This is a genomic window from Paraburkholderia sp. BCC1885, assembly GCF_900996235.1.
Taxonomy (GTDB): Bacteria; Pseudomonadota; Gammaproteobacteria; order Burkholderiales; family Burkholderiaceae; genus Paraburkholderia.
On sequence record NZ_CAAJGM010000122.1, the window covers coordinates 1 to 113,270 of the forward strand.

Below are 113,270 nucleotides of genomic sequence, written 5' to 3' on the forward strand. Positions count from 1 at the left end.
GATCGGGGCGTCGTGGGTGATTGCGAACAACGTGCCGGCGGGCAACCCGGGGGCGGACTATCCGCACAGCCTACAGGCCACGGTAGACGAGGTGCGCGCGAGCCACGCGGGCGATCCCGCATTCAGGGTGAGTCACGCGGACGGTTCGGAAGGCTTCTACCGGGTGGAGATCGAGGCACAGCGCACGGGCGTGCCGTATCGCAGCCCGTTCGAGCATCAGAAGCCGGAGACCCATCTGGAGTCGGCGATCGTGGTGGGTCCGCAGGGCGAGGAGGTCTACACGGACGAGCTGAACCGCATCAAGGTGCAGTTCGTGTGGGACCGCCTCAGCGGCGGTGACGAGAAGGCCTCGTGCTGGGTGCGGGTGGCGCAGTCGGATACGGGCAGCGGATACGGCGGCGTGCACATGCCGCGGGTGGGGGAGGAGGTGCTGATTGATCACATCGGCGGTGACTGCGACCGGCCGGTGGTGATGTCGCGGCTGTATAACGGATCGGCGAAGCCGCAGTGGCATTCGAACGGGCTGCTGTCGGGATACCGGTCGAAGGAATACGGCGGCAGCGGGTACAACCAGATGGTGATGGACGACTCGAGCGGGCAGAACCGGGTGCAGCTCCTGAGCAGCACGGCGAACTCGCAGTTGCATCTGGGGTATCTGGTGCAGCACACGGATAACACGCGGGGGGCGTATCTGGGGACGGGGTTTGATCTGAAGTCGGAGTCGTATGGGGCGATCCGGGCGGGGCAGGGACTCTTCGTGTCGAGCCATCCGGCGACGGCGACCCAGCCGCTGAGCGCGGGTCCAGCAAGCGAGCAGCTGATCAATTCGGAAGCGGTGATCGAGAACCTGTCGCAGGCGAGTGTCGCGGCCAATGCGGAGACGCTGCAGCCCGGTCAGGACGCGCTGAAGGCGTTCACGGATGCGACCCAGCACAGCGTACCTGGCGCCAGCGCATCGGGCGGCAACACGGCCGGGGGCGGCACGGGCAACGCGAATGGTTTCGCGAAACCGATCCTGCTGGCGGCGAGCCCGTCCGGCATCGCCCTGTCCACCCAGCAGTCGACGCAGATTGCCGCCGACCAGCACATCAATATCGTCAGCGGCCAGAGCGTGCATGTGGCGACGGGCAAGTCCCTGATCGCGAGCGTGTCGGAAAAAATCAGTCTGTTCGTGCAGAACGCGGGGATGAAGCTGTTTGCGGCCAAGGGCAAGGTGGAAGTTCAGGCGCAGAGCGACGAGGTGACGCTCGCGGCGCTCAAGGACCTGACCATCACCAGTGCGAACGGCAGGCTGGTGCTGTCGGCGGCGAAGGAAGTGTGGATTGGCGCGGGCGGCTCGTACATCAAGATCAATGCAAACCAAATCGAAAACGGTACGCTTGGACAAATTCTTGAAAAATGCGCTTCGTGGGACAAGCCCGGTGCTGTCTCCATGCACATGCCTATGCCTTCGCTTCCGCTTAGCAATATTGCGCAGAATCCCACGCATGAATATACGCAGATTTTTGACATCACCCCGCTCCTCGATTACGAGCGGTTCTCTTCCGCGTTGAATGGCCAACCGTATCGCATCTTCTCCGCAAATGGGATGCTGCAGCAGCAGGGCATGTTGAGCAATGGTGCGACGGCGACAGTCAAAACCCCGAGTTCCGAGAAAGTGAAATGCGAGATCGGCGCAGGTGATTGGGACATCCACGAAGATGCTTACGACCAGGAGGACTTGGAAGTCCAAGAGGCAGAGTTCGACCAACAGGACCACATGCCGAATACGCAACCTACCGGAGCAGGCGTTTGATGAACTCCAACAACCACAGGCGGCGCAAGGGTCCGCACATTCCTCCCAGCCCATTAGTCGAGGCAAGTTTTGTGTTTCAAGACAGCTTGAAGCATCCGATTCAAGGATTGGTAGTTCGCCTAAAAACGGGCGCAGGTGCACCGCCTGCTCCGCGCTGGCAGAGCGGCGGCCAGGATTCCTCTGCGCCGGCGGCCGCTTCCGCGCCATCTACGCCAACCAGTACTCCCGGGTCCGGCGGCAGTGGTCAGACCGTGATCGCCTCAAATAGCCTGGATGTCACGACCGACAAGGACGGTTATGCGGTGACCATCTCGAATGTCGCTCGTAATCAGCCGATTGAGATATTCGTCAAGAAGAAGAGCGGCGAGTTTGGGCTTAAGGGCTCCGTGATGCCGTCAAAGGACATGAACGCCTACGCTATTACTAGCCCCGAATATCACTTCGATGCGGTTACTCAGTTGTCTCCGAAAGACGAGATGGAACTGGATATCCACATGCCTGTGGTTAAGGAAGGCGAAACCATGACGATAGATCGCCTGCTAAACGAATTCGGCCCATACATTGGCGACGCGGAGAAGATCACTGAACAGGGCAAGATTAAAAAGGACTTCCCGGTCAAAAAGACGAGCATGCATACGGACGCTTCCACAGGAAAGTCCGTAACAGATATCGTCATTGAACATCACTACAAAGCTATCAACACCGGTAAGCCGCGGACCGTTACAGTGAGTCTTCTGCCTTCACGGCTAAACTATCCTGCGGCCTTGATGCTTACTGACGATCACTTTTCTTACCTCGCCAAATCATTCGGATGTGAAGCGGCCGCGGTCAAGGCGGTGACGATGACGGAGACTGGCGGACGGGGATACGACAAGAATGGTTTGCCGCGAATCCTGCTAGAACGGCACTATTTCTACCGTCTGTCTTTGCCGAAAGCGAAGCAGGCGAATTGGAAGCACGAGAAAAATCCATACTCCAAATTTTCTGACGTGTGCAATCCTATATATGGTGGCTATGGACCTGCGGAGCTCCATCAATATGAGCGGCTCGTAAAGGCTGCTCGCCTTGACCAGGACGCTGCCCTTATGTCGTGTTCGTGGGGAGCCTTTCAGGTCATGGGTGAATCCTTCAAAGATTGTGGCTGTACCTCTGTAGTCGAGATGGTTAACAGTTATCTTAAAAGCATAGATGGCCACGTGCAGATGTTCGAACAGTTCATGAAGAACGCGAAACCGGTAGCGATAAAGGCATTGAAGGAAAAAAACTGGGTAGATTTTGCTACTGCATACAATGGCGGGAACTGGAGAACTCAGAATCCGGACTACGCAAACAATATGAAATCACATTATGACGAATACAAGTAAATATTTAGGGTGGGCGCTCGCGATTTTTGTTTCTTTTTTTTCGATCATTAGCTTCGCGGGGGATTTGCTTGTTTTCAATGACCCGAATTTAATTGCTATACACGCGAGTGGAAAAATATTTGGCTACTACGGAGTAGAGGATGATCGCACTTCGTGCGCCTTTTTCTTCTCTCAAAAGGGCGGAATTGATGCTTTCCCTCAAAAAAGTACCGATGCCGTGATCGATATCTCCACATTTGTTCTGCCGGGAAAAAATTACGATTACGATCACCGTGACAAAAATTTCGACATTTCCGGGAAGATTTTTGTTAAGAACGGAAAATGGGTTATACAGACTGCCGAGAATCAGGCCGGATGCGACAACGCTACGGGTGTATTCAAGTTTGGACCAGACGAGCAAGATGCTGTGCGCTACACGGTGGCGCAAAGCTCACCCGCATTAGGGATCCGCGTAGTAGAAAAAAAAACATTCTTTAATAACCGGGACCAAAGGTCGTTCGTACCCCGAAGCGGCTTTCTTGTCGGTGGCAATGTTGTTGCGGTAACCGAAACAGATCGCGACTTCTCCTACGTATGGTTCACCAATCCTTCTACCGGGAAGACGACGAAAGGTTGGGTGAAAACGGGCGATCTTGGGAATCCGTTTCCCGTGTCTCCGCAGTAAATGGCGAGTCAAGACTGTGGTCGAGTAGACCGTGCAGCAAGCCGCCAGTCGATAATTGCAGGAGAGAAAATGATCGACCTCGTTCGATTGAGTGACAATATTAATTGCGATGTCCGCCAACGAAGGCAAGATTGATAGTGTGTTCCGGTTAATTACTCGTATCCAGTGAGCAGCTATTTTAATTCGGATCTAGGTCGGGCTACCGCTCTGGATCAGAGCGTTAATCGTCCTGCAAATGTGGGCCGGGATATAGGTGCGGCGCTTGATCGATTCTTTGCCAGGCACCCGGCTGTGTCTCGAAACCCAGGCGATTGGGGCGATAACCAAGGTACTTACGAACGCGAAATACTGGAAATATACGGGCCATCTCGTGACATGGCAGTAATACAGGGAGTCTCTGCTGCGCCAGCTCGATATTCCGCCTTAAAAGCGAAATTGACTTAACGAGGTATGTTTTGAAGACAGGCAACTCGATGGTATATCTGTGTGCCCTACTGTCCCTGGCAGTCGCGGCTGGGAATGTTGTGGCAGTCCAAAATCGCGTAGATTTTTCGGAACAATCGGCACTCGTTTTTTCGGCTCCGCTCTCGAAGAAAGAGCAGGCCAATGCTGGAAGTGGGTGGAAAAGGGCCGTCTACCTGAGCCCGACCGGTGAGCAATTTGATCTCCTTCCGATGGAAACGTTTACATCTAAAGGAGGTGTTGTGTTTCAAGACTCCTATCCACCTCAGGTTTCTCCAACTGGAAAATACGCTGTCCTCGATATCCTGCGCTCCGGATCAGTCGATCCTGGTCAAAACGGTGAGCCACATGCAGAATCAAAGCAGTACTGCCCGGTATTGGAAACACATACGGGATGCATCGTCAGTGCTCAATCTGGCGAATTGTGTGGCGGAAGTTGGGATAAAAAAAGTGATGCATGGATTGTGCCGGGTTATGACGGCGACTCGACAAAAGACATGTTGAGCTATCAGTTTCAGAGCGTGAATGCGCTGTGGCGAGAATACCTTGCTGCGAGCACCAAGCCATTCCGTTATTCGATCAAGAGTGCTTTGACTTCAAATCTAGGCCCGACGAATTTGATGGCGTGCGAACCTCCGGCTGCTGAAAATTGGGAGGCTTACGAGGCTATCTCTCGCCAGCTTAAAAAGGAAGGCGATTTAACCGATGCAACATATATTGACGGCAAACTTGGACTCGCCGGTAAGGGCGATACGGAATCACCAAGCTCGACAATCTCTGTGGACAAGGCACGTCTCTATGATCGGCCAGATATGACAGCTCAGACGCGCATGTATCTGGTGAAGGGGGATCGGGTAAAAATACTAGATAAATCAGTATTGAATTGGGTTCGCATTAAATACGTTGAACAGAATGGCTCGATTATCGACAAGTGGATGCAAGCGACTTCGCTAAAGTGATCTTCGCGTATAGAGCTTAGTTCGATGATTAATTTGATTCGCCTCGACGATGACACTGACCACGGCGGCAAGGTGATCAGTACGCCGGCCACCATGAGCTCCAATGGTATATTCGTCACTGGCAAAGGGCGATGAAATTTCATGTCCGAAGCACGAAGATGTTAGGCTCAATGTAATTGTCGACAGCGACGAATCGATGGCAGATGGCGGTATCCCGATCGCGCGACATGGCTACAAAGCTACCGAAAAAGCATCGGCAAAGAGCTAAAGATAGCGAAATACAGCACAGGGAGATGGTTAAAAATACCGTGGTCGCTGATACGTGCACATGCATATCACTGTCAAAAGATAATTCCCGTGAATCTTCACGCTCAAAATATGCGGAATATGCTTCGTAAAGCAGGCTCATTTTTGGCCGTTGCCATCGTAGTTCTGGCTTTTTCGTGGCGATGCATGGCCGCGGACAAGGTAGAAATCCATAACAGTCAGAAGCTCTATTATGACCAGGCTTTGAATCCGCAATGCGATCTGTTCCTCAAGCATCAGATCGGAGATAAGCTTGCTGGCTACAACATCGGAGACTCATTGATTTCCTCCGGAAAAGCAGTGGTGATGGGTGACTACAAGTTCCCACCTCCTGAGCTTTGCCAGAAATACAGGGTGTCGAAAGATGACGATGTTATCTATGTCGATCCAGAGTCGAAAGCTGAGATCCGCAAGAAAGATCTTATCTCGCTTGACGAGATGCCTCTGTGGACTAGGACGGCCCCTTTTCGGGCGAGATTCAGCATCAGCAATGACCATGGCGATGCCGACGATGATGCTGCACCATCCTGGCTACCGTTTAAGCCGGGAAACGAGGTAATGAACTACATCGCCGTCGATTCGGATAACTACGAGGTTGATGTCGCGACGGGGAGTAGAACGGGGTATCGGTTTTATTCCTTTTTGGATAGATGCTATCTCGCCACCGAGAAGACGCCGCGTCTGTATAAGTACGTGACGTTGTGTGCTCAGCCCGGAAAGCCAAAGTACAGCTACTTTTCAGAAAGTATCGACACCACTAGCCAGCCGTGGATTGATATTACAACCGGCAACACTATCGACCGCGGTGAGCGCATGCCGAGTGAGTCTGTTGAAGTATACGGGGCGCTGCCAGTTAAACCGCTGATTTACTCTGATTATCCGATCGATGGGGAAGGACGCGTAACCCAGGGGCGTGCAATGTGTATGGCGGACTGTGCACCGGGCATGCTTTTGAAGATTTTGCGAAAAGGTCAAAGCATCTGGGGAGCCTCCGGAAAGCCGCCGGCGCCGGGAGAGCAGACATCAGCGTTCTAAGCGGATCTTGGCCGTCGACAGTGTGAGAACTGGACTCTACGTGCGGCGGCCACCGCGGCAATGTCGAGCTCAAGACGCTGATCGCCCAGCCCGTGACGCTGTGGATCCAGCAGACCGACAAATCCTACCTGCCGCACAACGGCTACGTGCACACCGCCCGGCGCCTGGGTTCCAACAACTCTCGTGAACGAGGCGCAGAGCCTACTTTGTAAAAGTTCGATCCTGAAGACGTGACTTGACGCGAAGGATGCGTCACCGCTTGGGAATAGGTACAAATGGGAGGTCCGCATGGCGTTGCAAATTATCGTGATGGGTGAGCCGACCTCGCACAACGGGAAAGTCATTAGCGGCTCGGAAATTCACACGATTGGTGGCAAGCAGATCACCCGCTTGCACGATTTGGTTGATTGCCCGCAGAGGTATCCAGATGGGCGTCTACACGGCGTAAACGAAATCATTTAGACGCGTCCGACTTTCACAATCGACGGATAGCGCGTCGCGTTACACGGACACCATACTGAATGCGGTTGCACGCTGATTGGTAGCACTGTCGCAAGCGTTGGAGATTAGCCGTATTCCGCAGGGCCCTCTAAACGGTCGTCCCAACAACACCAACTTATCCACCCCCACCTCTGCACAACTCCGGGATAAGCCCCCTAACTTCCTGTGTGCCGAACCTTGATAAACTGCGACGCTAATCAGCCACATCAAAAGTTGTCCCGGGCTCAAACCCGCTCTCCAAAAACAGCACCAAGGGTTGTGAAATCCATAGCCCTTTGATCCATCAAAGAATATCCGACTTATCCACAGCAGCAAGCCGCCCTTGTTAACTATTACTACGTATACATATGTCTACAGTAAAAGACAAAAAAGCGAACCCAGCGCGGCCTCACACTCATCCGCACAAAAACACAGCAACCATGCGCCAAAGCGCCCCTCAGACCAGCGGCAAATAAATCTCCGTCACCAGTTCAGACGGCGCCGTATCTTGCGGCGTGTTCAGATATTCCTCGAAAGCGGGAGCATCGGCCGCTTCACGCCCTGATTGCGCAAGCCATTCGCCATACAGCCACTGATAAGCCGCGGCGATATCCTCATACGGACCTTTATGCCGCGGCACCGCGTAAGTCCCACCACGCACAGCCGTGATCGCAACCGGCGCGGCCACCTCGACCTCCGCCTCCACCAATCGCGGCAGGATGACCCCCGCCTTCGACCTCAACTCCGCCTCTGCGACAACGCCCGGGTCGTCGTAAAAAATGCCCACCATCCGTATGTCTGGCGACAACAGGTCTCTTGCGGCAAGCCACTTCATCAGCGCATCGAATGCTTTGCCGATCTGCATGTACGAACCCTTGTGATCGATCGTCAAAACCTGCGTTGCGGGCACTTCCCGAATTTCCACTTCACGCGTCGTCATTTCACTGTCTCCTGATAGCGCATTAAGGCATCCGGACAAAAAGCCTTCCATCCACATTGCGGCGCAACAAAACTCGCACCATCGCTGCAAAGTCCAGAATAGATTGCCGCGCCGCCCTTCCGCAAAGATTCGATAACCGCTCCGATTATTGGATCATTACCATCCACAGACATGGAGATCGCTCGCAACAAGCGGAATCGAGACCGCGAAGCGTGCATATGCGAGCACCCGCATCGGCCACCGTCACCGCCATAAAGCCACCACCGCACGACATCGAATCACGAGCAGGTCCGGCGCTTTGGGGCTATCGTGACAGCTATCCCAGCACGCTGACGCCGTCCACCCGCCACGGAGCCGTAGAGATGAGCTACACCGAGATCATCGGCAGCCGCACTTACCGCTTTGCCGACCTGAAAACGCTGCTGGCGAAAGCGAGCCCGCTGCGCTCAGGCGACCAGCTCGCGGGCATCGCGGCCGCCAGCGAGGAAGAGCGCGTCGCCGCCAAAATGGCGCTCGCGCAGGTGCCGCTGCGCGCCTTCCTCAGCGAGGCACTGATCCCATACGAAAGCGACGAGGTCACGCGCCTCACAATCGACGATCACTCGTCCGAGGCCTTTGCCGACATCGCTCATCTGACAGTTGGCGACTTCCGCAACTGGCTGCTCAGCAGCGCGACGGACAGCGCGGCGCTCACCCGCATCGCCGCGGGGCTGACGCCGGAGATGGTGGCCGCCGTGTCGAAACTGATGCGCAACCAGGACCTGATCGCGGCGGCGCGCAAGCGTCCGGTAATCACACGTTTTCGCAATACGGTGGGCTTGCCCGGACACATGTCGGTGCGCCTGCAACCCAATCATCCTACCGACGACGTCAAAGGCATCGCCGCTTCGATGCTCGACGGCCTGATGTACGGCTGCGGCGACGCGATGATCGGCATCAATCCTGCCACCGACAGCCTCGCCGCGATCACCACGCTGCTGCGGATGACCGACGACTTCCGCCAGCGCTACCAGGTGCCGACGCAATCGTGCGTGCTCACCCACGTGACCAACACGATTGCCGCCATCGAGAAGGACGCGCCGGTGGATCTCGTGTTCCAGTCGATTGCCGGCACGCAACAGGCGAACGCCGGCTTCGGCATTTCGTTGGCGCTGCTGCAGGAAGCCTACGAAGCGGCGCTGTCGCTTGATCGCGGCACGGTCGGCAACAATGTCATGTATTTCGAAACCGGCCAGGGCAGCGCGCTCTCGGCAAACGCGCATCACGGCGTCGACCAGCAGACCTGCGAGGTGCGCGCCTACGCGGTGGCGCGCAAGTTCAATCCGTTCCTCGTCAACACGGTGGTCGGCTTCATCGGCCCCGAATATCTGTACGACGGCAAGCAGATCACGCGTGCTGGTCTCGAAGATCACTTCTGCGGCAAACTGCTCGGCGTGCCGATGGGCTGCGACATCTGCTACACGAATCACGCCGAGGCGGATCAGGACGACATGGACAACCTGCTGACGCTGCTCGGCGTCGCGGGCATCAACTTCATCATGGGCGTGCCTGGGGCGGACGACGTGATGCTGAACTATCAAAGCACCTCCTTCCACGACGCGCTGTATGTGCGCGACGTGTTGGGCTTGCGTCGAGCGCCCGAATTCGAGGCGTGGCTGGAGTCGATGCAGATCACCGATACACGTGGCATCCTGCTCAGCGGTGCGACACGGCAGCCCTTGCTGGAAGGCGCGCGCGAATGGATGGGCATGGCATGAGCCAGGATTTCCTCGAAAAGAATCCGTGGAGCGCGTTGCGGCAATTCACTAACGCGCGCATTGCGCTTGGCCGTGCCGGCAACAGCTTGCCGACCGAGCCGCTGCTCGCGTTCAACCTCTCGCATGCCCAGGCGCGGGACGCAGTGCATCATCCACTTGAGGTCGAGCCGCTGCACGAGCAGTTGCGCGCCAACGGCTTCACCACGCTCGATGTGCATAGCGCCGCGCCGGATCGCCAGCATTATTTGCGGCGTCCCGATCTGGGAAGGCGTCTCGCGGACGAAAGCCGCGCGGCACTCGTTGAGACGCTGCGGGCTCAGGCCGCTACGGAAGCGCCGGAAGTGGTATTCGTCATCGCCGACGGCTTATCGGCTTTCGCGGCCTCGAAGCAATCCATCCCGCTCCTGCAGGCCGTGTGCGCAAAACTCACCGATTGGAATATCGGACCCGTGGTGGTCGCACGGCAAGCGCGAGTGGCGCTCGGCGATGAAATCGGCGAGCTGTTGCGCACGCAACTCGTCGTGATGTTGATTGGCGAACGTCCGGGCTTGAGTTCGCCGGATAGCCTCGGCATCTATCTGACCTATGCGCCCAAAGTGGGCTGCAGCGACGCGCAGCGCAATTGCATTTCGAATGTGCGGCCCGAGGGTTTGAGCTACGCCGGCGCGGCGCACAAACTGCACTATCTGCTGACGCGCGCACGCCGTCTGGGGCTTACTGGCGTGGGACTGAAAGACGATAGCGACGCCTTGCTGGAAGCCGCAACGCAGACACCCGCGATCATCGCTACATCGGCGACAAAGTAAAACGTAAGTACATCGAAACATACTCGCGCCTGCGCGTCCACCTTCACGACGTCACAGGCGCGATCCCTTCACGCATCTGCCCGTTCAACCGGATGCGCGCCCAGCCATGCGTTCTCCTCAGCTTCGAAGAGCCGCGAGCGCGTCAAAAACCTGAGCCCAGTTGGCCGTTCCAGTGAAAACATTCCGCCATTGCCCGGCACGACGTCGATGATCAGTTGCGTGTTCTGCCAATACTCGAATTGCGATTCGCTCATATAAAACGGCACCTCGGCAATCGTGCCCAGCTTCACATCGGACGAACCGACCATAAACTCGCCCGCCGGAAAACACATCGGCGCGCTGCCATCGCAGCATCCTCCCGATTGATGAAACAGCAGCGGCCCATGTTCGGCGCGCAACTTGCCGATCAGGTCCGCTGCGGCGGGCGTCACGATCACGCGTTCCACTTCCTTGTCAGCCATAACGATTCCTCGCTCAGAAAAGGCAGCGAGCCGCACGACGCGGCTCGCTCAAAGGAACGTCTGGATCAGAAGAAGCCGAGCGGCTTCTGGCTGTAGCTGACGAGGAGGTTCTTGGTTTGCTGGTAGTGATCGAGCATCATCTTGTGGTTCTCACGGCCAATGCCCGATTGCTTGTAGCCGCCGAACGCCGCATGCGCCGGATACGCGTGATAGCAGTTGGTCCACACGCGGCCGGCCTGAATGCCACGTCCCATGCGGTATGCCAGCGTACCGTCGCGCGTCCACACGCCGGCGCCGAGACCGTAGAGGGTATCGTTGGCGATTTCCAGAGCATCCTCTTCATTCTTGAAGGTCGTGACCGACACCACCGGTCCGAAGATTTCTTCCTGGAAGATGCGCATCTTGTTGTGGCCGCGAAATACGGTCGGCTTGATGTAGTAGCCCTTGCTCAGCTCACCGTCGAGCGTGTTGCGCTCGCCGCCGATCAGACATTCGGCGCCTTCCTGCTTGCCGAGGTCGATATACGAGAGGATTTTCTCGAGTTGTTCCTGGGAAGCCTGGGCGCCGATCATCGTCTTGCTGTCGAGCGGATGGCCTTGCGTGATAGCGGAGACGCGTTTGATCGCGCGTTCCATGAAACGGTCGTAGATCTTCTCTTCGACCAGCACGCGCGACGGGCAGGTACACACTTCGCCCTGATTCAGCGCGAACATCGCGAAGCCTTCGAGCGCCTTGTCGAAGTAGCTGTCGTCGTGATCCATCACATCGGCGAAGAAAATGTTCGGGCTCTTGCCGCCGAGTTCGAGCGTCACCGGAATGATGTTCTGGCTCGCGTACTGCATGATCAGACGGCCGGTGGTCGTTTCACCGGTGAAGGCGATCTTGGCGATGCGCTTGTTCGACGCGAGCGGCTTGCCCGCTTCCAGACCAAAGCCGTTCACGACGTTGACCACGCCGGCCGGCAGCAGATCATGGATCAGTTCCAGCAGCACGAGGATCGACGCCGGGGTTTGCTCCGCCGGTTTCAGGACGACGCAGTTGCCGGCGGCGAGGGCCGGCGCCAGCTTCCAGATCGCCATCAGGATCGGGAAGTTCCACGGGATGATCTGTCCCACCACCCCTAGCGGCTCGTGAAAGTGATAGGCGACGGTGTCGGCGTCGATCTCGGAGATCGAGCCTTCCTGGGCGCGGATGCAGCCCGCGAAGTAGCGGATGTGATCGATGGCGAGCGGGATGTCGGCCGCCATGGTTTCGCGCAGCGGCTTGCCGTTGTCGATGGTCTCGGCAACCGCCAGCTTCTGCAGATTCGCTTCCATCCGGTCCGCGATGCGGTTGAGGATGTTGGCGCGATCGGTGGTGGAGGTTTTGCCCCACGCCGTTTTGGCGCGATGCGCGGCGTCGAGCGCGAGTTCGATATCGGCTTCGCGCGAACGCGGAATCGACGTGAACGGTTCACCGGTGATGGGCGAGATGTTGTCGAAATACTCGCCGCCAACCGGCTTGACCCACTCGCCGCCGATAAAATTGCCGTATTGCTTTTTGTACGGGAATTCAGTGGTCAGAAACTGCATTTCAGCGTGATTCATCTGTCTGCTCCTCACATGTTCGTATGGTGAATACCCGGCGCGGATTTCCCGCTTGCCGCCCGTCGCAGATGCCAGAAGCGTGCCAGTGCGAAGGGGAGGGAGGCGGGTAAGTGGGGCGGCCTTAATGGGGAGGCAGGGCGGCGCGGACTGTTCAATGTGATCAGGCGGACGCGCGCTTTTTCTGAACACCACGCGCAGAGTGTTCAGAATTTGAGCAACGACGAATTGGAGATCTGACGAGCGGTTCTCAGCTCACCTGCGCAACAACCTCAACCCATTCCCCACCACCAGCAGGCTCGCCCCGGCATCGGCGAACACCGCCATCCACATCGTGCCGTAGCCCATCAAGGTGAGCGTCAGGAACACCGCTTTCACGCCGAGCGCCAGCGCGATGTTTTGCACCAGCACGGAATGCGTCGCTCGCGAGAGCCGGATGAACAGGGGGATTTTGCGCAGGTCGTCGTCCATGAGCGCGACGTCGGCGGTTTCGATGGCGGTGTCGGTGCCCATGGCGCCCATCGCAAAGCCGATGTCGGCGCGAGCGAGCGCGGGTGCGTCGTTGATGCCGTCGCCTACCATTCCCACCGTCGCGCCCTGGGCCGCGAGTGCTTCCACCGCCTTGAGCTTGTCCTCCGGCAACTGATCGCCATGCGCGCGGTCGATGCCGACCTGGCGCGCAATCGCCGCGGCGGTATGCGGGTTGTCGCCGCTCAGCATGGCCGTCTGGACGCCCAGCGTCCGCAGATCGGCGATGGCTGCGTGGCTGCTGTCCTTCACCGTGTCGGCGACGGCGAAGAGGCTCAGCACACGTTCGTCGTCCATCAGCATGACGACGGTTTTGCCCTCGCGTTCGAGCGTCTCGAGCCGCGCTTCGAGGGCAGGCGAACAGTGCCCGAGTTCGTGCACCAGACGGTGATTGCCGAGCCGATACGGCACGCCGTCGATGGCGCCGCTCACGCCGCGTCCCAAGATGGCTTCGAACGCTTCGACCGGTGATACGGGGATGCCGTCCGCCGTAGCGGCACTCGCAATCGCCCGCGACACAGGATGATCCGAGCGGCTCGCGAGGCTTGCGGCAAGCCTGCGGCAATGGCTGGCTTCGAGATCCGCGCGCAGTTCGAAGTCCGTCTGAACCGGCTTGCCGTGCGTGAGGGTGCCGGTCTTGTCGAGCGCGAGCCACGTCAGCTTGCGTCCCTGTTCGAGGTAGGCGCCGCCCTTGATCAGGATGCCGTGACGGGCCGCCGCCGCCAGCCCGCTGACGATCGTCACCGGCGTGGAAATCACCAGCGCGCACGGGCAGGCGATCACCAGCATCACCAGCGCCTTGTAGATCCAGTCGTGCCAAATGCCGCCGAATAGCAGCGGCGGAATCACCGCGACGGCCAGCGCGATGGCGAATACGATCGGCGTGTAGACGCGCGCGAACCGGTCGACGAAGCGCTGCGTCGGTGCTTTGGAGCCCTGAGCTTCTTCGACGGCGTGGATGATGCGCGCCAGCGTCGTGTTGCCGGCGGCAGCCGTGACGCGATAGTCGAACGAGCCGGCCAGGTTGATCGTGCCGGCGAAGACCGCGTCGCCCGCAGTCTTGTCGACCGGCAGGCTCTCGCCGGTGATCGGCGCCTGATTCACGCTCGAGCGGCCCGCGACGATCTCACCGTCCAGGCCGATCCGTTCGCCTGGCTTCACGCGCACGGTCTGGCCGGCGCTCACCGACTGGATGTCGGCCTCGCGCCAATCGCCATCCGGCTGCTGCACCGTGGCGGTCTCGGGCGTCAGTTGCATCAGGCCTTTGATGGCGTTGCGGGCGCGGTCGAGCGATCTGGCCTCGATCAGTTCGGCGATCGTGAACAGCACCATCACCATGGCCGCTTCTGACCATTGGCGCAGGATTAGCGCGCCGGTGACCGCAATGCTCATCAGCGCGTTGATGTTGAGGTTGCCGTTGCGGATCGCGAGCCAGCCTTTCCGGTACGTGCTGAGGCCGCAAGAGACGACCGCGACGATCGCGAGTGCCGCAGCAAGCCACGCCGGCGCGCCGAGCCAACTGGCGGCCTCGGAGCCGACGGCCGCCACGCCAGCCATGGCGAGCGGCCACCAGGGCCTGGACGGCGTGGCGGGCGTGCTGGCAAGCGGCGTGGCGGCATCGGCGTCGGCCAGCTCGGGTTCGAAGTCGAGCGAGCGCAGGCTCGCCAGGATCGAACCCAGCGCCTCCGGCGTATGCACGACGGTGAGCACACGCTGCATCAGGTTGAAGTCGAGCCCCACCACGTAAGGCATCCGGCCGAGCTTCTTGCGGATCAGCGCCTCTTCGGTCGGGCAGTCCATCTGCATGATGCGGATCGAGGTGCGCACGTGAGCGCCCAGGGTTTCCGGTCCGGCGAGCGTGGCCAGGTCGACGGGAGCAGTGCTGCAGCAGGCGTCGGCGTGGTCGTGGCTGTGGCCGTGATGGTGGTCGTGACCGCACTCATGGTCGTGGGAATCTTGATGCCTGTCTTCCAGAAGCCCCGCCGGCTGGGCATGAGCGCACGATTCTCCATGTTCGTGAGGATGCGTTTCGGCGGTGCTGGCGTGAGGCATGGTGGCTTCCTGGCTGGATTTGTGGTCTAGTAAACACCTTGAAGCCACTACAAGGTCAAGGACGCAATCCGGAGGCTCCATGAAAATCGGCGAACTCGCGAAGATTGCCCACTGCACCACCGAGACCATCCGCTTCTACGAAAAAGAGGGCCTGTTGCCCGAAGCGGACCGCACCGAAGCCAATTACCGCAGCTACACGGCGCGGCACGTCGAACGCCTGCGTTTCATCCGCAATTGCCGGGCGCTCGACATGACTCACGACGAAATCCGTGCCCTGTTGCGTCTGACCGACGCCCCGGCCGACGGCTGCGGCGCGATCAACACATTGATCGACGAGCACATTGCGCACGTCGACACGCGCATCGAGGAGCTCAAGCAACTCAAGGCGCAATTGACGACGCTGCGCGAGCAGTGTCAGACCGAGCAGGCGGTCGAAGATTGCGGCATCGTCCATGGCCTCACCGACATGGAAGTGAGCGCGCCGCGTTCGCGTCACACCCACCTGGGTTGAACGGGCGCTGCCCGTCGAAAATATCGCCTCGCGCGCGTGCTAAGCGTGCTGCGGGGTGAATCAACAAAATGAATCGAAGTTGGAGAAGCAACGTGTTCAAGTGTAGAAATCAGTCCTGCGAAGCGCGGTGGGAGCAATCGGACGTCGTGATCAAGAACGAGGGCCAGGGGCTCCTGTTCCGCTGCCCGATGTGCGGCGCGCGCAATTACGTCGAACGTTTCGACGCGGACGACGGCTCGGTGGTGTACGAGCAGATCGAAGGCCGTCCGTCTCCCGGCCCGATGGCCGAATAGTCCGTAGCCTTCAGCCGATAGCGAGCCATCCTAATGAATAGTCCCACCCAAGCCGGCGCGCCGTTCAGCCAGTTGCCGTTGCCGCCAGCCGTGCTCGCCAACCTGACGCAGCTCGGCTATGTCGACATGACGCCGATTCAGGCTGCGAGCTTGCCGCTCGCGCTGGCCGGCCACGATCTGATTGCCCAGGCGAAAACCGGTAGCGGCAAGACCGCGGCGTTTTCGCTGGCGCTGCTGTCACGCCTCGACGCCCGCAATTTCGACGTGCAGGCCATGGTGCTGTGCCCGACGCGCGAACTCGCCGACCAGGTCACCCAGGAAATCCGCCGCCTCGCGCGCGCCGAGCAGAACATCAAGGTGCTGACGCTGTGCGGCGGCACGCCGATGCGTCCGCAGACGACGAGTCTGGAACAAGGCGCGCATATTGTCGTCGGCACGCCGGGCCGCATCATGGATCACCTCGAGCGCGGCACCCTGGCGCTTGGCGCGTTGAATACGCTGGTGCTCGATGAAGCCGACCGCATGCTCGACATGGGCTTCTTCGAAGATATCGCCACCGTCGTGCGTCAATGTCCTAAAGAGCGGCAGACGCTGCTGTTCTCGGCGACCTATCCGGACGGCATCGGCAAGCTGAGCCAGCAGTTCCTGCGTAGTCCGAAGGAAATCAAGCTCGAAGAGCGGCACGACAACAGCAAGATCCGGCAGCGTTTTTACGAAGTGACGGAAGACGGCCGGCTGCATGCCGTCGGGCTGCTGCTGAACCACTATCGTCCGGTAAGCACGCTGGCGTTCTGCAATACCAAGCAGCAATGCCGCGATCTGCTCGACGTGTTGCGTGCGCAAGGTTTTCACGCGCTCGCGCTACACGGCGAGCTCGATCAGCGTGAGCGCGATCAGGTGCTGATCCAGTTTGCCAACCGAAGCTGTTCGGTGCTGGTGGCCACGGACGTCGCCGCGCGTGGTCTGGATATCGCGCAACTGGAAGCGGTGATCAACGTCGATGTGACGCCGGACCCGGAAGTGCACGTGCACCGCATCGGCCGCACGGGCCGCGCCGACCAGGAAGGCTGGGCGCTGAGTCTGGCGAGCATGAACGAGATGGGCCGCGTCGGCAGTCTCGAACAGGCACAAGGGCGCGAGGTGGAATGGCACCCGTTGTCGGAACTGACCTCCACCAGCAACGAACGCCTGCTGCCGCCGATGGAAACGCTGCAGATTCTCGGTGGCCGCAAAGAAAAGATTCGCCCAGGCGACGTGCTCGGCGCGCTGACCGGCGAAGCGGGTTTCGCCGGCGCGCAGATCGGCAAGATCAACGTGACGGAGTTTTCGACTTACGTCGCGGTCGAACGCAGCATCGCACGCGATGCGTTGCGCAAGCTCAGCGCCGGCAAGGTGAAGGGCAAGAAGGTCAAAGTCCGGATGATGGACGAGTAAGCCCGGTGTAAGCAGTAGCAGCGGCTGCGTTCGCATGGGCGCAGCCGTCCCGATTTATCCCATCCCGCCGCATTTCCCGCATGGTCCGGTTCGCGCCTGGCCACCAGGCCACCAGGCTACCTGGCTACCTGGCCATCGCGCTTCATTGCCCCTCGTCTTCCCTGCCTTCCCGAGTCCCGTCGGGCCAGCCGCTTGCCATGACGTAAACGCATGCCGCGCATGACAAAGTATCGATTGTGGACGCATCAGGGCTCGGGCCTAATCGTCAGACTGGCCGGAGCGCGTGGAATGGCGCGCGTGTAAGCCTCGCCGTCAGATGGAGAAGCCGTTATGCAGAGCGCCTTGCACGCCCGCTCGAAATTGCCCGATGTGGGGACCACAATCTTTACCGTCATCGGCCAGCTGGCCGCGCAGCACGATGCGTTGAATCTGTCGCAAGGCGCTCCGAATTTCGCGCCGGACCCGAAGCTGGTGGACGACGTCGCCGCGGCCATGCGCGCCGGACATAACCAGTACGCGCCGATGGCCGGTATCGGCGCGCTGCGCGAAGCGCTCGCCGACAAGGTCGAGACGCTGTATGGCGTGCGATACGACCCGGCCGCCGAGATCACCGTGATCGCCAGCGCGAGCGAGGGGCTGTATGCGACGATCAGCGCGCTCGTGCATCCGGGTGACGAGGTGATCTACTTCGAACCGTCCTTCGACAGCTACGCGCCCATCGTGCGCCTGCAAGGAGCAACGCCGGTTCCGATCAAACTGTCGCTGGCCGATTTTAGGGTGAACTGGGACGAGGTCGCCGCCGCGATCACGCCGAAGACGCGCATGATCATCGTCAACACGCCGCATAACCCGACGGCAACCGTGTTCGGCGAGGCCGACATCGAGCGCCTCAAAGCCGTCACCCGCCACACCGATATCGTGGTGCTGGCCGACGAGGTCTACGAACACGTCGTGTTCGACGGCGCGCAGCATCAGAGCATGGCGTGCCATGCCGAGCTGGCGGCGCGCAGCGTGATCGTGTCGTCGTTCGGCAAGACGCATCACGTGACGGGTTGGCGGGTCGGTTATTGCCTTGCACCCGCCGAGCTGATGGACGAGATTCGCAAGGTCCATCAATTCATGGTGTTTTCCGCCGACACGCCCATGCAATACGCGTTCGTCGAAGCGCTCGCCAGGCCGGACAGCTATCTCGGGCTGGCGGCGTTCTATCAGCGCAAGCGCGATCTGTTGGCACGTGAATTACGCGAGTCGCGTTTCGAACTGTTGCACAGCGAGGGGTCTTTTTTCATGCTCGCGCGCTTTCGTGGCTTCTCGGACGAAAGCGACAGCGACTTCGTATTGCGCCTGATTCGCGATGCACGCGTGGCGACGATTCCGCTCTCGGCGTTTTACACGGACGGCACGGATTCCGGTCTGATCCGCCTGAGTTTTTCGAAGGACGACGCGACGCTGATCGAAGGGGCGCGGCGACTCTGTTCAGTCGCGCCGAAGTAAGCCTGCCGCTGTTTCTGTCGCTATCGTTATGGAGGGAGCCTTGAGGGGCTCTCCCTATTGCTCCGCGCTCGACTCGCCGTGATAGAAGACCATCCAGTCGCCGAAGAAACGGCCGTCGAAGGGAATGGTGCTGTTCACGATATCGATCACGACTTCGTCCTGCAGACCGATCAGGGCGTCTTCGGCTTCCATGGCGGACGGCGCCGGGAAGAACAGGCGCGAAGTGGCGGGATCCGCGAAGCGCAGATAAAGATGCGCCGCATACGCGGTCCGCACGTGACATAACGGACCAATCGCGGGGCCGGGATAGCCGAGGCCGTCGAGCGGCGTGTCGAGCTGGTTGCGGCCGTGCAGCAGCCCCAGATAAAGTCCGTTGGGCGCATCCTTCATTTTGCCGTACAGCGGCAACGCGCGGTCGTCGCGGCAAAGAAAGTGCCCGTGCTCGAGCGGGGGATTGATACCTCGCAATGCGGAAATACGAGGCGCTCTGGCATCAAGGTCACCTTGCAACGCAGCGTGTGCGCCGCGCGGCGAGCTTGCGTCGGATAGCCGTAGAAAAAAAGAAGCCATGGGATTCTCGCGTAAAAAGCGGTCCGCCGCTTGATGCCTCGCTGGCGGCGAGGGGTGTCAGGCGCGATGGTCCAAACGTGTCGCGGTTGAAAACTTGCCCACTGCCGGGATGTCGTCCCTGGCGCCGACGTAGCCGTCCCGACCCAGTTGCGGCTGGTCCAGACCGGAGATTCGCATTGCGACGACGGTCGCCACCGTGCTGCCGTACACATTCAGAGCGGTGCGGCCCATGTCGAAAAATGCGTCGAGGCCGAGAATCAGCACCACGGCTTCGACGGGCAGGCCGATTGCCGACAGGATGACCGTAATGGCCACGATCGCGCCCGACGGAACGCTTGCCGCGCCATCGATGGTGATGATCGCCAGCACGACGATGGTGAACATCACCGGCAAGCTCCAGGCCAGGTGATAGGCGTCCGCCATGTAGCCCACGGCCAGCGCGGTATAAAGCACGGCGCCGTCGCGGTTGAAGATGTAAGCCAGCGGCAGGATGGTCGAGGCGACGGAGCTCGGCACGCCGATGTCGGTCAATTTCTTGAGGTGAACCGGAAACGTGATCTCCGACGAGCGCGTGCTGAAGGCGAGAATCAGCGGCTCGCTCACGTGCCGGATGAGTGCGACAGGCGACTGGCCGCACAAGCGGACAATCACGCTCAGCAGCACGGTGAGAACGGCCATGCCGAGATAGGCGATGCCGAGCAGCTTGATCAGCGGCAGAACGCCGGCGATTCCCTTCGACGCCAGCAAGGTCGCCATGCCGGCGAGAATCGCGAGCGGCGAAAAGGCGATGATCCATTGCGTCATTTTGAACAACGCGGCGAGCAGCGATTCGAATACCGCGATGAGCGGCCTGGCCTGCTCCTCGATCACGGAAAGCGCGGATCCGAGGATGACGCCAAACACCAGCACCGGCAGCGAATTTCCCGCGACCAACGCACCGACGATATTGGCCGGTATGAGGTCGATGATGAATTGCATCCAGTCGAGACCGCTGGCCAGATTCGCCGGCATGGCGGCGGTATGGGCGAGACTCGCGCCAAGGCCCGGGCGGAACAGCATGTTCAGGCCAAGACCGAGGACACTGGAGACCACCGTCATCGCCACGAAGAACGCGATGCTCAGGGCCGCGGTCTTGCCGAGGCGCCCGCGTTCGACACCCATCTTGAACACGCCGACGGTCACGGACAACAGGATCAGCGGCATGATCACCATCTTGATCGCGTGTCCGAAAATGGTGACGAGAAACGTCAGCTTGCTGCCTACGCCGGGAGCAAGCAGTCCGGTCAGCACGCCGAGCACGAGTGCAACCAACATTTGCACCGGCACCGGGATTTTATTGATTCGACGATTCATGTTGGCCTCGGATGATCTGGATGCGCGCGTCGGTTCCGTCAACGATGTGATTCCACATATGACGTCGAGCTTCTTCCGGCTCTTTCGCGGCGATGGCCTCGTAAATGTTCAGGTGTTCGATGGTTCCGCGCCGCACGGTGGCCGCATCGCTGCGCGGCAACTCGTTGAGCGCGAGGCCGGTTTGCGCGCGCAGACCGGCGTAGGTTGTGAACAGTCGGTCGTTGCGCGAAGCCGCGAACATCTCGTGATGAAATACCCAACCGGTGCGCTGCTCGTGCATCAGGTCGATCGATTCGGTTTCGACGATTTGCCGCAGTTCGTCGATTGCCTGGACCATGCCCTCGGTCGCGCCGTTGATCGCAGCGAGATAGGCCGCCGTGCTTTCGAGAGCCAGACGCACCTCGAAGATTTCGCGCAGATCGTTCGTGTCCGGCGCGGCGACGTAGGTGCCTTTTCTCGGCACCACCTTTACTAATCCTTCGACCACCAGGCGTTGTATGGCAGAACGCACAGGCGTATGCCCGAGCATGAGTTCATCCGCCATGCTTCGCGGCGACACGGGTTGATCGGGCGCGAGCCTTCCATCCAGAATGCGTGAACGAATCTGGGCGTAGGCAACTTGCGTATCGGACGGGGCAGTATCCAGCATCTGAGATCTCACTTGGCTCGCTTTAACGTCAAAATTTGAGACGAGCCAAGCGTAACGTATGGCGTGTTCGAGCGAACCTGTCAGCCCTGACAGGATGGGATTGCGCGCTGATGTTTGATGGATGGTATTGCGCTGTTTGACCGGACCCGGTAAGTTCGCTCCGGTTAATTCGTTCGATGCCGGCAGGTGAACTTTCACTCAGATCCCGAAGGCTATCGGTCACACAATCGCTTCATTTTGCAGCGTGGCTATTCTCGAATATGTCTCAGCATCGCACGCTTTTTTCGGTTTGCTCCGTTCAGGCTGAATCGGTTTATCCCTTGCGTACCGCCGTTTTGTTAGAAGGGCGTTCCGACACCTGCCGTTTTCGTGGCGACGACGACGCCTCGACCTTGCACGTTGCTGTGTATCAGGATGAACGAATCGTCGCGGTGGCGACTGTTTGCCGCGAATCGCTAAGCGGCTCGGTGAGTGATGCCGAATGGCGGCTGCGCGGCATCGCCGTTGAAGAAGGCTTGCGCGGCTATGGCCTTGGCCGGTTGATGGTGAAACTGTGTCTCGATCATGTCGAAAAGGAAGGCGGACGACTGGCCTGGTGTACGGCTAGGGAGTCCGCTTTAAAGTTCTATGAACTGCTGGGCTTCGTGTCCTTCACGCCGCCGTTCACGCTGCCTTCCCGAGGCGACGTTCGCTTTTACGAAATGCACTATGTGCTGCCCGGCGGACACGGGCTGGATGTCGATTGATTTGGCATCCTGATTTTTTGTGCAGTCTGCATCTGGCGCGCGAGTGATGCGTCAGTCTGACGATACTCCGGTGGCGCTCGGATCCGACTGCACCAGATCACGCACGATCAGATAAACCGCCGGTAGATTGTCGTCATCGCGTCGCCAGTCGACGGGTTCGTCGAGATCGGCGCCGGAAAGACGGCTATCGCCAAAGCGGGCGAACATCTCGCGCACCGTTTCCTTGTGCCGCGCCCGGAAGCCTTGATTCTCAAATACCTGCTCGTCGATGGTCTGCAGCGTGCGCCAGGTGGGCGCTTGCGCACCGCCCGCATAAGCGCGCCGGCCGCTGCCGATATGACGCTTCGCAACCGTGACGATGACCTGCTGAAGGTCGAGCGAGGCGCTGCGCAATTCGCGTTCGAGCGCGACCTGATTGACATTACCGGCTTCTGATTCAAAAGCTGTGGCATTGATCATGATGTTGTTGTTTATCTAAAGGCTGGGCGACAAAGCGTGTCAGAGATGGCGCTTTAAAGGCGGCTCGCCCCGCTGCGCGAGCAACTGACGGATCTGGGCGAGATGGTTGTCTCCGACTGTGCAGTCTTCAACGGGACGGCTGTGCTGATGCGGCGCCGGCGGCCGCACGCCGAGATAGCGGCAGACCGCGGATAGATAGGGCTTGCCATGGCCCCCCAGATGCCGCGCGGCATTGGCCACGCGAACGTCCCCAACGTGCTTGCACAACCAGGCAAGCGTTTCGCTGTCGTCGTCGTTCAAGATGCGTATGAGATGGTTCATGGCTGACTCTGTATATGCATACAACTGTGAATTTATACAGTATTTGGTCGGGATGCAAGGGGGTGGTTGTTAGAATTCTTGCGCTGTTGCTGATCGAGAGGGTTTGGGCGTCACGACGGAGCCTGATGGGACGTGCGGCAGTTTCCAGTACGCGCGGTCGACCCCAGCACTTGTGTGCTGGGGTCGACCGCGCAGGGGCGCGCCATTCAGTGATGCGCGAACAGATCGCCACGTGGCGTGACATGGGCAGGAGCGCCCGCCTGGGAGAATCCGGCGGTCACGCCGCCATATTGGGTGGTCAGTTGGTCGATGACCAACTGCATAACAGCGCTGCGCAAGCTTCGTCATCCATTGAGCGCCAGCGCGAAATGGCGCTGAATGAGTGCGCCGCCATCTGAAATCTCGCAAATCTGGACCTGATATCCCTTGCTCGGCGAGCTTGTGCCTGGCGTGTAGAGCGGTGCGCTATCATCGCTTGGTCAAACCACCTTGCGGAGTCTCCATGGCAGACCTTGAGGAAATGAAAATCCAGATGCTTCGCCTGCAAGCGATGGTATTGGCACAGCAGAGTTTGTTGCTGGCTTTGTTTGAAACTCATTCCGATCAGCTGGCGGCTTTGCGCGTGTTTTTGGAAGAAAGCGAGACGGTGCAAGGCATGTCGCTAATCGACGCTGAGTCGACGGACGATGAACTTCAGGCGGAAGATACTGCTCATAATTTCTTGGCTGAGATGTTGAAGGAGCGTCTGAAGAAAGTTAGTAAGAGTGATGATGCCCCGCGCAGGCGATCAAGCAAATAACAGACTTGCTGGCTGGCAACACGTATGCGCATCGCTCAGCCGCAGCCGGTCCCGGAGAATGGCATTTACGCTACGAACCCTGCCGATCCATGCTCAACGCTATTGAGACACGCACCCCTCCCACTATCGATGATCTGGCCACGCTACCAGAGGAGGTGAGTCGTGTAGCTGCAGGCATTGCTGCCGAGGTTGCAGAGATCGACAAGGCGCTCACGGCGCTCGATGAGCTGTTGAACCTCCTACAGCCGCCACGCACTGGCAAGATCCGTATCGAATGGTGGGAGCGCAAAGGGCGCCGCGTCCCAACGCCGGTCATCTGGTCGCATTCGAAAGCTGGATGGCGGGCGGTGCGTGTCCCCGGTACCGGCCTATCGCGGCGAGTGAGGTCCGCGCGGGATTTCAACGACACTTGCAAGCAAGTGAAGGCTATCTGCCAGAATGTGACCACGCTGCTGAAGATGCGGGAGCAGGCGCTGGCGCCGATCGCTATGTTTCAGCGAACGACGGCTGGCACACTGAACACCAACGTGCACCGGCTCACCTTGGCTTGCATCGGCATCGATCTGGCGATGGGATTTGCTCGGCAGGCTTTCGGGGTCAAGGATGACGTCGGCGAGGACGATGAAGAGGTCCTGTGCAATGAGTGATCTGCGAGGCCGAACCGCCATCGATCCGACCGCCGAAGACGGAGACTCGGAAGAACCGTGACGAACGCGAAAACGAACTTACCATCGCCCGATGACCTCAAATTGCTGCACATGCGTGTCGCTCTCATCCCCTATTACGTGCAAGGTGTGCACGCCGGCCTGAAAGCTTTAGATCTCAGCGGCAAGTACCACGCGCTTGAGCGTATCGAAATTCGGGTAGACGGCGTGGAGGAACCTGTTCACAGTACGGTCCTGATCGCGTATACGCAGACAGCCTCTTCCATGGCGGCGATCTACTCGAGATTGCTGCTGGAATTCCTGGGTCTACGGGTAAGTGGTGCGCCTTCTCAACTTCAGGCAATCTCGAAACGCACCCGACGTGGCGACATTGGGATCGAGAACTTTCGGAGTTCGGACGGCTCGCCGCTGGAAAAGCTATTGCCGTCCATCGTCGACGACTTCCCCGATCCGGAGGAGGTTGGGCGTGCATGGATCACGACGTGTGATTTCGCGGGTCAGCGCCTCGCTCATATTACCGACGACTTCAAACTGAACGGTAGTGATGTCACGCCGATGCTGGTGAGAACATTCGAAACGATTCCTCAGGTCGTCGATCACGCTTTTTCTAACAAATTCGACTAGCGCCGATCACGCTGCTGAGGAGCTAACTAGCCGAACTTATTCGGACCACGTCACGTGACGCGTGAACGGACCCGTGCGCCTCGGCAATTACGCATAGGAGCCGAACCCTATACCTGCTTGAACAACGTCCTTGGAAGGGAAGTCATGGTGATCACCACTACAGTAGCGGCGGCTGCCGCGGATTTTGCGCTGGACAAGATAAAGGACAATCTCTTTGATATGGTCAAGGACAATGTGATCGGTCGGTGGAGCCAGCACCGCGCACAGAAGTTCTTCGATGCTTTCCTCGACGAGGTTCGCAAAGAGCAGGACGTTATGACCACTTCGGCGGATCTGAACGATATGCTCCAGACCGTCGCAGACAACGATGACCAGACCAGCGCTATCTTCGACGCGTACCGTAGGGTGGCGCTTTCAGCAAGCAAGGACATCGGCCCAATGGTGATAGGGCTTCTCACCGCCCGTATCGTGCTTGAAGATCGAAGCGCTAGCGAGATTGAGGAAATGGTCTTTGAGGGGGCCGAGGTACTGAACGATCGCGACTTCACGCCTTTCATCGCGTGGATGCATGGCTTTGTCCACGACGACAGCAGCTATAAAAGCGAACTGGCTCAGCAACGAGCAGCGGGAAAGCAACGTGCGTCGATATCAGTGCTGGTCAAAGGAGGCTATCAGCCGCCGGTTACGGTCACCACAACGGGACGAACGCCAACGGTCACCTATCAGCCGCGGATGCCCATGATCAATGATGAGAGCCCGCTGAATCTTTTCAACGACATTGGCCCATTTGCACTGAAGCTCAGGAATATCGGCCTGCTCGAAGAGTCGACATCGCCTCGCGGACACCCACGAAACCCTGATGGCACCAATTACTATGTGCGTGTGAGCCCGGCTTGTGAACAGTTATACGACCTTGCGGTGCGTGCCAGCGAGGCCGCGGCCAGTACTCAAGCCGCCGAGCAGACCAATAACCTAGGCTAGTCTGCGACGCACACAAACAATAAGAGGAATTGAATATGGGTTCTTGGCATCGTGGCGACTGGTTTAGTTTCTTCCAAGCTGTTGGATCGGTCCTCGCAATTCTGGCTGCTGGCGCCATTGCGAGTTATCAAGGGGGAGCGGCCCGCAAACTTGCGCGTGAGCAGAGAGCAGAACGGGATGGTGTCGCTGCAGCGAGCCTTTTTGCGATTTACGATTATGCGCTGAGCATCAGCACCCACGTCCAAGAGCGCCTTCGAGCAAAGAATTTTCCCATTGCCGAGTGCGCGAACGCGAAGAAAATCCTGGCGCGCTCACGCGACCATCTAGCGAATTTTCCGCTGCACGAGTTACCGTCAGAGTCTCATGTAAAGCTGGCGGTTATGCTGGAAGCACAGCTTAGTATGCACATCCCTGGAATTGAGGAGGCTGCGAAGCAATTGGCGTCGCGCGGTGACGTTGATTCGAACCTGATGGATTCTCTTCAGTCATTCGTTGACTTGAATGATCAGATCGAGATTTTGAAGCGTACTGCGCGGCCGTGAGGTCGACGCACGTCTCATTCTTCATGGACCGGTATGTGTCGCGGTGTCGTGGAAGCGCTTGACGCGACAACGACGTCTTCGACGTCGCGTGGTCGGAGTAGACAGAACGCTGAATTCGGCAGCCACACGATGGCGCGCGCTGGCGATCGCACCGGCGTACAAATGCCATCCGGCGCCGACCGGTGCGGCCAAGCCGGCCATGCTACCCCGATGTAGGGGCGAAAATAGTGTGGGCAAGCGTCACTGATAGAATGCACTTATGGATCTGACCGGAATTGGCCTCTACACGCTTCAGGAAGCGGAAAGGCTCACTGGCGCTGACGCGCGAGAAGTGAGCCGGTGGCTGTTCGGCTATTCGTTCAAGGACGGCACCAGCGCACCTCTTTGGACCACTCAGCTTGCCGAACTCGATGAGAAGGTAATTGGCTTCAGGGATTTGCTGGAACTGCGTATCGTGAAGGCTTTCCGGAATCACGATGTTTCGCTGCGAGTGATTCGTACAGCCATTGATAACGCGAAGGCGATATTTGGGACAGAGTACCCCTTCACAGCAAACCGCTTCCTCACGGATGGAAAAACGGTCTTCTACGAAGCTTTGAAGGAACAGGGCGAGATCGAACTAACAGATCTTGTGAGGCGACAGCTTGTGTTCGAACATATCGTTCGGCCGGAGCTTTACGCCGGCATCGAATTCACGGCTGACGGTCAGGCCAGGCGTTGGTTTCCTGTGAAGCGAAGTAACGCTGTGGTCCTCGACCCAGAGATTGCTTTCGGAAAACCCGTGTTGGCCGAGTACGGGGTAAGAACCGATCTGGTTGTCGAGACATACAGGGTGGAGAAGAGCAAAAAGATGGCCGCCTCACTGTACGGCATCCCCATCTCTGCTGTTGACGCCGCCATCCGCTACGAGCGGCTGGCTGCATGAGGTACTTCTTCGACAACAACCTCTCGCTTCATCTCGCTCACGCCGTAAGTGAGCTTTGCAAGGTCGAGGAAGCTGTCGAAGCAGTAATTCACCTACGCGACAAATTCGCCGCAAACGCCAAGGACCACGACTGGATCACCGCTCTGGCTGCTGAGGGACACTGGGTGATAATGTCCCAAGATGGTCTGCGCAAAAATGACCTTGAGCGGAAGGCACTTCGAGAGTCAGGCTTAATCGTCTTCGTGCTCCAGCGTCAGTGGGCAGAGCGGCGGCACTGGGACAAGGCGCAAAACCTAGTCAAGTGGTGGCCAGCGATCATGGACCAGAGTCGGCGCATCAAAGGCGGAGCGGCGTTCCGAGTTCCATGGCGGTTCGGCGCAGGTCAGTTCGAACAGATCAAGCTCTAAAAGCAGTCGCGGTCGAATCGGCCAGATCCGACGATGATCGTGCGACTCCCCTCAATCCAGATTTCGGAAGTAATTGTCGCTGATCGCGCGGTAGATCGCCTGATCCTGAGCTGATGCCTGAGCTGGGGTTTTGGCGGGAGGAGAAGGGGGGCGCGTGCCTGCCTTCTTCCCGGAATCGGCTGGCGGTGTTTGGCCGCCCGCTAAGGTAACGAGTACTGGCAACTCAAGCTGACGGTTGCGAGTTGGGGTTTTGCGCATGCACATTCTCCTGTTGAATTAGTTCTGGAAATCTCAGTTGCTTGCTCGTGATTTCCGCAACAACAACTTCCTCAAGTCGGGGAATCGCCCTCAGACTGACGCGCGTCGAAGGCGCAGCTTCCAAACGCTTCGTCAAGTTTAGCACGCCGTCCTTCTTCCTTGACCCGCCCTCAAATAGCTCGATGAACCGACGCGGAGCGATTCCGTCGAATTGAAGAAGTCGAACTTTTTCGCCGGCTTCGCTCGATTCAGTGAGGGCGTCTGTGTGCAGGCGTGTTGCCAGGCTTTTCCGATATGGCTCGATGTAATGCACCTCTGAAATGCCGGCCGCCACGACATGTCTCGCGCACGAATGGCAAGGGTAGGTCGTCACGTATAGTTTCCCACCGATGATGCGGTCCCCGGCGACTCTGCTGGCGCCCAAGATAGCGTGCATCTCGGCGTGGACAGCGCGGGAAAACTCGATGAGATCCTTCACACGCGAGTCGTCGAGTATCGTTTGAGTTGCCTTTTGCTGATGCTCCTCGGGGAGCATGCCCGCCGCTACAAGTGACTCGACGATCTTCGCTGCGATGGCTTTCTTTTCACGATCATTGTGGCAGGCCGCTCCGGTCTGGGCAAAGCAGCGTTCCTCGGCGCTTGCGATCGGCAGTCCACGAAATTTCGTATCGAGTGGTGGTTTTCCGTAAAGTCCGCCGCCGCTACGCGGTACGTCGTTCCAACCTACCGCCAGCAACTCTCCGGATGTCGTTGTGACTGCCGCACCCACTTGGCGAGAAATACACGCAGAGTTTCTCGCGGCCGACGCTGCTGAGTACATCGCAGTTTCCTCGGGCGATGGTGTCTCGATTGAAGTCCTGAAAATCAGATTGAAAAACCTGCGAAGCTTTTCGACTAGTTGAGCAACGGCCTTGGATTCGGAGGGCGCCACCTCCGAATGGTCGACCCGCAGGAAGAAATCGCAACGAGGAAAGGTATCGCGAACGGATTGCCCGTGAGAGAACTCTTCGCCAGAGTCCATATCGATGAGCTGCTCGATTTCGTCGGGTAACAGGGCGCCCGGGCGCTCAAGGTTGCGCTGCCTCACCTCGAGTGGTGAAAAGACGCCGATAGCAAATAACGCGTCCCCGTACACAAGCCGCAGGAGGTCGAGCTCCGAACTATTTTTGATCGAATCGATAACGTGGCAAATGCGATGACGTCGGATTTGTGTTTCTTCTGGTGCGCTCGCGTCGTTTGCGGTGTCTTTGAATTCACCAAAGGCCTTCTGCCGATCGGCCCCAATCTTCGCGATTGCGAGTTTGGCGAGAATGTCGTTCTTGTGGGTCCGGCGGAGCTCGTCGCCGACTCGAATCAAAGACTCGATTCTGGTGAACTCGCTTGTGAGATCAATCGCCCCGTCCTCGGCGTTAAGGCGAATGAATTCGCTCAGTCGGACCTTTTCAGTCCGATAGCCAAAATCGCTGAGCGCATGCGCAATTTGTTCAGCAGCAGTGTGAAGCGGAGATCCGATCGGCCCGCACAGGGCAATAACCAGTTCCGGCGTTAAACTCGCAGTAGCCTCTCCGGTAGAGTCAATGTCTCGCTCTATATTGGTTCGCGTCGCAGCGTCCGCTTCCGCGCTCTGCAAGTTGGCTGCCGCCATGAAGGGCCCCTCGGTTGTTCTATTTTTTAAATAGCTTCACTGGTCGGGAGTTTGCGCTAACCAATTCAGCTGAGCAATCAGAGCTGATGCGACTGTTGCGGAATACCGACCCGGGTTGCGCTAGCGGGCCGAAGCCGACGGCGTTGCAGCGCTCCACGTGGATGAAATCCGGTTACATGGGGCTGAAAAAGCAAAAAGGGCTTGCCAGAGAAAACCGGCAAACCCTTGTGTAGCTTGGTGGGGCGTGAGTGACTCGAACACTCGACCTACGGATTAAGAGTCCGCTGCTCTACCAACTGAGCTAACGCCCCCGACAGACTGCGAATTATGCAGAAGTTTTTTTGACTTGCCTAGCCCCTTTAGCAGATTTCTTAAAAAAATTCGTGAATCTACGAAGACAAAGACCGGCCGGCATCCCCGCCCAGCCGCCCAGCGTCCCGCAAAACGCGCAATTTCTACCGTGCCGGTATCATGTCGCACACCACGCCGCGAAACGCCTCGCGCGGCATATCGGGGACGAACGATGGATGACAAAGCGATCGCTGAACTGCTCGACCGCGTGCTGGCGCCGTGGGTGCGCACGCTCGCGCTGACCCCGGTGAAAGTCGATGAGGAGAGCGCCACCATGCGCCTGCCGTTTTCCGGCGAATTGCGCCACTCGGGCGGCGTGATCTGCGGCCAGGTCTTCACGGCCGCGGCCGATACGACGATGGTCGTCGCCATTTCCGCGGCGCTCGGCGGCTTCCGGCCCATGAGCACGGTGTCGCTGAACATCAACTTCATGCGAGCGGTGCGCAAGGGCGACGTCCTCGTCACCGCCCGCGTGCTGCGCATGGGCCGCAATCTGGTCTTCGGCGAAGTCGAACTGTTCGACGAAGACGGCAAGATGGCCGCACACGCCACCACTACTTACGCGCTGCTCTCGTAGGCCCGGCGCTCCGGCAAACCAACAGACGCACGCCGATTCGCGCGAGCCGCCGCTCAACGGGGCGCGCGTCGCATTCCAAGGAAAAAGGAAGAATGTTCGATCAGGTCGTATTCGCGGGTGGCGGCAATCGCTGCTGGTGGCAGGCGGGATTCTGGGACATCGTGCAGCCGGAGCTTAAAATCCGCCCGCGCGTGATCACCGGCATTTCGGCGGGAGCCGCCACTGCGTGCATGCTTTACACGAGCGATTCCGACTGGGTCATGCGCTATTACGCAGACGCGCTGCGCCACAACACCAAAAACGCCTACTGGGGCAATCTGCTGCGCGGCGAATCGGTATTTCCGCATTATCGGATCTATCGCCAGGCATTGTTGGACATCTACGGCGAGCGCTTCGCAAGCCTCGCGCGGGCGCCCGAAATCCGCATCGGCGTGTCGCATTTGCCGCGTTGGCTCGGCGCGCGCAGCGCGGTGGCGGCGGGGCTGATCGCGTACAACATCGAAAAATACGTGCGCAAGACGCTGCATCCGACCTTGGGCCAGACGCTCGGTTTCCATCCGGAATTCGTGCGGGCGCAGGACTGTGCGACGGTCGAGGATCTCGCCGACTTGATCCTGCAATCGTCCTCGACGCCGCCGTTCACCCCCGTTCTGCGACGCAACGGCCGGCCGGTGCTGGATGGTGGGATGGTCGACAACGTGCCGGTCGGCGCGCTCGACGAAGCGCCCGGCAATGTCCTCGTGATGGTCACGCGTCTTTATCCGCGTCCGCAGATGTTCGTCGTGCCGCATGGCGCGCAGCAACGGCTGTATGTGCAGCCGTCGCGCAAGGTGCCGATTTCGAGTTGGGATTACACGAGCCCGTCGCAGATGCAGCACGCCTACAACCTCGGCCGCGGCGACGGCGAGCAGTTCCTGCAGCGGATGCCGCAGTTGCTCGAACTAACGGCACAGGATTAGTACGTCAGGAAGGCGTAATTCCGACAGCGCTTTCCTTTCCGCCTCGGCTCGCGTCGACGTTGACGTCGAACTAAAGCGAAGCTGCATCTCGCCCGGCCGCTCTTCGCTGCGGAATTACCGTCGGCGTCCACCCTGCAGTGCTTCCGGATTTGCCACGCTCGACGTGTCCCCGCTGTCGAACGCCAGAATATTCTTGAATGCCGCGCTGAAATACAGTTCGTAGCTTTCGCGCTCCACATAACCGATGTGCGGCGTGCAAATCACGTTTTCCATGCGCAACAGGCTGTAGCCTTGCAGGATCGGCTCGCTTTCGTAGACATCGATGGCGACCATCCCCGGCCGGTTGCGCGCCAGCGCATTCACCAGCGCGTTTTCTTCCAGCAGTTCGGCCCGGCTCGTGTTGACCAGCAGCGCCGTCGGCTTCATCCGCAGCAGGTCTTCCTGCTTGACGATGCCGCGCGTGTCGTCGTGCAGGCGCAAATGCAGGGACAGCACGTCGCTCTGCTCGAACAGCGCCTCGCGGCTTTCGGCCACGCCGTAGCCGTCGCCGCGCGCCGCGTCGAGCGTGCTGCCGCGTCCCCACACCAGCACGTCCATGCCGAACGCCTTGCCGTAGCCCGCCACGAGGCGGCCAATCTTGCCGTAGCCCCAGATGCCGAGCGTCTGGCCGCGCAATACCTGTCCCAGACCAAAATTCGGCGGCAGCGCCGAGGTCTTCAGGCCGGACTGTTGCCAGGCGCCTTGCTTCAGGTTCGCCACGTACTGAGGGATGCGCCGCTGGGCCGCCATGATGAGCGCCCAGGTCAGCTCGGCCGGTGCGATCGGTGAACCGCTGCCTTCCAGCACGGCAATGCCGCGCTCGGTACAGGCCGCCAGATCGATGTGGCTCGACACCTTGCCCGTCTGGCTGATCATGCGCAGATGCGGGAGTTTATCGAGCAGTTGCGAGCTGATGCGCGTGCGTTCGCGGATCAACACCAGCGCGTCGACTTCCGACAGACGGCTCGCCAGCTGGCCAAGTCCACGCACGGTGTTGTTGAACACCTTGACGTCCTGGTCGGCGAGCAGCTGAAAACAGTCGAGCTTGCGGACGGCGTCCTGGTAATCGTCGAGGATGGCAATCTTCATAGTATTGGTGTTTTGCGACGCACCATGACGGTGCGGAACGGAGTGTTAAGCTGGCTGTCCCAGCATGTGAGGTAGATCACACGCTGGTTTGGATGGATGCCCTATCGTAGAAAGTGCCGCGCAGACGGCAAAACTATGCAAACGGCAAGAGTTGAGAACGTTTTTAACAGTTTGTTGCCGCTCGATGCAAGCCGCTTTACAGACGGTTGCAGAAGGAGCCACGCGACAGGCTGTGTGGCCCATCACGACCTGCACAATCGGGCGCGAGCGTCTCTCGCGCGACTGGATTGGCGCCTCTCGCGGCAGCGTCGCAGGGCTTGTACCGTTTTTCTTTTTGCTTACAAACGAAACGGAGACAGCTCGATGAATCATCCCGTCTTTGCAGGACTTCCCGCCATCGAGGCGCCCGCCTGGGTAAAAAATCGCAAATTGATCGACTGGGTTGCGCGCATCGCCGCGCTGACCAAACCTGAGCGGATCGTCTGGTGCGATGGTTCGAAGGAAGAATACGACCGGCTGTGCGCGCAGATGGTCGCAGCCGGCACGATGAAGAAGCTCAATCCGGCCAGGCGGCCGAATTCCTACCTCGCATGCTCCGATCCGTCAGATGTCGCGCGGGTCGAAGACCGGACCTTTATCTGCTCGCAGCGCCGCGAGGATGCCGGTCCCACCAATAACTGGATCGCGCCGGCGGAGATGCGCACGACGCTCGACGGTCTGTTCGACGGCGCCATGCGTGGCCGCACCCTGTACGTCGTGCCGTTTTCGATGGGTCCGCTTGGCTCGCCGATCGCGCATATCGGCGTCGAATTGAGCGACAGCCCCTACGTGGTCGCCAACATGCGGATCATGACGCGCATGGGCCGCCAGGTGTACGACGTGCTCGGCACCGACGGCGATTTCGTGCCGTGCGTGCATTCGGTGGGCGCCCCACTCGCCGCGGGCGCGCAGGACGTCGCCTGGCCGTGCAACGACACCAAGTACATCGTCCATTTCCCCGAACAGCGCGAAATCTGGAGCTACGGTTCGGGCTACGGCGGCAACGCGTTGCTCGGCAAGAAGTGTTTCGCACTGCGCATCGCTTCGACGATGGGCCGCGCCGAAGGCTGGCTGGCCGAGCACATGCTGATCCTCGGCGTCACGTCTCCCGAGGGGCGCAAGCATCACGTGGCGGCGGCGTTTCCGTCGGCGTGCGGCAAGACGAATTTCGCCATGCTGATTCCGCCGGAAGGCCTGAACGGCTGGAAAATTTCGACAATCGGTGACGACATCGCGTGGATCAAACCGGGCAAGGATGGCCGTCTGTATGCGATCAATCCTGAAGCCGGCTACTTCGGCGTCGCGCCCGGCACGAGCGAAAAGACCAACTTCAACGCCATGGCGACACTGAAGGAAAACGTCATTTTCACCAATGTCGCCTTGACCGACGATGGCGACGTCTGGTGGGAAGGCATGACCGACGAGGCGCCCGCCCATCTGACCGACTGGCAGGGCAAGGACTGGACGCCGGCCATTGCCAGGGAAACCGGTCGCAAGGCGGCGCATCCGAATGCGCGCTTCACGGCGCCGGCCGCGCAATGTCCGTCGATTGACGCGGATTGGGAGAATCCGGCCGGCGTGCCGATTGACGCATTCATCTTCGGCGGGCGCCGTTCGACCACCGTGCCGCTCGTCACCGAGGCGCGCAACTGGGTCGAGGGCGTCTACATGGCGGCGACCATGGGCTCGGAGACTACGGCCGCGGCGGCCGGCCAGCAGGGCGTGGTGCGGCGCGATCCGTTCGCCATGCTGCCGTTCTGCGGCTACAACATGAGCGACTACTTCGCGCATTGGCTGAAAACGGGCGAGCGGCTCGCCCAACTGAATGCCACGCTGCCGAAGATCTTCTGCGTGAACTGGTTCCGCAAGGGCGCGGACGGCAAGTTCGTGTGGCCGGGTTTCGGCGAAAACATGCGCGTTCTGAGCTGGATGGTAAGGCGCATCGAAGGCACGGCCCGAGGTGCGGAGCACGCGTTCGGCGTCTCGCCGCATTACGAGGATATCGATTGGCGCGGCCTCGATTTCAGCAAATCCCAGTTCGAAACGGTGATCTCGGTCGACGATGCGGCGTGGCGCGCCGAACTCGCCTTGCATGCAGAGCTCTTCGACACACTGCAGCAGAACCTGCCGCCGGCATTGCGTGAGGCTAAAACGGCGTTCGAGGAGCGGCTCACCGCCTGATTATGTGAATGCTCACTCCGAGGTACAAGGCCGCCTTCGGGCGGTTTTTTGATTTCTGAGGCGCTGCCGGGTTTAGCGAATGGACTTTCAGCGCGGTTACGCCGTGGCAACAGTCGAGCCGTCTGTTCTAGTAATAACCCTGATGCCCGCTGCAATGCCGCAGATTGTTTCCGTGACTGGAACAATCGATGCCGATGTATGTCAGTTAAGAGTAAGGTGATACGAAAATCCATGAAAATTAACCCTTCTTGAGCAACTTCTGCACGATTTTGAGAGTCGTAGGAGAATTCCCAGTTCGCTTCACTGGCCAAACCGGTGTGTCAGGAAGCTGTAACACGGCAGGAGTTGTCTTATGGATCATTTGCAGTCGATGCGAGTTTTCGTCAGAGTGGCGGATCTCGGCAGTTTTGCCCGCGCGGCCAGCGCAATGGATATTTCAAACGCCGTGGCGACCCGCCACGTCGCCGATCTCGAAGGCCGTCTCGGTACCCGCCTGCTCAACCGCACAACCCGCAGCCTCTCGCTGACTGAGTCGGGCCAGGTGTATCTGGAACGCGCGCGCCAGATTCTCGACGAGCTGGAAGACGTCGAGCAGATGGTGGTGGCGCGCAATCACGAGCCTGTCGGCACCTTGCGCATCGTCGCGCCGGTGGTGTTCGGGCTACACAATCTTGCGCCAGTGCTGCAAACCTACGCCGAGCGCTATCCGAAGGTGATCCCCGACGTCACGCTGGTGGACCGTCAGGTGGATCTGGTGGAGGAAGGGTTCGACGTGGGCGTGGTGATTGCGCGGCAGATGCGCAGCGCCAGCATCGTGACGCGCCGCCTGACCACGGGCTGCATGACGGTCTGTGCGACGCCGGCGTATCTGGAAAAACACGGCACGCCGACGCGTCCCGAGCATCTGCTGGAGCATCCGTGCCTGTCGCTGCCGTCCGAGTATTGGGGCGACGAGCGCGTCTTTACCGGCCCTGATGGCGAAGTCCGCGTGCGTCCGACCAACGTGATCGTCGCCAACAACACCGAAATGCTGCGTCAGTTCTCGTTGCTGGGCATGGGTATCGCGATCCTGCCGAGCTACCTGATTGGCCGCGACATGACGCGTGGCCGGCTGGTGCGTCTGCTCGGCGAATATCGTCTGCCGCAGGTCGAGATCAACATTGCCTACCCGAGCCGCCGTCACTTGCCGGCCAAGGTACGCACGTTCATCGATCATCTGGTCGAGCATTTCAGCCAGACTCCGAACAGTCTTCTCGGCGAGCAGTGGATCAAGGACGGCGAAGGGTATCCCGTATCCGCGTCCGGCCTGGATTCGTCGGAGATTACGCCGCCTGAGGCCTTCGATGGCGCGGAGCCGGTGTCGCGATTATTGGATAGCGAGTTGGCGCCGCCGACGCTACCGGTGAAGTCGCAGTCGTCGCGAGGCCGTCCGGCTGCGCTGTCGCCGCTTTGAAGAAGCGATGAGTGTTGAATATGCCCGGCAATGCGCCGGGTAATAAAAAGGCGTAGTCCGCGTTAGCGGCTACGCCTTTTTTCGTTCGGACTTACAAGACCGATCTCACGACCCGGTCTTGCGCGCCGCCGCCTTCTTTGCGGGCGCTTTCTTGGCCGCCGTTTTCGCTGCGGTTTTCGCGGCCGGCGCCTTCTTTGCGGCAACCTTCTTGGCCGCCACCGTCTTTATGGCTACGCCGCCTTCGCCGTTCTCGCCATCCTCGCCGTCGCCCTCCGGCGCGGCCTTGGCCGCAGCTTTTGCCGCCGCGGTCTTGGCGGCTGTTTTCGCAGACGGCTCTTTCTTCTCGAACTCGAAGCCGATCTTGCCGTCGCTCTGCTTGACGAGGAACGCCTTGAAGTTGCGACCGGTGCGGGATGACTTGAAGTTCGTCAGCAGATCCGTGCGGCCTTCTTCCAGCAGCTTGCCCATCTGCTCGCGAGTAATTTCCTGCTGCAGAATCACCTTGCCCGAACGGAAGTCGCAGGTCTTCGGATTGGCGACCGAGTTCTCGCAGACATAGCTCATGCCGTGTTCGTACACGCGCGCCTGGCACTTCGGACACGCGCCCACCGGCTGCTGGTCCGAGAAGTCCGGCACCTCGCCGTCTTCGCCGCCCGAGTCCTGGCCGAAGTCGAATTCGAGCTTGTAGTTCTTGATCTCGTCATCGAACGACAGTTTCAGGATCGCCGAGAACGGCCGGCCCATCTTGCTGCGAAAGCCCGATAGCGGCCCGATGGTCTTGTTCTGCAGCAGTTCTTCGACTTCCGGAATTTCGAACTGACGACCACCCGGAATCTTCGAAATGGAGAATTCGCACTTCGAACAGGCGAAACGGCGATAGTTTTCCTTCACCTGACCGCCGCAATTCGGACATGGCGTTTCCAGCGTCGCGTAGTCGCCGGGGATGGTGTCCGAGTCGTACTCTTTCGCGCGCTTGACGATGGTCTGCGTCATGCGGGCGATTTCCTGCATAAACGCGTCGCGGGGCAGGTTGCCGCGCTCCATCTGCGATAGCTTGTATTCCCACTCGCCGGTGAGCTCGGGCGCGGTCAATTCCTTGACACCCAGGCCGCGCAGCAGCGTCATCAACTGGAAAGCCTTGGCGGTCGGAATGAGGTCGCGGCCTTCGCGGATCAGATACTTTTCACCGAGCAGACCTTCGATGATCGCCGCACGCGTCGCCGGCGTGCCGAGACCCTTGGCGGCCATGGCCTCGCGCAATTCGTCGTCTTCGACCAGCTTGCCCGCGCCTTCCATAGCCGACAGCAGGGTAGCTTCGTTGTAGCGTGCCGGCGGCTTGGTGACGAGTTGCTGGGCCGCGATCTTGTCCGTCTTGACCTTCTCGTCCTTCTGCACCGGTACGAGGTTGGCGTCTTCACCGCTGATCTCGCGGCCGTAGACCTGCAGCCAGCCCGGTTCGACCAGCACCTTGCCTTCGGTCTTGAAGTGATGGCCGACCACTTCCGTGATCCGCGTTGTCACCCGGTACTCGGCGGCCGGGAAGAACACCGACAGGAAGCGCTTCACGACAAGGTCGTACAGCTTCTGTTCCGGCTCCGACAGATTCTTCGGCGCCTGCAGGGTTGGGATGATGGCGAAGTGATCGCTGATCTTCGAGTTGTCGAAGATGCGTTTGTTCGGCTTTACCCAGCCCTTGTCGAGTACCTGCTTGGCGAATGGCAGGTAGTTGTTGCTTTCCTTGAGCATGCCAAGCGTCTGCTTGACCGTGTCCATATAGTCTTCAGGCAGCGCGCGCGCGTCGGTACGCGGGTAGGTCAGCACCTTGTGCCGCTCGTACAGTGCCTGGGCCAGACCGAGCGTGTTCTTCGCGGAAAAGCCGAACCGGCCATTGGCCTCGCGCTGCAAGCTGGTCAGGTCGAACAGGGCCGGCGAGAGTTGCGTCGTCGGCTTCGATTCTTCCGTCACCGTGCCGATCTGGCCACGGCAGGCCGCGACGATCGTTTCGGCGGCGGGGAGCGCCCACAGGCGCGAATCGCGCTTTTCCGGATCGAACTCGTCGCGCTTGAATTTCGGGTCGAACCAGCGGCCCTCGTAGAAGCCCGCCGCGCAGACGAATTCCGCCTTCACTTCCCAATAATCACGCGGCACGAAGCGGCGAATCTTTTCCTCGCGCTCCACGACGATGGAGAGCGTCGGCGTCTGCACCCGGCCAACCGTGGTCAGGAAGAAGCCGCCGCCCTTGCTGTTGAACGCCGTCATGGCGCGCGTGCCGTTGATGCCGACCAGCCAGTCGGCTTCCGAGCGGCAGCGTGCGGCGTCGGCAAGCGGCTGCATTTCCTCGTCGCTACGCAGACGGGCAAAGCCGTCGCGGATGGCGGCGGGCGTCATCGATTGCAGCCACAGGCGCTGGACCGGCTGTTTGGCTTTGGCGTGTTGCGCGATCAGGCGGAAAATCAGCTCGCCCTCACGCCCCGCGTCGCATGCGTTGATCAGGCGTTCGATGTCCTTGCGCTTGAGCAGCCTGGTCAGCACTTTCAGGCGCGACTCGCTCTTTGCGATCGGATTCAGGTCGAAATGCGGGGGGATGACGGGCAGATTGGCGAAGCTCCATTTGCCGCGCTTGACTTCGTATTCTTCGGGCGCGGCAATTTCCAGCAGGTGGCCGACTGCCGAGGAAAGGACGTATTCGTCGCTTTCATAGTATTCGTCATGCTTGGTAAAACCGCCTAAAGCCCGCGCGATGTCGTTCGCGACGGAAGGCTTTTCGGCGATGATCAGTGCTTTGGACATGACTGGATATGAGTTGGTGGATCCGAGTTTAGGCCCCGGGTTTGCGACCCCGAGGTTTGTGACCCATTAACGACCGCTTTATAGCACACGGCGCCACCGGGGCGTGTCAAGTGCCGTGTAAAAGCGGGCCATCATAATTGCGTGTTTATATACTGAGCAAGCGGCGGCGCGCGCCGCAGACCGCCTGCAATGCCCGTGCCGCAGGCAGCCAACCCAAACTCGCGAGCGCAAAAATATGCCGCTCGACACCCTGTTTCAGGCGACTGCCAGCGCCGGCCGCAATTTCGGCGCGCCGGTCACACCCGGCAGCGCGGTCAGGTCGGCCAGCATCCGGCCTACGATAGCCGCCTGCGGCAATACGGTGCCAAAAAAGCGGGTGGTCACACTGTCTTCGATCAGAATCGTAGGAAAATTTTCTACGTCCAGGTCGTCGAAGCGATCCGCGTGGGTTTCGATATCGATCCATGCGAAACAGATTTCCGGGTGTTTATCCGCCAGCCGGTCAAACGCATCCCGATATTCCCGGCAGGTTCCACACCACTCCGCGCACAGGCACGCCACGAACAGCGTTTCGGGGTCGTTGACGCGCTCGGCGATCCGGTCGTGGTCGGTGTCGAGGTTAAGCGCGGGCATGTGGGTTCCTTGCGTACTTTGTTCAGGTGCTTTGGCGCGAATGTAGCATGGCGCGTAGTCCGCGGCGATTGACCATGCTCACGTTGGGCGCACGTTTAGCCATGACTGGCCCTCGCGAAGCGGCCGCCCGGCAGGACTGTCAGGCAGCCGGCCAGCTCGAGCTGGAGCAAGGTGCTTTGCAAGGCGGCGTCCTGCATGTCGGTGCGGGCGGCGAGAATTTCAAGCGTTGCCGGAGCGTGGCCGAGGGCGGCGAGGAGCTTTTCGGCGTCGGGGCTGAGATCCGCTGCTTCGCGCGCGGACAGAGCGGCCGGGGCGGATTCACCCGTGTCTTTCGTGTCTTCGACGGGAATTCCGCCGGCCGATTCACGCGTAGCTCCGGAGGCACGTTTCCTCGGCCGCTGGATGCCGCCCCATGGCGCGGTTCCTGTGGCGGGAGCCGGCGGTGGTGCAAAGCCAAGCTCCTCAAGAATCTCCTGCGGCGTTTCCACGAGCTTCGCCCCTTGCTTGAGCATTCTGTGGCATCCGCGCGACAGTGGCGCGTGAATCGAGCCGGGCAGCGCGAAGACGTCCAGTCCCATTTCGTTGGCGAGCCGTGCCGTGATCAGCGATCCGGAACGCATCGCCGCCTCGACCACCAGCACGCCGCCCGCGAGTCCGGCGATCAGGCGATTGCGCTGCGGGAAGTTGGCGGCGCGGGCGGGGGTGCCGAGCGGCCATTCCGAGATGATCGTGCCGGCGGCCGCGATTTGCCGCGCCAAAGCCTGATGGGCAGCGGGATAGACAAGGTCGGCGCCGGTGCCGATCACCGCGATCGTGCTGCCACGGCCCGTCAGCGCCCCACGATGCGCCGCGCCGTCGATCCCGAGCGCGAGCCCCGACACGACCGCCAGCCCCGCCGCCGATAAGGCCCGGCTGAACCGCTCCGCATCCTCGACGCCCTGCGGCGTGGCGCTGCGGCTGCCGACCACGGCGACGCCTTTCGCATGCAGCAGATCGAGCCGGCCTTTTATATATAGCAGCGAAGGCGGGTCGGGCATGGTCAGCAGCGCGGGCGGATAAACCGGATCGTCGAGGGTCACGACCGCATTGCCCTCCAGCTCCCGCCACGCGAGCACGGCGTCCAGATAGCGGCTGAAATCGGCGCCCGGCGGAGCGAGCGCGGCGCGCGCGGAGGCTTCGTCCGTGGCGGTGGCGAGTAGTTCGAACGGCTGCGCGAGTATCGTTTCCGGCAGGCCAAAGGCGGTGAGCATGGCGCGCAGTGCGCCGGGCCGCAGTCCGGGCGCCATTGAGAGCCGCAACCAGGCGGCGAGTTCGTTATCCGTTGTAGGCAAGGTGTGCATTGCGTATCCATCCTCGAGCACGGCCAGCGGGCAGGCGGGCGCCATGCTAAAATTTTCATCATCCGAAATAACTGCAGCGCCGCGCCCACCCGCGCGGGCTCGTCGTTGGCGCAAGATTTCGCGCGTTGAATCGAACCGGTTCGACACCACCTATCCTCTGCGTATCGCGACGACCCCACAAGCTAGCCAAATGGCCAGCGTCGCGACTTTCCACCGTGAGCGGCGACTTAAAACCAATCTCAAGATCATGGCTTTACTGAACATCATCAATTACCCGGACAAGCGGTTGCACAAGATTGCCAAGCCCGTCGAAGTGGTCAACGACCGTATCCGCAAGCTCGTCGCGGACATGGCCGAGACGATGTACGCGGCACCGGGCGTCGGCCTCGCGGCCACCCAGGTGGACGTGCATGAGCGCGTCGTCGTGATCGACGTATCGGACGCGCACGACGAACTGCACGCCTTCATCAACCCCGAGATCATCTGGTCGAGCGAAGAGAAGGCGGTCAACGAAGAGGGTTGCCTGTCGGTGCCGGGCATCTACGACAACGTCGAGCGCGCCGAGAAAGTGCGGGTGCGCGCGCTCAACGAAAAAGGCGAAACCTTCGAGCTCGATTGCGAGGGGCTACTCGCCGTGTGCATCCAGCACGAGATGGATCACCTGATGGGGCGCGTGTTCGTCGAGTATCTGTCGTCGCTCAAGCAAACCCGCATCAAGAGCAAGATGAAAAAGCTCGCCCACGCGATGTAATGCGCGTTCACGTCGCCTAAAGCCCCACCCATGAGCCATTCGTTGCGCGTCATCTTTGCCGGTACGCCGGAGTTCGCCGCCGCGGCGCTGGCCGCCGTTCACGAGGCGGGTTTCCCTGTGCCGCTCGTGCTCACGCAGCCTGATCGACCCGCCGGACGCGGCATGAAGCTGCAGGCAAGTCCGGTGAAGCGTTATGCCGAAGAGCATGGTCTTGCCGTCGCCCAGCCGCCGTCGCTGCGCCGCAACGGCAAGTACCCGGCTGAAGCGGGCGCCGCTCTCGACCTGCTGCGCGCCACGCCGCACGACGTGATGGTGGTGGCCGCCTACGGCCTGTTGCTGCCGCAGGAAGTGCTCGATATCCCGCCGCGCGGCTGTATCAATATTCACGCTTCGCTGCTGCCACGCTGGCGCGGCGCCGCGCCGATCCACCGCGCCATTGAAGCCGGCGACGTCGAAACCGGCATCACGCTAATGCAGATGGACGTGGGGCTCGATACGGGCGCGATGATCTCCGAAGCGCGCACGCCGATTCACGACGACGACACCACCGCGACGCTGCACGACCGCCTCGCGGAATTGGGCGCGCGCCTGATCGTCGAAGCGCTGATCGAACTGGAGCGCAGCGGCAAACTCGCGGCCAGGCCGCAGCCGGCCGAAGGCTTCACCTATGCCGAGAAAATCGGCAAGCACGAAGCCGCGCTCGACTGGCGGCGCCCCGCCGCAGTGCTGGCGCGCCAGGTGCGCGCGTTCGACCCGTTCCCCGGCAGTGTGGCTACGCTCGATGGCACCGCGTTGAAAATCTGGTCCGCGGCGCCTGTCGAAGCCGCGGGCAAGGCGGAGCCGGGCACCATCCTCGATGTGTCGCCGGACGGCGTGGTGGTGGCGTGCGGCGAGGGCGCGCTGCGTCTCACGCAATTGCAGAAACCTGGCGGCAAGCGCCTGCCGGTGCGGGAATTCCTGGCCGGTTCGACACTAGCTGCCGGGCAGCGTTTTCAACTGACGCAAGCACAGTAACAGGCATCCGGGCGCGTTTGCCATATGCCGTTTGGCCGACTGCCGCCGCATGCGTGCGGCGCGTTAGAATCGTCCGTGCAATTTGCTCGTTTCGTGGCGCTTCCTGAAGCCTGATGCTTCGCGTAGCCGTTCGAAGGTAGGACGCCCCGCAAACGACGAGACGTCAGGTGTTTTCCAACGAGGTTTTGATGTTCGGCATCACCCATTTCGGATTTTTCGTTGTCGCCGTTTTTTTGCTCAACGTCACGCCTGGGCCGGATACGGCTTACATCGTCGGGCGCAGTGTTGCGCAGGGCCGTGGTGCGGGGCTGATGTCGTCGCTGGGAATTTCCGCCGGTTGTTGTGTGCATTCGCTCGCCTGCGCGTTCGGTTTAACTGCACTGCTCGCCGCATCGGCCACGGCGTTTACCGTGATCAAATTCGTCGGCGCTTTGTATCTGATCTATCTCGGCGTGCGTCTGATTTTCGCGCAACCGGCCGCAGCGGGAGCGGCCGCAGACGCGCGTAACGCCGGCGCGCCGAAGTCGCTGCGCCAACTGTTTCTGCAGGGCTTCTGGACCAATGTGCTGAACCCGAAAGTGGTGCTGTTCTTCGTGTCGTTTTTCCCGCAGTTCGTCACCACAGGCCATGATCACAAGGCGCTGGCCTTCCTCGCGCTGGGCGTCGTATTCGTCCTGATGACCACGGTGTGGAACAGTTTCGTCGCGTGGATCGCGGGCAGCGTTACGCAACGGTTTTCCGGCAAGCCGGCCGTGAAGCGCTGGCTGGATCGTGGCGTCGGCAGCGCGTTCGTCGGGCTCGGCATCAAGCTCGCTACGGCGTCGCGCTGATTGAATTTTCCTTGTCTGCCCATATCTAACAATACGCTTTCAGTTGGATTCGCCGCCAGCAGGCGGTACTGGATATGAACCCGCATGTCGGGGCAAGGAGCAGTGGATATGTTTAACTGGGTCAAAACCGCGATGTTGATGGCCGCGATCACGGCCCTGTTCATCGTGATCGGCGGCATGATCGGCGGCTCGCGCGGCGTGATGATCGCGTTTGTGATCGCGCTCGGGATGAATTTTTTCTCCTACTGGTTCTCGGACAAGATGGTGCTGCGCATGTACAACGCGCAGGAAGTGGACGAAACCAGCGCGCCGCAGTTCTACCGGATGGTGCGTGAGCTGGCGACCCGCGCCGGCCTGCCGATGCCGCGCGTCTACCTGATCAACGAAGACGCGCCGAACGCATTCGCCACCGGCCGTAATCCGGAGCATGCGGCCGTTGCCGCAACCACCGGCATTCTGCGCGTGCTGTCCGAGCGCGAGATGCGTGGCGTGATGGCGCACGAGCTGGCGCACGTGAAGCACCGCGACATTCTGATTTCCACCGTTTCGGCCACCATGGCGGGCGCCATCTCCGCGCTGGCGAACTTCGCGATGTTCTTCGGCGGACGGGACGAAAACGGCCGGCCAGCGAATCCCATTGCGAGCATCGCGGTGGCGCTGCTTGCGCCAATTGCCGGCGCGCTGATCCAGATGGCGATTTCGCGTGCTCGCGAGTTCGAAGCGGATCGCGGCGGCGCCCAGATTTCCGGCGACCCGCAGGCGCTTGCGGCGGCGTTGGACAAGATCCATCGTTACGCGAGCGGCATTCCGTTCCCCACGGCCGAGGCGCATCCGTCGACGGCGCAAATGATGATCATGAATCCGCTCGCGGGCGGCGGCATGGCGAGCCTGTTTTCGACGCACCCGGCCACCGAAGAACGCATCGCCCGCCTGATGGAAATGGCGCGCACGGGGCGCTTCGAGTAAGCGGGTCGGTGCATGCAGCGGGCCTTATAGTGAAAGGTCGGGGCGAGTTCTAACGGACTCGCCCTTTTTGTTGGCGGGCGCGGCCAGCATTGACGCAGCGCCCGCCGCCGGCTCTCTCACCCGCCCAAGCTACAATGTGCCTGTTTGTGCCGCGCGCACCGTGCAGCCCGCTTTTGCCTTCTTCATGACTTCAAAGCCTTCCACGCGTTCCGCTTCGCTTTCGCCGCGTCCGCGCGAATCACGCCTGTCGACGCTGCATCTCGCACCCGAGTCGCTGGGCTTTGCGCTCGATTGCGCGGCGCAGGCCGTCGGTGCCGTGCGGCTTGGTTCGGCGCTGCCTGCGGCGCTCCAGGCGGTATTCGTGTCCGCCCCTGAAGGCAGCGCGGCGGCCGCGCGCGGCGCGGTGCAGGACCTCTCGTACCGGACCATGCGCCGTCTGGCCACCGCCGACTGGCTGATCGCGAAGCTGGTCAAAAAGGCTCCGCCGCCGTATGTCGCCAATCTGCTCGCCTGCGCACTGACCTTGCTGGCGGACGCCGAAGAAGACGCCGCCTACGCGCCCTTCACCGTGGTCGACCAGGCCGTCAACGCAATTGCCGCGCGCCGTGAATTCGCCTTCGCGAAGGGTCTTGTCAATGCCGTGCTGCGCAGCTTCCTGCGCGAGCGTGAGGCGCTGCTCAAAGAAGCCCAGGCGGACGAAGTCGCCCGCTGGAACTATCCGGCCTGGTGGATCGACGCGGTACGCAACGCATGGCCCGACAACTGGCAGGACGTGCTCGCCGCCGGCAATACGCAGGGTCCGCTGACGCTGCGTGTCAACGCCCGTCGCTCGACGGTCGACGCCTATCTGCAAGTCCTGCACGATCACCAGATCGACGCCACCCGCGTCGGTGACGACGCTGTGCGCCTCGCCACGCCGATGCCGGTCGACCGCATCCCCGGCTTCGAGGACGGCGTGGTCTCGGTGCAGGACGCCGGCGCGCAACTCGCCGCGCAGTGGCTCGGCGCGCGCGACGGCATGCGCGTGCTGGACGCCTGCGCAGCGCCCGGCGGCAAGACCGGTCATCTGCTCGAACGGGCCAATCTCGAACTCGTCGCGCTGGAAAGCGACGCCACGCGCGCCCGCCGCATCGGCGAAAATCTGCAGCGGCTCGGTCTGACCGCCGAGGTGCGCATCGGCGACGCCGGCGCGCCGGCGAAATGGCACGATGACACGGACCGTCCGTTCGACCGGATCCTCGCCGACGTGCCGTGCTCGGCGTCGGGCATCGTCCGGCGTCATCCGGATATCCGCTGGTTGCGGCGTGCCTCCGACATCCCGGCGCTCGTCGCCGAACAGCGGCGGATTCTGGCGGCCCTTTGGCCGCTCGTGAAGCCAGGCGGCGAGTTGCTTTACGTTACGTGCTCGATCTTTCCCGATGAGGGCGAATTGCAGGCGCAGTGGTTTGGAGACAAGTACCAGGATGCGGTACGATTGGACGCGCCGGGGCAACTGTTGCCCGCAGCGGCCCGCGCGCCTGCCGACGCCTCAGAGGGTTCCCATGCCGGAGCCGACACCGGCACCGGCTCGAACCCAGACCACGACGGATTTTTCTACGCGCGCTTTCAGAAACGGTGACAATCAAACGCTTCTTTCCGCTTCGGCTCGTGGCCGTGCTCTGGATTGTGCTGGCCTTTTGGCTAGGCGCGCCGGGCGCGGCGCATGCCGATTCGATCGCGGTACAGCGCGCGTCGCTGCAGTCGGACGGCGGCGGCTGGAGTCTCGATGCGCGGTTTGATTTCGAGCTGAACAGCAATCTCGAAGACGCCGTCAACAAAGGGATTCCGCTCTACTTCACCACCGATTTCGAGTTGAGCCGGCCGCGCTGGTATTGGTTCGACGAGCAACCGGTGAGCGTGTCGCAGAGCATCCGCCTATCGTTTCAGCCTCTGACGCGCGAATATCGCGTATCGACGGGCGGCTTGCAACTCGGCTTCAGCACCCTGAAAGAGGCGCTCGCGGTGATCCAGCACGTCACGTCGTGGCATGTGATCGACCGCAATCAGGTGCAGAACGGCGAAACCTATACCGCCTCCGTGCGCATGCAGCTCGACATCGCACTGATGCCCAAGCCATTCCAGATCGACGCGGTGAACAACCGCGACTGGAATCTCTCTTCCGACTGGAAGCGTTTCACTTTCACGGTGACCGAACGTGCTAAATAAAGTACGCGGCACCACCAGCGTCAGCAGCATCGTCGTGCGCGTGCTGGTGTCGACGGTGGCGGTCACGGCCGTCCTGCTGCTGGTGTTGCTCGCTGCGGCGAGCGCGAACACCGAGTTCTTCGACCGTTACTATCAATGGTTATACGCGGCCAATGTCGTAGTCGCGCTGATCTTCCTGATGGTCGTGACGGCGCTCGTCCTGATCATCATCTACCGGTTGCGCAAGGGTAAATTCGGCACGCGTCTGCTCGCGAAGCTGGCGTTTTTCATGGCGCTGGTGGGCGTGGTGCCGGGCGGCATCATCTATATCGTGTCGTACCAGTTCGTCTCGCGCAGCATCGAGTCGTGGTTCGACGTGAATGTCGAGACCGCGCTGACGTCGGGGCTGAACCTCGGGCGCGGCATGCTCGATGCATCGCTGTCGGATCTGCAAACCAAAGGCCGCCTGATGGCCGAGCAACTGGCAAGCGCCGACGCCGCCGGAACGACGCTGACGCTGCTGCGTCTGCGCGACCAGTTCGGCGTGCAGGATGCGACCATCATCGAGCCGGTGCGCAGCATGTCGGGCGCAGCGCCGGACATGCACGTGGTGGCGGAGGCCTCGGGCAACTACGTGACGCTCGTCCCCAACGACTTGCCGACGCCGTTGATGATCGACCAGGCGCGCGGCCGCGGCTTTGCCGCCATCGAAGGCGAGGTGGACGGCGATCCGAACGCCAACGGCGGCAAGGGCGTGTTGCGGCTGCGCATCGTGCAGCGCATTCCGGATTCGAACGCGTCCTTGCTGCAACCTGCGGAGCGCTTCCTGCAATTGACGCAACCGGTCTCGCCCACGCTCGCCCGCAATGCCGACGCGGTGCAGCGCGCGTATCGCGAGTACCAGGAAAAGGCGCTCGGCCGTACCGGCCTGCGCAAGATGTACATCGGCACGCTGACGCTGGCTCTGTTCCTCGCCACCTTCATTGCAATGATGCTGGCGCTCGCGCTCGGCAACCAGTTGGCGCGGCCGCTGTTCCTGCTCGCGCAGGGCACGAAGGAAGTGACCGAGGGCGACTACACGCCAAAACGCGAAATCAAGTCGCGTGACGAACTGGGCTTCCTGACGCAATCGTTCAATGCGATGACGCGGCAGCTTTCCGAGGCGCGCGCGGCGGTGGAGAACAACCGCATTGCGCTGGAACATTCGAAGGCCTATCTGGAAAGCATTCTCGCCAACCTGACCGCCGGCGTGTTCGTGTTCGACCGGCAGTTCCGGCTCACCACGGCCAATCGCGGCGCGGAGCGGATTTTCCGCCAGCCGTTCCAGTCGGCGCTGGGTGCCGCGCTCGACCGCATCACCGTGCTGAGCGATTTCGGCGCGATGGTGCGCAAGGCCTTCGCCGACCGCGAGGCCGCGAGCGGCGACGGTCACGACGACCGCGGTCACTGGCAGCAGCAGTTCTCCGTGCAGGTGCCCGGCGAAACCGAACCGCTGACGCTGCTGGTGCGCGGCGCGCGCCTCGTCTCGGCCACGGATCGCGACGCCGAAGACATGCAGACCTCCGGCTACGTGGTGGTGTTCGACGATATCTCCGACGTGATCTCGGCGCAGCGCTCGATCGCCTGGGGTGAAGTGGCGCGGCGTCTCGCGCATGAGATCAAGAATCCGCTCACGCCAATCCAGCTATCGGCCGAGCGTCTGCAGATGAAACTGGCCGACAAGCTCACACCGTCCGACGCCGACGTGCTCAAGCGCGGCGCCACCACCATCGTCAATCAGGTGGCGGCGATGAAGCAGATGGTGGACAGCTTCCGCGACTACGCGCGCACGCCGCCGGCGGTGCTCGCCAATCTGCAGTTAAACGAACTGGTGAGCGAAGTGCTCACGCTATACGGCATCGAAGAGGGCAAGAGTGCGATTCGCGTGGAGCTCGCCACGCTGCCGGTGATCCGCGGCGACGCGACGCAATTGCGCCAGGTGATCCACAACCTGCTGCAGAATGCACAGGATGCCGTGGCCGAAGTGGCCCAGCCGCGTGTGCTGCTGGAGACGAGGACAGTAGAATATGGCGATCCCGACGCGGAAGGCAAAGTGCGCGTCGCGGTGCGTCTGACCGTATCGGATAACGGACCGGGCTTCCCCGCACGCATTCTGACGCGTGCATTCGAACCTTACGTGACGACCAAGGCCAAAGGGACAGGGCTCGGTCTGGCGATGGTCAAGAAGATCGTCGACGAACATGGCGCGCGTATCGACATTCGCAACCGTCTCAAAGCGGGCGATGTGATCGAGGGCGCGCAGATTTCGATCCTCTTTCTTCAATTGGCAGACGACGATGCAGCGGCACCTGGAGCAGGGCCGCGAGCGGCGCATGGCAGCGCGTCGCAGGGAACGACAAAAGCAACAGTGCAGACAAGGGCAGCGTAAATGGCAACCATCCTGGTGGTAGATGATGAAATGGGCATCCGGGAATTGCTCTCGGAGATCCTGAGCGACGAAGGGCATGTCGTGGAGGCCGCGGAGAACGCGCAGGAAGCGCGCGAGTTCCGGCAGCGCCAGGCGCCTGACCTGGTGCTGCTCGACATCTGGATGCCGGACACCGATGGCGTCACGCTGCTCAAGGAGTGGGCCGCGCAGGGTCAACTGACGATGCCGGTGATCATGATGTCCGGCCACGCCACCATCGATACGGCAGTCGAAGCGACCAAGATCGGCGCACTCAATTTCCTCGAGAAACCGATCGCGTTGCAGAAGCTGCTGAAGGCGGTCGAACAAGGGCTCGCGCGCGGTAATCCGGCCGCGCCGGCAGCGCCGGGCGCCGCGCCGAAACCGGCGGCGCCGGTGAGCTCGTCGGTGGTGGCATCGGCCGCTTCGTTGCCGATGCTGAATAACGAAGGCATCGGCAGTGGCGCGCTGGCCGCGCAGACGGCGTCGATTTCGTTCGACATTCCGTTGCGCGACGCGCGCGACGCCTTCGAGCGCGCGTACTTCGAGTATCACCTCGCGCGCGAGAACGGCAGCATGACGCGCGTGGCCGAAAAGACGGGACTCGAACGCACGCATCTGTATCGCAAGCTGAAGCAGCTCGGCGTCGATCTCGGCAAGAACAAAGGGGAGTAACGCGGCAGTGAAATGAGGCGCACGGCCTGCCCATCAGGCTCGCGCTTCTGGCCCGCAAAAAATTTTGGGAAGAGGGCTTGAGCAGTCTAAAACCCTTTGTTATACTCTCGCTTCTTCGTTGGCCCGGTAGCTCAGTTGGTAGAGCAGCGGATTGAAAATCCGCGTGTCGATGGTTCGATTCCGTCCCAGGCCACCAGGATTCAGCCCCAGGAACTCGCAAGATTCCTGGGGCTTTTCCTTTTCTGACGAGTGTCGGACAACGCGATTGGGTCGGCGCTGGCAGTCTCGTGCACGCGGGCCGCGTCGCGGCGGCAATCGGCGTCACATGATAAAATCGCGCCAGTTCAAGGACTTGCCGCGTTCGCCTGACAAGTCCTTTGTCGTTTTTCAGGGTGAGCGCCGGGTGTTGTTCCGGCGTCGTTGCATCGCACACGAACCCCTGCGCCCGACGATCAGCGGTATAACCGCCAGCGACTCTGCACGCAGATGGCGCGGCCTATACTGCTTGAGCCGGCTGTCACGCCGGTACGCGTCGCGCCGCGTTACTGCATGGCGCACAGCGCGCCGCGCGACGTGGCATTCATCATTCACGGAGTTTCACGGTGATCCGCAAAGACGCTAAGAGTAGCGCTCTGGTGCTGTTTTCCGGCGGTCAGGACTCGGCCACGTGCCTCGCCTGGGCGCTCGAACGATACGAAACGGTCGAGACACTCGGCTTCGACTACGGGCAGCGGCACCGGGTCGAACTGGAGTGCCGTGAGGGCTTTCGCGACGCTGTCGTTCAGGCCGTGCCGGCATGGGCCGGGCGCCTTGGCGACGACCACATGATCGACCTGTCGGTGCTCGGCTCGATCAGCGATACCGCCATGACGCGTGAGATCCAGATCGAAGCCGCGGCCAACGGCTTGCCGAACACCTTCGTGCCGGGCCGCAACCTGATGTTCATGACCATCGCCGCGGCGATTGCTTATCGGCGCGGTTTGCAGGTGCTGGTGGGCGGCATGTGCGAGACGGACTTTTCGGGCTACCCCGACTGCCGCGACGACACCATGAAGGCGCTGCAGGTGGCGCTCAATCTCGGCATGGACCAGCGCTTTCTGCTGGAAACGCCGCTGATGTGGCTCGACAAGGCCGATACGTGGCGCCTCGCGCACGAGCTGGGCGGCGAAGCGCTGGTCGAGCTGATTCGCGTCGAAACGCATACCTGCTATCTCGGCGAGCGCGCCGAGTTGCACGCGTGGGGTTTCGGCTGCGGCGAATGTCCGGCGTGCCGCTTGCGCAAGCGCGGCTACGAGGCGTATCTGGCGGGCGAGCAGGTTACGGAAGCACCGGTTTGATCAACGTTGCGTTTGCCCCGGTGCTCAATGAGTCGCGCGGCAACGGCAACCCTCTTAATCAGGCGCCTCGCGGCGCCAGGCAGAAAGCAGCATGACTTACGCGGTCAAGGAAATCTTCTACACATTGCAGGGCGAAGGCGCGAATGCCGGTCGCCCGGCGGTGTTTTGCCGGTTCGCCGGCTGCAATCTGTGGTCGGGCCGCGAGGAAGACCGCGCCGAGGCGGTGTGCCGCTTCTGCGATACGGATTTTGTCGGCACGGACGGCGAGAACGGCGGCAAGTACCGCACGGCCGCAGAACTGGTGGCGATAATCGCTTCGCAGTGGCCGGCAGGCGAAGGCGAGCGGTTTGTCGTCTGCACCGGCGGCGAGCCGATGTTGCAGATGGATCAGCCTTTCGTCGACGCGTTGCATGCGGCCGGTTTTGAGATCGCCATCGAGACCAACGGCTCGCTGCCGGTGCTCGAGACCATCGACTGGATCTGCGTGAGCCCGAAAGCCGACGCGCCGCTGGTGGTCACCAAAGGCAACGAACTGAAAGTCGTGATCCCGCAGGAAAACCAGCGCTTGTCCGAATACGCGGCGCTCGACTTCGAATATTTCCTCGTCCAGCCTATGGACGGCCCGTCACGCGACATCAACACCAAACTCGCGATCGACTGGTGCAAACGCCATCCGCAATGGCGCCTGTCGATGCAGACCCACAAGTATCTGAACATTCCCTGATTCGCCGTGCTGACGATTACCCGAAAACTCGAATTCGACGCGGGCCACCGCATCCCCGATCACCGTAGCCAGTGCCGCAATCTGCACGGGCATCGCTATGTGCTCGAAATCACGCTGCAAGGCGACCTGGTCGAAACGGAAGGCGCCCCGGATCGCGGCATGGTGATGGACTTCGCGGACGTGAAGTCGCTCGCCGTCGACCATCTGATCGACAAGTGGGATCACGCGTTTCTCGTCTTCGAAGGCGACACGCAGGTGCGCGGCTTTCTGGATTCGATGCCCGGCCACAAGACGGTCGTGCTCGATCGCATCCCTACCGTGGAAAATCTCGCGGCGGTCGCCTTCGACCTGCTCGCGAATGTCTACGACGCCCACTACGGCGTGAATCTGCGGCTTCACAAGGTGCGTCTTTACGAGACGCCGAATTGCTGGGCCGACGTGGTCCGCGACTGAGCTCAGCGGCCGCGTTATTGTCACGGTATGATCGTTTCGATAACCACTCGGAGCGAGACATGCCGGTCACCGCACTGCAAGGCGGGCTAGACGCCCGCGACGTCGGCCTTCTCTCCCGTGCTTCAGGCGACGTTGTGCGTTGCCGCGGAGTGCGGCGATGAGCACTTTCACGAATCCCCTCAAACAACGTCTCCGGGAAGCTGAGCCGCTTCTCGGACTATGGCTCTCGCTTGGCTGCGATACCGCGGCCGAGGCGCTCGCGCACGCCGGTTTCGACTGGCTGCTGATCGACATGGAGCATGCGCCGATCGACAGCGCCGACGTCACCAGCCAGCTGCGCGCGATTGCTGCGGCGCACCTGCCGAGCGAGCCGGTGGTGCGCGTGCCGGCGAGCGAAGGCTGGCTCGTCAAGCGCGTGCTCGACGCGGGCGCGCGCACGGTGATGTTCCCGGGCATCGAATCCGCCGAAGAAGCGGCGCATGCCGTGCGCCTCACGCAATATCCGACGCCCGAGGCGCTCGACGGCCTGCGCGGCGTGGCGGGCGCGGTGCGCGCCGGTTCCTACGGCATGCGGCGCGACTACGTGCAGACGGCCAACGCGCAGATTGCGACGATCGTGCAGATCGAATCCGCGGCGGCCGCGCATGATGTCGAAAGGATCGCGGCGACGCCCGGCGTCGATTGCCTGTTCATCGGCCCGGCGGACCTTGCCGCGAGCCTTGGCCATCTGGGCGACTCGAAGCACCCGGAGGTACAGGCGGCGATGAGCCACGTCGTCGCAGCGGCCAGCAATGCGGGCATTGCGGCCGGCATTTTTGCCATGGATGCCGCCGGCGCGCGACAGCATCGCGAGGCCGGTTTTCGTTTTATCGCGCTGGCAACCGACGTCATGTGGCTGCTTCGCGCCACGCGTCAGGCGCTGCAGGAGGTCAGGTCATGAAGAGTGTGTCACAGTTCGTCGTCCGGGTTGCGGTGGGCGTCACTGCGTGCGCGGCGTTCGCGGTTTCCGCAGCGGCGTTGAATGCGCAGGACAAACCGTCTCAGTCGGACCCGGAGACGCAGACGGCGGTCGCCGACTACAACGCGGGCAATTTCGGCCCCGCGCTCAGCGAATTCCGTAAGGCGGCCCAGCATGGCAGCCGTCTCGCCGAGTTCAATTACGCGATGATGCTGCTCAACGGCGAAGGCACGCCGGCCAATGTCGATGAAGGCAAGAAGTGGCTGCGCAAGGCCGCCGACGCCAACATGTCGCACGCGCAATACGTGTACGGCAAGATGTACGACGATGGCGAGTTCGTGGGCCGCGATCCGGCCGAGGCGCATCGCTGGTTCCTGAAGGCGGCGCAGCAGGGTCACGTTCAGGCCGAACTGGCGCTGGCGAACCAGTTTCTGGATGGACGCGGCACGGCGCGCGATAATCGTCAGGCGTTCGTCTGGTACAAAAAGGCTGCGCAAGGCGGCGACATGACCGCGCAATACGTGGCCGGCTCGTTCTACGAGCGCGGCGGCGACGGCGTCGACAAGAACCTGAACGTGGCGCGCGCTTACTATGCGGCCGCGGCGGCCCAGGGTGATCCGGCGGCCAAGCTGAAGTATCTGCAACTGAGCGCGCAGTTGCGTGACGAGCACGAGGTGAAGCCGCAGTAACGGAGGGGATTCGGCCTTTGAAAGGCCGCCAGACGAAAGGGGCGCAGTTCAACGTGCGCCCCTTTTCCTTTAGCTCTGCATTAACTCTGCATCAACTCTGCATGAGCCGCTTCTGCCGCCCGACGCTCATGATCAGGCCCGTCGCGACGCCGAGCGTAATCAGCGCCGTGCCTCCATAACTCATGAATGGCAACGGCACGCCGACCACCGGCAAGATCCCGCTCACCATGCCGATATTGACGAACGCGTAGGTGAAAAAGGCCATGGTCAGCGAGCCGGCCAATAATCGGCCAAAGAGGGTCGCCCCGTTCGCGGCGATATAGAGCCCGCGTGCTATCAGGCACATATACAGGAACAGCAGCACCACCCCGCCGGCGAGCCCGAACTCCTCGGAAAACACCGCGAAAATAAAGTCGGTGTGCTTCTCGGGGATGAATTCCAGGTGAGCCTGGGTGCCCTTCAGCCAGCCCTTGCCGAGCGGACCGCCGGAGCCGATCGCAATCACCGCCTGGATGGTGTGGAAGCCCTTGCCGAGCGGATCGGACGTGGGGTCGAGCAAGGTGCAGATACGGTGCTTCTGGTAATCGTGCATCAGAGGCCACTGCACTTCGGGCTGACAGATCTTGTCCTGAAACACCGCAATCGAAGTGACCGCAATCGCCGCCGCCGCCAGCACCGGCACGATCAGTTTGAAACTCAGGCCCGCGAAATAGATGACGAACAGACCTGCTGCGAATACCAGCACCGCCGTGCCGAGGTCCGGCTGCTTCGCGATCAGTCCGACCGGCACGGCGAGAATGACGAGGCCCACCAGAAAGTCGTACCAGCGCATCACGCCTTCGCGGCGCTGGTAGTACCACGCCAGCATCAGCGGCGTGGCGATCTTCATGATCTCCGACGGCTGGATCACCACGCCGACGTTGATCCAGCGCTTGGCCCCTTTGCGCGTGAGGCCGAATAGCGCCACCGCCACCAGCAGCGCGACGCCGAAGGTATAGAGCGGCACCGCGAAGCGCATCAGCGTGGTGGGCGGGACATTGGCGAGCGCCCACATCAGCACGAAGGTCAGCATGATGTTGCGCAACTGGTCTTCTACCTTGCCCGGCATGTCGAGCGTGGCGCTGTAGAGCGTGACGATGCCGACGCACATCAGCAGAAACACCGCCAGCGCGAGCGGGCGGTCGAAGCCGATGAACATCTTCTTGATGCGATCGAGCCAGGCGCGCTTGTCGATTTGCATGCCTTTCTCCTTACTCGTCGATGCCGCCGGAAACCGGCTGGCGGGGTGACGCGGGCTGAATGCTGTCGTCGCGCGACGGCGCAGCGGCGGTGGGCGCCGCGTCGCTGGCCGGACGCGGATGGCGTGGAGCGGATTTGCGCGGCGCGGGGGTTTTCTCCGGCGCCGAGGCAGGGTCGGCCTGCACGGTGGTGGCGACGACGGGAGCCGAAGCGTCGCCGGTCGTAGCCGCCTTGTTGGTGTGCGGCGTGGTTGCCCTGGCCGCCGCCGCTGGTTTCGCGTCCGGCGCTGCCACGACAGGACCGGTGGGCGCCGCAGGCACAGGCGCCGCGTCCGAAGCAGCCGACGCCGGAGCCGGAGCCGATGCGCCGGCCGCATTCGACGCCGCGCCCGGCATCGGCAACGCGGTAAAACCCGCCGCGACCGATGCCGGCTGCGTGATCTCGACCGCGGACGCCGCCGGCGTCGTCGGCGCTACGCCGATCACCGGCGCCGATGATTCGGTAGTGGCCGATGCCGCCGCCGCAACCGCCGCCGCTTCCGCGCCCGGCTTCTGCCGGTCGACGAGGTAGTAGTCGAGCACATGGCGCGCGATCGGGCCGGCCGCTTCCGCGCCCCAGCCGCCGTTTTCGACGATCAGCGCGAGCGCGATCTTCGGATTCTCCGCCGGCGCAAACGCGATGAAGAGCGCGTGGTCGCGCAGGTTTTCGGCCACCGCGTGACCCTTGTAGTTGGCGCCCTGCAGCGAATACACCTGAGCCGTACCGGTCTTGCCGGCCGCCTGATACGGCGCGCCAATGAAGAGCTTCGACGCCGTGCCGTTGGTGACCACGCCGACCATCGCCCGCTTGATGATGTCGATATCCGACTGCGCGACGTTGATGCGGCCGTCGTCCTTCGGCACGGTCAGGCGTGTGTCCTTGGTGATCGGATTTTCGATTTCCTTCACCAGGTGAGGCTTCATCACGACGCCGTTGTTGGCGAGCGTGGCGACCGCGTGCGCAAGCTGCAGGATGGTGAACGAGTTGTAGCCCTGGCCGATGCCGAGGCTGATGGTCTCGCCCTCGTACCAGCGCTGCTGTTCGGGCTTGCGGTAGGCCTTGCGCTTCCATTCGGTGGACGGCAGGATGCCCCTCGCCTCGCCGGCAATGTCGATGCCGGTGATCTGGCCGAAGCCCCACGGCTTCATGAAGTTGGCGATATTGTTGACGCCGAGGTCATGGGCAAGCATGTAGAAGTACGTGTCGTTCGACACCACGATGGCGCGGTTCATGTCCACCCAGCCCTGACCCGAGCGCACGTCGTTGCGGAACGTGTGGCCGCCGAACGTATAGAAGCCTGGATCCTGGAAGCCCCAGCCGGGCGTGCGCTTATGCAGCGTCAGCGCGGCGAGCGCCATGAACGGCTTGTACGTCGAGCCGGGCGGATAGGTGCCGTGCAGCGGGCGGTTCAGCAACGGGTGGTCGGGCGAGTTGTTCAGATCGTCCCAGGTCTGCTGGTCGATGCCGTCAACGAACGAATTCGGATCGAAGCTCGGCGCCGACACGAACGCGAGCACGTCGCCGCTCGACGGTTCGATTGCCACCAGCGCGCCGCGCTTGCCCGCGAAGGCCTGTTCGGCGACCTGCTGCAAACCGATGTCGAGCGACAGCACGAGGTTGTTGCCCGGCGTCGCCTGAGTACGCGACAAGGTCCGCACGGGCCGGCCGCCGGCCGTCACTTCGACTTCCTCGAAGCCGGTCTGGCCGTGCAGTTCCGTCTCGTAGCTTTGCTCCACGCCGATCTTGCCGATGTAGTCGGTGCCCTTGTAGTTGTTGGCGTCGAGGCGCGGATCGTAGTGATCGGGATCGCTGTCGTTCTGGTCGCTGGCTTCGTCGATGCGGTCCTGATCGCGCTGCGAAATCCGCCCGATATAGCCGATCACGTGCGCCGCCGTCGGCCCCAGCGGATACTGACGGAACAGCCGCGCGCGCACTTCGACGCCGGGAAAGCGGAAGCGCTGCGCCGTGAAGCGCGCGACTTCGTCGTCGGTGAGGCGAGTGCGGATCGGCAGGCTCTCGAAGTTCTTCGAGTCCTCCTGCAGCTTCTTGAAGTTGCGCCGGTCGCGCGCGTCGATGGTGATGACGGTCGCGAGGTTGTCGATCACGTTGTCGAGCGTGTCGTTGAGCTTCGAAGGCGTGATTTCCAGCGTGTAGGCGGAGTAGTTCTTTGCCAGCACGACGCCGTTACGGTCCGTGATGATGCCGCGGTTGGGCACGATGGGCGCCACCGAGATGCGGTTCTCGTCGGCCTGCAGCGAATACTTGCTGTAGTGCCAAACCTGCAGGAACAGGAAACGGAACACGATCAGCCCGAAGCAGACGAACACGAACAGGCCCGCCGCCGCGACCCGCAGACGGAACTTCGAGAGCTGTTGTTGAGTGTCCTTGAATTCGGCTGCCATGCTTTGCTTAAAAGGCCGCGAGGCGGCCGTCATCGTTGAGTGGCCTGCCGGCCGTGGCCGGGAGGCGAGGGCGGTGCGGACCGGGCCATCCGGGAGAGCGCGTGTTTTGCGGCTTCAAGGCGGGGCTCGGTGCGTGCACTGCGCTAAATGGGACGGGTATCGTCCGGGTCCGCCGGACGGCGCTGCGGCATCAGCAGCAGCACGCTTGCAACGGGCCACAGGGCCGCTTCGACGAACCCGTCGATCAGGTAACCCCAGCCGGGAAACGCGGCGCCCATCAGCAGCCGGATCACAAATGGCACCAGTTGCGCGATCACGAACAGCGGCATGACGGCGAAGGTTTGCACGCCCATCGGCATCCACAGGACGCGCCGGTGAATCGTGATCGCGCCGTAGGACAGCAGCGTATACGCCAACGCATGCTCGCCGAGCAGACTGGCATTGTGCACGTCCATCAAAATGCCGAGCAGAAACGCGATGCCCATGCCGACCTTGCGCGGCTGGTGCACGTTCCAGAACAGCAGCACGAGCGCCACGAAGTCAGGCACGCCGATCAGGCGTCCCCACGGCATCAGGTTCAGCAGGAAGCCGGCCGCGAGGCTAAAGGCGATGAAGTACGGATTGACCGGCTGCAGGATGTATTGCGGGCGGTTCATTGATCGCCTCCCTGCGCGGCCGGCGAGCCGGAGGCGGGGCGGCCGGTGGCGGCCCGAATGGCGTTCAGCCGTTCGGCCGCCGCTTTCTTCTCACGGGCCTGCTTCTTCTCGGTGCTCCTGGTTTCCGCGCCCGCGGAAGCCGGCTTTGCTGCGGAGGCCGCGGCGGCCTTGGCGGCTGAGGCCGGAGCTGGTTTAGCCGCCGCGCCTGCGGCTGCCGTGGACGCCGGGGCAGCAGCCTTGGCGTTTTTATCCGTGGACTTCTCGGCGGGTTTCGCGCCCTTCCTCGCCTTCGCTTCTTTCGCCGAACTGGCGGCGTCCGGTTCGTCGGCTGGGCGCGGCGGCACGACGTTCTGATAGTGCAGCACCAGCAATTGCCGCGCGCCGCGCACCGGCGCCACCGGCAGGCACACCACGCGCGCGAAGGCGGTGTCCGCCTGCTTGTCGACACGCACCACCCTGGCCACCGGCAAGCCTGGCGGATAGGTGCCGTCGAGGCCGCTCGTCACGAGTTCGTCGCCGGTCTGCAGGTCTGCGCTGATCGGCACGAAACGCAGGTCGAGCGTGTCGCCCTTCGGTGTGCCGTAAATCACGCTGCGCAGGCCCGTGCGCACCACCTGCACCGGCACGGCCTGGTCCTTGTCGGTCAGCAGCGTGACTTCCGCCTGCATCGGAAACACGCGCGTGACCTGGCCGATCACACCGTCTTCGTTGACGACCGGCGAGCCGTTCTGGATGCCTTGCTGCGTGCCGCGGCCAATGATGACCTTCTGCGTGAACGGGTCGCGCGTGTCGTATTGAATTTCGGCAGGGGTCGATTGTGTGGTCATGCGTTGCGAGAGTTGCAACAGCGAACGCAGATGTTCGTTCTCGGCGGTGACTTCGGAGGCCGTATTGGCTTGCAGCGAGAGTTGCAGGTTTTTCTTGCGCAGCACGTCGTTCTCACCGCGCAGCGTGGCGCCGGTGACAGCCAGATCCGCCGCGCCCACGATGATGTCGCGCGGCACGAGCGCGGCGCGCTGCAGCGGATACAGGCCCGCGCCGAGCACGCCACGGACGATCTCGAGCGTCTTGAAGCGCGCATCCGAAATGAGCAGGGCGAGCGCCAGCAGCACGAAGAAAATCAGCCGTGCGAGTGCGGAAGGGCCTTGCTTGAACAGAGGCGGCGGACTGTATTCCATGGTCGGCGCCGGGGGCGTGAGCGGTTGGTCTGACTTCGGCGCGAAAACGCGCGCTCAGCGCGCGGGGGCTGGCTGAACCAGCCCAGGACAGGCCGCCCCGAACAAGGCTGGCCGTCCGATCCGCGCTGCTGACATGGAGATGGGCTCTCGCTTACTCGTACGAGAAGATGCTGCCGAGCTTGTCCATGCGCTCGAGCGCCATGCCCGAGCCACGCACGACGCACGTCAGCGGATCTTCGGCAACGAGCACCGGCAGGCCGGTTTCTTCGGCGAGCAGACGATCCAGGTCGCGCAGCAGTGCGCCGCCGCCCGTCAACATCATGCCGCGCTCGGCGATGTCGGCGCCGAGTTCCGGCGGCGTTTGTTCAAGCGCGATCTTCACCGACGAGACGATCTGGTTCAGCGGGTCGGTGAGGGCTTCGAGGATTTCGTTGCTGGAGATCGTGAAGCTGCGCGGAATGCCTTCCGACAGGTTGCGGCCCTTCACTTCCATTTCCTTGACTTCCGAGCCCGGGAACGCGGAGCCGATTTCCTTCTTGATGGCTTCAGCGGTTTGCTCGCCGATCAGCATGCCGTAGTTGCGGCGGATGTAGTTGACGATGGCTTCGTCGAACTTGTCGCCGCCGACGCGCACCGAACCCTTGTAGACGATGCCGCCGAGCGAGATCACGCCGACTTCCGTCGTGCCGCCGCCGATGTCCACCACCATCGAGCCGGTGGCTTCCGAAACCGGCAGGCCGGCGCCGATGGCCGCGGCCATCGGTTCTTCGATGAGATAAACCTGCGAGGCGCCGGCGCCGTGAGCCGCTTCCTTGATGGCGCGGCGTTCGACCTGGGTCGAACCGCACGGCACGCAGATGATGATGCGCGGCGACGGCGAGAACATGCGCGATTCGTGAGCTGTCTTGATGAACTGCTTGATCATCTGCTCGGTGACGGTGAAGTCGGCGATCACGCCGTCCTTCATTGGCCGGATGGCCTCGATGTTGCCCGGCACCTTGCCAAGCATCTGCTTGGCTTCCTTGCCGACTGCCTGGATAGTCTTCTTGCCGTTGGGACCGCCTTCCTGGCGGATGGACACCACTGACGGTTCGTCGAGAACGATGCCTTTGCCGCGCATGTAGATGAGCGTGTTGGCGGTTCCGAGGTCAATCGCCAGGTCGTTGGAGAAGTAGCTGCGCAGAAAACCGAACATTCAAAATCCTGTCTCGCTTGGGGCCGTGCCTCGCAAAGAATGCGCAGGGCGGCAGCGGAAAAAATAACAGCTTCAACCGGGCGGATGCTGCGCCACAGAGGCCTGAAGCTGCGAGGGAATCTACCGGAGGCCGGAACAAGGTCGGGCACTTATCTCTGAATCATTTACGGCAAATGATCAGAAAGCCCTTGGTAAGTCGGTCCGGGTTTGGGTCGAACGCGTAATGATACCTTATAATTTTGGATGATTTGAAGGAAACGGATGGCACTTTTTGCCACCGCTGGCCCCTTTTTCGAGGGCCTCCTCCTGTGTCGTAACCCTCTGTTACAGCTTTGTTTTCCGCCCTGTGACAGTTCGCTACATTTTCCGGTGACCGCATGGCTCTGAACCTGACCGATGTTAAGCGCATCGCGCATCTTGCGCGGCTCGAACTGGCCGACGCCGAAGCCGAGCATACGCTTGTCCAGCTCAACGATTTCTTCGGCCTCGTCGAGCAGATGCAGGCTGTCGATACCCGCGGCATTGAACCGCTCGCCCACCCGATCGAGCAGATCGAGGACGTTGCACTGCGTTTGCGCGACGACGCCGTGACCGAAATCGTCCGCCGCGACGATTTCCAGCGTCCCGCGCCAGCAGTGCAGGAGGGTTTGTACCTGGTGCCGAAGGTCATTGAATAAAACACGGGGCCGGTGCGCGAGCCGCTCGCCGCGCTGCCGCCTCCTTCAGGAAAAACGCAATGCATGAAAAAAGCTTGACCGAACTGCGGGCCGCCCTCGCTGCGAAGGAATGCTCGGCAGTCGAACTGGCGCAGCTCTATCTGAAGCGGATCGAAGCGGGCAAGAGCCTGAACGCCTTCATCCAGGTCGACGCCGATCTCACGCTCGAGCAGGCCAAAGCCGCCGACGCGCTGCTGCACACCGGCCACGCCGGCCCGCTGGTCGGCCTGCCGATCGCCCACAAAGACGTGTTCGTGACGCGCGGCTGGCGCTCCACCGCCGGCTCGAAAATGCTCGCCAATTACACGAGCCCGTTCGATGCGACGGTGGTCGAGCGCCTGAATCGCGCCGGCATGGTGTGCGTCGGCAAGACCAACATGGACGAGTTCGCGATGGGCTCGTCCAATGAAAATTCGTACTTCGGCCCGGTGCAGAATCCGTGGGACACGAAGGCGGTGCCGGGCGGCTCGTCCGGCGGCTCCGCAGCGGCCGTGGCCGCGCGTCTTGCGCCCGCTGCGACCGGCACGGACACCGGCGGCTCGATCCGTCAGCCGGCTTCGTTTTCGGGCATTACGGGCATCAAGCCCACCTATGGCCGCGTATCGCGCTACGGCATGATCGCGTTCGCCTCGTCGCTGGATCAGGGCGGCCCGCTCGCGCAAAGCGCCGCGGACTGCGCGCTGCTGCTCAACGCCATGCATGGTTTCGACGAGCGCGATTCGACCAGCCTCGTGCGCGACGATGAAGACTACACGCGCCATCTCGGCCAGAACTGGTCGGCCGACAGCACCGCCAGCGCGGCAGGCAAGCCGCTCGCCGGCCTGCGCATCGGCCTGCCGAAGGAGTACTTCGGCGCCGGCCTCGCGGACGACGTGCGCGCCGCCATCGATGCTGCACTGAAGCAATACGAAGCCCTCGGCGCCACGCTGGTCGAGGTGTCGCTGCCGAAGACCGAGCTGTCGATTCCGGTGTACTACGTGATCGCACCGGCGGAAGCCTCGTCGAACCTGTCGCGTTTTGACGGCGTGCGCTACGGCCACCGTGCCGCCGAGTACCGCGATCTGCTCGACATGTACAAGAAGTCGCGCGCCGAAGGCTTCGGCCCGGAGGTGAAGCGGCGCATTCTGGTGGGCGCTTACGTGCTGTCGCACGGCTATTACGACGCGTATTACCTGCAGGCGCAGAAGATTCGCCGCATCATCGCGCAAGACTTCCAGGAAGCATTCAAGCAGTGCGACGTCATCATGGGGCCGGTGGCGCCGTCGGTGGCGTGGGATCTGGGTGCCAAGGGCGACGATCCGGTGCAGATGTATCTGGCCGACATCTACACGCTGTCGGTGAGCCTCGCCGGTTTGCCGGGCATGAGCGTGCCGTGCGGCTTCGGCGCGGGCACGAATGCGCAGCGTCCGGTCGGACTGCAGATCATCGGCAACTATTTCAACGAAGCCCGCATGCTGCAGGTTGCGGATGCGTTCCAGCGCGCAACCGACTGGCATCGCCAGGCACCGGCAGGAGTGTGAACACATGACCCAACAATGGGAAGTCGTAATAGGTCTCGAGACGCACACGCAACTGTCGACCGTCTCGAAGATTTTCTCGGGGGCCGCCACGCAGTTCGGCGCTGAGCCCAACACGCAGGCGTGCCCCGTGGATCTGGCCTTGCCGGGATCGCTGCCGGTGATGAACCGCGGCGCCGTGCAGCGCGCCATCGAATTCGGTCTTGCGATTGGCGCGACCATCGCGCCGCGCAGCATTTTCGCGCGCAAGAATTATTTCTACCCCGATCTGCCGAAGGGCTATCAGATCAGCCAGTACGAAATTCCGGTGGTGCAGGGCGGCACGGTCACGATCCAGGTGCCGGCCAACGAGAAAACCGGTAAGGAAGCCTACGTCAAGACCATCAATCTGACGCGCGCCCATCTGGAAGAAGACGCGGGCAAGTCGCTGCACGAAGACTTCGCGGGCATGACCGGCATCGACCTGAACCGCGCCGGTACGCCGCTGCTCGAAATCGTCACCGAGCCGGAAATGCGTAGCGCCGCCGAAGCCGTGGCGTATGCGAAGACGCTGCACACGCTCGTCACGTGGCTCGGCATCTGCGATGGCAACATGCAGGAAGGCTCGTTCCGCTGCGACGCGAACGTGTCGGTGCGGCCGGTCGGGCAGGTGGAGTTTGGTACGCGCGCCGAGATCAAGAACCTGAACTCGTTCCGCTTTCTCGAAGAGGCCATTCAGTACGAAGTGCGCCGTCAGATCGAGCTGATCGAAGACGGCGGCACGGTGGTGCAGGAAACGCGTCTCTACGATCCGGACAAGCGCGAAACGCGTTCGATGCGCAGCAAGGAAGACGCACACGATTACCGCTATTTCCCCGACCCAGACCTGATGCCGCTGGTGATCGATCCGGCGTGGGTCGAGGGCGTGAAGGCCGAGATGCCCGAGCTGCCCGTCGCGATCCAGCAGCGTCTCGTGGACCAGTACGGCCTCTCGCCCTACGACGCGGTCGTGCTGACCTCGAGCAAGGCCATGGCCGCGTACTACGAAGCGGTGGTGGCGAAAGCCGGCGCCGCGCAGGCCAAGGTGGCGGCAAACTGGATGATGGGCGAGGTGTCGTCGCTGCTGAACCGCGAAGGTCTCGACATCGCCGACAGCCCGGTCTCCGCGAGCCAGCTTGCGCTGCTGCTGCAACGCATCGCCGACGGTACGATTTCGAACAAGATCGCGAAGGAAATTTTCGTCGCCATCTGGGACGAAAAAGCCACGGACGAAGCCGCCGCCGATCGCATCATCGAAGCGAAGGGCCTCAAGCAGATTTCGGACACCGGCGAACTGGAAGCGATCATCGACGCGGTGCTCGCGGCCAACCAGAAGTCGGTCGAGGAATTCCGCGCCGGCAAGGAAAAGGCGTTCAATGCGCTGATCGGCCAGGCAATGAAGGCCACCAAGGGCAAGGCCAATCCGCAGCAGGTCAATGAACTGCTGAAGAAGAAGCTGTCCTGAACAAACGATGTAACGCGATTGTCGCGGCGCGCGCCTGAGTGAGGCTCGCGCCACGGTTCCGACGGGCTGTTGCCGCACGCAAGTAGGGCAGCGGCCCGTTTCGTTTTGCCGACGCCGAAACCGGGCGGACACTGGAGACACTGCATGGCGAAAAAGCCCGAACTCGACGATTTCCGCGTGCCGTATTTCGACGACGAAAAGAAGATTGCCAAATTCTCGCTCGCCGATTTCGACCCTGCCGCGAAGCCATTTTCGGCGGGTTCGAAAGACGGCGATCGCGAGCGGCTTGCCGAGGTCGGCGCGCGGCTCGACGCGTTGCAGGAATGCCTGCACGCCCAGCGTGTGCAGCGCGTTCTGCTGGTGCTGCAAGGCATGGACACCAGCGGCAAGGACGGCACGGTGCGCGCGGTGTTTCACGAAGTCGATCCGCTCGGCCTGCGCATCGTGCCGTTCAAGGCGCCCACGCCCACCGAGCTCGCGCACGACTTTCTGTGGCGCGTGCATTCGCAGGCCCCGGCCGCCGGCGAGCTGACGGTCTTCAACCGCAGCCACTATGAAGACGTGCTGGTGCCGGTCGTGCTCGGTCAACTGGACAAGAGCGCCTGCGCGCAGCGTTACCGGCAGATCCGCGAATTCGAGGCGCTGCTGGCGGAGAACGGCGCGACCATCATCAAATGCATGCTGCACATTTCGAAGGACGAGCAGCGTGCGCGGCTGCAGGCTCGTATCGACGACCCCACCAAGCACTGGAAATTCGACGTCTCCGACCTGGAGGCGCGCAAGCAATGGGATCAGTATCAAGACGCGTATCACGACGCCCTGGCGGCGACTTCGACGCCTTACGCGCCGTGGTACATCATTCCGGCCGATTCGAAAACCCATCGCAACGTGATGGTGGCCGAGCTGCTGCTGCGAGTTTTCGAAGGTCTGAAGCTCGAATATCCGCCCGCGAAGGAGTCGCTCAAGGGCGTGAAAGTCGAATGACGTGAGCGGCGTTTGTGCTCCGCGCGGAGCCCGAACGCCGGCCATCAATCAACAACCGGTCAATCAAAGGAACGACATGTTGCGTGTGATTACCGCCAACCTGAACGGCATCCGCTCGGCGGCAAAAAAGGGCTTTTTCGAATGGTTTGGTGAACAGAAGGCCGACATTCTGTGCGTGCAGGAAATCAAATGCTCGCAGGACGACATGACCCCCGAGTTTCTCGCGCCGCACAACTTCACCGGCTATTTTCAGCACGCGGTGAAGAAGGGTTATAGCGGCGCGGGGGTCTATACGCGTCACGAGCCGGACGAAGTGGTGATCGGCTTCGGCAGCGAGGAGTTCGATCCGGAAGGACGCTATGTCGAATTGCGCTTTGGCAAGCTGTCGGTGGTGTCGGTGTATGTGCCGTCGGGCTCCAGCGGCGAGGAACGTCAGCAGGCCAAATTCCGCTTCATGGACGAGTTCATGCCGCACCTCGCCGAACTCGGCAAGGAGCGCGAAGTGATCGTGTGCGGCGACGTCAACATCGTCCACAAGGAAATCGACATCAAGAACTGGAAGAGCAACCAGAAGAACTCAGGTTGCCTGCCGGAAGAACGCGCGTGGCTCGACACGCTGTTCGACGAAGTGGGTTATGTGGACGTGTTCCGTACTCTGGATCAACGTCCCGAGCAGTACACGTGGTGGAGCAATCGTGGGCAGGCGTATGCGAAGAACGTCGGGTGGCGGATCGATTATCAGATCGCGACGCCGGGCATTGCCGCCAAGGCGAAGCGCACCGACGTGTTCCGCGACATCAAGTTCAGCGATCACGCGCCGCTGACGGTCGATTACGACCATAAGGTCAAGAAGTAAGCCGCTATCGGGAACGGCCGAGGTGGTTTGCTGCGGCCAAAGGTGCTTCAGGCGGTGCTTCAGTCGCCGCGCACTGGCGCACGCCGGGGGCGGCCGATGCCCGCATAGTCGGGCAACTGGTCCACGGTCTTGCCGATTGCTTTCGCGTACAACTGCAGCATGTCCGGCAGCCGTTTCACGATGTCCTGACGGCGCGCCGGCGTGTACGGATGGACGTAGACATAGCCGTCGCTGCGGTTGCTGTGCGTGGCCGCCGCCAGCTTGTCCCATAGCGTGATCGCGGCGCGTGGATCGTAGCCGGCGCGCGAAGCGATATCGCTGCCGATCACGTCGGCTTCGGTTTCGTCCGTGGGCGTGTATTTCATCTCCAGCAGTTGCGAGCCGATGCCGAGCACCGTGGCGCCCAGATCGGCCAGACCGAATAGCTGCGGAATCGTGCCGGACGAATCGAGTTGCGCCGCCTGCTGCTGGCCGAGCCGCTCGCGGGCGTGCTCGCGCAGCGCGTGTGCGATCTCGTGGCCGAGCAGCATCGCCAGCTCGCTATCGTTCAGATGCACGCGGTCGAGAATGCCGCTGTAGATCACGATCTTGCCGCCCGGCAGACAATACATGCGGATGTCCGGCGAGCGGATCACCGCGATTGCCCACTTCCAGTTCTTCGCCCGCTCGTTCCACTTCAGCGAATACGGAATCAGTTTGTCGACGATCGATTGCACGCGAATCACGCGGGCGTCGGTATCGGGATAAAGGCGGTCGGCGTGTTGCGCGCCGTAGACGATCTGTTCGAATTCCTCGGCGGCCTGGGCTTCCAGTGCCGGCGAAGGAATCAGATTGCGGAACACCGCGTAGCTGCCGAACCGCAGTTGCTGAGGGGGCGGGGTATAGGGCGGCGGACCTTGCGATGCGGCAGGGCTGGAGGTGGCCGTGGGTGCCGCGGCGTTGGGCGCGCTGGTCCCGGCTGTGGGCGCTGCGGGGTTCTTGCCGGAGTTGGCGCCGCTCGTCGCATTCGACGTCGCCCCGGATGGGGTGTCCGCAGGCGCGGCGGCCGGCGCTGATCTGGCTGTCGCCGTACTCGTCGGCGCGGGCGGGGTGGTGGGCGCGCCGGCATTGGTGCTCGCGCTTGCGCCGGTCGGCGCCGTGGGCGCTGCGGCCGCGTAGGCGTCGTTCAAGAGGGGGGGGAGCATACCGCCGGCGAGAGCCAGAACCACTGCAAGCACGCGCACGAACGCCGTATGCAGTGCCGTATGCAGCGCCGCGCGCGTCGCCCGCCGTATCACGTGCCTTGCCAGGCCCGCAACCCGCCGCGGCGCCTCCCAGGCCCCCGCAAGCCGTGCCGCCGAGAGCCCGCTCACGACCGCAACCTCCACGGCGCGATCCGCAGCAACAGCAGCATGCCGGGCAGCGCCAGCGCGGTACAGGCGAGGAAGTAATCGAACCAGCCGATCTGCGCGACCACGAACCCGCTCGCCGCCGATGCCAGGGTGCGCGGCACCGACGCCAGACTCGTAAATAGCGCGAACTGCGTGGCGGTATAACGTGGATCGGTGGTGCTGGCGATGTAAGCGGTGAAGGCCGCCATCGTCAGGCCGGTCGCGAAGGTTTCGAGACCGTAGACGAGCGCGAGCGCCACCGAGCGCGGATCGAGCTGCACGGTCCAGTCGACGCCGAAGACGGCGAGCAGCCTGGTCACCGCCTCGCTCACGAATACGGCGAAATCGTAAATGGCCGTGAGCCCCGGCGACGCCGGCCCCAGGTGCGCGAGCCACGCAAAACCGAGCGTCGACACCATCTGCAGCACGCCGAACACCCACAGCCCGCGGCCGATGCCGATGCGCATCATCCACAATCCGCCGACGATCCCGCCCGCGAGGCTCGCGCCGAACGCGGTGGTCTTGGCGATCACGCCGATCTGCGTGCGCGAATAGCCGATGTCGAGAAAGAACGAGGTCGACAGATTGGTCGCCATCGTGTCGCCGAGCTTGTACAGAAAGATGAAGCCGAGCACGAACAGCGCGCCGCGCCAGCCGTCGCGCAGGATGAACTCGCGGAACGGCTCGACGATCGCTTCACGCAGGTTCTTCGGCGGCGTGCCGTGCACTTCCGGTTCGCGCACCACCAGCGTCATGATCATGCCCGGCACCATGAACGCCGCCGTGACGATGAACACCGTCGTCCACGGCAGATGGTCGGACAAGATCAGCGCCAGTGACCCAGGCACCAGCGCCGCAATTTTGTAAGCGTTGACATGCACCGCGTTGCCCAGACCCTGCTCGGTATCGGTGAGCAGTTCGCGCCGGTAGGCATCGATGGAAATGTCCTGGCTCGCGCCGAAAAACGCCACCAGCGCCGTGAGCGCCGCCACCGTCCAGATTGAATCGCGTGGCGAAACAAAGCCGAGCGTGGCGATCGCGCCCGCCACCAGAATCTGCGTGACCAGCATCCAGCCGCGCCGTCTGCCGGGCCGCCAGCCGGGCAGGCGCGGCACGTAGCGGTCCATCAGCGGGGCCCAGACGAACTTCCACGTGTAGGGAAACTGGATCAGCGCAAACAGGCCGATTTCCTTCAGATTGACGCCCTCGGAGCGCAGCCACGCCTGCACCAGATAGACGAGCGTGAAGAGCGGCAATCCCGACGTGAAGCCGAGAAAGACGCAGATCAGCATGTGCGTGTTGAGAAACGCGCGCCAGCCGGTGTGTTCGACGTGAGCGGTGAGTGCGGGCGCCTCGTGCGGCGGGTTCGACATTTGGGCGAGTGACGTTAGCTTTTTTTGACGCGATAGACCGCAAGACTACCACGCCAGTTCTCGCCCCAGCGCACCGTCTGGCCGCCGTGCAGGACGACGCGGTCGAGAATCTTGATGCCTACCTCGGGCGCCAGCGCCTCGAAATCCTTGATGGTCAGCACACGCACGTTCGGCGTGTTGTGCCACTGATACGGCAGCGATTTCGACACCGGCATGCGCCCGCGCAGCACCGAAATGCGGTGCGCCCAGTAGCCGAAATTCGGAAAGGAGACGATGCATTCCTTGCCGACCCGCACCGTTTCGCGCAGGATCGCAGCGGTCTGATGAATCGTCTGCAGCGTCTGCGAGAGAATGGCGAAGTCGAAACTGCCATCTTCGAACAGGCGCAGGCCGTCTTCCAGATTCTGCTGGATCACGTTGACGCCGTTTTTGGTGGCGGCGAGCACGCCGGCATCGTTGATCTCGATGCCGTAGCCGCAGACTTCGAGTTCCTCGGTCAGCGTCGAGAGCAGCGAGCCGTCGCCGCAGCCCAGATCGAGCACCGTCGCGCGCGGTTCGACCCAGCGGGCGATGGCGCGGAAGTCGGGCCGCAGCGCAAGATAATCGAGAGCGCGCTGGTTCATGCGTTCACCTCGGTGGCAATGCGTTCGTAGTAGGCGCGCATCAGGTTGTGATAGCGCGCGTCGTCGAGCAGGAAGGCGTCGTGGCCGTGCGGCGCGTCGATTTCCGCGTAGGTCACCGTGCGTTTGTGGTCGAGCAGCGCCTTTACCAGTTCGCGCGAGCGGGCCGGCGCGAAACGCCAGTCGGTCGTGAAGCTGGCGATCAGGTATTTTGCCGTCGTATGCGCGACCGCCTTCGTCAGGTCGCCTTCGAAGGCCTTGGCCGGATCGAAGTAGTCGAGCGCGCGGGTGATCAGCAGATAGGTGTTGGCGTCGAAATAATCGGCGAATTTGTCGCCCTGATAGCGCAGGTACGATTCCACTTCGAACTCGACGTCGAAATTGAAGTTGTAGGCATCGAGGGCGCCTTCCGCGCGGCGCAGCGAGCGGCCGAATTTCTCGGCCATGTCGTCGTCCGAGAGATACGTGATGTGGCCGATCATGCGCGCCACGCGCAAGCCGCGTTTCGGTTTCACGCCGTGCGCGTAGTAGTTGCCGCCGTGGAAATCGGGATCGGAGAGGATCGCCGAGCGCGCCACTTCGTTAAAGGCAATGTTCTGCGCGGAGAGCTTCGGCGTGGACGCCACCACGATGCAATGTGCGACACGCTCTGGATACATCATGCTCCACGCGAGCGCCTGCATGCCGCCGAGGCTGCCGCCCATCACCGCGGCGAAACGCTGGATGCCGAATGCGTCGGCGACGCGCGTCTGCGCGTTCACCCAGTCTTCGACGGTCACCACCGGAAAACTCGCGCCATACGGAACGCCCGTGGCCGGGTTGAGGCTCATCGGGCCGGTGGAACCGAAACACGAACCGAGATTGTTCACGCCGATCACGAAGAACTTATTGGTGTCGAGCGGCTTGCCGGGCCCCACCATGTTGTCCCACCAGCCGACGTTCTTCGGGTCGTCCGCGTAGACGCCCGCCACGTGATGCGAGGCGTTGAGCGCGTGACAGACCAGCACGGCATTGCTGCGCGCGGCGTTGAGCGTGCCGTAGGTCTCGACCATCAGGTCGAAACCGGCCAACGAGCTGCCGTTCTGCATGAGCAGCGGCTCGGAGAAATGCATTTTCTGGGGAGCGACGATACCGATCGATTCCATTCATTCCGCCTTCTACAGGGTCGGCTAAATGGGTGTCGGCAAAGCGCGGAGAACGACAATGTGCGCGGCTGACGACCTCTTTAGCCGCATTTATAGTGAACCGCCGGAATAGCTTCCGGCAGGTTCGCGCGCCCGCAATCGAGTCAGCAAATCGGCGCGTCTGTGACCGTTGGTGGCAACAGTCAGGCGCAAAGTATAGCGGAAAATCCGCTGCGGCAACGCCGCGCGGGACGGCGGGGCGGCCGCAATCGGGCTGCGCGGTGGTTGAGATGTGGCTGCAATGTTGCCGCGATGTTGCCGAATTTCGGCTGGAATCTGCGAGGGATCTCGGCCGGGCCAGACGGCTGACTGCCGTGGACTACTGAAGAATCAGCCGCAACTGGGCGTCAGCGTGTTCACCCGGATTGCGCGCGAAGCCGCTGCGCACGTAGCGGTGCCAGCGGCCGACGATATAGCTGAGCAGCAGACTGGCGCGCACGGTGGGATCGTAGTCGGCGGGCAGCGGCACGGCCGGATTCTGCGATGCGGCCTCATTCTGCACATTGGCGTCCATCAGGCCAATGCGCAGACATTGCTTGAGCGAGGCTTCCACCCGTTCGAGCATCTGGTTGACGCGCTCGGTCAGCCGTTCGTGCTCGCCCACCAGCGCCTCGCAGGTCAGCACGCGCGTCATGCCGGGATTTTTCGCGGAAAAGTTGAGCAGCATCAAGGCGATGGTGCGCGCCTGCAACACGCCATTGGGTTCTTTCGCGGCGATCTGGTTGATCAGCCCGAAGATGGATTGCTCGATGAATTCAATCAGGGCTTCGAACATTTGCGCCTTGCTGGCGAAATGCCGGTACAGCGCGGCTTCGGAAACGCCGAGTCGCGCGGCGAGCGCCGCCGTGGTGATCTTTTCGTTTTTCGGCGCCTCCAGCATGCCCGCCAGCGTCTGGAGGATGAGCACGCGGCGCTCGCCCGGTTTCAGGCGGGTCGCGCGAGGACTGCCCGCGGCCGGCGGATCTTCGGCTACAGCGTCGTCATGCCGGTGGATCGGTTGCATGTCTGTCGTCCCTTCAGTCGCACTGAGCGGGTGCCCAATCGGAGTGATTTTAACGAACGGATGCGCTGGTCGACATAGTGCGGCCGGCCAGTGCCCGGCAAGCGGCCCGGAACGCCATCCGGGTGCTTCTGACTCGGCAGATGACCGACGATCCACACGGTGCGGATGCCGAGGCGCCGGTAATTCTTCAGATGCGAGCGCGTATCTTCGACGAGGATGGCGTCGGCGAGCGGCACATGGGCATCGCGCATCGCTCGACGCAGCATGCCGGCGTCAGGCTTGGCGCGCCAGCCGCGCCGATCGCGCATGTGTTCGATGGCGATCACGCGCTCGAACAGCCGCTCGATGCGCAACTCGGCCAGCACCGCGCGCGCGTAGTTTTCCGGCGCGTTGGTCAGCACGATCTTGCGGCCCGGCAGCGCGGCGACGAGGCGCGCGAGGCCGCGCTCGCCGCGCACCATCGACGGCAGATCGGCGAATGTGTGCACGACCCTCAGGAAGTCGTGCGGGTCGATTGGCGTATGGCGCGCGAGACCGAGCAGCGTCGCGCCGTAGCGCTCGGTGTAGCCGACACGCAGGCGGTTGGCTTCGTCGCGGTCCACCTGCAGCGTATCGATGATGTACTGCGTCATCGCCCGGTTGATCTGGGGAAAGATGGAATGCGATGCGTGATGTAGCGTGTTGTCGAGATCGAACAGCCATACCGAGCTGCCGCCCGCGATGTGGGGCCGGCGGCGTTTAGCGTGTCGGGACGGGAAAGTTCGCATGGTGATCGGAAGCCGGCCGGAGCGGGTGCCGCCGCCACGGCATGGAACGGACGAGCGGATGCCCGCAGTTCATCATGCGTGCAGCAGGGAGAAAAGGGAAGCGAGCGGAAGCAGGCATGCGCGGCACATCCACAGGACATGCCGCGCGGGAAGCCATGCTCAATGGGAGCGGATCATCGTGCCGAACGGCTGTTCGGTCAGGATTTCCAGCAGCACCGAGTGTTCGATACGGCCGTCGATGATGTGCACCGAGCGCACACCGCTCTTCGCCGCGTCGAGCGCGGAGGAGATTTTCGGCAGCATGCCGCCGGAGATGGTGCCGTCGGCGAACAGCGCGTCGATCTCGCGCGCGGACAGGTCGGTGAGCAGATTGCCTTCCTTGTCCATCACGCCAGGGATGTTGGTCATCATGACGAGCTTTTCGGCATTCAGCACGACCGCCAGCTTGCCCGCGACCAGATCCGCGTTGATGTTGTACGACAGGCCGTCTTCGCCGAAACCGATGGGCGAGATCACCGGAATGAACGCGTCGTCCTGAAGTGCCTTCACGACCGCCGGATTGATCGCCTCGACTTCGCCGACCTGGCCGATGTCGACATACTGGCCGGGATTCTCGCGGTCCGGCATCAGCAGTTTGCGGGCGTGGATCAGGCCGCCGTCCTTGCCGGTGAGACCCACCGCGTGACCGCCGAAGTGATTGATGAGCGTGACGATGTCCTGCTGGACTTCGCCGCCGAGCACCCATTCGACGACTTCCATCGTCTCTTCGTCCGTGACGCGCATGCCCTGGATGAAGGTGCCCTGCTTGCCGATCTTCTTGAGCGCCTGGTCGATCTGCGGACCGCCGCCGTGCACGATGACCGGGTTGATGCCGACCAGCTTCAGCAGGATGACGTCGCGCGCGAAGCCTTGCTTCAGACGCTCCTCGGTCATTGCGTTGCCGCCGTATTTGATCACCACGGTCTTGCCGTGATACTGCTTGATGTAGGGCAGCGCCTCGGCCAGAATTTCGGCCTTCAGGGTGGGGGCGATCTGCGAGAGGTCGGGAATGTCGGACATGGCGGCAGGGCTCGGCACGGAACAGTTGAAACACGGCGAATTGTACAGGACTGGCGCGCTGCAACAGGGTTTTCCATAGGCGTTACGGCGCCGGGCGCCGCAGCGGTTTCGCAGTGCGCAATGGGCGTTGCGCGCACGCCACTCATGAGGCGATCTGGGCGCGTTCGCGGGGCGTATTTGTGACGAATTTGTGCTGGCCGCACGGACTATTGCAACGCGGGCTTTCAGCCGGCTTGCCGGGCGTGGCATTATTTCCTGACCGGATGTCCGGTGACTCGCCCAGGATTTGCCATGAATCCGCCCGTTGACTCCATGCCTATGAAGAGCGCGCGCTGCCCGCGTTGCGGCAGCGCGTTCGACTGCACGGCGCGCGAGCAACCATTCGACTGCTGGTGCAAGTCGATGCCGGCGTTGCCCGCGGACCGGCTGGAGCCGGACGGGCGCTGTCTGTGTCCGGAATGCCTGGTGGTTGAGATTGCGCGCGCGCAGGCGGGAGGCTAACGCGGCTGATTCGCAAGTGCGATCAGGTCTCGCGTCACCTCTTCGAGCACCGGCGTCCAGTCGTCGAACTGCCTTTGCCGGTACAGCGTCGCGCTCGGATACCACGGGCTGTCGCGCCGTTCCAGCAGCCACGTCCAGTGCGGATTGACGTCGAGCAAAACCCAGCTGCGCTGGCCGATCGCCCCGCTCAGATGAGCGACCGACGTACACACCGTTATCACCAGATCGAGCGCGCTGACGAAGGCCGCGGTGTCGTCGAAGCTCTGCAGCTCGGCGGTGTAATCGGTCATTGGCAGACCCGCTGCCTGTGCGGCCGCGACATCCGCCGAAGCACCCGGCTGCAGCGTGTAAAACGCAACGCCGCCGATGCCGGCAAACGCGCTTGCCAGACGTTGCCAACCCACCGCCCGGAACGGATTGCGCTGATGACCGCGACTACCGGTCCACGCCAGCCCCACCTTGAGGCGCTTTTCTCCCGCAAGCCGCGCCCGCCAGGCCGCGCTGGCGGCGGCATCCGCATGCAGGTAGGGAACCGAGCCGGCCAGCGTGTCGTCGAGCGTGCCGAGCACGAGCGGCAGGCTCATCAAAGGAATTTCGTAGTCGAACGGCGGCAGTGTCGCGACGCCGCCGCCCGCCGAATAGTGGTCCACGTGGCTACCGAGGCTGCGCACCAGCAGCGCGCCCATCTGCGGAAACGAATTCCACAGAAGGCGGCCGCCTTGCGCATGCACATGCTGCGCCAGCAGGGGAATGTAGCGGCAGCACTGCAGCAGGTCGCCCATGCCCTGTTCGCCCCACACCAGCAGCGTCTTGCCGCCGAGCGGCTCGCCGCGCCATTGCGGCGCCGGCATCGCGGGCCGGTTGCCGCCCAGTTCCCGGGAGCCATCCCAGCGCGCTTCGTGCGCGGGCCAGCCATGTTCATAGTCGCCACGCACGAGGTACAGCAATGCCAGGTTCGAGCGCATTCCTGGATCTTGCGGCGCGCGATCGCAGGCGGCCTGGGCGAACTTTAGCGCTTCGTCCCAGCGTTGCGCTTCCTTGAGCGCCAGCGCATAGTTATTCAGCGCGAGCGCGCTTTGCGGCGCCAGTTCGACCGCACGAACGCCCGCTTCCAGCGCCCGCGGCAGGTCCTTGGCGGCGCGGCTCGACTGGGCAAGATTGGTCCAGCCGTTACTGTCGAGCGGATCGCTCTTGACCGCGCTTTCCAGCAACGCGATCTGCTCCGCGATATCGCCGCCAGTGAGCGCGAGCGCTCCCGCGAGATTGGTGCGCAACTGCGGAAATTGCGCATCGAGCGCGAGCGCACGACGATATGGCACAAGCGCCTCACGGTGCCGGTGCGCGAGTTGCAGCGCGTAGCCGTGATGGAAGCTGGCCGCGGCGTCGCCAGGATTGAGTTGCGCAATAATGGCGGCGAACTCGATGGCATCGTCGTGACGGCCTTGCTCCAGCAGTGCGTGCGTGATGTTCACCGGCGTGTCGGGGGCGGCCGGCTGTAACAGGGCGGCGGCTTCGAGCCAGATAGCCTGCGCTTGAGCCGCGCCGTTCTGCTGCGCCAGCGCCGCGCGCTGCAGGAAGGTGAGGAACGCGGACCAGGCTGGGTGGTCAGGGGCGGAAATCATAAGTGTCCAAACGGTGACGTGATTTTTGTCAAGCGGACGATGGTACCGTCGAACTCCAACCCATTGGGTCGGATAACTCCGAACAGGTAAACTGGCGTCATGCATCGTATAACCATCACCGGCCGGGTCAACCTGGGGCATCTGTTCTGGCTGCGCTGTCTTGCCATCATCGGCCAGCTCGTGACCATCGCGGTCGTGCAGATTTTTGTCGGCGTGCACTTGCCGCTGCCGGCCATGTTGCTCGTCATCGGACTCGAAACGGCCTTCAATGCGCTGACGTGGCTGCGTGTTTCCCAGCAGCGGCCTGAGTCGAATCTTGAACTGTTCGGCCAGCTATGGGTAGATCTCGGCACGCTCTCGGCGCTATTGTTTCTTTCCGGCGGCACCACCAATCCATTTGTTTCGCTTTATCTGCCGTCGCTGGCGATTGCGGCGGCCGTGCTGCCGTGGCATCTGATGCTCTGGCTCGCCGCCTTTGCCGTGGCCTGCTATGCCGTGCTCGGTTTCGATTCCGTGCCGCTGAATCTCGACAATCCCGCCAACCTGTTCGACTACTACCGCGCCGGCATGTGGGTGAACTTCACGGTGAGCGTCGGGCTGATTGCGTGGTTCGTCGCGCGCATGTCGCGCGCCCTGCGTCAACGTGACACGGCGCTCGGCGAAGCCCAGCAGCGCTTGCTGCGCGACGAACGCGCGGTGGCGCTCGGGGTGCAGGCGGCGACGGTCGCGCATGAAATCGGCACGCCGCTCTCGACCATTGCTATGCTGTCCGAAGAGTTGCGCGACGCCGCGCGTACCGACCGGGGCCTCGCGCCCTACAGTGCCGATCTCGAATTGCTCGAACAGCAGATGTCGCTGTGCACGTCCGCTCTCGCGCGTCTGCGTTCGCGCGCCTCGACGGGCGGCAGCCGGCAGCCGGTCGGCGAATGGCTGGAGTCGTTCGCGCAACAATGGCGCCTGCGCCATCCGCATGTGAAATTCGAGCGGCTCGGCACGCCGCCGGACGGCGTCGATCTTGACGATACGGTCGCGGTCAGCCAGATTCTCACGATCCTGCTCGACAATGCCGCACGCGCGAGCCGCGACCACGTCACGCTCGCGGCCACGCTGTCGCCGCACGGCGAGCAGATCGAATTTGAAATTTGCGACGCCGGATCGGGTATTCCGCCGTCGTTGCGCGGCTCGCTCGGCGCGATGCCGGTGGACAGCACCCAGGGTGGTCATGGCGTCGGGTTGTATCTGGCGTTTTCGGCGGCGGCGCGGCTTGGCGGATCGATCGAGCTCGCCGACGTCAAGGAGACCATGCCGCGCGGCACGCGCGCCGTGCTGCGGCTGCCTCTCGCGGATCAACAATCATCCGGCGCGCGCCACACAGGCGCCGCGCCATCCAATATGGAGAAACAGGCATGAACGACATGAATTTTCTGGTGATCGACGACGACGAGGTGTTCTCCGGCATCCTCGCACGCGGTCTGACGCGACGCGGCTATACGGTGGCTGAAGCACACAACGCCGACGAAGCGATAAAGCTCGCAAATCAGCAGAAGTTCGGCCAGATCACGGTGGACCTGCACCTCGGCAACGATTCCGGGCTTACGCTGGTGGCGCCGCTGCGCGAGCTGCAACCCGACGCGCGGATGCTGGTGCTGACCGGTTACGCGAGTATCGCGACCGCCGTTCAGGCGGTGAAGGACGGCGCGGATAACTATCTGGCCAAGCCGGCAAATGTCGAAACGATTTTGTCGGCACTGCAAAGCGAAGCGAGCGCGTTGCAGGCGGAAGAGGCACTCGAGCATCCCACGCCGCTTTCGGTGGCACGGCTTGAATGGGAGCATATCCAGCGAGTGCTGGCCGAGCATGGCGGTAACATTTCCGCCACGGCGCGCGCGCTGAACATGCATCGCCGCACGTTGCAGCGCAAGCTGGCGAAGCGACCGGTGAAGCAGTAAGCACTACGGCACGGCAGCGAGGCACGGCGTCGCGCTTCAAAGCCTTCAATTGAAAACGGGCGGTCTCGCGAGGGGCCGCCCGTTTTTCTTACAGCACGTAGCGAGACAGATCCTCGTCATCCGCTACTTCGTTCAGCGCGCGGTCGACGTAAGCCGCGTCGATCCTGACGTTGGTGCCCGCATGATTGCCGGCCGCGAACGACACCTCTTCGAGCAGCTTTTCGATCACCGTGTACAAGCGGCGTGCGCCGATGTTTTCGGTCTTTTCGTTCACCGAAAAAGCGATTTCGGCGAGACGGCGAATCCCGTCGTCGGCGAAGTCGAGCTGCACGTCTTCCGTCGCGAGCAAGGCCTGATACTGCTTGACGAGGCTCGCGTCGGTGGAGACCAGAATGGATTCGAAGTCGTTCACCGACAACGAATCCAGTTCGACGCGAATCGGAAAGCGGCCCTGCAACTCGGGGATCAGGTCGCTCGGCTTGGCAAGGTGAAACGCCCCGCTGGCGATGAACAGGATGTGATCGGTCTTCACCATGCCGTACTTGGTGTTGATCGTCGTGCCTTCGACGAGCGGCAGCAAATCGCGCTGCACGCCCTGGCGCGACACCTCGCCGCCGCCGGCTTCGCTGCGCGAGGCGATCTTGTCGATTTCATCAAGGAACACGATGCCGTTCTGCTCGACGTTCTGCACTGCCTTGGTCTTCACTTCCTCGTCGTTGAGCATCTTCGACGCTTCTTCGTCCGTCAGCAGCTTTAGCGCTTCCTTCACCTTCAGCTTGCGGCGCGTTTTCTTGCCGCCGCCCAGATTGGCGAACATCGAACGAATCTGCTCGGTCATGTCTTCCATGCCCGGCGGCCCCATGATGTCCATGCCCGCTTGCGGCAGCTCAACGTCGAGTTCAATTTCCTTGTCGTCGAGCAGGCCTTCGCGCAGACGCTTGCGGAACGTTTGACGCGTCGTGCTGCCTTCGTCAGGCGTGTCGGCGGCGCCGAATCCAACCGGGCGCGCGCTCGGCAGCAGAATGTCGAGAATCCGGTCTTCGGCCTGATCTTCAGCCTTGGTGCGCACCTTGCGCATTTCCGTTTCGCGGGTCTGCTTGACCGAGATTTCGATCAGATCGCGCACGATGCTGTCCACATCGCGGCCCACGTAACCCACTTCGGTGAACTTGGTGGCTTCGATCTTGATAAACGGCGCGTCGGCCAGCTTGGCCAGACGGCGGGCGATTTCCGTCTTGCCGACGCCGGTCGGTCCGATCATCAGAATGTTCTTCGGCGTGATTTCCTGGCGCAGCGGCTCGCCTACCTGCTGGCGGCGCCAGCGGTTGCGCAGCGCCACCGCCACCGCTTTCTTGGCGCGGCCTTGGCCGATGATGTGCTTGTCGAGTTCCGAGACGATCTCGGCAGGGGTCATGGTGCTCATCGTGTGTCCTTACTCGATCGTCTCGATAACGCGGTTGTGATTCGTGTAGATGCACATGTCGCCGGCAATCTGCAGAGACTTTTCGACGATCTCACGCGGCGACAGATCCGTGTTATTCGCGAGGGCCGTGGCCGCCGCCTGGGCGTAAGAGCCGCCCGAACCGATCGCGCAGATGCCGCCTTCCGGGTCCAGCACGTCGCCGTTGCCGGTGATGACGAGGGTGGTGTGCGCGTCAGCCGCGATCAGCATGGCTTCGAGCCGGCGCAGCATGCGGTCGGTGCGCCAGTCTTTGGCAAGCTCGACCGCCGAGCGGGTCAGATTGCCCTGATGTTTTTCGAGTTTGGCTTCGAAGCGGTCGAGCAGCGAAAAGGCGTCGGCCGTGCCGCCGGCGAAACCGACCAGCACCTGGCCGTTATAGATGCGCCGGACCTTTTTGGCGCCGCCCTTCATGACGATATTGCCGAGTGTGACCTGGCCGTCGCCGCCGAGCGCGACCTTGTCGCCGCGGCGCACGGAGACGATCGTCGTGCCGTGAAATTGCTCCATATGCATTCCTTTTGCAAAACGGTAGGACGCGGCAGCGCTAACGCGCCATCGCGCCGATGCGTCGAGCGGCGAGCGGCGAGCCGCGCTCGTGCGACGCATGTCCGATTTATTTTAGGGCGTGCGCGGTCATATCAAGAGCTGGCCGGATGGCATAGGGCGGAAAAACGCCGGAAAAAAGCGGCAGACGCGGGATCAGACGGCAGGGGATGAGAGGCCAGGCAAACAAATGACCTGCTGCCCAGCGCAGATGCTGCGCGAAGCGGTAAAAGATGCTACGGGCGTGTAGGGACGGCGACAGCATTCTGACAGCCCGCGCAAAGAAAAAGGCGCACAGTTCACCGTGCGCCTCTCAACGAAGCCGCGTAGGGGTGGCGGGCCAAAGGCCGCGCCGCAGCCAATCAGTCGCCGAACAGCTTCTGGCGCAGTTCGCGGCGTTCCTGTGCTTCGAGCGACAGGGTGGCCGTGGGCCGGGCCAGCATGCGCGGAATGCCGATCGGTTCGCCGGTTTCTTCGCACCAGCCGTATTCACCCGATTCGATGCGCGCGATCGATTGCTGCACTTTCTTCAGCAGCTTGCGTTCGCGGTCGCGCGTGCGCAGTTCCAGCGCATGCTCTTCCTCGATCGTCGCGCGATCGGCCGGGTCCGGCACGATCACGGTTTCGCGCAGGTTTTCGGTCGTCTGGCCGGCATTGCGGAGAATGTCCGCCTGCAGCTGTTCAAGCTTGTTCTTGAAGAAAGCGAGCTGATCCTCATTCATGTAATCCTTGTCGCTCATCTTCAGGATTTCGGCTTCGGTCAAGAGTCGTTTCGTCGTCATCTGGCTTGCTTCTTCAATGTGAGGCAAAACTCGTACATGTTGCCCGCACTTTCGTGTTGCCCGCAAAGGCGTGTCAAACGCTCAATGAGTGCCGGCGAACACGGACGGTGGGCTGTCGTGACGCCGGAGCGCCGGATGCCTAAGCGCCGGGCGCCCAAGCATCGATGCGGGGCCGAACTCCTCTGGAAACGATCTTCAAATGCTCCTGAGGCATTGCTTGCCGGCGGCGCGCCTTTCGAGGCGGTGGACCAGCCGGCTTGTCGGCGTGCTGCTTTCCGGACAAGATTTTCCGGCGCCGTGTCAGGCCCGGCGCGGGTTACGCGCTGATCGGGCGATCGTTCTCATTCTCCAGTGGGCTCGTATTGTAACTGAATCACAATACGCCACCGCAACCGGGATTGTTCCGGGTCGCGGCACGCCAATATCCCGAAAATATAACGCGCGAACGGCTAAAAAGCGATGCCCGTGCACGATTCCTGCAACAGGGGTTTTCACGCGTTTTTCACACGTTGCATGCCGCCCGGCGGCTTTTCGGCGAAGCCGGGGCCTTTGGAAAGCCCCAGCATTCTTCGTTCCTGGCCTGCGCGCCCAGGCGCTGCAAGGTTTTTCGTCAGACGAGACAGGCGCTCAGGCCATCCGTAATCAGGTCTTGCGGCAGCTCGATGCCGATGAACACCATCTTGCTGTTCTTCTTCTCGACGGGTTGCCATTTGGCGGCCAGATCGCTGCCCATCATCTGATGGACGCCCTGAAACACCACCTTGCGGTCGACGCCCTTCATATACAGCACGCCCTTGTAGCGCAGCAGCCGCTCGCCGTAGATCTGCAGGATGCCGCCGAGGAAATCTTCGAGCTTGTTCGGATCGAACGGGCGGTCGCTGCGGAACACGAACGATTTGATCTTGTCGTCGTGATGCGCGTGGTGGTGATGGCCGTGGTCGTGGCCTTCGTGGTCACAGTGGCCATGATCGTGGTCGCAGTTCGCGTGATCGTGGTCGTCGTGGGTATGGCCATGGTCGTCGTGCGCGTGGGCGTGGCCGTGCGCATGCTCGTCTTCGACGAGGAAGTCCGGGTCGATTTCGAGCTTGGCGTTCAGGTTGAAGCCGCGCAGATCGAAGATTTCCTTGATGTCCGCTTCGCCGAAATTCACCACCCGGATCGCCGCACGCGGGTTCATGTGCAGCAGACGGTGGCGCAGCGCCTCGATGGCCGCTTCGTCGACCAGATCGGCCTTGGTGATGAACAGCCGGTCGGCGAAACCGACCTGGCGCTGCACCACTTCGTGCTCGTCGAGCTGATGGTTGGCGTGCTTCGCGTCGACCAGCGTGATGATGGCGTCGAGCAGGAATTCGTCAGCGATCTCGTTATCCATGAAGAACGTCTGCGCCACCGGCCCCGGATTGGCGAGACCGGTGGTTTCGATCACCACACGGTCGAAATCCAGTTCGCCGGCCTGCTTTTTCGCCGCCAGATCGCCCAGCACGCGCGCCAGGTCGCCGCGAATCGTGCAGCAGATGCAGCCGTTGCTCATCTGGATGATCTGCTCGTTCGCGTCCTGCACGAGGATCTCGTTGTCGATGTTCTCTTCGCCGAATTCGTTTTCGATCACGGCGATCTTCATGCCGTGCTTTTCGTTCAGGATGCGCTTGAGCAGGGTGGTTTTGCCGCTGCCGAGAAAGCCGGTCAGGATAGTGACGGGAATCATGGTGGTCGCCTGTTTGTGCGTGAATCTTTACGTGAATCGGAGTGCCTGGATCGAAGGCGGCGGACCTGGACCGCGCCATTCGAGCGGGTCGGTTATTGAAACATATCTGCCCGGCCCCTGCAGCCGGCGGGCCGCGAGGCCGCGCGCCGCGCCGCAAATATCCTCAAACTATGGGCGATCAGGCGATTTGCAACAATAGGCCTTTCAGATACTCGCCTTCCGGGAAGGCGGTGAGTAGCGGATGATCGACGCCGGCGCCGAGGCGCTTGAGGATGCGGGCATCGACGCGCGCATCGGCGGCCGCGCCGGCGACGATTTTCTGGAACAGCTCGGCGTCGATCGCGCCCGAGCACGAATAGGTGAACAGCAGGCCGCCCGGTCGCAGCAGCTTGAGGCCGGTCAGGTTGATGTCCTTATAGGCCCGTGCGGCGCGCTCGACGTGTTCGCGCGAGGGCGCGAATTTGGGCGGATCGAGCACGACCAGGTCAAAGCGCTCGCCTTCCTCGTGGAGCCGGCGCAACGTCTTGAAGGCGTCGGCGTCGAGCCAGGTGGCGCGCTCGGCGTCGAAGCCGTTGGCGGTGACGTTCTGCTGCGCGAGCGCCAGCGCCTCGCCGGACGAATCGATCGAGACCACCCGTTTTGCCCCGCCCTTGAGCGCCGCCAGCGAGAAGCCGCCGGTGTAGCAGAAGCAGTTCAGCACCTCGCGGTCCTGCGCGAGCTGCTGCACAAGCGCGCGGTTGTCGCGCTGATCGACGTAAAAGCCGGTCTTGTGGCCGTTGCGCACGTCCACGTGATACCGCACGCCGTTTTCGCTGGCGATCAGCGGATCGGACGGCGGCTCGCCCGCCAGCACGCCGGTGATCTGTTCCAGACCTTCCTTCTCGCGGATCGACACATCCGAGCGCTCGTAGACGTTCGGGCAGCCGGTGGCGGCGGTCAATGCCGCGACGATCGCCTCTTTCCACGCCTCGACGCCGGCAGCCATGAACTGGCAGACGAGCTGGCTGCGCTGGCCGGCTGCGTCGGCGGTGTAGTGATCGACGATCAGACCCGGCAGGCCATCCGCCTCGCCGAAGATCAGCCGCACGGCGCCGGTGTCATGCACCATCGCCCGTCGATGTTCGATGGCGCGCTGCACGCGGCGCTTGAAGAAGGCGTGGTCGATCGGCTCGGCTTCGTCGAAACTCCACACCCGCGCGCGGATCTGCGAATGCGGACTATAGGCGGCGCGCGCCAGAAAACGGCCGTCGTGCGCGCGCACCAGCACGGTCGCCCCGGCGGCCGGCTTACCGTCCACGCGGTCGATGGCGGTCGCGTAGACCCACGGATGGCGGCGCAGCAGCGACTTTTCTTTCGACGGTTTGAGCGTAACGGTATTCATGACTTCGTGAGGTATCAGCGGAACGGGGAGCCGCGCAAGGCGGCGAAACAGGGCGAGGGCGGGCGGCGGGCGCCCGCAAAAAGCGCTCGCCTCAGTCGCGTTTTTTGGCGCGCGGATGCGCCTTATCGTAGACGTGCGCGAGATGCTGGAAATCGAGCGCGGTATAGACCTGGGTCGCGGTGATGCTGGCGTGCCCGAGCAATTCCTGCACCGCGCGCAGGTCGCCGCTCGATTGCAGCACGTGGGTGGCGAACGAATGGCGCAGCACGTGCGGATGGACGTTGGCCGGAATGCCGGCGGCCAGCGCCATGCGTTTGACACGCTCGCGCACCACGTTCGGCGACATCCGGTTGCCACGCGCCGACAGAAACAGCGGATGCGGGTCGTGCCTGACGAACTCGCCGCGCACCGCGAGCCAGGCGTTAAGCGCGGCGAGCGCCTTGCTGCCGACCGGCACGATGCGGCGCCGGTTGCCCTTGCCGAGGACTTCGACTTCGGTCGAATCGAGCTTGAGCCAGCCGGCGGAGCGGTAGCCGTCGACGTCGGCATAGCGCGCGTCGAGCCCGACCAGTTCGGCCAGTCGCAAGCCGGACGAGTAGAACAGTTCGAGGATCGCGTGATCGCGCAGCCCTTCGGCCGTGGCGGCGGCGGGCGCTTCCATGAGGCGGTTGGCGTCGTCCACGGAAAGCGCCTTGGGCAGCGTTTTCGCCTGCCTGGGCGCGCGCACGGTGGCGACTGGGTTGGCCGGCAAGTCGACGCGGCCGGCCAGCCAGCGGTAAAACGCCCGCCATGCCGATAGCCGATGGCTGATCGAGCGCGCGCTCAGGCCGCCCGCGTGGGCTCGCGAAACCGCGCCGCGGATGTCGATGGCGGTCAGGCTTTCGAGCGGCCGCCCTTTGGCCAGCAGCCTGAGTTCGTCCAGTTCGTGCGTGTAACCGCGCAGCGTGTGCGCCGAGAGCCGCCGCTCGTGTTCGAGGTTCGACAGATAGTCGGCGATCGGATCGGCGCTGGTCACGATGGCGCTCGGCGGCTCAGCGCGGCAGCAGACGGCTGAGCGCCGCGCTGGCGAGGGCGCCGATCTGCGTCAGGAAGTCGGTGGCCATGCCGTCGTGGAAGCGGCGCGGGTCGGGTGAGCCCATCACCAGCAAGCCGAAGGTCGGCGCGTCGTCGTTGGCTTCGTTGGCTTCGGGGTCGCGCAGCGCGAGCAGCGCGATCGATTCCGTGGCGTGGCCGCCTTCCTGCGGCGCGGCGCCTTCGACAGGCACCGACGCCACCGCCGGCGCGAGCCACTGCGCCGCTTCGAAGCCCGAATTGGCGCCGCAATACGGCGAGGTGAGGCTGTTGGCGAAGATGCGCACTTCCTCGCCGACGTGACGCGCGAAGTCGGCCTGGGTGTACGGCTCGGCCACGTCCCACACGCGCAGTGCGGCTTGCGGCACGTCGAACACGTCGCGCAGGCCGTTGGCGATGGTGCGCGGCAGGGCGTATGGGTCGCGCTCGGCCATCACGCGGATGGTCCAGCGATTGAACTTCGAGGCAATGCTGTCGTTCTCGTGCCCGTAACGCAGCAGTTCGGCGAGGCGCCGTTCGAGATGCTTGTTCTTCTCACGCAGCATTTCCATCTGCCGTTCCTGCAGCGAGACCGCGGCTTTGCCGTGCGGGTTCGCGAGCTTGATGGTCGCGAGCATTTCCGCGTGGTCGGCGAAAAATTCGGGGTTGGCGAGCAGGTATTCGGAGACTTCGCGATCGTTCATGGTTTCGGCTAAAGGACGACGCCCTTACGCGGGCGCATCGGTCTATGGGGTCAGTCGGTTGGCCATTTGTCGGCTGCGCATGGCCGGCGTCGGCCGTGCGCCGGGCCACGCATCAGGCCGTTCAGTCGGCCAGTTCGATTTCACCTTCGAAGACGGTTGCGGCGGGGCCGGCCATCAGGAGCGGCGTGTTGCCGTGCTCGCCATGCCAGGAAATCGTCAGCACGCCGCCATGGGTATGTACCTTCACCGGCGTATCGAGCAGGCCGCGGCGAATCCCCGCGGCCACGGCCGCACAGGCGCCGGTGCCGCACGCCAAGGTTTCGCCGGCGCCGCGCTCGTAGACGCGCAGTTTGATCTCGCTACGCCCGACGATCTGCATGAAGCCGGCGTTGACGCGTTGCGGAAAGCGCGCATGCCGCTCGATTACGGGACCCTCGACGGGCACCGGCCAGGCCTCGACATCGTCGACGATCTGCACGGCGTGCGGATTGCCCATCGAAACCACCGAGATCCAGCGCGTGGCGCCGTTCACTTCGAGCGGCCAGAGCGTGTCGTCACCCTCGCGGCGGCCTTCGAGGCCGCTGGCGTCGAACGGCACGCGCGCCGGCTCGAACACCGGCACGCCCATATCCACGCTGACGTCGCCGTTCTCCTGCATGGTCAGCGTGATGACGCCGTTTTGCACCTGGACACGCACGCTGCGCGCGTCGGTCAGGCCCGTGTCGCGCACGAACTTGACGAAGCAGCGCGCGCCGTTGCCGCAGTGCTCGACCTCGCCGCCGTCGCAATTGAAAATGCGGTACCTGAAATCCACGCCTTCGATGGTGGGCTTTTCGACCAGCAGAAGCTGATCGGCGCCGACGCCGAAGTGCCGGTCCGCGAGCGCGCGCACCTGCGCGGCGCTCAGTTCGAGCGGCCGCGTGTAGCCATCGAGCACGACAAAGTCGTTACCCGCGCCGTGCATTTTGGTGAATTTCAGTCTCATGTCGCTATTGTAAGGGACACGCGCCGACGCGCGCCGAACGCCGCCTTTTATTGCGTGGCGCCCGCGCGTTTCATCAATAAACACTCGGCTGGCCGGGCGGGCGCGTCTTGAAGCGCTTGTGCACCCAATAATACTGTTCGGGCATCAGGGGAATCTGCTCTTCCAGGAAGGCATTCATGCGGCGCGCGTCGGCCTCGTCGTCGCCGGTGGGGTAGTTTTCCCACGGCTTGAATACCTTCAGACGATAGCCCTTGTAGTTCGGCAGCACCTCGCCGATGAACGGCACCACCTGCGCGTTGCCCACCTTGGCGAGCCGTCCGACGGCGGTCAGCGTACAGGTCGGCACGCCGAAGAACGGCACGAAGGTCGAGTTGCGCATGCCGTAATCCATGTCGGCGCCGAGCATCACCGGCTTCCTGTCGCGCAGCCAGCGCAGCACGATGCGGGCGCTGTCGGCGCGGCTTGCCATGTCCGCACCGAAGCGGGCGCGCGCCGCCTTGGCGACCTCCTCGAGCTCCGGGTTCGACATCGGCTGATACAGCGAGCCGCATTGCCGCCTGAGCGAGTAGTTGAGAAAGATCGAACCCGCCTCGATCCCCACGAAGTGGAAGCCGAGAAACAGCGTGGGCGGCAGATCGGGATCGGTGAGGTCGATCGCGCTGTCGAGCTGGATCAGTTTTTCGAGCTTTTTGGCCGAGCCGAACCACTGCACGCTACGCTCCAGATAACTGCGGATGGCGTGGCGAAAATGCTTCTGCGCGACCTCTTCACGATGCTCGTCGCTCCATTCGGGGAAGCACAGCTTGAGGTTGATATGAACAATGCGCTTGCGCCGGCTGGGGATCTGATAGAGCAGCCAGCCGAGGCCGTCGCCGAGGCGGGCGATGAGGCCATAGGGCAATAGCGCAAACAGTTTCAGCAATCCGATGGCGAGTCTGGCTCCGAGACGGCTCAGCATGTGGCCGCTCCGTGGCGGGCACCTGGGAACGCTGCGCGCAAAGAAGCCTTGGACGAGTCGAAATACAACACGCGTGGGTACTCTGTGACAAATGTAGGAAGTCGCTATAATAAGGGCTTCGCCGAGTTAATAGACAACTTGCGGGGCGAAGCTGCCAGGCGCGATCCACACGATACGCGCCGCGCAGTCAGGAAATCCGCTAAAGCGTCGCCGCTTCAGGCTTCCGAAGCTGGCTACGTGAAACTCAACCGTAACCACACAACAGGAGTCTGCAACGTGGCAAACGACTATCTCTTCACCTCCGAATCGGTTTCGGAAGGCCATCCGGACAAGGTCGCGGACCAAATCTCCGACGCGATTCTCGACGCTATCCTGGCTCAGGACAAATACTCCCGCGTGGCCGCAGAAACGCTCTGCAATACGGGTCTCGTCGTGCTGGCCGGTGAAATCACCACCACTGCAAACGTCGACTACATCCAGGTTGCGCGTAACACCATCAAGCGCATCGGCTACGACAACACCGATTACGGCATCGACTACCGCGGTTGCGCGGTGCTCGTCGCATATGACAAGCAGTCGCCGGACATCGCCCAGGGCGTGGACCGCGCCCACGACAACAATCTCGATCAGGGCGCGGGCGACCAGGGCCTGATGTTCGGCTACGCATGCGAAGAAACGCCGGAACTGATGCCGCTGCCGATCCACCTGTCGCACCGTCTGGTCGAGCGCCAGGCCAACCTGCGCCGCGACGGCCGTCTGCCCTGGCTGCGTCCGGATGCGAAGTCGCAGGTCACCGTGCGTTACGTCGACGGCAAGCCGCATGCAATCGACACGGTCGTGCTGTCCACGCAGCACTCGCCGGACATCGACCTGACCACGCTGCGCGAAGCCGTGATCGAAGAAGTCATCAAGCCGACGCTGCCGGCTGAGCTGATCAAGGGCGACATCAAGTTCCTGGTCAACCCCACCGGCCGCTTCGTGATTGGCGGCCCGCAAGGCGACTGCGGCCTGACGGGCCGCAAGATCATCGTCGACACCTACGGCGGCGCGGCGCCGCACGGCGGCGGCGCGTTCTCGGGCAAGGATCCGTCGAAGGTCGACCGTTCGGCGGCTTATGCCGGCCGTTATGTCGCGAAGAACATCGTGGCTGCCGGGCTCGCGTCGCGTTGCCTGATCCAGGTGTCGTATGCGATTGGCGTGGCCCAGCCGACTTCGGTGATGGTCAACACGTTCGGCACGGGCCGCGTGTCGGATGCGACGATCACGCGCCTCGTGCAGGAACATTTCGACCTGCGTCCGAAGGGCATCATCCAGATGCTGGACCTGCTGCGCCCGATCTACGAGAAGAGCGCGGCTTACGGCCACTTCGGCCGCGAAGAGCCGGAATTCACGTGGGAAGCCACGGATAAGGCGTTGGCGCTGGCGGAAGCGGCTGGCACGGAGCCGGTGGCTGCGCTGGCTTAAGCCGTTTTATCTGGTGGTTTGAATGGAGGACAGGGATTCAGATTCCTGTCCTTTTTTCTTTAGGGCGCGTGTTTCGCCGCAGAAACGCGGGCTTGAGCCGAGAGCCGCCTGCTGGCTGTGGGCAGTGGCTCCCCTTACGTCGCGCGCGAACCGTCGACATTCAAGAGACGGAATTCCGCAGGCGATTCTTCCAGGGCGTGCGCGCCCCTGATTTGCAGGACCAGATTGCCAAGGTCCGAGTAGTCGAATTGAGCGCACCAGCTGGCCATTCTGGAAATTGCCTTAATTAGCGGCTCCGTTTGCTGCCCATGCGTGAGTACCCGAAGGCAGTCGACAAACTGAGGGTGAAACAGTGTCGGAATGATGATGCGGCAGCGCTCGATTCTCGATAGCTCGGCGTTCATGATCAGTCTCATCGGATCCGGCTTCGACATAGACACCGGCGGCAATTCGCGTCAGGTGGCCGTTTTTCGCGCGCCGCTGGAGATCGCGGTCGAACGTAGCTTCGCCCGAGGCAAATGGCACCTCGTCGAATTGTCGTTTATTAGCTAAATTGGGGATTGCATCGACACCACTGACATGTCGTTTTTTTCAGCTATAGAAGTGCGATTACTTGAAAAGAGATGTCGCGGCGGAGCTACGCACGAGGCAATTTTGTCGTAAACGAGCTTACTCGCATGCGCAGCAAACTTGCCGATGTCGCGACGGAATCACTCAGGCCGGTCTTCGTTCGCGGCAGTACCTACGCATTAAGGCCGCGCAAACCCAAACCACCCTTCACTACCAAACGACATCCGGCGCGGACGACGGCTCGTGCTGCGCGCCACGACGCGCGGCGCGGGCAGCGCGCGTAACGGCGTCGGCTTGCGCAGCAGCGTGCGCAGCGAGAACCGCCGCGAACCGGCTTTGCTGCGCAGCGCGACGAAAAAAGTCTGGAACCAGGTGCGGATGCCGTCCACCGGTTTGGCGTCGCGCCATTGACCGGCGAGCGCGCGGGTACGGGTCGCATGGTGACGCAGCGCGCGCACGACGTGCCGGCGCGCGGGACGCGCTGCCTTGAGGGCGGCGCGGGTAAGACGGGTGCTCAGGAGAGTGTGCATGGCTTCAACGCTAGGCAGCGAGTCGTGCGGCAAGAGGTGCTGAAAAAAAGAGCACCAACTATGCCAGCGAGAACGACGCGCAAGCCCGAAAATGGACCGGATGTCGCGGCAGTGGGCTGGAAAGCCCGTGCGCAAAGGAAAGCAGAGGGAATTGCAATCAACATGCGTGCAGGCTACACGCGATTCGTGACGTCAGAAAGTCCGTTTTAACCCTCGGCTTTACGGGTTTTTACGGGGCAGAACGCGCGCTGGCGCGGGGCCCAGGCGGTCCTGTTACGGTCGATAAGCGTGCATGTCTGCCCTCGCGATGTGCCCCGGCCCTTTGTCGCACCTCGAAGGCCGCACGCTGATCGCGCACGTTTTACAATCGAGCATCGGTCAGTAAAAAGTAACGGAATACCCATGTCAGTCCATTCGAAGAAAGAACAGGTTCAGGTGCTGCGGGAGCGGGGCTTCGTCGTCGTGCCGGGGCTGGTTTCGCCCGAGCGCTGCAGCGAACTCCGGCAGATCGCCGCGCAGCAACTGCAGGAAGCGGCCACGCCCATCGAATTCGAAGCGGACTTGCGCTATCCGGGCGCGCCGGATTCGCGGCATGCGCCGGGCGGCCATACCGTGCGCCGTCTGCTCGACGCGTATGCGCGCCATCCGCGCTTCGCCGAGTGGGCGACGGCGCCGGAAATCCGCGGCTGGATGGAAACCTATTTCGGTGAAGAGCCGCGCCTGTCGCGCGCCCACCACAACTGCATGATGACCAAGCACCCCGCCTATGGCAGCCTGACCGGCTGGCATCGCGACGTTCGTTACTGGTCGTTCGAGCGCGACGATCTGGTCTCAGTGTGGCTCGCGCTGGGCTCGGAGACCGTCGACAACGGCGCCTTATGGCTCGTGCCGCAATCGCACAATGCAACCTTCACCTCCGAGCGTTTCGACGACGCCAAATTCTTCCGCTCCGATCTGCCGGAGAACCAGGCGCTGATCCAGACCGCCGTGTCACCGGAACTCAAGGCCGGCGACGTGGTGTTCTTCCACTGCAATACGCTGCATTCGGCCGGCAAAAACATCAGCGACGCGGTGAAGTTTTCCTTGGTCTACACCTATCACGGCGCGAGCAATGTGCCGTTGCCGGGCTCGCGCTCGGCGTCGAAGCCCGAAGTCGCGTTCTGAGCTCGGGGAAGCATCCGGAACAGAATCCGGAAATGGCGGGGCGCCCTTTGAGGGCGCCCGCCGCTGTACGGCTTTAGCGCATGCCCTAGCGTCTGCCGCCCGAAGTCGCCAGCCCGATCAGGCCGGCGAGCGCCGCCACCACGCCGCCGGCCATCAAATAAATCGCCTTGTTGCTGGGCGAGCCGGTGAACACGCGTGAGACATCACTGCTCAACGAGTGATACGCCTGGACGCCGAAATACAGCAGCAGGACGCCGCCGACAATCAATGCGAGCGAAATCGCTTTGGTCATGAATATCTCCATTAAACAGGGTCGTCGAAGTGTAGGGGAGGGCCGCTGCGGCGTCCATCCCGCATAATGGGCGTCAGCAGCCTGTGCGACGATTCGCTAAGATAGCGGGCTCGTCTCACCCCGCACGAAACCGCACGCGGTCGCGCCACGCCCATCACCGGCGACGCGGTTGCCTCGCGATTCTTCCTTCCGTTTTTATCAAGGGATTCAAGCAATGGCTTACGAAGCAGCTTCAGCACGCTATTCGGACATGCAATACCGCGTTTGCGGCAAGTCGGGTCTCAAACTGCCGGCGCTTTCGCTGGGCCTGTGGCATAACTTCGGCGACACCACGCCTTTGTCCACGCAACGCGAAATCCTGCGCACCGCCTTCGATCTTGGCATCACGCACTTCGATCTGGCCAACAACTACGGTCCTCCCTACGGCAGCGCCGAAACGAATTTCGGCCGTCTTTTCAAGGACGACTTCAAGCCGTACCGCGACGAACTGCTGATCTCGTCGAAGGCAGGCTGGGACATGTGGCCCGGCCCTTACGGCCAGGGCGGCGGCTCGCGTAAATACATACTCGCGAGTCTCGATCAGAGCTTGCAGCGCATGGGCCTCGACTACGTGGATATCTTCTATTCGCACCGTTTCGACGCCGACACGCCGCTCGAAGAAACCGCCGGCGCGCTGGCGAGCGCGGTGCAGCAGGGCAAGGCGCTGTACATCGGCATTTCGTCGTACTCGGCAGCCAAGACGCGCGAGATGGCGAAGCTGCTCGCCGAAAACAAGGTGCCGTTGCTGATCCATCAGCCGGCTTACAACATGCTCAACCGCTGGGTGGAGCATGAACTGCTCGACACGCTGGACGATCTCGGCACGGGCAGCATCGCTTTCACGCCGTTGGCGCAGGGCCTGTTGACGGGCAAGTACCTGAACGGCGTGCCGCAGGATGCACGCGTGAACAAGCCGGGCGGCGGCTCGCTGAAACAGGATCACCTGAGCGCGCAGAACATCGAGCAGGTGCGCAAGCTCAATGACATCGCCCAGCGGCGCGGTCAGAGCCTCGCGCAAATGGCGCTGGCATGGACGCTGCGTGGCGGTCGCGTCACGTCGGCGCTGATCGGCGCGAGCAAGGCCGAGCAGGTGCGTGAAAACGTCGGCGCGTTGAAGAACCTTGAGTTCTCCACCGAGGAACTGGCGGAGATCGACCGCTATGCAACCGAAGGTGGCGTCAACCTGTGGGAAAAGCCGTCCACGGATCAGGCTATCTAAGGTTGCTGCTCGGTCTGGCGAGGCATGCGTTCGCCGGATCGACGGGTCGTCACGTTGTCAGGAAAGAAAGCCGCCGAAAAGGCGGCTTTTTTTATGCGCAGCCGCCTCGCCTGACACGTTACGTGTCAGGCGTACCGTTCTTCCCGCTGTCATACAGCACTGCTAAGGTCGCGGCGATCTCGTCTCGACGGAGGGAAGATGGACTCACGTGCGGCCGCCCAGGCCGGACCGGCAGTGTCAGCGGCAGGAAAGGTGCGACGCACGCCGCGACGCGCGGCGATGGACGTGCGCGCCAATCTCACGCTGCTCGCCATCGTCACGCTGGCGACGGCGTTGCAGCTTTTCGGCTTGCCTGTCCTGCTGCGCGAATGGGGCCTGCCCGCGTTGCTGCTGATTGTGCCGCTCGTGGTGTTGACGCCCACGCACTGGGGCTTGATTCACGAGGCGATTCACGGACAGCTATTTGCCGAACGTCATCTGAACGAAGGCGTGGCGCGTGCGCTGGCGATTTCCTTCGCGCTGCCGTTCGACGCCGTTCGTTTCGGACACCTGATGCATCATCGTTTCACCCGCGAGCCGTTTGACCGGCCCGATGTGGTCGACGCCAGCCGGCCGCTCTGGCAAGCGTGGTTCGCCCATTACGGACGTCTGCTCGGCGGTCTCTATGCGGGCGAACTGGTGTTGCCGCTGCTCGCGTTTATGCCGGCCCGGGTCGCGCGTTCTTTGGTCGCTCGCGCCATCGCAGTGGAAGGGCCGGCCGGTGCCGACGTGCAGCGTCTCTTTGCCAATTTCGCGGCCGATCCGGCGCGGCGCACGCGGATTCGCCGTGACTGGCTGTTCACCCTCGCGCTGTTCGCGCTGGCCTTCTACCTGTATAGGACATGGTGGCCGGTGCTGGCGGTGACGATGTATTTACGGGGCGTGTGGCTGTCGACGGCGGACAACCTGCCGCACCATGGCGTGTCGCTCGACGAGCCGGGCCGCTCGCGCAATTTTCGCGTCGCGAGAATTTGGCAAGGTGTGCTGATGAATCATCATCTGCATCGATTGCATCATCAGCATCCCACTTTGCCGTGGACCGCGCTGAGCGCGCTTGAGTCTGAAACGTGCAGCGACCCGGGCGGATCGATCGAACCCGCCTATTTTCGCAGCGCGCTGCGCCAGTTCAGAGGTCCAGGGGCAATCGACGCAGCTACGGAGCATTGACTCGCGCCGTGCCGGCGAGCGCCGCCGAGCGGCTAAACCAGCGCGGGCAATCCCTCGACCAGCAGGAACGCGACGCCCACACCCATCAGCGCGCCGACGAGGCGAAACAGGTTGTGTCTGAACTCGGTCTTGCAGGGTAGAGCGCCGACGAATAGCGCGCCGGCAAGCGCCATCGGAATGATCAGGATGAAATCCGCGATCGTGAAGTAGGTCGTCATGCTCGTCTCCTTATGATGTCCTCGCGGGCCGGCACGGTATTTTTTAGCGTGATGCGGCTGACTCGCTTGATTTGAGTATAGGCGACGCGTGAGACGGCGTTAGACCCGTTTGCGGCATCGCAGCGACGCTTCGCCGCGCGTGAAAGCCTTGCGGGACGTGGCCGGGCGGGTTCATGTGAGGCGCCAATGCTGCGCCCGGTTATGTAGTAGATGTTTACATTGGCCTTTCTTTGCACGGATGGTTCGACGTTTTCCGCGCGGCCCATCCGCCACGCGACGCCCCTGTATGTTTTCGAACATCCGCGCCGCAGGGTTTATGATGACCCCATCGGCATGCGGTACAGTAGGGCCATCGGCTCATTTTTGCCGGTCCACCACCGCGAGCCACGCGGAGACAATCAGGTGCGTACGCAACGTCTGGCGAAGCGGCGCTTTTATCATCACATCGACCGGCACGATCGTCATATAGCCGGCAATGGGAGAACGGGGAAATATCATGCAAGTCGGTTCTATCGTCCGATCCGTGCATATCGCCGTGCCTCAGGGCGCGCGCGGAATTGTCATGCGCATTCTTGGCGACATGGCGATGGTAGCGTGGTATGCCGGCGAACCCGGCACGTCGCTGCAACTCAACACGGAACCTTTCTTCCTGGAAGACCTGATCGACACAGGCGAACTCGTCCGCCCGGCCAGCGCACAGATGCACTGAACGCGGCGCGTGTGCGTGCGTCGTGCTGCAACGCTCGTCTTTGACGGCGGCGCGGCGCACAATGCGGGCATGAACAACGAAACCCATGATTCGCAGGACGGCGTCCCCGGCGCCGTGCCTTTTACCCGGCTCACGCCGGAGTGTGTGCTCGACGCCATCGATAGCGTGCTGAGCACAGTCGGCGTGCGCACCGATGGGCGCATGCTGCCGCTCAACAGCTACGAAAACCGCGTCTATCAGATCGGCGTGGAGGACGGTCCGCCCGTCGTCGCGAAGTTCTATCGTCCCGAGCGCTGGACGGACGAGGCGATTCTCGAAGAGCATGCGTTTGTCGCCGAACTCGCCGCACGCGAGATTCCGGCGGTGCCGGCGCGCGTCTTTGAAGGCCGCACGCTGCATACGTTCGACGGCTTCCGCTTCTCGATCTTCGAGCGGCGCGGTGGCCGCGCTCCCGATCTCGACCGGCCCGATACGCTCGAGTGGCTCGGCCGTTTCATCGGTCGCATCCATGCTGTGGGCCAGACGCAGAGCTACACGGCGCGTCCCACGCTCGACATCCAGACCTTTGGCTATGAGCCGCGCGATTTCCTGCTGTCGCACAACTTCGTGCCGGACAACGCGCGCACCGCTTGGGAAACCGTGGTGAACCTCGCATTGCAAGGCGTCGAACAGGCTTTCGAGCGAGCCGGCGATATCCGCGCCTTGCGAATGCACGGCGACTGTCATCCGAGCAACGTGCTGTGGACCGATGCCGGCCCGCATTTTGTCGATTTCGACGACAGCCGCATGGGACCGGCGGTCCAGGACCTGTGGCTGCTGCTGCCGGGAGAACGCGCCGAGGCGTCGCGCGCGCTCACCGATCTGCTGGCGGGCTACGAGGACTTTTGCGAGTTCGAGCCGCGTGAACTGCATCTGGTCGAAGCCTTGCGCACGCTGCGTCTTATCCATTACCAGGCATGGCTCGCGCGACGCTGGGACGATCCGGCTTTCCCCGCCGCGTTTCCGTGGTTCAACACGCAGCGTTATTGGGAAGACCGCATCCTCGAAATGCGCGAGCAGCTCGGCGCCATGCAGGAAGGGCCGCTCTGGCCGGTTTAGTTTGACGCAGCCTTACTGCCGTGGTGCTTTCGCGCCCGGATCCGCGCTCAGATCAAGGCGCGAACGGCGAGAGCGAGGCGGACGGCGTAGACGGTGAAAACGCCGCCATGTGCGACGACTCGACCAGCGTCGATTTGACGATCACCTCGGCTCGCACGTCGCGCCCGACCCTCTCGATGGTGGGGCGCATGCGCGCAAATTCATCGGGCGTGCAGACTTCGCTATCGAAATGCGTGGTGCCGTCGCGCGTCATCGTCACGACGTTGGTGAGTGGATCGAAGCTGTACTGCGAGTGAAAATCGATAAAGCGATCCTGCGCCTGCGTGGCCTCAGGCATATCGAGCACGCGGAAATTGGCCGGCAGCGAGATGCGCGCGTGCTCGTGCAACTCGAGGTTGCGGCACACGAACGGCTGGGTGCGCTGACGCTCGCCTAGCCAGTACTGCGTATCCGCGCTGAAGCCGCCGGCGAAACTCGTCAGCGCGGGGATGGATGCCGCGGTACCTGGCACCACCAGGCTTTCGAGGGTGCCTTTCATGGTGATGGTCAAGGGACCGTCGGTGGCGTTGAGGTCGCTGGTGGCGAGCGTGGCCGTGCCGTTCAGATTGGCGCTACGCAATTCGGCCTGAATCGAATCTTCGCGCTGCGCCGGGGTCTGCATGCGCAGCATTTCGCGGCCCTGTTCGGCGGCCCAGCCGGATGCCTGCACCTGGTAGACGAAGCTCGCGGAACCGTCGGGCGCGACCGTAATCGAGAGGTCCGAACGATGCGCCATCGCGGCGGTGGCCGGCGTTTGCGCCAGCTTGCCGTCGGCCACGAGGACCACGGGCCGGTCCATGTCGGTGGAGGGTAGAAAGCCGAATTCGACGTTCGACGCGGTGGAGTCGGCGTACATCTGCAGATCGGGCAGCCAGGTGATGACGTGGTTGATGACGCCGTAGCCGGGCACGCTCGGCAGCGTATAGACCGTGCCGTTGCTGATCAGGGCCGGCTCGTTGCGGATGCCCACGGCGTCGAGCAGCGCGCCGTACAGCGCGACGTGATCCTTGCAGTCGCCGTAGCGGTCGGCGAGAACCGCGCTCGCCGGATGCGGCACCACCGCGCCGCGCCCCACGTTGATGGCCACGTAACGCACATTGCGCCGGACCCAGTCGTAGAGCGCCTTGGCTTTCGCGCGCGGCGTGACTTCGCGCGCCGTGACCGACTGCGCGAGACGGACCAGCGCGGCGTCACGCGCGCTCGGGTCGACGGACGACGCGCGATAGGTCGCCGCGAATGCGCCATAGTCGGCGAAAGTGGACACCATCAGCCGGTCGCCGTAGGACACATACGCCACCGAGCCATGTTCGAGGCGGCCGAAATGCGCGCGGTCGTAGCGGAATTCGTAACGCGTGCGGCCGTCGTGCGTGACCGGCGGCTCGGCCGTGAAGCCGCGAGCGTCGGCGTAGAGCGGCTTGTCGGCGGGAAGGTCGTAGATCAGGTGGAAATTGTGCGTAGGGGCGAGATCAGGCGGCGTGAAATCGCTGAATTCGCCCGTCACGATGGGTGTCTTCTGCGTCTTGCGATACGTCAGATGGACGCGTGAACCCGGCTCGACCGCTGGGAAAACGATCACTTTTTCCTGAATGTCCTGGAACATCGGGGCGTTGAAAGAACGGGCCTCCTGGACGTCGCGGATGCCATCGGGCTGGACATCATGGCGCACACCGTCCGTGCTGGTCGTATAGGCTTCGATGATCTGCACCTCCGCCATGTTGCGGTTGAACCAGATGTACTGCTGGGCCGCGCGCGCCACGCCCGCCTCGTTGTTCACATGGAGCGTCATGCTGTCGAGCTTGCTGAACGAACCGTCCTCGTTGACCGTGTAGGTCTGGGTTTCACCCTCGTTCGTGTAGGGATCTTCGGGGCTGCCCGCGACGCTTGCACTGGCGACGCAGGCACTCAGGAGCCAGCTGACAATCGCAAGAAAGGCCAACAGGAACAGGCGCATGAGGGGCTCAGGTGTCCGAACGGATACATTGGAGGGTGGCACCGCTCAGGGTCGGTTCACAGAAGCCGCTTGTCAAGCGGGCGGCGCTCATATCGCATGTACGGGTTTATACGCGGGCGCCGCCTGGCGAAGTGATTCGGGCGACCTCTGCGCGCGCAATTCCGGGTATTTCTTGACGGGCGCGCCACGCAAAAGGCCGTGCCATGGATAGGCGGGAGATTGATCAGTCAGCCGAAGGGCCAAAGTTAGAGAGGATGACGAACTATGAGAAGTTGACGGAACAAGCGGAAAAGCGGCGCAAGCCGCGGTTCGTCGCTACCAGAGAACCGCAGCTCGCCGTGTTTGAACCGCGCAATTACACGCTACAGACGGCGCCGCCGCTCGCGGCAATTTCCCGCGCCGCCTTCGCGCCTTCGACCTTCAGCAAGGTGGGCAGCGAAACGCCATTCTTCGCCGCCGTCACTTCCGCGAGAATCGACACGGCGATCTCCGGCGGCGTCCTGCTGCCGATGTAGATGCCCACCGGTCCGTGCAGCCGCGCCAGTTCGGTATCGTTGAGGTCGAACTCCTTGAGCCGTTCGCGGCGCGCGGCATTGTTGCGCCGCGAGCCCAGCGCGCCGACGTAGAAGGCGGGCGTTTTCAGCGCCTCCATCAAGGCGAGGTCGTCGAGCTTCGGATCGTGCGTCAGGGCAATCACGGCGCAGCGCTCGTCGAGCTTCATGTCGAGCACGGTGTCGTCGGGCATCGTGCGGACGATTTTCGTACCGGGGATGTCCCACTCGTCGGTGTACTCCTCGCGCGGATCGCAAACGGTCACCTGGTAGTCGAGTCCCACGGCGATATGGCAGAGATAGCGCGACAGCTGCCCCGCGCCGATCACCAGCATCCGGTAGCGCGGTCCGTGGATGGTCAGCAGGCGTTCTTCATCGAAGTCGACGCCGTCGGTGGCGAGTGCCGGGCCGAGTTGCACCGCGCCCGTCGCCATATCGACCCGGCGCGCAATCAGCCGGCCGTCTTCTACTGCCTCGCACAGTTCTGCGATGCCGCTCGCCTTGTTCAGCGGTTCGAGCACGAGCTGGATCGTGCCGCCGCAAGGCAGCCCAAAACGATGCGCCTCTTCCGCCGTGATGCCGTACTTGACCGCCTCGGGCACGCTTTGCTCGATACCGCGTTGCCGCACCCGTTCGATCAGGTCGTCTTCGATGCAGCCGCCCGAGACCGATCCCACCACCAGGCCGTCGTCGCGCACCGCCAGCATGGCGCCTTCCGGACGCGGCGACGAACCCCACGTCTTGACCACCGTGACGAGTAGCGCGCGATGTCCCAGTTCGAGCCAGCGTGCGCTGGACTTCAGGACTTCGAGATCCACGCTGTCCATGACTTCTTCCTTTTCGTTTGAGCGTCGCCGGATGCGGGAGCTGCCGGCGCCTGAGCGCCGTCCTCGCCACTCACCTGGGCGATGAAGCGCCTGAAAAATTCGCCGGTCAACCGGCTTGCCGCGCCGTCGACAAATCGCGAGCCGATTTGCGCCAGCCTGCCGCCCATCTGGACGCTCGCCGTATAGGTCAGCTTCGTGGTCCCGGCGCCGCCGGGTTCCAGCGTGACGTGGGCATTGCCCGAACCGAAGCCGGCCACGCCGCCCTGGCCTTCGAAGACGATGGTGTAGGTGCGTGGCGCGTCGATATCGGTGAGCAGCATACGTCCTTTGAAGCGCGCCTTGACCGGACCGACCGACGCCGCCATCGACAGCGCAAAGGCGTTCGCGCCCTCCGCCTCGATGCGTTCGCAGCCGGGGATCGACGCGCCGAGGATGGCGGTGTCGTTCAGCGCCTCCCATGCGCGCTGCTGCGAGACGGGTAGCGTATAGCTTTCGGTCAATTCCATCGCGCGGCTTCTCCGGTTGAGCCTGCCGCATGGACGGCGGCGCAGCGGACAGGCGCCCGCTGCGCCGGATCGCGTCCAGATGCGGCCCGGCTTCTGAGATTATGAACCGGGCAGCGCGTATCGATATAGGGAAGGATCGCCCGCGCGCGGCGAGCCTTCACGACCTCAATGATCCTGCGTCCCAAGTCCCAGCTTCGAATGGCGGCGCGAGTATGCAAAATAGATCGCCATGCCGATCACCAGCCAGATCACGAACGCGATCCACGTGACCCGCTGCAGGTTGATCATCAGGAACAGGCACGAGGCCACCGCCAGCACCGGCACCACCGGCACGCCGGGGCAGCGGAACGCGCGCGGCAGTTCCGGATGCGTCTTGCGCAGGATCAGCACGGCAATCGACACCATCGAAAACGCCGCCAGCGTGCCGATATTGATCAGCTCGGCGAGCACGTTGAGCGGCACCAGTGCACCGATCAGGCCGAAGAAAATACCGACCAGCCACGTGGTCAGGAACGGCGTCGCAAAGCGCGGATGCACCCGCGAGAGTGCGGCGGGCAGCAGACCGTCGCGCGACATGGCGAAGATCACGCGGGTCTGGCCGTAGGCCATCACCAGGATCACGGTCAGCATGCCGAGCACGGCGCCCAGATCGATAAAGCCGGCCACCCATTTCTCGCCCACCACCTGCAGCGCGTAAGACACCGGGTGCGAGATGCTGGCGAACTGCGCCGACGGGACGATGCCGGTCACCACCGCCGCCACCGCCACATACAGCACGGCGCACACGCCCAGCGAAGCGATGATGCCGATGGGCAGATCGCGCTTCGGATTCTTCACCTCTTCGGCCGCCGACGACACCGAATCGAAGCCGATAAACGCAAAGAACATCACCGCGGCCGCACCGAACACGCCGTGCCACCCGTTTGGCATGAACGGATGCCAGTTGGCCGGCGTAACGTGGAACACGCCGACGCCGATCACCAGCAGCACCACGGTCACCTTGATCGCCACCATGACGTTGTTGATGCGCGCGGACTCGCGGATGCCGACCGAAAGCAGCGCGGTGATCGCCATCATCACGAGAAAGGCGGGCAGGTTGAACAAGGTCGCGTGACCGGGCAGCGCGCCGGGCGCGGCCGACAAGGCCACCGGCAGCGCGATGCCGAAGCCCGACAGCAGCGACTGCAGATAGCCCGACCAGCCCACCGACACGGCGGACGTGGCGAGCCCGTATTCGAGCATCAGGTCCCAGCCGATGACCCACGCGGCCAGTTCGCCGAGCGTGGCGTAGGAGTACGTATAGATCGATCCGGCGACCGGAATGGTGGAGGCGAACTCGGCATAGGCGAGCGCCGCGAAACCGCAGGCAATCGCCGCGATGATGAACGACAGCATCAGCGCCGGGCCGGCCTGCACGGCGCCGGTGCCGGTCAGCACAAAAATGCCGGTACCGATGATGGCGCCGACACCGAGGAAAGTGAGGTCGAGCGCGCCGAGGGTTTTCTTCAGGCCGCCGCTTTGGCTGCTGGCGGCGAGCATGTGTTCGACGCTTTTGGTGCGAAACAGGGACATTGGCGTGGATCTCCAGTAGTGCACGCATCTTGCGCGCCGAATGTCGGGGAAACCCACTATTTTAGCGGATGCGGCAAGCCTTACCTGTCCCGTATAGCCAGCGTGGGCGCGGGTCGGCAGGCAAATGCTGCGGAGAATCGAATGTTTTTGACAGCGGCTTTGCTGAGCGCCGCCTCGCACGGCAAGCCTTTTTCGCGACAAGGTCGTAAGCGGGCGGGAATCGCTTAGATGCTGCTGAGACCTCAAATTCGCCGTGCCGCCACGCCGTCTGCCGGACCTATCCCGCCATCGCCGGATTCAGGTCCACGAGCCGGTTGCTCATCACGTAGAAGGTGAGTTCGGCGTTGTTGTGCAGCTTCATCTTTTCGAGCAGGCGCGTGCGGTACACGCTCACGGTCTTGACCGACAGCGACAGCGCATTGGCAATGTCTGTCAGCCGCTTGCCCGAGGCGATCATGCAGAGGGTTTGATACTCGCGGTCCGACAGCTTTTCGTGCGGCAACTGTTCGCCGTCGAACGACACGTAGTCGGCGAGCGCCTCGGCCATTGCCGGGCTGACGTACTTGCGGCCCGCGGCGACCTGCTGGATTGCGCCGATCATCTGCGCGGTATCGACCGTCTTCGACAGATAACCGGCCGCGCCGGCCTTCAGCGCCCGCACCGCGTACTGGTCCTCGCGATACATCGAGAACATCAGCACCGCCGCGCGCGGCGCCTTGCGCTTCAGACGCTTGAGCACTTCGACGCCGTTCATGTCGGGCAGCGCGATGTCGAGCAGAACCACGTCATAGGCATGTTTGGCGACGGCGGCGAGCGCGTTGGCGCCGGTTTCCGCCTCGGCCACTTCGATGGCGACGCCACGGTCGATCAACAGTTGCCGGACGCCCTGGCGCACCACGGCGTGGTCGTCGACGAGCAGGATGCGCAGAGTCATGACGGCGCGCTCACGAAGAGAAAGGCGCGGCGCCGGCCGCGCGGCGTTCGGCTGGCAGCGCGCCGGCCAGCATCGCGTCCCACGCGAAACGCGCCCGCACCGTGGTGCCGCGCGCGTCGGTGCGGCGCGCGCTGATGCGCAGGGTGCCGTCGAAGGCCGCGCAACGGGCGCGCATGCCGGCAAGGCCAAAATGGCCGCGTCGGTGACGGGCGCGGGGCGCGAGGCCGACGCCGTCGTCGCTGACGACGAGCGTCAGGTGGCGGCGGCTCGCTTCGATGCGCACATCGACGGCACCGGCGCGGGCGTGCTTGGCGGCATTGTTCAGGGCTTCCTGGGCGACCCGGAAGATCGCCAGGGCGGCGTCGGCCGGCAGACGCGTGAGCCGGACATCGGCGGCGCATACGAAGCTGGTGCGCAACTGCGTGCGGGCGGCGAAGTCGCCGGTCCACTGCGACAGCGCCTTGACGATGCCGGCTTCCAGAGCCGGCGCGTGCAACTCTGCGACCGCCTGATGCGTCGCCTTGCCGACGGCGCTCAGCGAGCGGCTCGCCACCTTGAGCGCGGCGGCGCATTGCGGCGGCGCGTCGGCGGGCAGCCAGGTTTCGACGCCGGCGAGCGCGAAGTGCGTCGCGGTCAGTTCGGCGCCGACGCTGTCGTGCAGTTCACGCGCCACCCGATGACACGCGGCTTCCTGCGCATGCACGAGTTCGGCGGACAGTTCGCGCACGCGGGCACGCAGACGCGCGATTTCGCGCCCGGCGGGACTGTCTTCGCGCGGGGGCTGAGTCTGCGGATGACGCGACGTGACGCCCTGCGCAGTGATCGGTACGACAATCGACGTATCCATGACTCTCCCGCTCAGAATGCTGCTGAAACAGCAAGCCGGGTGCGCATCGACAGCGCGAAGACAAGGGAACGCATGCGAATCTCTGACCTCATGAAGTGTCCGCGGTGCACGACGGCGCGACGGACAAATCGCTACGTTGTAGCGTAACGAAATTTACATTCAGTAACAAATGGGATGTAACCCTAGTGGGGCTTTTCAACAGCGGGCGACGCGTCGCGATGATATCTCAAAAAAAAGAAAGCCAGCAGCCGGCATAAGGCTGAGCGTGGTTTTTCGTCGCTGGAATTTGGTGCGCTTGACTTGTCATATGCATTTTGCATGTAGGAAAAATGCTGACAATCGAGGTGATGTCTCACGCCGCAATTGTAACCGCGCGACATGGTCAGAATTGCGACGGCGGTGCAGGGCGGCAATGCGCCCGGATGACCTGCGACGCGCGGCGTGAAGGGACTTCCCCACGCCATCGCTCGTCGGCCCAAGCCGCCCCGAAGCCCCCGCCGCAAAGCCGCCGCCGCAAAGCCGCCGCTCCAAAAAACAAAACCGGAGCACGAAGGCTCCGGTTCCGGGCAATGCTGCAACCGCAGGCGGCGAGGCAAGGTGCTGCTTTGATTTCGCTACAACTACAACATCAGCGCCACACCAGCGCCTTTTCCGGGCTTAGCCCACGAACGCCTTCTCGACCACGTAGTGACCCGGCGCATTGTTGCTGCCTTCCTGGAAGCCCGCGTCGTCCAGCAGCTTGCGCGTGTCGCGCAGCATGTGCGGGCTGCCGCACAGCATGACGCGGTCGTTTTCCAGCGAGAAGCCCGGCACGCCGAGGTCGGCGAACAGCTTTTCGGTTTCGATCAGTTCGGTGATCCGGCCGCGATTCTGGAACGGCTCGCGCGTGACGGTGGGGTAATACAGCAGCTTTTCCTGCACCAGTTCGCCGAGGTGTTCGTGCGCCGGCAGGTGGTCGGTGATGTATTCCTTGTACGCCAGTTCGTCGACGAAACGGCAGGTGTGCGTGAGCACCACGCGCTCGTAGCGGTCGTAGATGTCCGGATCTTTGATGATGGACATGAACGGCGCGAGGCCCGTGCCGGTGGACAGCAGCCACAGCGTCTTGCCCGGCAGCAGGTTGTCCGCCATCAGCGTGCCGACCGGCTTCTTGCCGATCAGAACTTCGTCGCCGACCTTCAGATGCTGCAGGCGCGACGTGAGCGGGCCGTCCTGCACCTTGATGCTGAGGAATTCGAGATGCTCTTCGTAGTTGGCGCTCGCGAGGCTATAGGCGCGGATCAGCGGCTTGCCGTCGACTTCGAGGCCCACCATGGTGAACTGGCCGTTTTCGAAGCGAAACGACGGGTCGCGCGTGCAGGTGAAGCTGAACAGCGTATCGGTCCAGTGATGGACGCTCAGGACGGTTTGTGTATTCAGGTTGCTCATGGCTTCTTGGATGGTGCAAAAACAAAGACGGCCAGACGAATAGCCGGCCGGCACGGCCAGGGCGACGCTGCGCTAACCCGCTGCTAACCCCATTGTTGACCGACTGCTAAAGGAAAATGATGCGCAATCCGCTATTTTACCGCGCTCGCCGTCCGCGGGTGGCGGCACGGTTTTGAGGCGGCTCAAGCGGTTGCCGGACTTGCGGCTTCGGCGTCGTAACTGCACGCAGCGGAGCACGTCGGCGAGGTACGGCCGGGGTTCGGCAGCGGTACGGCGAGGGGCGAAATTCGCGTGGTGCGGTTCGCCGTCCGGTGACCGGATCGCGTGCCGGTAGGCGCGCGTCCTGACGACAAGTTTTCGGGATGATACAGAAAGCCGTCGCGCAGTGCAGCATTGACCCTGCTGACGGGACTGGAAAACCGGCCAAAATGAGGCAAAAACACGACGAAAACGGGCCGAAGCCGGGCAAAACGGGCGAAAGACCGCCGAACAACCTGTTCGCCCCTGCAGCCCGCTTTTGCCGACGATCGGGACCGTCAGGCCGCCACGGCCGTGCTCTTCTTGCGGCCACGCTGCTTCAGCACGCGCGCCTGCATGACGATCACCAGCAACAGGAACACGCCGCGAATCACCGATTGCCAGTAGGCCGACAGGCTGATGAAGCCGAGGCCGTTTTCGAAGTTAAGCAGATTGAAGACGAGACCGAGCAGCAGCACGCCGGCAATCGTCATGGCAATCGAGCCCTCGCCGCCGGTCAGCAGCGTGCCGCCCAGCACCACGGCGGAGATCGCGAACAGTTCCCAGCCGACGCCTTCGTTGGGCTGGCCCGCGCCGAATTGCGCCGCGAGGATCACGCCCGCCATGCCGGCCAGCAGCCCGCTTACCGCGTAAGCCATGACCAGGGTGCGATCCACGTTCAGACCCATCAGGCGCGCCGCTTCCTCGCTGCCGCCAATCGCCAGCGAATGCCGTCCGAAGCGCGTGCTGCGCAGCGCGAGCCAGCCGGCCACGGCCGCCACCACCGCGACAATGCCCGGAATCGGCAGGCCGAACAGGTCGCCCTGGCCGAAGGCGCCGAAGTTCGAATCCGCCGCAATCGAGACCGCGTCGTTTTTGCCGAGCAGCAGACCGATGCCGTGGGCGCCGAGACTCGTGGCGAGCGTCGTGATGAACGGCAGGATCTTCAGGCGGGTGATGATGATGCCGTTCAGCACGCCCACGACCAGCCCCGCCGCGCAGCCGGCCAGCACGGCGACCCAGCCGCCATAGGTGCTGGTGAGCGCGGCCACGACGCTGGACATGGCCGCCACCGTGCCCACCGAAAGGTCGATGCCGCCCGTGATGATCACGAACGCCATGCCGACCGAAATCAGCGCGAACATCGAGTTGTAGCGCCAGAACGAATTGATGTTGTAGGCCGAGCCGAAGTGGTCGTAGCGCACGAGTCCGAGCACCACGAGCGCGACGAGCGCGAGCAGGATGGGGAGATTCTTTTTCATCGCATCGGGTCCGAAGTCTTGGGAAACGCGCTCGGCGGGATCATGGCGCCGTTAGCGCGAGCGCCGTTGCACATACACAGCCGCGATGATGATGCCGGCCTTGACGACCAGCGCGGCCGCGTCGGGAATGCCGTGCGCAAGCAGCGTGAAGCGCAGCAACTGGATGATCAGCGCGCCGATCAGCGTGCCGCCGATATACGCCTTGCCGCCCGTCAGCGCGGTGCCGCCGACCGCCACGGCGGCGATCGCATCGAGTTCGATGCCAAGCCCGACCACGTTCGCATCCGAAGACGAATTCACCGAGATCGAGATCAGTCCGGCGAGACCCGCGAGCGCCGCGCAGATCGTGTATGCGATCAGCTTGACGCGCGTCGTCGGCACGCCGCACAGGTAGGCGGCTTTTTCGTTGCCGCCGGTGATCAGCAGGTATTGGCCGAACAGCGTCTTGCGCACCACCCACACGAACAGTGCCACCAGCGCGAACATCAGCAGCACCTGGAACGGCACGCCGCCCACCTTGCCGAGCGCGATCCATTGGAAGGCGGGGTTGTCGAAGGCTTGCAGGCTGCCGTCGGTGACCACCTGGGCAATGCCACGGCCGGCAATGAACAGCACCAGGGTGGCGACAATCGGCTGCACCGAGAGCTTCGTCACCAGCAAGCCGTTGAAGACGCCGCAGGCCGCCGCCGCGATCACGGGCAGCACGAACGCCAGCGCAATGCCGCCGGGACCGGGAATGTTCATGAACAGCATCGGCGCCAGCGCGCCGGAAATCGCCATCGACGCGCCCACCGACAGATCGATGCCGCCCGTCGCGACCACCAGCGTCATGCCGATGCCGACGATCACGATCGTCACCACCTGGGTCAGGTTGACGTTGAAGGTTTGCAGCGACCAGAAGTGCTGGGTGAACAGCAGATTGAATACCAGCATCGCCAGCAGCACGATGACTTCGCGCTGGATCGTGAGGCGATGGCGCTTTTTCGCGCGCTGCTCCGCTGCGGGATCCGGGGCGGCCAGTTGCGCCGCCTCGTTGCCTAATGATTTGAGCGACTTAAGCGCCATGACGGTCGCCCTCCAGCGCGTCTTCGATGTGGGCCGTGTGAGCGGCTTCGGCGATTGGCGAAGCGCCATCGCTGCCGTAGGCGATGGCGTCCATGATGCTGCTTTCGCTCATTTGCGCGCCATTCAGTTCGGCGACGGTGCGCCCGTCGCGGATTACCACGGCGCGATCCGCCACGGCGGTGAGTTCTTCCAGTTCCGACGCCGACAGCAGCACCGCCAGTCCGGCGTCGCGCAGTTCGCGCACGATCTTCGCGACGTCCGCCTTGGCGCCGACGTCGATGCCGCGGGTGGGCTCGTCGAGCAGCAGCAAAGACGGTTCGGCCGCGAGCCAGCGGGCGAGCAGCACCTTCTGCTGATTGCCGCCCGACAGTTCGCGGATCGGTTGATCCGCCGAGCGCAGCTTGATGCCGAGCGAGGCGATGAAGCGGTCGACGATGACCTGCTGCTTTTTCACGTCCACGATGCCGTGTTTGGCAAGCGTGCGCAGACACACCAGCGTGAGGTTGTCGCGCACCGACAGTTCGGGGACGATGCCGTCGCCCTTGCGGTCTTCGGTGAGATAGGCGAGGCCGCGCGCGATCGCATCCTGCGGCGACTTCAGCGCGATGCTTGCGCCGCCGATGGACAGCGTGCCGTGCTCGAGCGGATCGGCGCCGAACATCAGCCGCATCGTCTCCGTGCGGCCCGAACCGAGCAGACCGGCGAGGCCCACGGCTTCGCCCGCATGAACTTCGAGCGAGACGTCGCTTACCTTCGGATGGGCGCTCAGGTTGTGCGCCGCCATCACCTGTGCGCCGCGGCGGGCCAGATTGGCTTCGCGTGCAGTGGCGTCGTCCTGCACGACGGCGGCGAGCGAACGGCCGAGCATGGTCGTGACGAGTTGCAGTTTGTCCATTTCGGCCATGGTGCTTTGGGCGACGGTCTGGCCGTCGCGCATCACCGTGACGCGATCGCACAGCGCGTAAAGTTCGTCGAGCCGGTGCGAGACGAAGATCACCGCGCGGCCGTCGTCACGCAGTTTGCGCACCACGGTGAACAGCAATTCCACTTCGCGTTCGTCGAGCGACGAAGTGGACTCGTCCATGATGACCATCTTCGCATCCGACGACACCGCGCGCGCCAGCGCCACCATCTGCTGGATGGCGGTCGAATAGCTGCGCACGGGTTTCTTCACGTCGATCTGCAGGCCGAACGATTCCAGCAGCGCGGCCGCGCGTTGCTGCACCGCGCGCCAGTCGATCAGACCGTAGCGGCGCGGTTCGCGGCCAAGAAAAATGTTCTCCGCCACCGAGCGGAACGGCACCAGATTGATCTCCTGATAGATCGTGCTGATGCCCGCTTCGCGTGCTTCCTTCGGCGTGCGGAAATCGATCTCGCGGCCTTCGAAACGCACCGTCCCGCCGCCGCGCCGATACGCGCCGGTGAGAATCTTGATCATGGTGGATTTGCCGGCGCCGTTCTGGCCGATCAGCGCATGCACTTCGCCCGCGGCGACGCTCAGATTGGCGTTGCGCAAGGCGGGCACGCCGCCGAAACTGATCTGGATGTCCTGCATCTCCAAGAGCGGCGAACGCCCGGCGCTGGGAGACGGCGGCGTGGGGCTGCCGGATTGCGTCACGTCAATTCTCCTGCTGCAGAGGCTTGGCATCGGGGCGGCGGCGCGGCCCGCGCCATCTACCCATAGTAGTCCGTAAGACAAAGCGAAGCGACGGCCCGTCGTGGCACGGACGCGTCGCTCCGAACCCTTCCCGTCCCCCTCGGAGACTGAAAGGGGACGTCGTACTGCAAGGCGCCTCCCGCGTGCAGCAGTCGACCTGCCTGCCACACGCGGGATGTCATTCAGGCATCCTGTGAGCCCCAAAAGGGGACCACCTCTGGGGCGCAACGCCTGAGCGGGCGCTTCAGTCCTGGAACCCGCGGGGAGAGTTCCTGCGGGGGGCGATTGACTCCAGGGGGACTGGCTGCGGCCAGCCGCCGGTGTCGCTGCGCCGGGTGCTGCTGCATTCCCGCGAGCGTGCCGGCGGCCGGCCCGGCATCAATAGCCGTACTGCATGTTCTGCTGCACGTTGCTCTTGTCGTAGAAGCGGTCGGACACCTTGACCCACGTCGGGATCTTTTCACCCTTCGCGTACTTTTGGGCGACGTCGCAGGCGAGCGGGCCGAAGAACGGGCTCGACTGCACGCTCGCGCCGAGTTCGCCGGCGGCGATGGCGTCCATGCCGCCCTTGGTGCCGTCGATCGTCACGACCTGGATGTCCTTGCCCGGCTGCTTGCCGGCGGCCTTGATGGCGGCAATCGCGCCCAGCGCCATTTCGTCGTTATGCGCGTAGACCGCGGTCACGTCCGGATGCGCCTGCAGCAGGGTTTCCATTACCTTGCGGCCGGTGTCGCGGGCGAAATCGCCGCTTTGCGAGGCGATGATCTGCATGTCCGGATGCTTGGCGATCACGTCGTCGAAGCCCTTCTTGCGATCGTTGGCCGCCGAAGCGCCAGTGGTGCCTTCAAGTTCGATGATTTTGGCCTTGCCGTTGGTGGTTTTCACCAGCCAGTCGGCGGCGCGCTGGCCCTGGTTGATGAAGTCCGAGCCGATGAAGGTGATGTAGTCCTGGCCCGGCTTGGCGACCGAGTGATCGACGTCACGGTCCACCAGAATCACCGGAATGCCGGCCTTCTTGGCTTGCAGGACGATCGGCGAGAGCGGCTTTTCCTCGCGCGGGGGGAACACCAGCAGATCGACGTGCTGCGCGATCATGTTCTGGATGTCCGAAACCTGTTTCGAGTTCGAGCCGTTGGCGTCGGTGACGACCAGTTGCCAGCCGCATTTGGCGGCGGTGTCCTTCATGCTCTTGGTTTCCGCGAGACGCCACGGATTGTTGCTTTCGGTCTGCGCGAAGCCGACCTTCAGCGGAGTCTTGTTGGGCAGCTTGGGCAGCGCGTCGTCGTCGGCGTGGGCCGTTGCGACGCCAAAACCGAGTGCCAGTGCCACAAGTGATGCAGCCAGCGGGAATGCGGTCGGCCGGGCCGTCCGTTGTCCGCGCAATTGCCGTTTGAGCGATGCCATGTCTTCCTCCAGTGCCTGGGATGTGTATTTGCTTTTTGGTACTTCTGCTGCCGGTCGGCACCTTCCGCACCAATGACCGGACGTGCCGATTATTCCACCTGGAATTATTATCGGTCAATCACTAATATTATTAATTACGGGCTGTTTTGCCTCGGTAATTACCCTCACTGAGGCGCGTTCGACGAGTGGTCCGTCGAGCTTCACCATGCGGTGCCGCACCGGCGCGCCGGCGGCGCGGTTCTGTTCTTCCTGCAGCAGGGTTTCCACTGCCCAGCGGCCCAGCTCGTAGTTCGGCAGCACCACGGTGGACAGCGCCGGATGCGTGTGCCGGGCGATTTCCTGGTCGTCGTAACCGAGCACGGAAACGTCTTCGGGAACCCGCAGGCCAAGCTGTTTGATGGCCTCGATGGCGCCGAGCGCGGTCAGGTCGTTAGCGCAGAAGATCGCGGTGGGCGGGTGCGCCTCGCGCATCAGCGAAAGCGTGTGTTCGAAGCCGACGCCCGAACTCCAGTCGCCGTCGCGCACGAGTTCCGGGGCGAACGGCAGGTCGGCCGTGGCGAGCGCGGTGCGGTAGCCCTTCAGACGGTCTTTCGACGCATCCTGCCAGGGCTCGCCGTTGATGTAGCCGATCCGCCGATGACCCGCATTGAGCAGATATTCGGTGGCGATATGGCCGCCCGCCACTTCCGCCGGCACCACCGACGACTGGCCGCCCTCGCTCGTGTAGCAGTTGAGCAGCACGGTGGGCACGCGCGACAGCGCGGCCGGCAGGCTCACCTTGCGGGTATAGACCGTGGCGTAGATCACGCCGAACAGATGCGGGTTCGACAGCGTGGTTTCGAGCACCTGCTGTTCGATGTCCGCGTTGCCGTGGGTCGAGTAGACCGCGAGCATCTTGCCGCTCGCGTAGGCCGCGTCGCGCGCGCCGTCGACGTTGACGACCGGATGCGGGCTTGTCGAGATTTCGTCGGCCAGGTAGACGATCAGATTGCGCTCGTCCTTGGAGGCGAGCACCGGTTCGCGCGGCGAGAGCCGGTAGCCCAGGTCATGCGCCGCCTTGAGCACCTTGTTGCGGGTGGTCTCGGAGAATTTCGCGCCGGTCGCGTTGTTCAGAACCAGCGAAACCGTCGATTGCGACACGCCCGTTATCTTGGCGATGTCGGTCATCGTGGGACGGCGTTGAGTCGATTTTTTCATTGTGCGGGCCGCGCTCGCGCGGCGGCAAAAACAGGGAATGCCGAAGCATGGTCGTGCTGACGGTACCACTAATATTATGCGGTCGGCAACGCGCAGAAACCCGTCATTTGGGACGTGCGGCGGGGGTTTTCGGTAATGGTCTTTTGAATAGAATATTACTAATAATATTGACCTGAGGGTTGCGACGTGCGATTCTCGGTCGCGCGGGGCCATCCTGGCCGCGTTCCGCCTACGGCCTTTTCTATCTCACCATGCGCGAAGTTTCCTTGAATCCGATCCGGCCCACCGCGATAGAGGCGTTTCAGCTCCACGACCCCGCCTTGATCGCGCTCGCGAGCGGCACGATGCGTGCGCTGGTGGCGCCGCACGTGGGCGGCGCGATCGCGGCGTACTACGAGGCTGCGGCGGCCGGGCCGGTGCATTGGCTGCGGCCCGCTACGGACGAGGCGCTTGCCGCGCGCAATCCGCTGCGCATGGCGAGCTTTCCGCTGCTGCCGTATTGCAACCGCATCCGCGATGCGCGCTTCGAATTCGCTGGCCAGACCGTCGATCTCGCTGGCGACGGCAATCTGTTCGCGCACGCGCTGCACGGTCACGCGTGGCGTCGTCCGTGGGGGGTGGGCGCGCGCACGGCGAGTTCGGTGGAACTGCACTTCGAACATGAGCCCGACCCGCAGGCAACCGGCGACTGGCCGTTTCGTTATCGTGCAATGCAGCGCATCGAACTGGTGGGCGATACGTTGCGCGTGACCCTGTCCGCGCACAACCTGGCCGGCCGGCCGATGCCGTTCGGCATGGGGCATCATCCGTATTACCCGCGCACCGGCAATACCCGCGTGCACGCCCAGGTGCAAGGCATGTGGCATGCCGATCCGGAAGTCCTGCCGACCCACCTCGGCCCGCATCCGGCCGTCGATGCGATGCGCGAAGGGATGTCCGCCGACGCCTACGATCTCGACAATAACTTCGCCGGCTGGTCGCGCAGCGCGACGATCGCGTGGCCGGACGAAGGCCGTCAGCTGACCTTGACAGCCCAGGCGCCGTTCGATCATCTGGTGGTGTTTGCGCCGTCGAGCGAGGCGCTGTTGTGTGTCGAACCGGTGACCAACACCACCGATTGCTTCAACGCCGACGACACGCCCGACCATGTGGGCGGCTGTGTGCTGATGCCCGACGAGCAGATCACGGCGAGCGTGCACTGGATGCCGCAGCGCGTGTAGAACGAGAACGAGGCGTAGGACGCCGCGCGAGGCGCGCTATTCGACCCGCAAACGCGCCATGTACGGCAAATGGTCCGACAGCCACGCGGTCTCCTGCGCCGGCTGGATCCATTCGACCGGCTTCATGCCGCGCACGAACATCTTGTCGAGCGCGAGCGCCGGTGAAAACGCCGGGAAGGTTCGTCCCGATTCGCCGAGCAGGGTCGCCACTTCATACATGCCGTGTTCGCCGAAGAGCGGCACCGAGTCATTGCGCCAGTCGTTGAAATCGCCGGCGAGCACAAGTGGCCCTTCCGGCGCTTCCTTGGCGATCCAGTGAGCAATCCAGTTCATTTGCCGCAGGCGCGCCGCGCGCGTGAGCGCCAGATGCGCGCAGAGCAGCGTCACCGAATGGCCGGCGAAAGTGGCGCGCGCCATCAGCAGGCCGCGCTTTTC

The 113,270-nt window shown here is 62.6% G+C and carries 106 protein-coding genes, 2 tRNA genes and 3 pseudogenes (1 of these 111 running past the window's edge); 57 read left to right on the forward strand and 54 right to left on the reverse strand.

Annotation, left to right across the window (positions count from 1 at the left end):
- The 8 genes and pseudogenes from FQ755_RS12910 to FQ755_RS12945 all read left to right on the forward strand — a co-directional run.
- Positions 1-1,795: DUF2345 domain-containing protein (locus tag FQ755_RS12910; protein ID WP_144154723.1), on the forward strand; the 1,795-nt coding region annotated here is incomplete at its 5' end.
- Positions 1,795-3,159 carry an N-acetylmuramidase family protein gene (locus tag FQ755_RS12915; protein ID WP_144154963.1) on the forward strand — a complete coding sequence of 455 codons (1,365 nt, stop codon included), beginning with the start codon at positions 1,795-1,797 and terminating at the stop codon, positions 3,157-3,159. The genes FQ755_RS12910 and FQ755_RS12915, both read left to right, overlap by 1 nt.
- Positions 3,143-3,823: a hypothetical protein gene (locus FQ755_RS12920; RefSeq protein WP_144154725.1), complete on the forward strand. Its 681-nt coding sequence runs from the start codon at positions 3,143-3,145 to the stop codon at positions 3,821-3,823. Before FQ755_RS12915 ends, FQ755_RS12920 begins: the two co-directional genes overlap by 17 nt.
- A gap of 455 nt (positions 3,824-4,278) precedes the next feature.
- Complete coding sequence (locus FQ755_RS12925) at positions 4,279-5,244, forward strand: hypothetical protein (RefSeq protein ID WP_144154727.1); 966 nt, start codon at positions 4,279-4,281, stop codon at positions 5,242-5,244.
- 24 nt (positions 5,245-5,268) lie between these two features.
- Positions 5,269-5,512: pseudogene (locus tag FQ755_RS38105) on the forward strand (PAAR domain-containing protein).
- A gap of 89 nt (positions 5,513-5,601) precedes the next feature.
- Positions 5,602-6,585, forward strand: a complete 984-nt coding sequence (locus tag FQ755_RS12935; RefSeq protein ID WP_144154729.1) for a hypothetical protein — start codon at positions 5,602-5,604, stop codon at positions 6,583-6,585.
- A 29-nt stretch (positions 6,586-6,614) separates the two neighbouring features.
- Positions 6,615-6,767, forward strand: a pseudogene (locus FQ755_RS12940) (contractile injection system protein, VgrG/Pvc8 family); the annotation flags it as partial.
- A gap of 106 nt (positions 6,768-6,873) precedes the next feature.
- A pseudogene (locus tag FQ755_RS12945) lies at positions 6,874-7,155 on the forward strand (PAAR domain-containing protein).
- Between the two features lie 367 nt (positions 7,156-7,522).
- On the opposite strand, the gene FQ755_RS12950 reads toward FQ755_RS12945, so the two are convergent.
- On the reverse strand, positions 7,523-8,005 hold the full coding sequence (locus FQ755_RS12950; protein WP_144154731.1) for a GyrI-like domain-containing protein: 483 nt from the start codon (positions 8,003-8,005) through the stop codon (positions 7,523-7,525).
- Positions 8,006-8,367: 362 nt separating this feature from the next.
- Here FQ755_RS12950 and FQ755_RS12955 point away from each other — a divergent pair, with 362 nt between their 5' ends.
- Complete coding sequence (locus tag FQ755_RS12955) at positions 8,368-9,762, forward strand: ethanolamine ammonia-lyase subunit EutB (RefSeq protein ID WP_144154967.1); 1,395 nt, start codon at positions 8,368-8,370, stop codon at positions 9,760-9,762.
- The gene (eutC, locus tag FQ755_RS12960) at positions 9,759-10,568 is read left to right on the forward strand and encodes an ethanolamine ammonia-lyase subunit EutC (protein WP_260858553.1); all 810 of its coding nucleotides are present in this window, start codon (positions 9,759-9,761) and stop codon (positions 10,566-10,568) included. Before FQ755_RS12955 ends, eutC begins: the two co-directional genes overlap by 4 nt.
- 68 nt (positions 10,569-10,636) lie before the next feature.
- On the opposite strand, the gene FQ755_RS12965 is transcribed toward eutC, so the two are convergent.
- The 3 genes from FQ755_RS12965 to FQ755_RS12975 all read right to left on the reverse strand — a co-directional run bounded on the left by FQ755_RS12965 (position 10,637) and on the right by FQ755_RS12975 (position 15,192).
- A complete protein-coding gene (locus tag FQ755_RS12965; RefSeq protein WP_144154735.1) occupies positions 10,637-11,029 on the reverse strand; it encodes a DUF779 domain-containing protein in 393 nt (130 codons plus the stop codon).
- Between the two features lie 65 nt (positions 11,030-11,094).
- The gene (gene adh / locus FQ755_RS12970) at positions 11,095-12,615 is read right to left on the reverse strand and encodes an aldehyde dehydrogenase (protein ID WP_144154737.1); all 1,521 of its coding nucleotides are present in this window, start codon (positions 12,613-12,615) and stop codon (positions 11,095-11,097) included.
- Between the two features lie 252 nt (positions 12,616-12,867).
- Complete coding sequence (locus tag FQ755_RS12975) at positions 12,868-15,192, reverse strand: heavy metal translocating P-type ATPase (RefSeq protein ID WP_144154739.1); 2,325 nt, start codon at positions 15,190-15,192, stop codon at positions 12,868-12,870.
- Positions 15,193-15,271: 79 nt separating this feature from the next.
- Here FQ755_RS12975 and cadR point away from each other — a divergent pair, with 79 nt between their 5' ends.
- The 4 genes from cadR (at position 15,272) to FQ755_RS12995 (ending at position 18,924) form a co-directional block, all read left to right on the forward strand.
- Positions 15,272-15,703 carry a Cd(II)/Pb(II)-responsive transcriptional regulator gene (cadR, locus tag FQ755_RS12980; protein ID WP_144154741.1) on the forward strand — a complete coding sequence of 144 codons (432 nt, stop codon included), beginning with the start codon at positions 15,272-15,274 and terminating at the stop codon, positions 15,701-15,703.
- Between the two features lie 92 nt (positions 15,704-15,795).
- A complete protein-coding gene (locus FQ755_RS12985) occupies positions 15,796-15,996 on the forward strand; it encodes a hypothetical protein (RefSeq protein ID WP_144154743.1) in 201 nt (66 codons plus the stop codon).
- A gap of 33 nt (positions 15,997-16,029) precedes the next feature.
- On the forward strand, positions 16,030-17,430 hold the full coding sequence (dbpA, locus tag FQ755_RS12990; RefSeq protein ID WP_144154745.1) for an ATP-dependent RNA helicase DbpA: 1,401 nt from the start codon (positions 16,030-16,032) through the stop codon (positions 17,428-17,430).
- 330 nt (positions 17,431-17,760) lie between these two features.
- Positions 17,761-18,924, forward strand: coding sequence for a pyridoxal phosphate-dependent aminotransferase (locus FQ755_RS12995; protein ID WP_144154747.1), 1,164 nt, complete (start codon positions 17,761-17,763; stop codon positions 18,922-18,924).
- 54 nt (positions 18,925-18,978) lie between these two features.
- On the opposite strand, the gene FQ755_RS13000 is transcribed toward FQ755_RS12995, so the two are convergent.
- Genes FQ755_RS13000 through FQ755_RS13010 form a run of 3 tightly spaced genes read right to left on the reverse strand, consistent with a single transcriptional unit; the run spans position 18,979 to position 21,493 of the window.
- Positions 18,979-19,494, reverse strand: coding sequence for a hypothetical protein (locus FQ755_RS13000; protein ID WP_144154749.1), 516 nt, complete (start codon positions 19,492-19,494; stop codon positions 18,979-18,981).
- Positions 19,495-19,551: 57 nt separating this feature from the next.
- Positions 19,552-20,847 carry a dicarboxylate/amino acid:cation symporter gene (locus FQ755_RS13005; protein WP_260858555.1) on the reverse strand — a complete coding sequence of 432 codons (1,296 nt, stop codon included), beginning with the start codon at positions 20,845-20,847 and terminating at the stop codon, positions 19,552-19,554.
- Positions 20,828-21,493 (reverse strand): GntR family transcriptional regulator, encoded by a 666-nt coding sequence (locus FQ755_RS13010; RefSeq protein ID WP_186308516.1) that lies wholly within the window; start codon positions 21,491-21,493, stop codon positions 20,828-20,830. The genes FQ755_RS13005 and FQ755_RS13010 overlap by 20 nt, the downstream gene beginning before the upstream one ends.
- Before the next feature lie 179 nt (positions 21,494-21,672).
- Here FQ755_RS13010 and FQ755_RS13015 point away from each other — a divergent pair, with 179 nt between their 5' ends.
- Positions 21,673-22,242 carry a GNAT family N-acetyltransferase gene (locus FQ755_RS13015; RefSeq protein ID WP_144154751.1) on the forward strand — a complete coding sequence of 190 codons (570 nt, stop codon included), beginning with the start codon at positions 21,673-21,675 and terminating at the stop codon, positions 22,240-22,242.
- Between the two features lie 51 nt (positions 22,243-22,293).
- Here the strand turns inward: FQ755_RS13015 and FQ755_RS13020 are convergent, their stop codons facing one another.
- Positions 22,294-22,701 carry a DUF2471 domain-containing protein gene (locus FQ755_RS13020; RefSeq protein WP_144154753.1) on the reverse strand — a complete coding sequence of 136 codons (408 nt, stop codon included), beginning with the start codon at positions 22,699-22,701 and terminating at the stop codon, positions 22,294-22,296.
- A 39-nt stretch (positions 22,702-22,740) separates the two neighbouring features.
- Positions 22,741-23,022, reverse strand: a complete 282-nt coding sequence (locus tag FQ755_RS13025; RefSeq protein ID WP_144154755.1) for a hypothetical protein — start codon at positions 23,020-23,022, stop codon at positions 22,741-22,743.
- 212 nt (positions 23,023-23,234) lie between these two features.
- Between FQ755_RS13025 and FQ755_RS13030 the strand changes: the two genes are divergently transcribed.
- The 8 genes from FQ755_RS13030 (at position 23,235) to FQ755_RS13065 (ending at position 27,965) form a co-directional block, all read left to right on the forward strand.
- Complete coding sequence (locus FQ755_RS13030) at positions 23,235-23,420, forward strand: hypothetical protein (RefSeq protein ID WP_144154756.1); 186 nt, start codon at positions 23,235-23,237, stop codon at positions 23,418-23,420.
- A 104-nt stretch (positions 23,421-23,524) separates the two neighbouring features.
- Positions 23,525-23,821, forward strand: a complete 297-nt coding sequence (locus FQ755_RS13035; protein ID WP_144154758.1) for a hypothetical protein — start codon at positions 23,525-23,527, stop codon at positions 23,819-23,821.
- A gap of 89 nt (positions 23,822-23,910) precedes the next feature.
- Positions 23,911-24,468, forward strand: a complete 558-nt coding sequence (locus FQ755_RS13040; RefSeq protein WP_144154760.1) for a hypothetical protein — start codon at positions 23,911-23,913, stop codon at positions 24,466-24,468.
- Between the two features lie 57 nt (positions 24,469-24,525).
- Positions 24,526-25,110 carry a hypothetical protein gene (locus FQ755_RS13045; protein WP_144154762.1) on the forward strand — a complete coding sequence of 195 codons (585 nt, stop codon included), beginning with the start codon at positions 24,526-24,528 and terminating at the stop codon, positions 25,108-25,110.
- 144 nt (positions 25,111-25,254) lie between these two features.
- Positions 25,255-26,091, forward strand: coding sequence for a hypothetical protein (locus tag FQ755_RS13050; protein WP_144154764.1), 837 nt, complete (start codon positions 25,255-25,257; stop codon positions 26,089-26,091).
- 35 nt (positions 26,092-26,126) lie between these two features.
- Positions 26,127-26,633, forward strand: a complete 507-nt coding sequence (locus tag FQ755_RS13055) for a hypothetical protein (RefSeq protein WP_144154766.1) — start codon at positions 26,127-26,129, stop codon at positions 26,631-26,633.
- A gap of 259 nt (positions 26,634-26,892) precedes the next feature.
- The gene (locus tag FQ755_RS13060) at positions 26,893-27,558 is read left to right on the forward strand and encodes a DUF433 domain-containing protein (protein WP_144154768.1); all 666 of its coding nucleotides are present in this window, start codon (positions 26,893-26,895) and stop codon (positions 27,556-27,558) included.
- Positions 27,555-27,965, forward strand: a complete 411-nt coding sequence (locus tag FQ755_RS13065; RefSeq protein WP_144154770.1) for a hypothetical protein — start codon at positions 27,555-27,557, stop codon at positions 27,963-27,965. The genes FQ755_RS13060 and FQ755_RS13065 overlap by 4 nt, the downstream gene beginning before the upstream one ends.
- 223 nt (positions 27,966-28,188) lie before the next feature.
- Here the strand turns inward: FQ755_RS13065 and FQ755_RS13070 are convergent, their stop codons facing one another.
- A complete protein-coding gene (locus tag FQ755_RS13070; protein ID WP_144154772.1) occupies positions 28,189-29,868 on the reverse strand; it encodes an anti-phage dCTP deaminase in 1,680 nt (559 codons plus the stop codon).
- A 235-nt stretch (positions 29,869-30,103) separates the two neighbouring features.
- A tRNA-Lys gene (locus FQ755_RS13075) sits at positions 30,104-30,179 on the reverse strand.
- Between the two features lie 212 nt (positions 30,180-30,391).
- On the opposite strand from FQ755_RS13075, the gene FQ755_RS13080 reads away from it, so the two are divergent.
- Together FQ755_RS13080 and FQ755_RS13085 are read left to right on the forward strand one after the other, a co-directional pair.
- Positions 30,392-30,796, forward strand: coding sequence for a PaaI family thioesterase (locus FQ755_RS13080; protein ID WP_144154774.1), 405 nt, complete (start codon positions 30,392-30,394; stop codon positions 30,794-30,796).
- A 92-nt stretch (positions 30,797-30,888) separates the two neighbouring features.
- Positions 30,889-31,755 carry a patatin-like phospholipase family protein gene (locus FQ755_RS13085; RefSeq protein WP_144154776.1) on the forward strand — a complete coding sequence of 289 codons (867 nt, stop codon included), beginning with the start codon at positions 30,889-30,891 and terminating at the stop codon, positions 31,753-31,755.
- 114 nt (positions 31,756-31,869) lie between these two features.
- Here FQ755_RS13085 and FQ755_RS13090 read toward each other — a convergent pair whose 3' ends face one another.
- Entirely contained in the window at positions 31,870-32,883 is a 1,014-nt protein-coding gene (locus tag FQ755_RS13090) for a D-2-hydroxyacid dehydrogenase family protein (RefSeq protein ID WP_144154778.1), read from the reverse strand.
- Positions 32,884-33,246: 363 nt separating this feature from the next.
- Here FQ755_RS13090 and FQ755_RS13095 point away from each other — a divergent pair, with 363 nt between their 5' ends.
- Together FQ755_RS13095 and FQ755_RS13100 are read left to right on the forward strand one after the other, a co-directional pair.
- Entirely contained in the window at positions 33,247-35,103 is a 1,857-nt protein-coding gene (locus FQ755_RS13095; protein ID WP_144154780.1) for a phosphoenolpyruvate carboxykinase (GTP), read from the forward strand.
- 352 nt (positions 35,104-35,455) lie between these two features.
- Positions 35,456-36,556: a LysR family transcriptional regulator gene (locus tag FQ755_RS13100; RefSeq protein ID WP_144154782.1), complete on the forward strand. Its 1,101-nt coding sequence runs from the start codon at positions 35,456-35,458 to the stop codon at positions 36,554-36,556.
- Between the two features lie 105 nt (positions 36,557-36,661).
- Here the strand turns inward: FQ755_RS13100 and FQ755_RS13105 are convergent, their stop codons facing one another.
- The 3 genes from FQ755_RS13105 to dprA all read right to left on the reverse strand — a co-directional run bounded on the left by FQ755_RS13105 (position 36,662) and on the right by dprA (position 41,319).
- Positions 36,662-39,346 carry a DNA topoisomerase III gene (locus tag FQ755_RS13105; protein WP_144154784.1) on the reverse strand — a complete coding sequence of 895 codons (2,685 nt, stop codon included), beginning with the start codon at positions 39,344-39,346 and terminating at the stop codon, positions 36,662-36,664.
- A 255-nt stretch (positions 39,347-39,601) separates the two neighbouring features.
- Positions 39,602-39,979 (reverse strand): thioredoxin family protein, encoded by a 378-nt coding sequence (locus tag FQ755_RS13110; protein WP_144154786.1) that lies wholly within the window; start codon positions 39,977-39,979, stop codon positions 39,602-39,604.
- Between the two features lie 95 nt (positions 39,980-40,074).
- Positions 40,075-41,319, reverse strand: coding sequence for a DNA-processing protein DprA (gene dprA, locus FQ755_RS13115; protein ID WP_144154973.1), 1,245 nt, complete (start codon positions 41,317-41,319; stop codon positions 40,075-40,077).
- A 247-nt stretch (positions 41,320-41,566) separates the two neighbouring features.
- On the opposite strand from dprA, the gene def reads away from it, so the two are divergent.
- The 14 genes from def to FQ755_RS13185 all read left to right on the forward strand — a co-directional run bounded on the left by def (position 41,567) and on the right by FQ755_RS13185 (position 54,346).
- Positions 41,567-42,070, forward strand: coding sequence for a peptide deformylase (def, locus tag FQ755_RS13120; protein WP_222105733.1), 504 nt, complete (start codon positions 41,567-41,569; stop codon positions 42,068-42,070).
- Between the two features lie 30 nt (positions 42,071-42,100).
- The gene (gene fmt, locus FQ755_RS13125; protein ID WP_144154790.1) at positions 42,101-43,084 is read left to right on the forward strand and encodes a methionyl-tRNA formyltransferase; all 984 of its coding nucleotides are present in this window, start codon (positions 42,101-42,103) and stop codon (positions 43,082-43,084) included.
- A 188-nt stretch (positions 43,085-43,272) separates the two neighbouring features.
- On the forward strand, positions 43,273-43,914 hold the full coding sequence (locus tag FQ755_RS13130; protein WP_144154792.1) for a LysE family translocator: 642 nt from the start codon (positions 43,273-43,275) through the stop codon (positions 43,912-43,914).
- A 108-nt stretch (positions 43,915-44,022) separates the two neighbouring features.
- Positions 44,023-44,880 (forward strand): zinc metalloprotease HtpX, encoded by an 858-nt coding sequence (gene htpX / locus FQ755_RS13135; RefSeq protein ID WP_144154794.1) that lies wholly within the window; start codon positions 44,023-44,025, stop codon positions 44,878-44,880.
- 184 nt (positions 44,881-45,064) lie between these two features.
- A complete protein-coding gene (rsmB, locus tag FQ755_RS13140; protein WP_144154796.1) occupies positions 45,065-46,498 on the forward strand; it encodes a 16S rRNA (cytosine(967)-C(5))-methyltransferase RsmB in 1,434 nt (477 codons plus the stop codon).
- On the forward strand, positions 46,495-47,085 hold the full coding sequence (locus FQ755_RS13145; RefSeq protein WP_144154798.1) for a DUF4390 domain-containing protein: 591 nt from the start codon (positions 46,495-46,497) through the stop codon (positions 47,083-47,085). Before rsmB ends, FQ755_RS13145 begins: the two co-directional genes overlap by 4 nt.
- Positions 47,075-49,492, forward strand: a complete 2,418-nt coding sequence (locus FQ755_RS13150) for a sensor histidine kinase (RefSeq protein WP_144154800.1) — start codon at positions 47,075-47,077, stop codon at positions 49,490-49,492. The genes FQ755_RS13145 and FQ755_RS13150 overlap by 11 nt, the downstream gene beginning before the upstream one ends.
- Positions 49,493-50,185 carry a response regulator transcription factor EsaR gene (gene esaR / locus FQ755_RS13155; protein ID WP_144154802.1) on the forward strand — a complete coding sequence of 231 codons (693 nt, stop codon included), beginning with the start codon at positions 49,493-49,495 and terminating at the stop codon, positions 50,183-50,185.
- A gap of 120 nt (positions 50,186-50,305) precedes the next feature.
- Positions 50,306-50,381: transfer RNA gene (locus FQ755_RS13160), tRNA-Phe, on the forward strand.
- Between the two features lie 406 nt (positions 50,382-50,787).
- Positions 50,788-51,522, forward strand: coding sequence for a 7-cyano-7-deazaguanine synthase QueC (queC, locus tag FQ755_RS13165; RefSeq protein ID WP_144154804.1), 735 nt, complete (start codon positions 50,788-50,790; stop codon positions 51,520-51,522).
- A 91-nt stretch (positions 51,523-51,613) separates the two neighbouring features.
- Positions 51,614-52,246 carry a 7-carboxy-7-deazaguanine synthase gene (gene queE / locus FQ755_RS13170; protein ID WP_144154806.1) on the forward strand — a complete coding sequence of 211 codons (633 nt, stop codon included), beginning with the start codon at positions 51,614-51,616 and terminating at the stop codon, positions 52,244-52,246.
- 9 nt (positions 52,247-52,255) lie between these two features.
- On the forward strand, positions 52,256-52,699 hold the full coding sequence (gene queD, locus FQ755_RS13175) for a 6-carboxytetrahydropterin synthase QueD (RefSeq protein ID WP_144154975.1): 444 nt from the start codon (positions 52,256-52,258) through the stop codon (positions 52,697-52,699).
- Between the two features lie 157 nt (positions 52,700-52,856).
- On the forward strand, positions 52,857-53,639 hold the full coding sequence (locus FQ755_RS13180; protein WP_144154808.1) for an HpcH/HpaI aldolase family protein: 783 nt from the start codon (positions 52,857-52,859) through the stop codon (positions 53,637-53,639).
- Positions 53,636-54,346 (forward strand): tetratricopeptide repeat protein, encoded by a 711-nt coding sequence (locus FQ755_RS13185; RefSeq protein WP_144154810.1) that lies wholly within the window; start codon positions 53,636-53,638, stop codon positions 54,344-54,346. Before FQ755_RS13180 ends, FQ755_RS13185 begins: the two co-directional genes overlap by 4 nt.
- Positions 54,347-54,437: 91 nt before the next feature.
- On the opposite strand, the gene rodA is transcribed toward FQ755_RS13185, so the two are convergent.
- The 5 genes from rodA to FQ755_RS13210 form a co-directional block, all read right to left on the reverse strand.
- Positions 54,438-55,586 carry a rod shape-determining protein RodA gene (rodA, locus tag FQ755_RS13190; RefSeq protein ID WP_144154812.1) on the reverse strand — a complete coding sequence of 383 codons (1,149 nt, stop codon included), beginning with the start codon at positions 55,584-55,586 and terminating at the stop codon, positions 54,438-54,440.
- A 10-nt stretch (positions 55,587-55,596) separates the two neighbouring features.
- The gene (gene mrdA / locus FQ755_RS13195) at positions 55,597-58,026 is read right to left on the reverse strand and encodes a penicillin-binding protein 2 (protein ID WP_144154814.1); all 2,430 of its coding nucleotides are present in this window, start codon (positions 58,024-58,026) and stop codon (positions 55,597-55,599) included.
- A gap of 143 nt (positions 58,027-58,169) precedes the next feature.
- Positions 58,170-58,682 carry a rod shape-determining protein MreD gene (gene mreD, locus FQ755_RS13200; RefSeq protein WP_144154816.1) on the reverse strand — a complete coding sequence of 171 codons (513 nt, stop codon included), beginning with the start codon at positions 58,680-58,682 and terminating at the stop codon, positions 58,170-58,172.
- The gene (gene mreC / locus FQ755_RS13205) at positions 58,679-59,860 is read right to left on the reverse strand and encodes a rod shape-determining protein MreC (RefSeq protein WP_144154819.1); all 1,182 of its coding nucleotides are present in this window, start codon (positions 59,858-59,860) and stop codon (positions 58,679-58,681) included. The genes mreD and mreC overlap by 4 nt, the downstream gene beginning before the upstream one ends.
- Before the next feature lie 151 nt (positions 59,861-60,011).
- Positions 60,012-61,055 (reverse strand): rod shape-determining protein, encoded by a 1,044-nt coding sequence (locus tag FQ755_RS13210; RefSeq protein WP_004189550.1) that lies wholly within the window; start codon positions 61,053-61,055, stop codon positions 60,012-60,014.
- A 377-nt stretch (positions 61,056-61,432) separates the two neighbouring features.
- Here FQ755_RS13210 and gatC point away from each other — a divergent pair, with 377 nt between their 5' ends.
- The 5 genes from gatC (at position 61,433) to FQ755_RS13235 (ending at position 66,611) form a co-directional block, all read left to right on the forward strand.
- Complete coding sequence (gene gatC / locus FQ755_RS13215; protein ID WP_144154821.1) at positions 61,433-61,732, forward strand: Asp-tRNA(Asn)/Glu-tRNA(Gln) amidotransferase subunit GatC; 300 nt, start codon at positions 61,433-61,435, stop codon at positions 61,730-61,732.
- 59 nt (positions 61,733-61,791) lie between these two features.
- Complete coding sequence (gene gatA, locus FQ755_RS13220; protein ID WP_144154823.1) at positions 61,792-63,291, forward strand: Asp-tRNA(Asn)/Glu-tRNA(Gln) amidotransferase subunit GatA; 1,500 nt, start codon at positions 61,792-61,794, stop codon at positions 63,289-63,291.
- Positions 63,292-63,295: 4 nt separating this feature from the next.
- Positions 63,296-64,771 (forward strand): Asp-tRNA(Asn)/Glu-tRNA(Gln) amidotransferase subunit GatB, encoded by a 1,476-nt coding sequence (gatB, locus tag FQ755_RS13225; protein WP_144154825.1) that lies wholly within the window; start codon positions 63,296-63,298, stop codon positions 64,769-64,771.
- Positions 64,772-64,915: 144 nt separating this feature from the next.
- The gene (locus tag FQ755_RS13230; protein ID WP_144154827.1) at positions 64,916-65,755 is read left to right on the forward strand and encodes a PPK2 family polyphosphate kinase; all 840 of its coding nucleotides are present in this window, start codon (positions 64,916-64,918) and stop codon (positions 65,753-65,755) included.
- 76 nt (positions 65,756-65,831) lie between these two features.
- Positions 65,832-66,611: an exodeoxyribonuclease III gene (locus FQ755_RS13235; RefSeq protein ID WP_144154829.1), complete on the forward strand. Its 780-nt coding sequence runs from the start codon at positions 65,832-65,834 to the stop codon at positions 66,609-66,611.
- A gap of 59 nt (positions 66,612-66,670) precedes the next feature.
- Here the strand turns inward: FQ755_RS13235 and FQ755_RS13240 are convergent, their stop codons facing one another.
- The 7 genes from FQ755_RS13240 to argB all read right to left on the reverse strand — a co-directional run bounded on the left by FQ755_RS13240 (position 66,671) and on the right by argB (position 73,987).
- Positions 66,671-67,795: a M48 family metallopeptidase gene (locus FQ755_RS13240; RefSeq protein WP_144154831.1), complete on the reverse strand. Its 1,125-nt coding sequence runs from the start codon at positions 67,793-67,795 to the stop codon at positions 66,671-66,673.
- Positions 67,796-67,959: 164 nt separating this feature from the next.
- Positions 67,960-69,354, reverse strand: a complete 1,395-nt coding sequence (locus FQ755_RS13245) for an AmpG family muropeptide MFS transporter (protein ID WP_144154833.1) — start codon at positions 69,352-69,354, stop codon at positions 67,960-67,962.
- Positions 69,355-69,368: 14 nt separating this feature from the next.
- Complete coding sequence (gene metW, locus FQ755_RS13250) at positions 69,369-69,977, reverse strand: methionine biosynthesis protein MetW (RefSeq protein ID WP_144154835.1); 609 nt, start codon at positions 69,975-69,977, stop codon at positions 69,369-69,371.
- The gene (locus FQ755_RS13255) at positions 69,974-71,119 is read right to left on the reverse strand and encodes a homoserine O-acetyltransferase (protein WP_144154837.1); all 1,146 of its coding nucleotides are present in this window, start codon (positions 71,117-71,119) and stop codon (positions 69,974-69,976) included. The genes metW and FQ755_RS13255 overlap by 4 nt, the downstream gene beginning before the upstream one ends.
- A gap of 358 nt (positions 71,120-71,477) precedes the next feature.
- Positions 71,478-72,161: a nucleoid occlusion factor SlmA gene (slmA, locus tag FQ755_RS13260; protein ID WP_144154839.1), complete on the reverse strand. Its 684-nt coding sequence runs from the start codon at positions 72,159-72,161 to the stop codon at positions 71,478-71,480.
- Positions 72,128-72,928 carry a pyrimidine 5'-nucleotidase gene (locus FQ755_RS13265; RefSeq protein WP_144154841.1) on the reverse strand — a complete coding sequence of 267 codons (801 nt, stop codon included), beginning with the start codon at positions 72,926-72,928 and terminating at the stop codon, positions 72,128-72,130. Before FQ755_RS13265 ends, slmA begins: the two co-directional genes overlap by 34 nt.
- Before the next feature lie 159 nt (positions 72,929-73,087).
- Complete coding sequence (gene argB / locus FQ755_RS13270; RefSeq protein ID WP_144154843.1) at positions 73,088-73,987, reverse strand: acetylglutamate kinase; 900 nt, start codon at positions 73,985-73,987, stop codon at positions 73,088-73,090.
- A gap of 291 nt (positions 73,988-74,278) precedes the next feature.
- Here argB and FQ755_RS13275 point away from each other — a divergent pair, with 291 nt between their 5' ends.
- A complete protein-coding gene (locus FQ755_RS13275) occupies positions 74,279-74,488 on the forward strand; it encodes a cysteine-rich CWC family protein (RefSeq protein ID WP_144154845.1) in 210 nt (69 codons plus the stop codon).
- Here FQ755_RS13275 and FQ755_RS13280 read toward each other — a convergent pair.
- Positions 74,485-76,110 (reverse strand): hypothetical protein, encoded by a 1,626-nt coding sequence (locus FQ755_RS13280; RefSeq protein WP_144154847.1) that lies wholly within the window; start codon positions 76,108-76,110, stop codon positions 74,485-74,487. The two genes, FQ755_RS13275 and FQ755_RS13280, sit on opposite strands and share 4 nt — an antisense overlap.
- Positions 76,111-76,209: 99 nt before the next feature.
- Between FQ755_RS13280 and FQ755_RS13285 the strand changes: the two genes are divergently transcribed.
- Both FQ755_RS13285 and FQ755_RS13290 read left to right on the forward strand, forming a co-directional pair.
- Entirely contained in the window at positions 76,210-77,520 is a 1,311-nt protein-coding gene (locus tag FQ755_RS13285) for an ATP-binding protein (protein WP_144154849.1), read from the forward strand.
- A complete protein-coding gene (locus FQ755_RS13290; RefSeq protein ID WP_144154851.1) occupies positions 77,517-78,059 on the forward strand; it encodes a response regulator transcription factor in 543 nt (180 codons plus the stop codon). The genes FQ755_RS13285 and FQ755_RS13290 overlap by 4 nt, the downstream gene beginning before the upstream one ends.
- Before the next feature lie 88 nt (positions 78,060-78,147).
- Here the strand turns inward: FQ755_RS13290 and hslU are convergent, their stop codons facing one another.
- From hslU to FQ755_RS13335, 9 genes are all read right to left on the reverse strand, one after another.
- Entirely contained in the window at positions 78,148-79,482 is a 1,335-nt protein-coding gene (gene hslU, locus FQ755_RS13295) for an ATP-dependent protease ATPase subunit HslU (RefSeq protein WP_144154853.1), read from the reverse strand.
- A 9-nt stretch (positions 79,483-79,491) separates the two neighbouring features.
- Complete coding sequence (hslV, locus tag FQ755_RS13300) at positions 79,492-80,028, reverse strand: ATP-dependent protease subunit HslV (RefSeq protein ID WP_144154855.1); 537 nt, start codon at positions 80,026-80,028, stop codon at positions 79,492-79,494.
- A 398-nt stretch (positions 80,029-80,426) separates the two neighbouring features.
- Complete coding sequence (dksA, locus tag FQ755_RS13305) at positions 80,427-80,846, reverse strand: RNA polymerase-binding protein DksA (protein ID WP_074263073.1); 420 nt, start codon at positions 80,844-80,846, stop codon at positions 80,427-80,429.
- Between the two features lie 610 nt (positions 80,847-81,456).
- Positions 81,457-82,551, reverse strand: a complete 1,095-nt coding sequence (locus tag FQ755_RS13310) for a CobW family GTP-binding protein (RefSeq protein ID WP_144154856.1) — start codon at positions 82,549-82,551, stop codon at positions 81,457-81,459.
- A 178-nt stretch (positions 82,552-82,729) separates the two neighbouring features.
- Positions 82,730-83,932, reverse strand: a complete 1,203-nt coding sequence (locus tag FQ755_RS13315; protein ID WP_144154858.1) for a class I SAM-dependent rRNA methyltransferase — start codon at positions 83,930-83,932, stop codon at positions 82,730-82,732.
- A gap of 91 nt (positions 83,933-84,023) precedes the next feature.
- Positions 84,024-84,947 (reverse strand): tyrosine recombinase XerC, encoded by a 924-nt coding sequence (gene xerC / locus FQ755_RS13320; protein ID WP_144154860.1) that lies wholly within the window; start codon positions 84,945-84,947, stop codon positions 84,024-84,026.
- Between the two features lie 16 nt (positions 84,948-84,963).
- A complete protein-coding gene (locus tag FQ755_RS13325; RefSeq protein ID WP_144154862.1) occupies positions 84,964-85,686 on the reverse strand; it encodes a DUF484 family protein in 723 nt (240 codons plus the stop codon).
- A 121-nt stretch (positions 85,687-85,807) separates the two neighbouring features.
- Positions 85,808-86,671, reverse strand: coding sequence for a diaminopimelate epimerase (dapF, locus tag FQ755_RS13330; RefSeq protein ID WP_144154864.1), 864 nt, complete (start codon positions 86,669-86,671; stop codon positions 85,808-85,810).
- Between the two features lie 73 nt (positions 86,672-86,744).
- Positions 86,745-87,629 (reverse strand): lipid A biosynthesis lauroyl acyltransferase, encoded by an 885-nt coding sequence (locus FQ755_RS13335; protein ID WP_144154866.1) that lies wholly within the window; start codon positions 87,627-87,629, stop codon positions 86,745-86,747.
- Between the two features lie 276 nt (positions 87,630-87,905).
- On the opposite strand from FQ755_RS13335, the gene metK reads away from it, so the two are divergent.
- On the forward strand, positions 87,906-89,093 hold the full coding sequence (gene metK / locus FQ755_RS13340; protein ID WP_144154868.1) for a methionine adenosyltransferase: 1,188 nt from the start codon (positions 87,906-87,908) through the stop codon (positions 89,091-89,093).
- Positions 89,094-89,227: 134 nt separating this feature from the next.
- Here metK and FQ755_RS13345 read toward each other — a convergent pair whose 3' ends face one another.
- Positions 89,228-89,497, reverse strand: coding sequence for a hypothetical protein (locus FQ755_RS13345; protein ID WP_186308514.1), 270 nt, complete (start codon positions 89,495-89,497; stop codon positions 89,228-89,230).
- Here FQ755_RS13345 and FQ755_RS37320 point away from each other — a divergent pair.
- Positions 89,496-89,645, forward strand: coding sequence for a hypothetical protein (locus FQ755_RS37320; RefSeq protein WP_186308515.1), 150 nt, complete (start codon positions 89,496-89,498; stop codon positions 89,643-89,645). The two genes, FQ755_RS13345 and FQ755_RS37320, sit on opposite strands and share 2 nt — an antisense overlap.
- 197 nt (positions 89,646-89,842) lie before the next feature.
- Here the strand turns inward: FQ755_RS37320 and FQ755_RS13350 are convergent, their stop codons facing one another.
- Positions 89,843-90,193: a hypothetical protein gene (locus FQ755_RS13350; RefSeq protein ID WP_144154870.1), complete on the reverse strand. Its 351-nt coding sequence runs from the start codon at positions 90,191-90,193 to the stop codon at positions 89,843-89,845.
- Between the two features lie 402 nt (positions 90,194-90,595).
- Here FQ755_RS13350 and FQ755_RS13355 point away from each other — a divergent pair, with 402 nt between their 5' ends.
- Positions 90,596-91,357, forward strand: coding sequence for a phytanoyl-CoA dioxygenase family protein (locus tag FQ755_RS13355; protein ID WP_144154872.1), 762 nt, complete (start codon positions 90,596-90,598; stop codon positions 91,355-91,357).
- 85 nt (positions 91,358-91,442) lie between these two features.
- Here FQ755_RS13355 and FQ755_RS13360 read toward each other — a convergent pair whose 3' ends face one another.
- A complete protein-coding gene (locus tag FQ755_RS13360; protein ID WP_144154874.1) occupies positions 91,443-91,649 on the reverse strand; it encodes a DUF3185 family protein in 207 nt (68 codons plus the stop codon).
- Between the two features lie 214 nt (positions 91,650-91,863).
- Here FQ755_RS13360 and mgrA point away from each other — a divergent pair, with 214 nt between their 5' ends.
- Both mgrA and FQ755_RS13370 read left to right on the forward strand, forming a co-directional pair.
- A complete protein-coding gene (mgrA, locus tag FQ755_RS13365) occupies positions 91,864-92,907 on the forward strand; it encodes an L-glyceraldehyde 3-phosphate reductase (RefSeq protein WP_144154876.1) in 1,044 nt (347 codons plus the stop codon).
- A gap of 198 nt (positions 92,908-93,105) precedes the next feature.
- Entirely contained in the window at positions 93,106-94,113 is a 1,008-nt protein-coding gene (locus tag FQ755_RS13370; protein WP_144154878.1) for a fatty acid desaturase, read from the forward strand.
- Between the two features lie 32 nt (positions 94,114-94,145).
- Here the strand turns inward: FQ755_RS13370 and FQ755_RS13375 are convergent, their stop codons facing one another.
- Complete coding sequence (locus FQ755_RS13375; protein WP_144154880.1) at positions 94,146-94,331, reverse strand: hypothetical protein; 186 nt, start codon at positions 94,329-94,331, stop codon at positions 94,146-94,148.
- Positions 94,332-94,827: 496 nt separating this feature from the next.
- Here FQ755_RS13375 and FQ755_RS13380 point away from each other — a divergent pair, with 496 nt between their 5' ends.
- Positions 94,828-95,040 (forward strand): hypothetical protein, encoded by a 213-nt coding sequence (locus tag FQ755_RS13380; RefSeq protein ID WP_074263085.1) that lies wholly within the window; start codon positions 94,828-94,830, stop codon positions 95,038-95,040.
- Positions 95,041-95,109: 69 nt separating this feature from the next.
- A complete protein-coding gene (locus FQ755_RS13385; RefSeq protein ID WP_144154882.1) occupies positions 95,110-96,138 on the forward strand; it encodes a serine/threonine protein kinase in 1,029 nt (342 codons plus the stop codon).
- A 52-nt stretch (positions 96,139-96,190) separates the two neighbouring features.
- Here the strand turns inward: FQ755_RS13385 and FQ755_RS13390 are convergent, their stop codons facing one another.
- From FQ755_RS13390 to FQ755_RS13445, 12 genes are all read right to left on the reverse strand, one after another.
- Positions 96,191-98,128 (reverse strand): DUF3857 domain-containing transglutaminase family protein, encoded by a 1,938-nt coding sequence (locus FQ755_RS13390; RefSeq protein WP_144154884.1) that lies wholly within the window; start codon positions 98,126-98,128, stop codon positions 96,191-96,193.
- 355 nt (positions 98,129-98,483) lie between these two features.
- Positions 98,484-99,506, reverse strand: coding sequence for an XdhC family protein (locus FQ755_RS13395; protein WP_144154886.1), 1,023 nt, complete (start codon positions 99,504-99,506; stop codon positions 98,484-98,486).
- Positions 99,479-100,012: a CoxG family protein gene (locus FQ755_RS13400; protein ID WP_144154888.1), complete on the reverse strand. Its 534-nt coding sequence runs from the start codon at positions 100,010-100,012 to the stop codon at positions 99,479-99,481. The genes FQ755_RS13395 and FQ755_RS13400 overlap by 28 nt, the downstream gene beginning before the upstream one ends.
- 165 nt (positions 100,013-100,177) lie before the next feature.
- The gene (locus tag FQ755_RS13405) at positions 100,178-101,584 is read right to left on the reverse strand and encodes an amino acid permease (protein ID WP_144154890.1); all 1,407 of its coding nucleotides are present in this window, start codon (positions 101,582-101,584) and stop codon (positions 100,178-100,180) included.
- A 277-nt stretch (positions 101,585-101,861) separates the two neighbouring features.
- Positions 101,862-102,518, reverse strand: coding sequence for a response regulator transcription factor RqpR (rqpR, locus tag FQ755_RS13410; RefSeq protein ID WP_144154892.1), 657 nt, complete (start codon positions 102,516-102,518; stop codon positions 101,862-101,864).
- 10 nt (positions 102,519-102,528) lie between these two features.
- The gene (locus FQ755_RS13415; protein WP_144154893.1) at positions 102,529-103,365 is read right to left on the reverse strand and encodes a sensor histidine kinase; all 837 of its coding nucleotides are present in this window, start codon (positions 103,363-103,365) and stop codon (positions 102,529-102,531) included.
- 657 nt (positions 103,366-104,022) lie between these two features.
- Positions 104,023-104,793 (reverse strand): ferredoxin--NADP reductase, encoded by a 771-nt coding sequence (locus FQ755_RS13420; RefSeq protein WP_144154895.1) that lies wholly within the window; start codon positions 104,791-104,793, stop codon positions 104,023-104,025.
- 536 nt (positions 104,794-105,329) lie between these two features.
- Positions 105,330-106,292 carry an ABC transporter permease gene (locus FQ755_RS13425; RefSeq protein ID WP_144154897.1) on the reverse strand — a complete coding sequence of 321 codons (963 nt, stop codon included), beginning with the start codon at positions 106,290-106,292 and terminating at the stop codon, positions 105,330-105,332.
- Positions 106,293-106,343: 51 nt separating this feature from the next.
- Positions 106,344-107,357, reverse strand: coding sequence for an ABC transporter permease (locus tag FQ755_RS13430; RefSeq protein ID WP_144154899.1), 1,014 nt, complete (start codon positions 107,355-107,357; stop codon positions 106,344-106,346).
- Positions 107,347-108,975 (reverse strand): sugar ABC transporter ATP-binding protein, encoded by a 1,629-nt coding sequence (locus FQ755_RS13435; RefSeq protein ID WP_144154901.1) that lies wholly within the window; start codon positions 108,973-108,975, stop codon positions 107,347-107,349. The genes FQ755_RS13430 and FQ755_RS13435 overlap by 11 nt, the downstream gene beginning before the upstream one ends.
- A 417-nt stretch (positions 108,976-109,392) precedes the next feature.
- Positions 109,393-110,418 (reverse strand): ABC transporter substrate-binding protein, encoded by a 1,026-nt coding sequence (locus FQ755_RS13440; RefSeq protein WP_144154903.1) that lies wholly within the window; start codon positions 110,416-110,418, stop codon positions 109,393-109,395.
- 114 nt (positions 110,419-110,532) lie between these two features.
- Positions 110,533-111,585: a LacI family DNA-binding transcriptional regulator gene (locus FQ755_RS13445; protein ID WP_144154977.1), complete on the reverse strand. Its 1,053-nt coding sequence runs from the start codon at positions 111,583-111,585 to the stop codon at positions 110,533-110,535.
- A 281-nt stretch (positions 111,586-111,866) separates the two neighbouring features.
- Here FQ755_RS13445 and FQ755_RS13450 point away from each other — a divergent pair, with 281 nt between their 5' ends.
- Positions 111,867-112,835 carry an aldose 1-epimerase gene (locus FQ755_RS13450; RefSeq protein ID WP_144154905.1) on the forward strand — a complete coding sequence of 323 codons (969 nt, stop codon included), beginning with the start codon at positions 111,867-111,869 and terminating at the stop codon, positions 112,833-112,835.
- 36 nt (positions 112,836-112,871) lie between these two features.
- Here the strand turns inward: FQ755_RS13450 and FQ755_RS13455 are convergent, their stop codons facing one another.
- Positions 112,872-113,270 carry the end of an endonuclease/exonuclease/phosphatase family protein gene (locus tag FQ755_RS13455; protein WP_144154907.1) on the reverse strand. 408 nt of this gene lie beyond the right edge of the window, so 399 of the gene's 807 nt are visible here — the last part of the coding sequence; its start codon lies beyond the right edge, outside the window — the gene reads right to left on this strand; its stop codon occupies positions 112,872-112,874.

What these genes read in the sequence shown, in the direction of transcription:
- FQ755_RS12915 (WP_144154963.1), top strand. Translation starts at nt 1,795, where the DNA reads ATGAACTCCAACAACCACAGGCGGCGCAAGGGTCCGCACATTCCTCCC.
- FQ755_RS12920 (WP_144154725.1), top strand. Translation starts at nt 3,143, where the DNA reads ATGACGAATACAAGTAAATATTTAGGGTGGGCGCTCGCGATTTTTGTT.
- FQ755_RS12950 (WP_144154731.1), bottom strand. Translation starts at nt 8,005, where the DNA reads ATGACGACGCGTGAAGTGGAAATTCGGGAAGTGCCCGCAACGCAGGTT.
- FQ755_RS12955 (WP_144154967.1), top strand. Translation starts at nt 8,368, where the DNA reads ATGAGCTACACCGAGATCATCGGCAGCCGCACTTACCGCTTTGCCGAC.
- eutC (WP_260858553.1), top strand. Translation starts at nt 9,759, where the DNA reads ATGAGCCAGGATTTCCTCGAAAAGAATCCGTGGAGCGCGTTGCGGCAA.
- FQ755_RS12965 (WP_144154735.1), bottom strand. Translation starts at nt 11,029, where the DNA reads ATGGCTGACAAGGAAGTGGAACGCGTGATCGTGACGCCCGCCGCAGCG.
- adh (WP_144154737.1), bottom strand. Translation starts at nt 12,615, where the DNA reads ATGAATCACGCTGAAATGCAGTTTCTGACCACTGAATTCCCGTACAAA.
- FQ755_RS12975 (WP_144154739.1), bottom strand. Translation starts at nt 15,192, where the DNA reads ATGCCTCACGCCAGCACCGCCGAAACGCATCCTCACGAACATGGAGAA.
- cadR (WP_144154741.1), top strand. Translation starts at nt 15,272, where the DNA reads ATGAAAATCGGCGAACTCGCGAAGATTGCCCACTGCACCACCGAGACC.
- dbpA (WP_144154745.1), top strand. Translation starts at nt 16,030, where the DNA reads ATGAATAGTCCCACCCAAGCCGGCGCGCCGTTCAGCCAGTTGCCGTTG.
- FQ755_RS12995 (WP_144154747.1), top strand. Translation starts at nt 17,761, where the DNA reads ATGCAGAGCGCCTTGCACGCCCGCTCGAAATTGCCCGATGTGGGGACC.
- FQ755_RS13000 (WP_144154749.1), bottom strand. Translation starts at nt 19,494, where the DNA reads ATGGCTTCTTTTTTTCTACGGCTATCCGACGCAAGCTCGCCGCGCGGC.
- FQ755_RS13005 (WP_260858555.1), bottom strand. Translation starts at nt 20,847, where the DNA reads ATGAATCGTCGAATCAATAAAATCCCGGTGCCGGTGCAAATGTTGGTT.
- FQ755_RS13015 (WP_144154751.1), top strand. Translation starts at nt 21,673, where the DNA reads ATGCCGGCAGGTGAACTTTCACTCAGATCCCGAAGGCTATCGGTCACA.
- FQ755_RS13020 (WP_144154753.1), bottom strand. Translation starts at nt 22,701, where the DNA reads ATGATCAATGCCACAGCTTTTGAATCAGAAGCCGGTAATGTCAATCAG.
- FQ755_RS13025 (WP_144154755.1), bottom strand. Translation starts at nt 23,022, where the DNA reads ATGAACCATCTCATACGCATCTTGAACGACGACGACAGCGAAACGCTT.
- FQ755_RS13030 (WP_144154756.1), top strand. Translation starts at nt 23,235, where the DNA reads ATGCGCGAACAGATCGCCACGTGGCGTGACATGGGCAGGAGCGCCCGC.
- FQ755_RS13035 (WP_144154758.1), top strand. Translation starts at nt 23,525, where the DNA reads ATGGCAGACCTTGAGGAAATGAAAATCCAGATGCTTCGCCTGCAAGCG.
- FQ755_RS13040 (WP_144154760.1), top strand. Translation starts at nt 23,911, where the DNA reads ATGCTCAACGCTATTGAGACACGCACCCCTCCCACTATCGATGATCTG.
- FQ755_RS13050 (WP_144154764.1), top strand. Translation starts at nt 25,255, where the DNA reads ATGGTGATCACCACTACAGTAGCGGCGGCTGCCGCGGATTTTGCGCTG.
- FQ755_RS13055 (WP_144154766.1), top strand. Translation starts at nt 26,127, where the DNA reads ATGGGTTCTTGGCATCGTGGCGACTGGTTTAGTTTCTTCCAAGCTGTT.
- FQ755_RS13060 (WP_144154768.1), top strand. Translation starts at nt 26,893, where the DNA reads ATGGATCTGACCGGAATTGGCCTCTACACGCTTCAGGAAGCGGAAAGG.
- FQ755_RS13065 (WP_144154770.1), top strand. Translation starts at nt 27,555, where the DNA reads ATGAGGTACTTCTTCGACAACAACCTCTCGCTTCATCTCGCTCACGCC.
- FQ755_RS13070 (WP_144154772.1), bottom strand. Translation starts at nt 29,868, where the DNA reads ATGGCGGCAGCCAACTTGCAGAGCGCGGAAGCGGACGCTGCGACGCGA.
- FQ755_RS13080 (WP_144154774.1), top strand. Translation starts at nt 30,392, where the DNA reads ATGGATGACAAAGCGATCGCTGAACTGCTCGACCGCGTGCTGGCGCCG.
- FQ755_RS13085 (WP_144154776.1), top strand. Translation starts at nt 30,889, where the DNA reads ATGTTCGATCAGGTCGTATTCGCGGGTGGCGGCAATCGCTGCTGGTGG.
- FQ755_RS13090 (WP_144154778.1), bottom strand. Translation starts at nt 32,883, where the DNA reads ATGAAGATTGCCATCCTCGACGATTACCAGGACGCCGTCCGCAAGCTC.
- FQ755_RS13095 (WP_144154780.1), top strand. Translation starts at nt 33,247, where the DNA reads ATGAATCATCCCGTCTTTGCAGGACTTCCCGCCATCGAGGCGCCCGCC.
- FQ755_RS13100 (WP_144154782.1), top strand. Translation starts at nt 35,456, where the DNA reads ATGGATCATTTGCAGTCGATGCGAGTTTTCGTCAGAGTGGCGGATCTC.
- FQ755_RS13105 (WP_144154784.1), bottom strand. Translation starts at nt 39,346, where the DNA reads ATGTCCAAAGCACTGATCATCGCCGAAAAGCCTTCCGTCGCGAACGAC.
- FQ755_RS13110 (WP_144154786.1), bottom strand. Translation starts at nt 39,979, where the DNA reads ATGCCCGCGCTTAACCTCGACACCGACCACGACCGGATCGCCGAGCGC.
- dprA (WP_144154973.1), bottom strand. Translation starts at nt 41,319, where the DNA reads ATGCACACCTTGCCTACAACGGATAACGAACTCGCCGCCTGGTTGCGG.
- def (WP_222105733.1), top strand. Translation starts at nt 41,567, where the DNA reads ATGGCTTTACTGAACATCATCAATTACCCGGACAAGCGGTTGCACAAG.
- fmt (WP_144154790.1), top strand. Translation starts at nt 42,101, where the DNA reads ATGAGCCATTCGTTGCGCGTCATCTTTGCCGGTACGCCGGAGTTCGCC.
- FQ755_RS13130 (WP_144154792.1), top strand. Translation starts at nt 43,273, where the DNA reads ATGTTCGGCATCACCCATTTCGGATTTTTCGTTGTCGCCGTTTTTTTG.
- htpX (WP_144154794.1), top strand. Translation starts at nt 44,023, where the DNA reads ATGTTTAACTGGGTCAAAACCGCGATGTTGATGGCCGCGATCACGGCC.
- rsmB (WP_144154796.1), top strand. Translation starts at nt 45,065, where the DNA reads ATGACTTCAAAGCCTTCCACGCGTTCCGCTTCGCTTTCGCCGCGTCCG.
- esaR (WP_144154802.1), top strand. Translation starts at nt 49,493, where the DNA reads ATGGCAACCATCCTGGTGGTAGATGATGAAATGGGCATCCGGGAATTG.
- queE (WP_144154806.1), top strand. Translation starts at nt 51,614, where the DNA reads ATGACTTACGCGGTCAAGGAAATCTTCTACACATTGCAGGGCGAAGGC.
- FQ755_RS13180 (WP_144154808.1), top strand. Translation starts at nt 52,857, where the DNA reads ATGAGCACTTTCACGAATCCCCTCAAACAACGTCTCCGGGAAGCTGAG.
- FQ755_RS13185 (WP_144154810.1), top strand. Translation starts at nt 53,636, where the DNA reads ATGAAGAGTGTGTCACAGTTCGTCGTCCGGGTTGCGGTGGGCGTCACT.
- rodA (WP_144154812.1), bottom strand. Translation starts at nt 55,586, where the DNA reads ATGCAAATCGACAAGCGCGCCTGGCTCGATCGCATCAAGAAGATGTTC.
- mrdA (WP_144154814.1), bottom strand. Translation starts at nt 58,026, where the DNA reads ATGGCAGCCGAATTCAAGGACACTCAACAACAGCTCTCGAAGTTCCGT.
- mreD (WP_144154816.1), bottom strand. Translation starts at nt 58,682, where the DNA reads ATGAACCGCCCGCAATACATCCTGCAGCCGGTCAATCCGTACTTCATC.
- mreC (WP_144154819.1), bottom strand. Translation starts at nt 59,860, where the DNA reads ATGGAATACAGTCCGCCGCCTCTGTTCAAGCAAGGCCCTTCCGCACTC.
- FQ755_RS13210 (WP_004189550.1), bottom strand. Translation starts at nt 61,055, where the DNA reads ATGTTCGGTTTTCTGCGCAGCTACTTCTCCAACGACCTGGCGATTGAC.
- gatC (WP_144154821.1), top strand. Translation starts at nt 61,433, where the DNA reads ATGGCTCTGAACCTGACCGATGTTAAGCGCATCGCGCATCTTGCGCGG.
- gatA (WP_144154823.1), top strand. Translation starts at nt 61,792, where the DNA reads ATGCATGAAAAAAGCTTGACCGAACTGCGGGCCGCCCTCGCTGCGAAG.
- gatB (WP_144154825.1), top strand. Translation starts at nt 63,296, where the DNA reads ATGACCCAACAATGGGAAGTCGTAATAGGTCTCGAGACGCACACGCAA.
- FQ755_RS13230 (WP_144154827.1), top strand. Translation starts at nt 64,916, where the DNA reads ATGGCGAAAAAGCCCGAACTCGACGATTTCCGCGTGCCGTATTTCGAC.
- FQ755_RS13235 (WP_144154829.1), top strand. Translation starts at nt 65,832, where the DNA reads ATGTTGCGTGTGATTACCGCCAACCTGAACGGCATCCGCTCGGCGGCA.
- FQ755_RS13240 (WP_144154831.1), bottom strand. Translation starts at nt 67,795, where the DNA reads ATGCTCCCCCCCCTCTTGAACGACGCCTACGCGGCCGCAGCGCCCACG.
- FQ755_RS13245 (WP_144154833.1), bottom strand. Translation starts at nt 69,354, where the DNA reads ATGTCGAACCCGCCGCACGAGGCGCCCGCACTCACCGCTCACGTCGAA.
- metW (WP_144154835.1), bottom strand. Translation starts at nt 69,977, where the DNA reads ATGAACCAGCGCGCTCTCGATTATCTTGCGCTGCGGCCCGACTTCCGC.
- FQ755_RS13255 (WP_144154837.1), bottom strand. Translation starts at nt 71,119, where the DNA reads ATGGAATCGATCGGTATCGTCGCTCCCCAGAAAATGCATTTCTCCGAG.
- slmA (WP_144154839.1), bottom strand. Translation starts at nt 72,161, where the DNA reads ATGCAACCGATCCACCGGCATGACGACGCTGTAGCCGAAGATCCGCCG.
- FQ755_RS13265 (WP_144154841.1), bottom strand. Translation starts at nt 72,928, where the DNA reads ATGCGAACTTTCCCGTCCCGACACGCTAAACGCCGCCGGCCCCACATC.
- argB (WP_144154843.1), bottom strand. Translation starts at nt 73,987, where the DNA reads ATGTCCGACATTCCCGACCTCTCGCAGATCGCCCCCACCCTGAAGGCC.
- FQ755_RS13275 (WP_144154845.1), top strand. Translation starts at nt 74,279, where the DNA reads ATGAATCCGCCCGTTGACTCCATGCCTATGAAGAGCGCGCGCTGCCCG.
- FQ755_RS13280 (WP_144154847.1), bottom strand. Translation starts at nt 76,110, where the DNA reads ATGATTTCCGCCCCTGACCACCCAGCCTGGTCCGCGTTCCTCACCTTC.
- FQ755_RS13285 (WP_144154849.1), top strand. Translation starts at nt 76,210, where the DNA reads ATGCATCGTATAACCATCACCGGCCGGGTCAACCTGGGGCATCTGTTC.
- FQ755_RS13290 (WP_144154851.1), top strand. Translation starts at nt 77,517, where the DNA reads ATGAACGACATGAATTTTCTGGTGATCGACGACGACGAGGTGTTCTCC.
- hslU (WP_144154853.1), bottom strand. Translation starts at nt 79,482, where the DNA reads ATGAGCACCATGACCCCTGCCGAGATCGTCTCGGAACTCGACAAGCAC.
- hslV (WP_144154855.1), bottom strand. Translation starts at nt 80,028, where the DNA reads ATGGAGCAATTTCACGGCACGACGATCGTCTCCGTGCGCCGCGGCGAC.
- dksA (WP_074263073.1), bottom strand. Translation starts at nt 80,846, where the DNA reads ATGACGACGAAACGACTCTTGACCGAAGCCGAAATCCTGAAGATGAGC.
- FQ755_RS13310 (WP_144154856.1), bottom strand. Translation starts at nt 82,551, where the DNA reads ATGATTCCCGTCACTATCCTGACCGGCTTTCTCGGCAGCGGCAAAACC.
- FQ755_RS13315 (WP_144154858.1), bottom strand. Translation starts at nt 83,932, where the DNA reads ATGAATACCGTTACGCTCAAACCGTCGAAAGAAAAGTCGCTGCTGCGC.
- FQ755_RS13325 (WP_144154862.1), bottom strand. Translation starts at nt 85,686, where the DNA reads ATGAACGATCGCGAAGTCTCCGAATACCTGCTCGCCAACCCCGAATTT.
- dapF (WP_144154864.1), bottom strand. Translation starts at nt 86,671, where the DNA reads ATGAGACTGAAATTCACCAAAATGCACGGCGCGGGTAACGACTTTGTC.
- FQ755_RS13335 (WP_144154866.1), bottom strand. Translation starts at nt 87,629, where the DNA reads ATGCTGAGCCGTCTCGGAGCCAGACTCGCCATCGGATTGCTGAAACTG.
- FQ755_RS37320 (WP_186308515.1), top strand. Translation starts at nt 89,496, where the DNA reads ATGATCAGTCTCATCGGATCCGGCTTCGACATAGACACCGGCGGCAAT.
- FQ755_RS13345 (WP_186308514.1), bottom strand. Translation starts at nt 89,497, where the DNA reads ATGAACGCCGAGCTATCGAGAATCGAGCGCTGCCGCATCATCATTCCG.
- FQ755_RS13350 (WP_144154870.1), bottom strand. Translation starts at nt 90,193, where the DNA reads ATGCACACTCTCCTGAGCACCCGTCTTACCCGCGCCGCCCTCAAGGCA.
- FQ755_RS13355 (WP_144154872.1), top strand. Translation starts at nt 90,596, where the DNA reads ATGTCAGTCCATTCGAAGAAAGAACAGGTTCAGGTGCTGCGGGAGCGG.
- FQ755_RS13360 (WP_144154874.1), bottom strand. Translation starts at nt 91,649, where the DNA reads ATGACCAAAGCGATTTCGCTCGCATTGATTGTCGGCGGCGTCCTGCTG.
- mgrA (WP_144154876.1), top strand. Translation starts at nt 91,864, where the DNA reads ATGGCTTACGAAGCAGCTTCAGCACGCTATTCGGACATGCAATACCGC.
- FQ755_RS13370 (WP_144154878.1), top strand. Translation starts at nt 93,106, where the DNA reads ATGGACTCACGTGCGGCCGCCCAGGCCGGACCGGCAGTGTCAGCGGCA.
- FQ755_RS13375 (WP_144154880.1), bottom strand. Translation starts at nt 94,331, where the DNA reads ATGACGACCTACTTCACGATCGCGGATTTCATCCTGATCATTCCGATG.
- FQ755_RS13380 (WP_074263085.1), top strand. Translation starts at nt 94,828, where the DNA reads ATGCAAGTCGGTTCTATCGTCCGATCCGTGCATATCGCCGTGCCTCAG.
- FQ755_RS13385 (WP_144154882.1), top strand. Translation starts at nt 95,110, where the DNA reads ATGAACAACGAAACCCATGATTCGCAGGACGGCGTCCCCGGCGCCGTG.
- FQ755_RS13390 (WP_144154884.1), bottom strand. Translation starts at nt 98,128, where the DNA reads ATGCGCCTGTTCCTGTTGGCCTTTCTTGCGATTGTCAGCTGGCTCCTG.
- FQ755_RS13395 (WP_144154886.1), bottom strand. Translation starts at nt 99,506, where the DNA reads ATGGACAGCGTGGATCTCGAAGTCCTGAAGTCCAGCGCACGCTGGCTC.
- FQ755_RS13400 (WP_144154888.1), bottom strand. Translation starts at nt 100,012, where the DNA reads ATGGAATTGACCGAAAGCTATACGCTACCCGTCTCGCAGCAGCGCGCA.
- FQ755_RS13405 (WP_144154890.1), bottom strand. Translation starts at nt 101,584, where the DNA reads ATGTCCCTGTTTCGCACCAAAAGCGTCGAACACATGCTCGCCGCCAGC.
- rqpR (WP_144154892.1), bottom strand. Translation starts at nt 102,518, where the DNA reads ATGACTCTGCGCATCCTGCTCGTCGACGACCACGCCGTGGTGCGCCAG.
- FQ755_RS13415 (WP_144154893.1), bottom strand. Translation starts at nt 103,365, where the DNA reads ATGGATACGTCGATTGTCGTACCGATCACTGCGCAGGGCGTCACGTCG.
- FQ755_RS13420 (WP_144154895.1), bottom strand. Translation starts at nt 104,793, where the DNA reads ATGAGCAACCTGAATACACAAACCGTCCTGAGCGTCCATCACTGGACC.
- FQ755_RS13425 (WP_144154897.1), bottom strand. Translation starts at nt 106,292, where the DNA reads ATGAAAAAGAATCTCCCCATCCTGCTCGCGCTCGTCGCGCTCGTGGTG.
- FQ755_RS13430 (WP_144154899.1), bottom strand. Translation starts at nt 107,357, where the DNA reads ATGGCGCTTAAGTCGCTCAAATCATTAGGCAACGAGGCGGCGCAACTG.
- FQ755_RS13440 (WP_144154903.1), bottom strand. Translation starts at nt 110,418, where the DNA reads ATGGCATCGCTCAAACGGCAATTGCGCGGACAACGGACGGCCCGGCCG.
- FQ755_RS13445 (WP_144154977.1), bottom strand. Translation starts at nt 111,585, where the DNA reads ATGACCGACATCGCCAAGATAACGGGCGTGTCGCAATCGACGGTTTCG.
- FQ755_RS13450 (WP_144154905.1), top strand. Translation starts at nt 111,867, where the DNA reads ATGCGCGAAGTTTCCTTGAATCCGATCCGGCCCACCGCGATAGAGGCG.